The following is a 113,270-nucleotide window of genomic DNA, read 5'->3' as shown; positions in this document are numbered from 1 at the left end:
GCACCAGGCTCACCTGGCTGCTGATGATCCCGTGCGTGATCCGGGTGGTGGTGCAGCTCCCCGTCTACCTGATCGGCAGGGACGACGCGGTCGCCGAGCTGGGCATCCTCAAGATCGCGATGGGCTGGCCGCTCCAGGTCGCGGCGCTCGCCGCCATGGTGTGGCTCCTGGCCCGTGGCCGGACCCCGGTGCGGCCCGCGGCCTCCTGAGCGGCAGCCCCGCTCCGCCCTCCTCGGCCCCTCACGGACGCCCCCGACCGGTGATCGGGCTTCGGACCGGTGTACCGCTCCGAAGCCCTTCCGCTCAGCGCGGCGCGCGGTGCGGGGAGAGGAGTTCGGCCAGCTCCTCCTCGACCTCCTGGCTGGCCACGAACATCAGCTCGTCGCCGGCCTCCAGCGGGTCGTCGGCGGTGGGCACCAGCACCCGGCCCTCGCGCAGGATCGCGACCAGGGCGGTGTCGTTCGGCCACGGCACCGAGCCGGCACGGTGGCCGACGACCGGTGCGTCCTCGGGCAGGGTGAGCTCGACCAGGTTGGCCTGGCCCTGGCGGAAGGTCATCAGGCGCACCAGGTCGCCGACGCTGACCGCCTCCTCGACCAGCGCGCTCAGCAGGCGCGGGGTCGAGACGGCCACGTCGACGCCCCACGACTCGTTGAACAGCCACTCGTTCTTGGGGTGGTTGATCCTGGCGACCACGCGCGGCACGCCGTACTCCGTCTTGGCGAGCAGCGACACCACGAGGTTGACCTTGTCGTCACCGCTGGCCGCGACGACCACGTGGCAGTCGGCCAGGCCGGCCTCGTCCAGCGAGGAGATCTCGCAGGCGTCGGCGAGCAGCCACTCCGCCCGTGGCACGGTGTCGATCTTGATGGCCTTGGGGTCGATGTCGATGAGCAGGACCTCGTGGCCGTTCTCCAGGAGTTCGGCGGCGATCGACCGGCCGACCGCCCCCGCGCCGGCGATGGTGACGCGCATCAGTGCCCCTCCTCCGGCGCCGCGGACAGCACCTTGTTGATGCGGTCCATGTCCGCCTCGACCGCCATGACGTGCAGCACGTCCCCCTCCTGCACCACCGAGTCGTTCTTGGGCAGCAGGGTCTCGCCGATTCGGTTGATGAACGCCAGGCGGGTTCCAGCGGCCTCCTCCAGCCTCCGCACCGGGGCGCCGATCCAGCCGGGGTGGTAGGCCACCTCGATCAGCACCACGCGCCCGCTGGGGTCGCGCCAGAGCGGCTCGGCACCCTCGGGCAGGACGCGGCGCAGGATCTGGTCGGCGGTCCAGCGGACCGTGGCCACCGTGGGGATGCCCAGCCGCTGGTAGACCTCGGCGCGCCGGGAGTCGTAGATCCTGGCCACGACGTTGTCCACGCCGAACGTCTCGCGGGCGACCCTGGCGGAGATGATGTTCGAGTTGTCGCCACTGCTCACCGCCACGTAGGCGCCCGCGGCCTCGATGCCGGCCTCTTCCAGAACGTCCCGGTCGAAGCCGATCCCGGTGACCCTGCGACCCCGGAACCCGGCCCGCAGGCGGCGAAACGCCTGCGGGTCACGGTCGATGATCGCGACCGAGTGGCCGCTGTCCTCAAGAATGTGCGCCAGAGTCGAACCCACCCGGCCACACCCCATGATCACGATATGCATACTCCCCCGCCGGTTGCTGTGAGGCGGATCTTGTTCCCGATGTATTCAGCCAGTATGGCGCCCCCGGGAGTGCCGTGTGAGTGCAGCCGGGTAATAGCGACTAGCATCAGCAGACGTGTCGAAGGTGACGGACCTTGTCAAACGCCTTTTCATCGGGCGTGCGCTACGCAGCACACAGTTACACGAGCAGCTGCTCCCCAAGCGCATCGCACTACCTGTTTTCGCGAGTGACGCGCTCTCCTCGGTGGCCTATGCCCCGCAGGAGATCCTCGTCATCCTCTCGCTGGCCGGAGTCTCCTTCTACCATTTCAGTCCCTGGGTCGCCGTCGCCGTCGTGGTGGTGATGCTCACCGTCGTCGCCTCGTACCGGCAGAACGTGCACGCCTACCCCAGCGGGGGCGGCGACTACGAGGTCGCCACGGTCAACCTCGGTCCGAACGCCGGTCTGACCGTCGCCAGCGCCCTGATGGTCGACTACGTGCTGACCGTCGCGGTGTCGGTCGCCAACGGCGTCGACTACGTGGGTGCCACCATCCCCTACGTCGCCGAGCACAAGCCGCTGGTCGCGATCGTCATCGTCACCGTGCTGACACTGGTGAACCTGCGCGGCATCCGGGAGTCCGGCGCGGCCTTCGCCATCCCCACCTACGCCTTCATGTTCGCCGTCCTCGGCCTGATCATGTGGGGAGGCTTCCGGCTGCTCGTCCTCGGCGACGAACTGCGCGCGCCCACCGCCGGGTACGAGATCGTCGCCGAGCAGTCCAACCTGACCTCCTTCGCGGCGGCCTTCCTGATCCTGCGCGCGTTCTCCTCCGGCTGCGCCGCGCTCACCGGTGTCGAGGCGATCAGTAACGGCGTGCCCGCCTTCCGCAAGCCCAAGAGCAAGAACGCCGCGAACACGCTGCTGATGATGGGCCTGGTCTCGGTGACGATGTTCGTCGGCATCATCTCCCTCGGCCTGGCCTCGGGGGTCAAGGTCGCCGACCCGGCCGTCGCCTTCCGGGACGTGCTCATCGACGGGCGGCCCGCCGGGCCCGGCTACTACCAGCAGCCGATCATCTCCCAGGTCGCCGACGCGGTCTTCGGAAACGGCTCGCTGCCCTTCTTCGTCATCTCGGCCGTCACCGCGCTGATCCTGTTCCTCGCCGCCAACACCGCCTTCAACGGCTTTCCCGTGCTCGGTTCGATCCTGGCCCAGGACCGCTACCTGCCCCGCCAGCTGCACACCCGGGGCGACCGGCTCGCCTTCTCCAACGGCATCGTGATCCTCGCCGCCGGGGCCTGCCTGCTGTTGTGGGGCTTCGAGGCCGATGTCAGCCGCCTGCTCAACCTCTACATCCTGGGCGTCTTCGTGTCGTTCACGCTGAGCCAGATCGGCATGGTCCGGCACTGGAGCCGGCATCTGAGAACCGAGACCGACCCGAAGGTCCGCCACCAGATGTACCGCTCGCGGACCATCAACTTCTTCGGTGGCGTCATGACCGGCCTGGTCCTGCTGGTCGTGCTGTTCACCAAGTTCACTCACGGGGCGTGGATCGTCTGTGTGGCCATGCCGGTGCTGTTCCTGATGATGAAGGGCATCCACCGCCACTACGAGAACGTGTCCCGCGAGCTCGCCGCCGACGACTCGGTGGTGGACGGGTCGATATTGCCCGCGCGCAACCACGCCATCGTCCTGGTCTCCAAGATCCACAAGCCGACCCTGCGTGCTCTCGCCTACGCCCGTGCCACCCGCCCCTCCAAGCTTGAGGCGATCACCGTGGGCGTGGAGGGCACGGAGGCCAGAGAGCTGCAGGAGGAGTGGGAGCGACGCGGCATCCCGGTGCCGCTGAAGACGCTCGACTCGCCCTACCGCGAGATCACCCGGCCGATCCTGGAGTACGTCAGGTCGCTGCGCCGCCGCTCTCCCCGCGACGTGGTGAGCGTCTACATCCCCGAGTACGTCGTCGGCCACTGGTGGGAGCACCTCCTGCACAACCAGAGCGCGCTGCGCCTGAAGACCCGCCTGCTGTTCCAGCCCGGTGTGATGGTCATCAGCGTGCCCTGGCAACTGCACTCCTCCGACCGGCTCAAGGGCCGCCCCGAGCCCCTCGCTCCGGGGGCCTCCCGCCGCCCGCGACAGGAGGCGGCCCGGGACGAGGACCTCAAGGCATAACCTTGCACATGCGCTCCTGACCGCAAGGAGGCTCGACCGACGACGAATTCTCTGGGGGCAACGGCCATGGCGATCGAACTGACGGTGGGACCGGTTGCGCACGGTGGCTGGTGTGTCGCGCGCCATGACGGCCGGGTCGTCTTCGTGCGGCACGCGCTGCCCGGCGAGCGCGTCATGGCTGAGATCACCGAGGAGACCTCCCGGTTCCTGCGGGCCGACGCCGTCGAGATCCTGGAGTCCTCCGCCGACCGGGTGAGTCCGCCGTGCCCGTTCGCGGGTCCCGGCCGCTGCGGTGGCTGCGACTGGCAGCACGCCTCCCTCGACGCCCAGCGCCGCCTGAAGGCCGACGTGGTGGCCGAGCAGCTCAAGCGTCTGGGTGGAATCGACTGGAAGGGCGTCGTCGAGGAGATGCCAGGCGCCCCCGACGGTCTCGGCTGGCGTACCCGCGTCCAGTTCGCCGTCGACCGCGAGGGCGGGCTGGGCCTGCGCCGCCACCGCTCCCACGACATCGAGCCGGTGGACGCCTGCCTGATCGCCCACCCCGAGGTCGAGAACGTCGGCGCCGAGGTGATGAACTGGCGCAACGCCTCCTCGGTCGAGGTCATCGCCTCCTCCACCGGTGACCAGGCGGTCGTGATCGCTCCCAAGCCCCGGCGCACGGTGGCCGTACCCGATCTCGACGCGAGCGTGGCCGTCTTCGTCGACGAGGGCAAGGGCCGCAGCCGGGTCGTCCGCGGCCGCAACCATCTCGTCGAGCGCGTCGGCGAGCGTGACTTCCAGGTCACCGGCAGTGGTTTCTGGCAGGTCCATCCCGGCGCCGCCGCCACCCTGCTCGACGCGGTCCTGAAGTTCGCCGCACCGCGGCCGGGCGAGTGGGCCCTCGACCTCTACTGCGGCGTCGGCCTGTTCGCCGCCGGACTCGCCGAGGCGGTCGGCCCCGAGGGGGCCGTGTTCGGTGTCGAGTCCGAGTCCGTCGCCGTCCGTGACGCGGAGCGTAACCTCCGTGACCTCCCCCAGGCGCGCTTCGCCAGGGGACGGGTGGAGAACGCCCTCGACCGCTTCGGCATCGAGCGCGCGGACCTGGTCGTCGTCGACCCGCCCCGAGCGGGTCTGGGCCGCGACGTCGTCGACCGGGTGACCACTCTTGAGGCCACTCGGATCGTGTACGTCTCCTGCGATCCGGCCACCCTGGCCCGCGACCTCGCCTGGTTCGCCGAGAGCGGCTACCGCCTCGCCGACCTGCGCGCCTTCGACGCCTTCCCGATGACCCACCACGTGGAGTGCGTGGCGCTGCTGGTCAAAGGGGAGATCTAGGCTCTGACCTGTTGTTGTGCAACACGTCATGTTCCAGCGTGAGTAAGCGTTTTCCAAGATCTTTGCGTATGAGATGCGCACGATCTTGAACTGCGGAGCCCTCGCCGTACGTGGACAAGACGGCCGACCGATGCATACCGAGGGGTAGGCCGATTTAGGATCTTGACGCCGGTCGCGTTGGGGAGTCGCCCTCGCCGTGCGACCGGTCGGAGGCCCCCGCTTCTCGGAGCGGGGGCCTCTCGCTATTCCAGCCGGATCTCTGCCGCGTCCCCAGGAAGCACCTCAACGCCTCCGTCGACCCGCTCGGCCACCAGGACCCACACACCCGCACCGAGGCCCAGCTCCGCCCTCTCGGCGTCCGTAGGGAGCCGCGTGATAATGCGCATGTCCGGATCTGGAGCGATCACGGTGACCTCTGGCGCCCGAACGTAGGTTCCGCGGCCGGGAACCGTGCGCACCAGACCGAGCGAGGTGAGGTGGCTGATCGCTTTTCGCGCCGTGTCGCGGGCCACTCCGAAGCGCTGCTGCAGGTGAATCTCAGAGGGCAGGGGGCGGCGCGGCCGGAACTGGCCGGTCTGGATATCGCGCCGGACGGCATCAGCGACCTGGCGGTACACGGGCGTCTCGGCATGTCCATGGCTCGCCCTTGGGCCGGGTCCAACGTGTCGGGCCGCGGCGATGAGGTGCTCAAGCTGGAACCGCCAGGCTCCGGACTGACGACCGTCCAGGCACGCCATTCGGGGAGCTGGAACTTCATCGTCGACTCCTATGCCGAGAACGGCACCGAGGGGCTCGTCAACGAGATCGGGAGCTGGAAGGAAGAGAGGTTCTTCTTCCTGACGGCACGATGCTGTTGACGGTCCAGGCCGACGGCATGTGGAACTTCGTCCGATCCTGACCCCACCTCCGACAGGTGAGAGCCCCGGCGCCGAAGAGCGGCGGGGCTTCCGTGTTCCCAGGGGAGGGGCTGCGGTCAGCGTACGGCGACGCATGCATCGCAGGTAGCGATTCGATCACATGCCGCGGGCAGTGACTCGCAAGAGGGTTCCAAGTCGTCTCGACTATCACTGGTGACTGATCACCTGAGCCGAGAAGAACCTCGGCCGGGAAGCACAGGAAAGAGGAGAGACGATGCGCAGGATCGTCCGTGGAGCGCTGCTGGCCACCGCGCTCGTGCTGGGACTGCCCGCCGCGGCGAGCGCGACGGCCCAGGGCGACTTCTATCTGGGGACGGTCAGATCTGGCTCCGGGCATTCCGGGTACGCCAAGGCGCAGCTGTGGGTCACCGGCTTCAACCAGAGCCACTTCACCGCGTACGGCAGGATCTACGACCGAGACCGCCACTCCGGTCACTGCGCCTGGGTCCGCGCCAGGTTCCACTACCAGAAGGGCGGGCCATCCTGGTCGCCGGTGCGCTGGTCCTGCGCCTCCTCCGGTTACAAGGGCTACCTTTTCGAGACCAAGGGCCAGGTCAAGAGGATCGACCTCAAGGTCTGTGTCTACCAACCGAAGCGGAACGTGCTCTCGCACTGCCGGGTCGAGACCATTAGGGACGAGGACCTCGCGAACTGAGGTGCTCCAGAACTGGGCGAAGGAGCAGGAAGCGAAGATCGCCCAAGGCCACAAGATCAACCCTCGTGCCGGGCGGATCACAGTGGGGAGTGGTACGACACCTGGTGGGCGGCCCGCGTCGCGGTCGGACAGTGTTCGTGACACACCCGGCAGGCGAGGCGTCTGTGGGCAAGCCGCGGCGTCGCGGGTTCAGCGACACCCTGGGGCGTTGCGGTCCACATCGCAGATATCCCAGGGGGGCGGCCCCTCGGGGTATCCCCTGCCGCCGCCTGTCCCGCCACCATCGGGGCTCCCGCCACCGGGGGTGTCGGCGGCTGCGGTGCACCGCCACCGCCGCCGGTCTGCTCCTCGCACGTAAAGAGGTCGCAGTTCGGCGGCATGGCCATGGCGGGACCGGCGCTGATCAGGATCGCGGCGCCAATCGAGAAGAACACGGCCATGACCATTACGGCCTTGCGTTTCTTGTTCCTACAGTCATCTCCTTGCGTGGTAGGCCACACGAAAGGATCTTCGGCTGCTCTTGGAAGTCGGTTGCGAATCAATGAGAGCCGCTGCCGTCTGACTGGACAGGATGCCGGTCCGTTATGGAGGGCAACCGGTGTGACCTGCGATATGTCCGATACGCACAGTGGCTCCTGAGATTCGGCCCCGCGAGGATGAGGCCGGCCGGTCACACCCGACCGAGAGGAAACCGATGACGTTTTACGAAGGCCGGCACGACCAGTACGAACGTATGTTCCGCAGCCGCCGCGAGCTCTCCTCGGCCACGGGCCCCAGTTCCATGAGGTCGAAGGCGGCCTCGACATCCTGTTCCACTTCTTTCGGGACGCCTATCACCTCAAGGACTGGGTGAAGAACGACCCTGCTCTTGGATTCTCCGACGTCGCCAAAAGGGCACTGGAGGTCCATGCCAGGAACACAAGCGCGTTGGCTCTCTGTACGGACCTCTGCGACGGCGTCGAACACCTGACCTTGAGATCGCCAAGACGACTCGTTTCACCAATCAGAGCGCCAACGTCATGATCGGCGTTGGCACAGCGCACCAGTGGTACATCACCTCGGGCGGTCAGAAGTACGACGCCGTCGACCGGACCGGCGAGGTCATCGCCGAGTGGGGAGCCTGGCTCAAGGCTGAAGGTCATCTGTAGCGGCTTTCGAACGCATGAAGCGTCCCGCCTGGCCCGGAGAGGCGCACCCGGGTGCCGCACCTTTTGGCGGGGCTGAAAGGCATTGCGGAAAAAAGTCCAACTGAGCATGCTCGCTACCAAGCACGGACACGGAGGAGGACATGTGCGTGCACGTCTCATGATCCTGGATGTGATCATCTTGGGGTCGACGGTTGGGTGGGCCGGCATCGCGCCTGCCCGGGCCGGCTCAACGTGATCATCAGCCCGGCTGAGGACCCATGAAAGAGCGCCCCGGCTGCCCTCCGCGAGGAGGACGAGCGGGGCGCTCACGCGTTCAGGCCAGGCGAAATAGCCTCGACAAACGCACCATCCGACCGAAATATGGAGAACCGGTATCTCCTCAAGCCCGGTAGCCGGTGCTCATCTGAAGGTGTTCTCCTTCCCGGATGTGAGGGGTCACCCACAATGAAGATCCGCCGATTACATTCCGCTGTACTCGCCGTGGCGCTGGGCGCCGGTGTCCTGGCCAGTGCCGCACCCGCCTTCGCCGCCACCCAGACCGGCGAGGCCGTGGCCGCCGTGGGCTGGCCGACACGGGACTGGTACCTGCAGGGTCCCTACCAGACCCTGGCCGCCTGCGACCTCGCCTACGAGGACGCTGCTCAGAACGGTCAGTACACCGGGCTCGTCTCCTGCCACTGGTTCCGCGGGGGTGGCCCCTATCCGGCGGGCTTCTACTACGAGGTGTACATCGCCTGAGCTTCAACAGGTGTGATGGGCGAACCCCAGCCACCAGTGTGGCAGGGCACGCCGCGTACTCAGGCCTTGGCGCGCAGCCACGCCGTGTGCCGGTTCAACGTCTCCAGGGCGACGCAGGCATGCTTCTCATACCGCTGCCAACCGCTGCCATTGCCCCGGTACGACCTGGCGTTGATCACTATGTGAGATCGCTTGGCCATTCGGGTACGCAGGCTCCGCACGGTACGGCGCCGGTCCTCAGGGAGTGAGGAACGGGGAACCGCCGCGCGTGCCGCCTTCCGCGGACGCGGCGCGCATGATCGTTCCCGCCGCTCCGCCGGCGACCAGGCCGGAGACCACACCCGTGATCACACCCGAGCCCGTGCCCACGAGCACGCCGACCAGTACGCCCACGGCCAGGCGCGCGATCACAGCCGCGACCGCGTGCACGGTCGCGCTCACCGGCTACGCCCCGTCCGCGAGGCCGAGGTGTTCCTCCAGTCGGTCGAGCCTGCGCAGGACGGGACGGAGCTCCTCGCGTACGGCCGCAGACAGTGCGCTCGCCGCGTCGGCGGGCTGGGCCGGGGCGACGGAGGTGGCCTGGGTCTGCGCGCGCAGATGGACATAACCGGCGAGGGCCGCCGAGACCGCGCGGCGGGTCAGCCGGTGTTCGGCGCCCAGTTCCCGCAGGACATGCCCGGCCACTCCCTCCGGTTCGGCGATCAGCCCGAGAAGCAGGTGTTCGCAGCCGATGTAGTTGTGACCGAGTGAGGTGGCCTCGGTGACGGTCATCTCCAGGGCCGCCGCCGCGGGCGCTCCGAAGGTGAGTTCGGCATCGCCGCCGGCCGCGGCCGGGGCATCGAGGCTCGGCCGGTCCAGCCGGCGCCGCACCTCTTCGGGGTCGATCTCCAGGGCGCCCAGGACCTGGAGCGCTAGGTTGCTCCCCTCGGCGAGCATGCCGCCCAGCAGATGCTCGGTGCCGACCTCGACCGCTCCCAGGGCCCGAGCCTGCTCCACCGACAGCTTGATCACGGACCTGGCCCGCGGGGTGAAGTGAGGGAAGCGCGCCGCGAGGTCGTCGAGGTCGGGGGCACTGAGCGCCGTCTCACGGATGGAGGTGACCCGCCGTACGGCCTGCTCCAGTGCCCGCTGGCACACGGCGGAGACCGGCACGCCGGCTTTCTTGACCGCCTCGGCCAGTTCGTCCGGCAGATAGACGTTGATCTTCGGCATCACATCTCCCCTTGGGGGTTACATAAGGATTATACCCCATAGATAACCCCAGAGGGGAGTGATTGTCTAGCGTGCCGCGCCGGTGAGGAACCGGGTGATTCCGGGGGCGAGGGCCGCGCCCCTGGTGGAGAGCCATGCCAGGTTGTTGCGGTTGGTGAAGGCGGCGAGTCTGCGGGCGTCGAGCCGGGTGAGATCGCCGGACCTGGCCAGCACGGGTGTCAGGGCGATCCGGTTCCAGGCGGCGCTCTCCCCCAGGGAGCGGGCTATCTGCGGGTGTGCGGCGCGGACGGCGGAGGCGATCGGGTGCAGGCGGCCTCCGGAACCGGGGGAGGTGCCAACAGGGGCGAGCAGGTTGACGGTGGCGATCTCGACGCCTTCCGCCCGGGTGACCCGGAGCAACTCCTGGTCGCCGAGGGCCAGGCCGGTTCCGGTGACCGGGAGGGTGAAGCTGACCGTGAGGGGGCGGCCCTCGCGGGCGGCCTGCCGCTGCAGGGTCGCGATCGCCCTGGCGCGCCGCCGTACGGCGGCGTCACCGGCCGGGGCGTGGACCTCGAAGTCGATGTACCTGGCGTCGAAGGCACCGATCGCCCGGCGGTAGGCGGCGGTGAGCCGGCCGAGGTCCGCGCAGGCGGTGGCGAGTTCGCGTCCGGCGGGTCCACCGAAGGCGAGGCCCGCGTCCCCGCCGGCGGCGCGCAGGGGGCCGAGCCGGTTGGCGACCGGATTGCGTCTCCGCCCCTGGAGCCCGCCCCACCTGGGGACGCAGTCGCCGCGCCCGGCGGTGAGGTGGCCGAGCGTGAACCAGCGCACACGGCTCTTCCTGATCGCCCTGGAGAGGTTGAAGCGCGGGTCGTGGACCGCGTCCACGAACGCCACGAAGCCCGACGGGCGGACGACGGCCGGTGTGGGCACCTGCTCGGACGCAGGCCGGGAGGCGGTCCCCGAGGGCGGCGCGCCCGCCACGGCACGCCTGCCGGCGGCGGCCCACTCGCCCTGCGCCCTGGGGGGCAGCAGCCAGATCGCGCCACCGGTTCCCGCGGCGAGCGCGATGGAGGCGAGCACCACGAGGGGCCGGGGCGGGGTGCCGGGTTCGCGGGTCCGGCGAGTGTCGGTACGGTCGGTCGCCACGGGCATGTGATCCCCCTTCCTCAACGACAGGGGTGATCACTTTTAGTGTCGGATCGACTACCCGTTGCGTCGAAGGGCAGAACGTTAGCAAGCGTTCCGGCCGCGGCGTGGGCTTTCTGCGGATGCCGTCCGGAGTGCCCGGATAATGGTCGTCATGAAGTTGAGGATCTTCACAGAACCGCAGCAGGGTGCCACCTACGACGAGCTGCTGATGGTCGCGCTGGCCGCGGAGCGGCTGGGGTTCGACGCCTTCTTCCGCTCCGACCACTACATGCGGATCGGGGCGGGCGACCCCGGCGTCGGCTCCACCGATGCCTGGACGACCCTGGCGGGCCTGGCCAGGGACACCTCCACGATTCGCCTGGGCACCCTGGTCACCCCGGCCACCTTCCGGCTGCCGGGACCGCTGGCGATCAGCGTGGCCCAGGTCGACCAGATGAGCGGTGGCCGGGTCGAGCTGGGCCTGGGCACCGGCTGGTTCGACGCCGAGCATGTCGCGTACGGCATCCCGTTCCCACCGGTCGGCGAGCGGTTCGGTCGCTTCGAGGAGCAGCTGGAGATCCTGATCGGACTCTGGACCACACCGGCGGGCGAGACGTTCTCCTTTGAAGGCGCCCACTACCGGTTGGCGGACTCGCCTGCGTTGCCCAAGCCCGCGCAGAGTCCCAGACCGCCGATCATCATCGGCGGCGTCGGCGCCAAACGCACCCCGCGCCTGGTCGCCAGGTTCGCCGACGAGTACAACGTGCCGTTTCGTACCCTGGACGACACCGCGAAGGCCTTTGACCGGGTCGGCAGGGCCTGTGAGGCGGAGGGCAGGGAGCGGGTCGTGCTCTCGGTCGCGCAGACCGTCTGTGTCGGCTCCGGCGACGCGGAGATCGCGCGGCGGGCCGGGGTCATCGAGCAGGACCTCGGTGTACTGCGCGCGACGGGTCTGGTGGGTACCCCCGCCGAGGTGACCGAGAAGATCGGCCGTTTCGCCGAACTGGGCGTCGAGCGGATCTACCTGCAGGTGCTCGACCTGGCCGACCTCGACCACCTGAACCTCATCGCCGAGGAGGTCCTGCCTCACATGTAGGCCGGGCGCCGCGCCCCGAGGAGGGGCGCCGGCGCGCCGCGAGTGCCCCGTGCGAGCGCGAGACGGTTCTCGCCGCTCCGGCACGTGTGATTTTTTGACAAAGCCGGATGAAGAAGGAGGGCATTCTCCGGGTCGCGGCGACCGGTGTCTCCGTCCCGATCCCTAGGCTTCGAAGACCTGGCGGCCGGGCACCGTGGGACGCCGTGCTGCCCGGTTGGGTGAAGGGACCCTCATGACCGGCACCATCCCCTCGGGGGGCTCCGGTGAGAACATCGGGCACGTTGTCTTCGTCGCGGCGGCGGCGGCGGTGGGCGGTTTCCTCTTCGGGTACGACAGCGCCGTCATCAACGGGGCCGTGACCGGAATCCGGCGGTACTTCGAGGTCGGCCCGGTCCAGATCGGTCTCGTCGTGGCGGTCGCGCTGCTGGGTTCGGCGGTGGGGGCGTGGATCGCCGGAGGGCTGGCCGACCGCTGGGGGCGGACCAGGACGATGCAGGTGGCCGCGAGCCTGTTCGCGATAAGTTCCGTCGGCCAGGCCCTGCCGCTGGCGATCTGGGACCTGGGCTTCTGGCGGGTGCTCGCCGGAGTCGGCATCGGCATGGCCTCGGTGACCGGCCCCGCCTACATCGCGGAGGTCGCGCCGCCCGCCTACCGGGGGCGCCTGGGCTCCTTCCAGCAGCTCGCCATCGTGCTGGGCATCGCCGTCTCCCAGCTGGTCAACTACGTGATCGCGGAACGGGCCGGGGGCAATGTCAACAACAGGCTGCTCGGGTTGGAGGCATGGCAGTGGATGCTCGGCGCCTGTGTGCTCCCCGCCCTGCTCTACCTGCTCTTCGCGACGATCATTCCCGAGTCGCCGCGCTTCCTCATCGCGGTCGGAAAGTTGGCCGCGGCGCGTGAGGTGCTCGCGGAGGTCGAGGGCGAGGAGGGCGACCTGGACACCCGGATCGCGGAGATCGAAGTCCTGCTGCGCGGCGAGCGCCGGCCCCGCCTGCGCGACCTGCGTGGTCCCCGGCTCGGGCTGCTGCCGATCGTCTGGATCGGCGTCCTGCTCTCCGTCTTCCAGCAGTTCGTCGGTATCAACGTCATCTTCTACTACTCGGCGTCGCTGTGGCAGTCGGTCGGCATCAACCAGAGCGACTCGCTGCTGATCAGCTTCTCCACCTCGATCATCAACATCGTCGGCACGTTCATCGCCATCGCGCTGGTCGACAGGATCGGCCGCAGGCCGCTGTTGCTGATCGGCTCGGCGGGCATGGCGGTGGCGCTCGCGACCGCCGCGTGGGCGTTCGCCGCGGGATTCCGGAGCGGTGGCGCCGTCAGGCTGCCCGCGGCGCAGGGCGCGATCGCGCTGGTCGCCGCGAACGTCTTCGTGCTGTTCTACGCGCTGTCGTGGGGTGTGGTGGTCTGGGTGCTGCTGGGGGAGATCTTTCCCAATCGGATCAGGGCGGTCGCGCTCTCGGTGGCCGCCGCCGCCCAGTGGGTGGCCAACTGGCTGATCACCGTCTCGTTCCCCGCGCTGTCCGCGTGGAACCTGTCGGGGGCCTACATGGGCTACGCCTGCTTCGCCGCGCTCTCCTTCGTCTTCGTGCTGTTCAAGGTGAGGGAGAGCAAGGGGCGCAGGCTTGAGGAGATGGGATAGGTCCGCCCCGTGCCGCCCTGAGAGGGTGGGCGACACGGTGGCTTCGGAATCCTCCGCATCCTCCGCCCGGCGAAGTGATTTAGCCTAGCGCTTGCTCAAGTCGCCTGGTGCGTGCACGCTGGTGGCGGGAGGGGTGGACATGCCACAGGTGACGAGCAGTACGGTGATCAACGCATCGGCCGACGACGTGTGGGCGTTGATCAGGGACTTCGAGCACATGGACGGCTGGTTCGACGGGATGCCCCCAGCCGTCATCGAGGACGGCCGGGCCTCCACCGAGGTGGGCTGCGTCCGGCGGATCGAGGTCGACGGCCAGGTCATGGTCCGTGAGCGGCTCGTCGCCCTGGACGATGCCGCGCGCAGGCAGGTCTACGCCATCCTGGAGTCCATCTTCGGCCTGAAGGGCTACATCGGGACGATCACCGTGACGCCCGTCACCGACGGGGGCGGGGCCTTCGTCGAGTGGACGGGCGTCTTCGAGGCGGATGCGGCCGAGGCGGAGGCGAGCATCGCGATGCTCCGTGACTCCGTCTACCTGCCCGGCCTACAGGGGCTCAGAAAGCGCCTGGAGGGCTGAACCGGCGGGCCCGTGCCCGGGAGTGCCACCGCCTGTGGCGGAGCAGGCCCAGCACGGCCACCGCCAGCCAGGCGAGGAGGAGGAACTTCAGCACCCCGACCCCGGCCATCGCCACTCCCGCCACCAGCAGCAGGATCACCGCGGGAGCGAGCGGAGGCCCGCCCCGGTGTCCCGCGCGGTGGTGACTCCAGGCCGCGCGGTGACGGAATCGGGGGCCGGCCCGGAACCCGGGATGATGGACGCCCCAGGCGTGCGCGTGCCACCCGCGACCCCCCGGGCTACCGGTGTCCTCGAACCCCTCCGGCCCGGGGTCGCGCGGACCGGGCAGGCCGGGCAGGTCCGCGCACACCACGGCGAGGTCTCCGCCCGTCCGAGCGGACAGGGTCAGCTCGAGGCGCTCGTCGAGTTCCTCGCGGGTCAGGCGGCCCTTGGCGTAGTGCTCACGCAGGGCCTCCGTCGTCACGTCACGTTCGGCGTCTCCGATGCGGAGGTCGTCTCGGGGCGTCATCGTCGGGTCACTCCTCGCCGGTGTCGCCGTCGGCCAGGATCTGGTAGAGCTTGCGGCGCGTCTCGGCCAGCGTCTGCTTCGCCTGCTGGATCTGCGACTCGCTGCCGGTCTGCAGGATCTGGAGTAGGGCGAACCCCGACTGGCGGGCCGTGTCCATCAGCTCCCAGGTGCTGTCATCGATGTCGGGTGTCATCTCCTCCCATGGCGCGCGCACCTCCTCGGAGTGCTCGGCCACGTAGGCGCGGCCGGCCTCGGTGAGGCCGAAGGTCTTGCGTCCCTCGTTCTCCTCGGCCAGGACCAGGCCCTCATCGGTGAGCTGCTGCAACGCCGGGTAGACCGCTCCCGGGCTGGGCTTCCAGCCACCCTCGCTGCGCCGCTCGATCTCCTGGATGATCTGGTAGCCGTTCCGTGGGGACTCGGTGAGCAGGGCGAGGATCGCCGCGCGGACGTCGCCGCGCTTGGCCTTGCGCCCGCGTCCGAACGGCGGCCCCCCGCCGAATGGGCCTCTGCCCCCCCGGCCACCTCGGCCGCCCCTGCCGAAGTCCCAGGGGAACCCGCCGCCGGGGAAGGGGCCGCGGTGCCCGCGGTGCCGGTGCTCGTGCGGTCCGCCCTCGTGGTGCTGGTGCGGCCCGTGCTCCGGCCCGCCCTCGTGCCATCCGGCGGCCAGCCGCCGCCGCACCTCTCTGGCCGCGCGCTTCATCTCGCGCCTGACCTCCTGGGAGCCGAAGCCGGCCCAGGGGCCACTCGCCGCGTTCGCTGCTGTCATGTCGTACCTCCATGTCGCGATCGTCTTTTGATCGCTCTCGATGCTTCAAAGATATATCGAGAACGTTCTGATGGCAATCCTTGTCATGAAATATGCTTCTTCTCTGGGGGAGGGCCCGCAGTCACCACGCGAGTGCTCAGCGTGTAAGTGAGGCAGATCACGTAATTCTTGCCGGATTCTGGAACAAGTACTGAGACCTGCACGTTACAAAGGACGTAGACGGGATTCGTTCCGCGCCGGAAGGGCTGGGGGGTGCTTTCGGCGCGGAACGGTCCCGTCTGTCGTTTCCGCAGGCCATCGCCTGCTCATCGATCTTTCCCCGCCCGCCGCCGGCCTCCCGTGGAGGCGATCCGGAGAGTGCTCGGCGAAGACTCCGGGGTAAGGCCGCAGGGGTGAAGGCGATCTTCCCGGGTGAGTGCTCCGGCAGGGCCGTCCCGGGCACCGATCGACGGTTCCATCCGTTCCTCATTCGTAGGAAGATGCCGATGGCAGGCACTTCTCGTGAAGGGACGGGGAGATCGAAGCGGACGAGCGTCGCCCTCGAGTGATCCTGGAAGCGGGTGGAAACGACCGGTGCTCACGCGCCGGGATCGTCTCGCCCGCGCGACACGCCGATCGTGCAAAATGGCACGGTCCTCCACCTGGAGGGGTCTTTGCCGTACAGTCTCCCGGCGTGATCTTGATGGTGGTGTCTGAGCGATGATGGGGCATACGCACGCGCTGACGGGCGCGATCGCCTGGCTGGGGGTGGCGCCCGGACTGGCCGCGCTGCCCCTGCTGACCGAGACGTCGAGGTTCATGGAGACCGGCGTCATGGTCAACGCGCTCAACCCGGCCGAGTTCGTCGCCGGGGCCATCATCTGCGCCGGTGCCGCGATGCTGCCCGACCTCGACCACCCGAGCGCGACGATCGCGCAGACGTTCGGGCCGGTCACCTGGGGCCTGAGCAAGGCGGTGTCATGGCTCGCCGGCGGACACCGCAACGCCACCCACTCGCTCGTGTTCGCGGCCGCCATGGGCTTCGGCGCGCACTATCTGGCCGGTGCCTATCCGATCGGCCGCGACATTCTGGTGGCCCTGCTCATCGGCCTGGCGCTGCGAGCGATCGGGATCGGCATCCCGGGCAAGAAGTTCGCCTCGGCGATGCTCAACATCGGCATGACGGCCGGCTTGTTCGTGGTGTTTCGCAGCGACGGTGTGGGCTACGCCTGGCTGGGACTGGCGGTCGCGATCGGATGCCTGACCCACGTCGTGGGTGACTGCTGCACCGAGAAGGGCTGTCCCGTGCTCTGGCCGATGCGGCAGAAATGGCTGCTGCCGTGGAAGATCGGCATCAAGACGGGCCGCGCTTTCGAGCAGAAGTTTCTCGCCCCGGTACTTTCCGTCGTCGTTCTCGGACTGCTGTACCTCCGCCTCGTCCCGCAGTGATCATACTGGGGGGTAATTTGATGTCGAGATACCCGGAGGGATATCTTGATGTCGAGACATCCGTTGCGGTCCACGGGCGGCTCAGAGGTTAGGTGTACCTAACAGTCCGGGGTGCTCCGGCGGTGCGGCAGGATTCAATCGCGCCTATGTGCCGGCGCGACAGACATCAGGGTGATGAGGGAGGCGAACCGTGTCCTCGAACAGCTTCGGCAGCCGTGACACGCTCCGCGTCGGTGACGCGGGATATGAGATCTACCGGCTGGACGCCGTGGAGGGATCGGGGCGTCTCCCGTACAGCCTGAAGATCCTTCTTGAGAACCTGCTCCGCACGGAGGACGGCGCGAACATCACCGCCGACCACATCCGCGCGGTCGGCCAGTGGGACCCGTCCGCCGCGCCGAACGTGGAGATCCAGTTCACGCCGGCTCGCGTGATCATGCAGGACTTCACCGGCGTCCCGTGCGTCGTCGACCTGGCGACCATGCGGGAGGCCGTCCGCGACCTCGGCGGCGACCCCGCCAGGATCAACCCGCTCGCCCCGGCCGAGATGGTCATCGACCACTCGGTCATCGTCGACTTCTTCGGCGGGCCCGAATCCTTCCGGCGCAACGTCGAGCGGGAGTACGAGCGCAACCGCGAGCGCTACCAGTTCCTGCGCTGGGGACAGACCGCCTTCGACGAGTTCAAGGTCGTCCCGCCGGGCACCGGCATCGTGCACCAGGTCAACATCGAGCACCTGGCCCGCGTGGTGATGGTCCGCGACGGCAGGGCGTACCCCGACACCTGCGTCGGCACCGACTCCCACACCACGATGGAGAACGGCATCGGCGTCCTGGGCTGGGGCGTCGGCGGCATCGAGGCCGAGGCCGCGATGCTCGGTCAGCCGATCTCGATGCTGATCCCGCGGGTGGTCGGTTTCAAGCTGACCGGCAAGCTCCCGGCCGGTGCCACCGCCACCGACCTGGTGCTCACGATCACCGAGATGCTCCGCAAGCACGGCGTCGTCGGAAAGTTCGTGGAGTTCTACGGCGAGGGCGTCTCCAGTGTGCCGCTGGCCAACCGGGCCACGATCGGCAACATGAGCCCCGAGTTCGGCTCGACCTGCGCGATCTTCCCGATCGACGGCCAGACGATCGACTACCTCACGCTGACCGGCCGCCCCGCCGAGCAGGTCGCCCTGGTCGAGGCCTACGCCAAGGCCCAGGGGCTGTGGCTCGACCCGGGGGCCGAGGAACCGGTCTTCTCCGAGTACATCGAGCTGGACCTGGCCACGGTCGTCCCGTCGATCGCGGGCCCCAAGCGTCCCCAGGACCGCATCGCGCTGTCTGACGCCAAGAGCGCCTGGCGCGCGTCCGTCAAGGACTACGTGTCGAGCATCCAGGGGCCGCTCGACGAGGCGTCCGACGAGTCGTTCCCCGCCTCGGACTCCCTGGCGATCTCCCACGACGGCAACGGTGACAAGCCGCACGCCGCCGGTCACAACGGCAAGCGCCCGCACAAGGTCGTGCCGGTCACCCTGGCGGACGGCACCTCCTTCGAGATCGACCACGGCGTGGTGACCATCGCCGCGATCACCAGCTGCACCAACACCTCCAACCCGTACGTCATGATGGGCGCCGCGCTGCTCGCCAGGAACGCGGTCGAGAAGGGCCTGACCCGCAAGCCGTGGGTCAAGACCTCCCTGGCCCCCGGCTCGCAGGTCGTCACCGGCTACTTCGAGCGCTCGGGCCTGCAGCCCTACCTCGACAAGATCGGCTTCAACCTGGTCGGCTACGGCTGCACCACCTGTATCGGCAACTCGGGCCCGTTGCAGGAGGAGATCTCCGCCGCCATTCAGGAGAACGACCTCGCGGTCACCGCGGTGCTGTCCGGCAACCGTAACTTCGAGGGCCGGATCAACCCCGACGTCAAGATGAACTACCTGGCCTCGCCGCCGCTGGTGGTCGCCTACGCCCTCGCGGGCACCATGGACATCGACCTGAACACCGAGCCGCTGGGCACCGGCTCGGACGGGGAGCCGGTCTTCCTCGCCGACGTCTGGCCGGCGCCGGAGGAGATCGCGGCGGTCGTCGCCTCCTCGATCGACCAGGAGATGTTCCTGCACGACTACGCCGACGTGTTCAAGGGCGACGAGACCTGGCGCTCGCTGCCGATCCCGACCGGTAACACCTTCGAGTGGGACCCGGACTCGACCTACGTCCGTAAGGCCCCCTACTTCGAGGGCATGCCGCCCGAGCCGGAGCCGGTGACCGACATCTCCGGGGCCAGGGTGCTCGCGAAGCTGGGCGACTCGGTCACCACCGACCACATCTCCCCGGCGGGCGCGATCAAGGTCGGCACCCCCGCGGCCGACTACCTCAAGGAGCACGGTGTCGCGGTCAAGGACTTCAACTCCTACGGCTCGCGCCGGGGCAACCACGAGGTCATGATCCGTGGCACCTTCGCCAACATCCGGCTGAAGAACCTGCTGCTCGACGGGGTGGAGGGCGGTTACACCCGCGACTTCACCGTCCCGGGCGGGCCGCAGGCCTTCATCTACGACGCCTCCGCGAACTACCAGGCCGCGGGCATCCCGCTCGTCGTCCTGGCCGGCAAGGAGTACGGCTCGGGTTCCTCGCGTGACTGGGCGGCCAAGGGCACCGCGCTGCTCGGCGTCCGCGTCGTCATCGCCGAGTCCTACGAGCGCATCCACCGTTCCAACCTGATCGGCATGGGCGTGCTGCCGCTGCAGTTCCCCGAGGGGGAGACCGCGCGGTCGCTGGGCCTGACCGGTGAGGAGACCTTCGAGGTCGTCGGCGTCGAGGCCCTCAACGGGGGCGGCATCCCGCGGACCGTGACGGTCAGGGCCGACGACAAGGAATTCCAGGCCGTCGTACGCATCGACACTCCCGGAGAGGCCGACTACTACCGGCACGGGGGCATCATGCAGTACGTCCTGCGCTCCCTGCTCGCCAAGAGCTGAGCAGGAGGGGCGGGGCCGCACGCAGGCTCCGCTCACATCGGGGGACACCCCAGACAGGAACCGCCCGGCGGGACATCATCCCGCCGGGCGGTTTTTTCGTTCTCCCGGTCTCCGCCCGGAAGCGGCAGGTGGGGCCGGGCCCCGGCACGCGCGGCCATCGCCACCGCGATCGAGATAAGCATCGTGCGCAGCACGGGCGTGTAGCGGGCGTGTGGGCTGGTCAGCCCGGCCACTTGCTCGGCAAACGTCACCGCCTCACACACGGTGTTCACGCACTTGAAGCGGCGCACCGTCACCGCCAGCACCGTCTTCATCCCGCCGATCGCGGCGTCTGCCAGACGACGGATGTATCGGCCATGCACCCGGCCCGAAGCTCCACCGCAACGCGGGCACATCCCTTCGGCGCCGCGGACACGGGCATGCAGCGTGATCGTGCCCGCCGCCCGCTCCATGACCTCCACCACGATCCCCGCCAAATGCGGGAGCAGGCCCTCAACAGATCCCTGAATGCACCCCGAATATGATCAACTACCAGTTGCTTCCGTCACAAGATCAGCGACAGAGCCCGTTTAGCCGTACCTGCTTCTGCGCTCCGGCCTGTACGCCGACACCGGAATCAGTTCCGAGTCTCACAGCCCTGTACCGCCGCCGCGGTCTTGAACATCGCCTGGAAGATCATCGAGGAGTCGACCTCGGACGATCTCCGGCAGACCTGGGCTCCCTTGCTCACCCAAGCCGGCCGAACCAACAGGCGAGCCATGAACGCGATCCCCGGCGACCTCGGACGATCAAGTGCCCTTGCGGCTGTTATGCGTGAACCGTGAGGTGTTCTCCGCCGTAGGCCACGGCGCAACCCGGCTCCAGTTTGGTGACAACAACCGTGGTCAGGTGACATCTCGCTTGGCGAGTCACAGCCGGGCCGGGCCGCGGGGGTTAATGACGCGTTTCTGGATTGTTACCGGCCACAACAAACTTTACCCACGGAAGGTCTGGCGCTCCTGGCCGGTGGCGGAATACGTTGCCGCAAACAACATTCAACGGAACGGCGAGCCGAGATCCGGTAGAGCCGTACCCGCGAATTCGGCATGCCGCACCTCCGTCCTACCCCCCACTTTCGAAGAAAGGACCCGTGCACCATGCGCAAGGGGATCCTCAGCCTTACCGCCGCCGCCGCGGCGATGACCCTTGGCCTCGCCGCTTGCGGGAGCGAAGATGCCGACACCAGCGCGTCGAGCGGCGCCTCCCCCGCGGAGAGTTCGGCTGCCGTGGCGGGCAAGGTCGGCGTCATCCTCCCCGACAGCAAGTCCTCCGCCCGCTGGGAGACCGCGGACCGCAAGTACCTGGAAGAGGCGTTCAAGGCCGCGGGCGTCGCCTACGACATCCAGAACGCCCAGGGTGACAAGACCCAGTTCCAGACCATCGCCGACCAGATGATCACCAACGGCGCCACGGTTCTGATGATCGTCAACCTTGACAGCGGCACCGGCAAGGCCGTGCTCGACAAGGCCAAGGCGCAGGGCGTGGCCACCATCGACTACGACCGCCTCACTCTCAACGGCGGCGCGTCCTACTACGTCAGCTTCGACAACACCAAGGTCGGCACCCTGCAGGGCGAGGGCCTGGTGAAGTGTTTGACCGACAAGAAGGCCGACAAGCCGATCATCGCCGAGCTCAACGGCTCGCCGACCGACAACAACGCCACGCTGTTCAAGAACGGCTATGACGGCGTGCTCAAGGCCAAGTACGACTCGGGGGACTACGTCAAGGGTCCCGACCAGTCGGTTCCCGACTGGGACAACGCCCAGGCGGGCACGATCTTCGAGCAGATGCTCACCGAGCAGCCGAAGATCGCCGGTGTCCTGGCCGCCAACGACGGTCTCGGCAACGCGGCCATCTCGGTCCTGAAGAAGAACAGCCTGAACGGCAAGGTCCCGGTCACCGGTCAGGACGCCACGGTGCAGGGCCTGCAGAACATTCTCGCCGGTGACCAGTGCATGACGGTCTACAAGGCGATCAAGAAGGAGGCCGACGCGGCGTCCGCGCTGGCCATCGGCCTGGCCAAGGGTGAGAAGCCCGCGGCGACCGGTACGGTCAAGGACACCGAGAGCGGCGCCGACGTGCCCGCCGTTCTCCTCGACCCGCAGCCGATCTTCTTCGACAGCGTCAAGGACGTCGTCGCCGACGGCTTCGTGACCAAGGACGAGCTGTGCACCGGCGAGTTCGCCGACAAGTGCACCGAGGCCGGAATCCAGTAGGGCGTGCGGGGGACGGAGGGCCGCCCTGGCCGTCCGTCCCCCTGCGCTCCATCGCGGCGTATTCGCACTGTGACGCCGGAGGGACGCGGCAGGTGAGTCGTCCATTCCGGCCACGGGGCAGGACACCGCCCGCAGGCGCCCGAGCCGCGCGAGCTTCGCCGCGCGAAATGAACACAGGGAGCACAACCCCATGACCCCCGCACTGGAACTCCGCGGGATCGACAAGAGCTTCGGTCCCGTACAGGTCCTGCACGACGTCGCCTTCTCCGCCTATGCCGGAGAGGTGACCGCGCTGGTCGGCGACAACGGCGCAGGCAAGTCCACACTCGTCAAGTGCGTCGGCGGCATCCACCCGATCGACTCCGGCGAGTACTTCTTCGACGGCAGGCCTGTCCGGATCGGCAGCCCGCGCGACGCGGCCGAGCTGGGCATCGAGATCGTCTACCAGGACCTCGCGCTCTGCGACAACCTCGACATCGTCCAGAACATGTTCCTGGGCCGTGAGCACCGGCGCGGCATCGTCCTCGACGAGGACACGATGGAGGCGATGGCCGCCAAGACCCTGGAGAGCCTGTCGGTCAGGACCGTCAAGTCCATCCGCCAGCTCGTCGCCAGTCTCTCCGGTGGCCAGCGCCAGACGGTGGCCATCGCCAAGGCCGTGCTGTGGAACAGCAAGGTGGTCATCCTCGACGAGCCGACCGCGGCGCTCGGCGTCGCCCAGACCGCGCAGGTGCTCGAACTGGTCCGGCGTCTGGCCGACCAGGGCCTGGCCGTCGTGCTGATCTCGCACAACATGAACGACGTGTTCGCCGTGTCGGACCGGATCGCCACCCTCTACCTGGGCCGGATGGCGGCCCAGGTCAAGACCTCGGACGTGACCCACGCGCAGGTCGTCGAACTGATCACCTCCGGCCGCAGCGGGGACCTCGGCCTCACCAACGGAGCCACCGTATGACCGCCACGATTTCCCCGAAGCGCGTATCCGAGGCCCCCTCGATCAGGAGCAACGTTCGCGGCTACGCCGAGCGGGTACGCGGCGGCGACATGGGCGCGCTGCCGGCGGTGTTCGGCCTCGTGGTGCTCTGTACGATCTTCGCCATCCTCCGGCCGTCCTTCCTGACCGCTGGAAACTTCGCCAACCTATTCACTCAGGGCGCCGCGGTCACGGTGATCGCCATGGGCCTGGTCTTCGTGCTGCTCCTCGGCGAGATCGACCTGTCGGCGGGCTTCGCCAGCGGCGTCTGCGCCGCGGTGCTCGCGATCCTGCTCAGCAGCCAGGGACTGCCCTGGTATGTGGCGGTGGGCGCGGCCATCCTCACCGGCGTGGTGATCGGCACCGGGATCGGCTCCATCGTCGCGAAACTCGGCATCCCATCGTTCGTGGTGACGCTCGCCGCATTCCTGGCCTTCCAGGGGCTCGTACTGCTGCTGGTCAAGGGCGGCACCATCATCGCCATCCGGGACGAGACCATCCTGGCGATCGCCAACAAGAACCTCCCGCCCGCGCTGGGCTGGATCCTGCTGGCCGTGGGGGTCGCCGGATACGCCGGCCTCCAGCTGCTGCGCGCCCGCAAGCGCGCCGCCCGGGAGCTGACCGCCGATCCGGTCTCGCTGATCGCGGTCCGGGTGGGCGCCCTCGCGCTGCTCGGCGGGCTCGCCGTCTACTTCCTCAACATCGAGCGGAGCCGTAACGCGGCGGTCGTCTCGCTGGCGGGCGTGCCGCTCGTGGTGCCCATCATCGTGGTGCTGCTGCTGGTCCTGACGTTCGTGCTGCGCCGCACGGCGTACGGACGTCACCTGTACGCGGTCGGCGGCAACGTCGAGGCCGCACGCCGGGCGGGCATCAACGTCGACCGGATGAAGATCAGCGCTTTCGTGATCTGTTCCTCCATGGCCGCGATCGGCGGCGTCATCGCCGCCTCCAGGGCCAGTTCCGTCGACCCCAACACCGGCGGCAGCAACGTGCTGCTGTACGCGGTCGGCGCCGCGGTCATCGGCGGCACCAGCCTGTTCGGCGGCAAGGGCCGGGTGCTCGACGCCATTCTCGGTGGTGCGGTGGTCGCGGTCATCGAGAACGGCATGGGCCTGATGGGCTACAGCTCCGGCGTCAAGTTCATCGTCACCGGATCGGTCCTGCTGCTGGCCGCCGTGGTGGACGCGCTCTCCCGCAAGCGGGCGGCCGCCACTGGTCTAAGGTGATCAGCGACTCCGATCCACCGAAGGAATCCCTCGTCATGCGGGCAGGCCCCTCCCAAGAGGAGATCAGGCGCCATAACCTTGGCGCCCTGCTCCGCCACGTCCATCTGAGCGGCCCCACCTCGCGGGCGGAGCTCACCAACCGGATGGGCCTCAACCGCAGCACCATCATGGCCCTCACCGCCGACCTGACCGCCGCGGGCCTGGTCAGGGAGGAACTTCCCAGGGAGACCGGCCGGGCCGGGCGCCCCTCCCTGGTGGTCCGTCCCGAGTCGGCGCGGGTCTACGTGTTCGCCTTCGACGTGGGCGTCGACCGGATGGTCGCCGCCCGCGTCGGCCTGGGTGGCACGATCCTCGACCGCCGCGAGACGGTACGGAGGCGTGGGGTCTTCTCCCTGGAGGAGATCGTCGGCCCGCTCGCCGCCTTCGCCCGGCAGATGCACCGCAGGACCCGGCCCGACACGGTGTGCGTCGGGGTGGCGGCGGCCTTCGCCGGCGGCGTGGGCCGCGATGACGGGGGCATCAGGTTCGGGCCCAACATGGCGACCCTGGAGGACGTGCCGTTCGCCGAGGAGATGACCCGCCGGCTGGCCTTCGGCCTGCCGGTCACGGTCGGCAACGACGCCAACCTCGCTGCCCTCGCCGAGCAGACCCGGGGCGTCGGCGTCGGCTGCCGGGATCTCGTCTACCTCCACGGCGATGTCGGCATCGGCGGTGGCGTGATCGCCAACGGCCAGCTGCTCGGCGGCCACCTGGGCTTCGGCGGCGAGGTCGGACACATGATCGTCAACCCCGACAAGGGTCGCCTCTGCGGGTGCGGCTCGCTCGGCTGCCTGGAGGCGGAGGTCGGCGAGCGCGCCCTTCTTGAGGCCGCGGGTCGCTTCGGCCCCCAGGTCGGCAGGGACGCGGTCCGCGCCGTGGTCGACGCCGCCGACCGGGGCGACGTCGTCGCGCAGGCCGCGCTGAGCCGCGTCGGTGACTGGCTCGGCCTGGGCGTCGCCAACCTCGTCAACATCTTCAATCCCGAGATGGTGGTGTTCGGGGGCATGCTCAGGGAGATCTACCTCGGCTCCGCCGCCCAGGTCCGCAGCCGTCTCGCCCTCGACGCCCTGCCTCCGTCCCGCGAGCACCTGCGCCTGCGTACCTCGGCCCTCGGCGATGACGCCACCCTGGTCGGCGCCGCCGAACTGGCCTTCTCCCAGGTCCTCGCCGATCCCCTGGAAGTCCTCACCCGAGCCGGCTCCTGACCGCTTCCCGGCCGGTCCGGGCCGGGTTTCGACACGATCGTCTGTGCGCGTGCCGAGAGGTTCTTGTGAATCCCCTGTTCGGCGGTCTCACGTGCCCGAAGGCGAGATGGGGAGACGACGGCAACGCGCCGGGCCCGTGAGATGTCGCCCTGTCGGCACCCGGGGCCGCGGGTGCCGACAGCGTCACGGGTGTTACCTGACGAGACCGGCGACCAGGTGGCGCAGCTCGATGTGGCCCGCCTTGAGTTCGGCGACGTCACCCTCGACACGCTTCATTGAGAGCTCCAGGTTGCCGACGGAGCGCTTGACCACGGAGATCTCCTCGCGGAGCTCGGCGTGACCGGTTCGCAGCTCGGCGCGGAGCTCGTCCTGTCCGATTCGGAGTTTGTCCAGCTCCGTGCGGAAGCCGTCCATGTCCGTGCGGAGGCCGTCCATGTCCGTGCGGAGGCCGTCCATGTCCGTGCGGAAGCCGTCCATGTCCGTGCGGAGGCCGTCCATGTCCGAGCGGAGCCCGGTCATTTCCGTCCGGAGCTCCGTCGTCACCGTTCGCAGGTCGTTCAGAACCTCGAAGATTCCTGCGTTGATCACCTTGCTCTCCTCGTTCTGCAGGCGGAGCTTGGCGACGTCGGTCTCCAGGACGCGCATGCGGATATCTGTTGTGTCCAATTCGTCTTCCTCCTTGCCGTCGTACCAGCGGGGGGACCGGACCTGCTTCCGTGGTGTGGAGGGCGCCCACGGGGAGGTGTTCAGGCGGCGTCGCCAGATTACTCAATGTCACGAGTGCGTCGCCACTCGTGGTCGCATTTCGAGGGAAGGGCGCTCGCGCCGGGCAGGGATGAGGTCCGCACTCGGTGGGGGACGGCACGCGACGGACGGAAAAGAACGACCACCCGCCGCGCGCCCGTGGGACGGCGGCGGGTGGTCGGCGGGGAGGGGGTAGGTCAGGAGACCTTGGACCTGGGGGCGGAGAAGGTGTTGCAGGCGCCGGGGTTCTCCTGGCGGAAGCCTCGGGTCAGCCAGTAGGCGATGTTGGCGGCCTTCCCGTGGCTGGCCGTGCTGTAGGCGGCGTTCATGACGTACCTGAAGTCCGATTCGCGGCGGCCGAGGGAGCGCCAGACGCTGCCGATGAAGACTCCGCTCAGGCACTCGGCCTGGAGTTCGACCTTGCGGAGCTCGGCCAGGCCCTCCTTGTCGCTCTTGTACTTTCGGAAGAACACGGTGGGCAGGATCCCGGAGAGCTGCTGGACGTGGTGACCGTACTCGTGGGCCAGCGTCTGGAACAGGAACAGTTCGGTCGCCTCGGAGAGGATGCCCTTACTCAGGTAGAAGGTGATCTTCTTGTTCTTGGAGCAGTAGAGCGCCTGGGCACCGTCGGGGAACTTGCCACAGCCGGTCGGGACGCCGATGCGCGGGGTGACCACGAACCTGGGCTTGGAGAAGGGGAGTCTCGCCTTGGAGAACTGGTACTCCCAGCTGCTGTTGAGGCAGTCGAGGATGAAGTCGAGATAGACCTCCGCCGTTTCGAGGTCGTCGTTGTAGACCGGCTGTTCCTGGCAGGTCTCCTCGTCGAGCTTGCCCGACTTGTAGATCGGGTTGGCGACGAGGGCGGTCTTGCCCTTGGGTACCGGCCTGACCTGCTCGGCGGGGACCGCACTCGCCGTACCGGCGAACAGCAGGCTCGCCAGAACGCCGGAGAGCAGTGTGATAAGGGGGGTACGCATGATCCTGAACCTTATGGGAGGCAAAACACCGGGTAAAGCTGTTATGCGGTCACACTCTGGGAGAGCGGTCGTGTGCGGCGGGCCCGAGTGAGTTTTGTACCGGTTCCGTGTGGGACCGGCAGGCTGTCAGGCGACCCGGCCCGTGGCGGCGACCCAGGTGTTGCAGCCGGAGGGGGAGCCGGAGTCGAAGCCGCGCTCCATCCAGTAGGCCTGGCTGCGGCCCTTGCCGTGGTCGTTCTTGGGCCAGTTCTTGTGACCGTTGGCGTTGACCCAGCCGACCATCGCCTCCCACTGCGCCTGCTCGACCGGCAGGTCGCCGGCGATCTGGCGCAGGAAGACGGAGGCCAGGCAGTCGGCCTGCAGTTCGAGGCGGCGGGAGTAGGAGAGCTTGGTGACCGCCTTCGCGTACCAGACGCTCCTGGCGTAGTAGTCCATGATGCCCGCGAGGTGCTGCACGTGGTGCGCGTACTCGTGGGCTATGAACTGGGCGTGGTTGGCCGCGTAGGGGTTCCGCAGGACCTGGCGGGTGATCCCTATGTAGATGGTCTTGTTGGTCGAGCAGTACAACCCGCCCGCGCTGCTGGGCCACCGGCCGCAGGGCGTGGTCACCTTGGAGGTGGAGAAGCGCAGTTTGGGCCTGGAGAAGGGCAGTCCCGCCTTGGAGAACTGGGCCTCCCACGAACGGTTCAGGCAGCGGGTGACCCGAGTCATGAAGGTCCGGTAGGAGGCCGCGCTCCCCGCGCGGATCGTCCCGGCCGAACATCGGGTGACCGGCATCGAGCCGGTGCGGTAGAGGCGGCTCGATGTCGCGGCGGTGCGGCCCTGCGGCGCGGCCCGCTCCTTGACGGCCGAGCCCCTGGCAGGAGCCTTGCCGGAGCCCTTGCCGAGGTCCGGGGTGGAGGTGAGGGCGAGGGAGGGGACGGGCGCGGGGGTGGCCGCCGGAAGGATCGCCGAGGTGACGTGGGGGACGGCGATGACGATTCCCGCGGCCAGTGCCGCGAATACCAGGAAGGTCACGATCAGTGACAGTTGTCGCCTGGAGGGGAGGGGGTTCATGGTGAGGGAAAGGCTAGGGCAAGTGTGTATAAACCGCGCAGTTTTTTCACCCTGGAGGGCAGCGCCTGCCATCCGAACTAGACTCGTCGTGACGGTGACTGGACAGAGGGGATGATTCCGTGAGCGAGCGGACCGGGCAGCCTGGAAGTCTTCTGGAGTCGGTCAAGGGGCCAGGGGACCTCAAGCTGCTGGCGGCGGACGAGCTGCCACTGCTCGCAGGCGAGATCAGAGACCTTCTGATCGCCTCCACGGCCCGCAGCGGTGGTCACCTCGGCCCCAACCTGGGCGTCGTCGAGCTGACGATCGCGATGCACCGGGTCTTCGACTCGCCACGTGACCGGATCCTGTGGGACACCGGTCACCAGGCCTATGTCCACAAGATGCTCACCGGCAGGGCCGGGCAGTTCGACACGCTCCGCCAGGAGGGCGGCCTGTCGGGCTACCCCAGCCAGGCCGAGTCCGAGCACGACGTCATCGAGAACTCCCACGCCTCGACCGCGCTGTCGTACGCCGACGGTCTGGCCAAGGCGTACCGGCTGCGGGGCGAGGAGGGGCGCACGGTCGTCGCGGTGATCGGAGACGGGGCGCTCACCGGCGGCATGGCCTGGGAGGCGCTCAACAACATCGCGGCGCGCAAGGACCTGCCGCTGATCATCGTGGTCAACGACAACGGCCGCTCCTACTCACCGACCATCGGCGGGCTCGCCTCCCACCTGGCCTCGCTGCGTACCACCCAGCGCTACGAGGACATGCTCGACTTCGTCAAGGACAGCCTGAACAGGGTCCCGGTGGTCGGCGCCCCCGTCTACGACGCCCTGCACGGCGTCAAGAAGGGCCTCAAGGACGTCCTGGCCCCCCAGGTCATGTTCGAGGACCTCGGCCTGAAGTACATCGGGCTGGTCGACGGTCACGACGAGCAGGCGGTGGAGTCCGCGCTGCGCAGGGCCAGGGACTTCCGCCGCCCGGTCATCGTGCACGTGCTCACCAAGAAGGGCTTCGGCTACTCCCCGGCGGAGAACCACGACGAGGACTGCTTCCACTCGCCGGGCGTCTTCGACCCGCTGACCGGAGAGGAGAAGCCGAAGCCGCACGGCTGGACCAACGTCTTCGGCCAGGAGATGGTGCGCCTGGGCGCCGAGCGTCAGGACATCGTGGCGATCACCGCCGCGATGCTCGGCCCGACCGGCCTGATCCCGTTCTCCGAGGCCTATCCCGACCGCCTCTACGATGTCGGCATCGCCGAGCAGCACGCCCTGACCAGCGCCGCGGGCCTGGCGCTCGGCGGCCTGCACCCGGTGGTGGCCGTCTACGCGACCTTCCTGAACCGGGCCTTCGACCAGCTCCTGATGGACGTCGCCCTGCACCGCCTCCCCGTCACGGTCGTACTCGACCGGGCGGGCGTCACCGGCGACGACGGCGCCAGCCACAACGGCATGTGGGACCTGTCGATCCTGCAGGTCGTCCCCGGTCTGTCGATCGCGGTTCCCCGCGACGAGCCCCGGCTGCGCGAGCTGCTGGCCGAGGCCGTGAAGGTCGACGACGGCCCGACGGTGCTGCGCTACCCCAAGGGCCCGGTGGCCGTCGAGATCGAGGCGGTCGGCCGCCTCGGCGAGATGGACGTGCTGCGCGGGGGCGACGCCGACGTGCTGTTCGTCTCCGTGGGGCCGATGGCCGAGCTGTGCCTGGAGGCCGCCGACCTGCTCGACGCCCAGGGGATCTCCGCCACGGTGGTCGACCCGCGCTGGGTCAAGCCGCTGGACGAGGTCCTGGTGGCGGCCGCCCGCGACCACAAGCTGATCGTGGTCGTCGAGGACAGCAGCAGGGTGGGCGGTGTGGGTGACGCGGTCGCCCGCCTGCTGCGCGACGCCGACGTCGACGTCCCGGTCCGCACCTACGGCATCCCGCGGCGCTTCCTCGACCATGCCAAGCGTGCGAAGATCCTCAGCGAGATCGGCCTGACCTCGCAGGACATCGCCCGGCAGGTCACCGAGGCGATCGCGAAGCGCTCTCCGGCCCTGGAGAACGAGCCGGCCGGCTGACTACCTCCCTTTCCAAACATCCTCGGCTCCGCCGTTCAGGCGGTGATCCGCTGGGCATGACCTGATGCGTCGGCAGGGGTGACCACCGGCGCATCAGGAGGGGTCGTGGGTGTTCTTCGCGTCAAGTCGGTGGAGCAGTCGATCTCGGACAGCGAGGCACCGGAACACCGGTTGCGCAAGGAGCTCAGCGCGCTGGACCTCACGGTCTTCGGTATCGGCGTCATCGTGGGCACCGGCATCTTCGTGCTCACCGGCCGGGTCGCCAGGGAGACGGCCGGGCCCGCGGTGGCGCTCTCCTTCGTGGCCGCCGGGATCGTCTGCGCACTGGCCGCGCTCTGCTATGCCGAGTTCGCCTCCACGGTCCCGGTGGCCGGGTCCGCCTACACCTTTGCCTTCGCCACCCTGGGCGAGCTGCCCGCCTGGATCATCGGCTGGGACCTGACGCTGGAGATGATGCTCGGCGCCGCGGTCGTCGCGGTCGGCTGGTCGGGGTACCTGACCTCACTGCTGGCGTCCCTGGGGGTCCCGCTGCCCGGCGTGGTCGCGGGAGAGGGGGCGGTGTTCAACCTGCCCGCCGCGCTGGTCGTGCTGCTGCTCACCGGGGTCCTGGTCCTCGGGATCAAACTGTCGTCCCGGTTCAACCTGATCATCGTCACGATCAAGCTCGCGGTGATCCTGCTGGTCGTGGTGGCGGGGCTGTTCTTCGTCAGGGGCGCCAACTACTCACCGTTCATCCCGCCGTCCAAGGCGACCCCCGCGGTGGAGGGACTGGCCGCGCCGCTGATCCAGGTACTGTTCGGGATCACCCCGGTCGCGTACGGGGTGCTGGGCATCTTCAGCGCCGCGGCGATCGTGTTCTTCGCCTACATCGGCTTCGACGTGGTGGCCACCGCCGCCGAGGAGACCCGCGACCCGCAGCGGGATCTGCCCATCGGCATTCTGACCTCACTCGGTGTCTGCACCGTGCTCTACGTCGCGGTCTCGCTGGTCGTGGTCGGCATGCAGCCCTACCATCAGCTCAGCGAGGCGGCGCCGCTGGCCGACGCGTTCAAGGCCGTCGGCCAGACCTGGGCCGCGTCGCTGATCAGCGTCGGCGCGCTGGTCGGCCTGACGGCCGTCGTGATGATCCTCATGCTGGGCATGTCACGGGTGATGTTCGCCATGTGCCGCGACGAACTGCTGCCAGGCGGGCTGGCCAAGGTCCATTCGAAGTACCGCACGCCGTACGTCATCACCATCATCATGGGTGTCGTCGTCGCGGCCCTGGCCGGGCTGGTGCCGCTGTCCACGATCGCCGAACTGGTCAACATCGGCACGCTCTTCGCGTTCGCGGTGGTCTCGATCGCGGTGGTCATCCTCCGCCGCACCCGTCCCGACCTGCCCCGCTCCTTCCGCACCCCGCTGGTGCCGCTGGTGCCCGTCCTGTCGGTGCTCGCCTGCCTCTACCTGATGCTCAACCTGCCGGTGGAGACCTGGATCAGGTTCGGGGCGTGGATGCTGCTCGGACTCCTGATCTACGCCGGCTACGGCTACCGGCACAGCAGGCTGTCGGAGCGGCGGCGGACAGCGACACGGTAACGCGGTCCCCCGTCCCGCGACGACCGCGAGACAGGGGAGCCACACCGAAAAAGGGGGGCGTCAGGCGGGCACCGAGGCCACGCCCGGCGGCAGGAAGCGCACCTCGGAGATCCCCTCGCGGTCGAGGTAGGGGGTGACGCCGCCCAGGTGGAACGGCCACCCCGCACCGAGGATCATGCACAGGTCGATGTCCTGGGGAGCGGAGACCACACCCTCGTCGAGCATGAGACGGATCTCCTCGGCCAGGGCCCGCAGCGCCCGCAGCCGGACCTGTTCGGCAGTGGACGGTGAGGTGCCCCCGGCGAAGAGGGCCACCGCCTCGGGGTCCAGGGAGAAGTCCGGCGCGTAGACACCCGGCTTGCCCGCCGCGACCAGCCGGGCGAGGTTCTCCGACACCCCGTAGCGGGACGGGAACGCCTCGTGCATCGTCTCGGCGACGTGCAGTGCCACGGCCGGGCCGACGAGCTGCAGCAGCGCGAACGGAGTCATCGGAAGGCCGAGCCCGTCCAGCGCGTGGTCGGCGAGCTCCAGCGGGGTGCCCTCGTCGACGGCACCGATGACCTCGCCCATGAAGCGGGTCAGCAGGCGGTTGACCACGAACGCGGGCGCGTCCTTGACCAGTACCGACGATTTCTTCAGCGACCGGCCGACGGCGAAGGCCGTGGCGAGCGTCGCGTCGTCCGTCCGTTCTCCTCGGACGATCTCCAGCAGGGGCATCACCGCGACCGGGTTGAAGAAGTGGAAGCCCACGACGCGCTCGGGGTGCCGGAGCCCCGAGGCCATCTCGGTCAGCGAGAGCGAGGAGGTGTTCGTGGCCAGCACGCACTCGGCGGAGACGACCGCCTCCACCTCGGCGAACACCTTCTGCTTGACCTTCATGTCCTCGAACACGGCCTCGATGACGAAGTCGGCGTCGGCGAACGCGTCCTTGGTCAGCGAGCCGGTCACCAGGGCCCTGAGCCGGTTGGCCTGGTCGCCTACGATGCGGCCCTTGGCGAGCAGCTTGTCGATCTCGGCGTGCACGTAGCCCACGCCCTTGTCCAGCCGGGCCTGGTCCAGGTCGGTCAGCACGACCGGGACCTCCAGGCGGCGGGCGAACAGCAGTGCCATCTGCGAGGCCATCAGACCCGCGCCGACGACGCCGACCTTGGTGACCTTACGGGCCAGGGCCGCCTCCGGGGCCCCGGCGGGCTTCTTGGCCCGGCGCTGCACCAGGTCGAAGGCGTACAGGCCGGCGCGGAGCTCGTCGCCCATGAGGAGGTCGGCCAGCGCCTGGTCTTCGGCGGCGAAGCCCTCGTCGCGGGTGGCGGTGCGGGCCAGTTCGAGGAGCTCCAGCGCCCGGTACGGGGCGGGGGAGGCACCGTGCAGCTTCATGTCGAGCAGGAAGCGGGCGTCGGAGACGGTCTTGGACCAGTCCTCGGCGGTGTGGTCGGCGCGGGAGACGGTGACGTCGCCGCGCAGTACCGCCGAGGCCCAGCGCAGCGACTCCTCAAGGAAGTCGGCGGGCTCGAACATCGCGTCGGCGACACCCAGGCGGAACGCCTCCCTGCCCTTGATCATGCGGTTCTGCGAGAGCGGGTTGTCGATGATGAGCTTGACGGCCGCGGCCGGCCCGATCAGGTGGGGCAGCAACTGGGTGCCGCCCCAGCCGGGGACCAGGCCGAGGAAGCACTCCGGCAGTGCCACGGCGGGTACCCCGGCGGAGATGGTCCGGTACGTGCAGTGCAGTGCGATCTCCAGACCGCCGCCCATGGCCGCGCCGTTGACGAACGCGAACGACGGCACGTCCAGCTCGCCGAGACGGCGGAACACCTCGTGACCCAGCCGGCCGATCTGTAGCGCCTGGTCCCGTTCCGAGACCAGTGCGGCGCCCTTGAGGTCGGCGCCGACGGCGAAGACGAACGGCTTGCCGACGACGCCCACGGCCGCCAGGTCGCCGCGCCCGGCGATCGCGTCGAGGGCCTCGCCCAGCGAGGCCAGCCCTCCGGGGCCGAACGTCGACGGCTTGGTGTGGTCGAAGCCGTTGTCCAGCGTGATCAGGGCCATGGTGCCCGCACCCTGGGGCAGCTCCACGTCGTGAACCGTCGCCCGGGTGACGATCTCGTCGGCGAAGAGTTCCTTGATGTCCGTCACTTGTTACCTTCCCAGCTGAGATTCTCCCAGATGACCGTTCCACCCATGCCCAGGCCGACGCACATCGTGGTCATGCCGTAGCGGACGTCGGGACGCTCACCGAACTCGCGGGCGAGCTGCGTCATCAGGCGCACCCCGGAGGAGGCCAGCGGGTGGCCGAAGGCGATGGCGCCGCCGTAGGGGTTCACCCGGGCGTCGTCGTCGGCGATGCCGAAGTGCTCGAGGAACGCCAGCACCTGCACGGCGAAGGCCTCGTTGATCTCGAACAGCCCCATGTCGGAGATGGAGAGCCCGGCCAGACGCAGTGCCCTTTCCGTGGAGGGGATCGGCCCGACCCCCATGACCTCCGGGTCCACGCCGGCGAAGGCATAGGAGACCAGGCGCATCTTCGGGGCGAGGCCGAGTTCCTCGGCGACGTCGGCGGCGGCCACGACACAGCCGGTGGCGCCGTCGTTGATACCGGAGGCGTTGCCCGCGGTGACCCGGCCGTGCGGGCGGAACGGGGTCTTCAGCGCGGCCAGACCCTCCAGCGTGGTGCCCGGTCGGGGAGCCTCGTCGGTGGTGGCCAGCCCCCAGCCCTTCTCGGCGGACCTGGTCGCCATCGGAACCAGGTCGGGCTGGATCCGGCCGTCGGCGTAGGCCTTGGCGACCTTCTCCTGGGAGGCGAGGGCGAAGGCGTCCGCGCGCTCCTTGGTGATGGAGGGGTAGCGGTCGTGCAGGTTCTCGGCGGTCATGCCCATGACGAGGGCGGAGCCGTCCACGAGCTGCTCGGCCAGGAATCGGGGGTTGGGATCGACGCCCTCGCCCATGGGGTGGCGGCCCATGTGCTCGACGCCGCCGGCGATGGCGACGTCATAGGCGCCGAAGGCGATGCCTCCGGCGACCGAGGTCACCGCGGTCATCGCGCCGGCGCACATGCGGTCGATCGAGTAGCCGGGCACGCTCTTGGGCAGCCCGGCCAGTATCGCGGCGGAGCGGCCGAGGGTCAGGCCCTGGTCGCCGATCTGCGTGGTGGCCGCGATGGCCACCTCGTCGACGCGCTCGGGAGGCAGATTCGGGTTACGCCGGATCAGCTCGCGGATGACGCGGATCACCAGGTCGTCGGCGCGTGTCTCGGCGTACAGGCCCTTGGGGCCCGACCTGCCGAAGGGGGTGCGCACACCGTCGACGAATACGACGTCACGAGACGAAGGCACGGGGTTCGCTCCTCGTTGCTGGATGGCTTCCCCCCTATGCTACTCATGGGTAACAACGTTTGGCGCGGCCGGTCCCGTGCGAGGTGGGTAAGTTGTTCCCCAAGGTGCGCGGTCCGGTGCGGCATGTCCCGGATGCGGGACGGCGACAACTCTGACAGACTTTGGAAAACGCTTTCCGGGAGGTTGTCGGTGGTCACGCTTGAGGATGTCGCCCGGCACGCGGGCGTCTCGCTCGCCACGGCGTCACGGGTGCTCAACGGCAGCACCAGACAGGTGGGCGCATCCCTGCGGGTCAAGGTGGAGCTGGCCGCAGCCCAGCTGGGATACCGCACCAACGTGGCCGCGCAGACCCTCGCCAGGGGGGCCAGCAACGTGGTCGGCCTGGTCGTTCACGATCTCACCGACCCCTACTTCGCCGCGATCGCCGACGGGGCCATGCGGGTCGCGGAGGAGCAGGGGCTGATGGTCATGATCGGCACCACGCACCGCGACCCCCAGCGGGAGATCGCCTATGTCTCGACGCTGAACGCGCAGCGGGTCCGCGCGGTGCTGCTGGTCGGCTCCCGGGTCGCCGACGAGCAGCTGACCCGGCAGCTCCGCGAGGAGCTCGACCGCTACCGGGAGACCGGCGGCCGGGTGGCCTGCGTGGGCCAGGACCTGCTCGGGGTCGACGCGGTGGTGCCGGACAACCGCCTGGGCGCCGCCGCGCTGGCCCGTGCCCTCGCCGGGCTGGGGCACCGGAGCTTCGCCGTCCTCGCCGGGCCCGAGCGGCTGATCGCCCCCATGGACCGGGTGGCCGGGTTCGCCGACGCGCTCGAAGAGCTCGGCCTGCCCGCGCCGCTTGTCCTGCACGGCTCCTTCGACAGGGAGGGCGGCTACGCGGCGGCCACCCAGGTGTCCGGGGTCACGTGTGTCTTCGCCGTCACCGACGTGATGGCGGTGGGCGCCCTGGCCGCCTTCAGGGACCGCGGCATCCGCGTCCCCGAGGACGTCTCGGTGGCGGGCTTCGACGACATCTCCACGCTGCGCGACCTGGTTCCCTCGCTGTCCACGGTGCGGCTGCCGCTCGCGGAGATGGGTGCCCGCGCGCTGGAGATGGCCCTCGCCCCGGACGAGGGGGCCAGGGCCCAGGTCGTGACCGGTGAGGTGATCCTCCGCGAGAGCACCCGCGCTCTGGGGTGAGGCCGCCTCGGCCGGCCCACCTCTGCCGCGACGTGACGGCGGCGGGCCCGGACCCCGAGGGGGGCCGGGCCCGCCGTGTCGTAGGGGGAGGTCGCAGGGGAGCCTGAGGGAGGACCGGGACAGGCGGTCAGCGGGCGCCGGAGATCGGTTTTCCCTGATCGTTGACCGGTGGGACGATGATCTGGCCGCGCAGCCAGCGGATCGTCCGGATGACTCCGTCTCCGTAGCCGGGGGAGTGCTGGCGGCCCCGGCCGAGCTGTCGGGACACGTCCTCGGCCGCGCTCTCCTCCATGCCGAGGTTGAGTCCGGTCGGTCCGTGGATGGGACGCGGCGTGTTACGGACCGGGGACTTCCTGCGGGTGCCGAGCACCCACTCGCACACGGCGATGGTCCCGGAGCACCATTCCTTCTCCCACTCGCCCGCCGCGTTCGGCCGGCCCGCATGGGCCAGTTCTGCGATCCGGCCGATCTCGGCCTCGGTGCGCAGGATCACGCCGCGGCCGCCGACCAGGTGTCCCCAACCTTCCGAGGAACGGCGGCCGGGGATCGGCAACCCGTCCTTGGCGCCAATCAGCCAGTTCAGGGTGCTGATGACCCCGTCGGCGGGGACCACCCGGCCCTCGCGCGGCACCCGCTCGGCGGCGTCGATCTCCGCGCGGGCCTCAGCGAGGGTGGGCGGGGATCCCGACGCCGGGCGGCCGCTGATCGGCGCCTGTTCACGCTTGCCCAGGGCCCAGAGGATCGCCTCTCCCTGGCCCGAAGGGGCCGAGTCGGGGTTGGCGGCCTCCCACTCCCTGATCGCTTCCAATACGGCAAGGACATGTTCCGGCGGCCGCTGTATGGCGGGGCTGGCTTCGCTTTCTGCGGTCGTCATACCCCTACCGTACGAGCAGCCGCCAGGTCACTTCACCGTGAAGCGGTAATCCGGGCCCGGTGATTGCGGTTTCCTCTGATTGGAACGCTCCTGTCGCCTCGGATTCCGCTCCGCGGGCCGGCGCGTTATTCTCCGATGAGCTCGGCGAACGAGGACCGCACCCTGGCCAGGATCTCGTCGGGGTCGGCGGCCCACACCTCGGCGTTGAAGATCTCCACCTCGATGTCCCCCGGGTAGCCCGCCGCGGCCACCGCCTCGGTCAGCGGTGTGAAGTCGATCACGCCTTCGCCCATCACTCCCCGGCCGAGCAGCACGTCGGCGGGGAGCGGAGACAGGAAGTCGCACACCTGGTAGCTCGCGATCCGCCCCGAGGCCCTGGCGATCTGCTCCAGGACGTTCGGATCCCACCACACGTGGAAGGTGTCGACGACGACCCCCACCTGCTCGGGAGGGTGCGACTCGGCCAGGTCGAGGGCCTGGCCCAGGGTGGACAGCACGGCCCGGTCGGCGCAGTACATCGGGTGCAGCGGTTCGAGGGCCAGTCTCACCCCGCGCTCGCCCGCGTACGGGGCCAGCACGGCCAGCGCCTCGGCGACCCGCTCCCGCGCGGCGGGCAGGTCGCGGGAGATCGCGCCCAGTGGCCGGCCGGGCACCACGCCCGGCAGGCCGCCGACCACCATGACCAGGCAGGCGGCGTCCAGTTCGGCGGCCTCGTCGATCGCCCTGCGGTTGTCGTCCAGGGCCTGCGGATCGCCGGAGGTGAGGAAGCCGCCCCGGCAGAGCGACGAGACCCGCAGCCCGGCGTCCGCGACGAGTTCGACGGTCTCCTTCAGGCCCTGTGCGGCTACGTCCTGACGCCACAGGCCGATGGCCTCGACACCGTGCCGCACGCACCCGTCGACGGCCTCGGCCACGGACCATCGCTTCGTGGTCCACTGGTTCAGCGAGAAACGGCTCTTCGCCCGTGCCCTCACAGTCCGTTCACCGCCAGCAGGGAGCGCATCCGGAAGACCGCCAGCTCGGGGTCGGCCAGCAGCCCGGCCCTGTCGGCCAGGCGGAACACCTCGGCCAGATGGGGCAGGGAACGGGCCGCCTGGGCGCCGTTGACCATGCTGAAGGCGTCCTGGTGGCCGTTGAGCCAGGCCAGGAAGACGATGCCCGTCTTGTAGTTGTACGTCGGGGCCTCGAAGATCTTTCGTGAGAGCGGGACCGTGGGGTCCATGATCTCGTCGTACCGTCCGAGGTCGCCCGCGTCGAGCGCCTGCAGGGCCGAGGCGGCGGCGGGGGCGATCGCGTCGAAGATGCCCAGCAGCGCGTGGCTGCCCGACCTGATCAGCGCGGGGTAGTTGAAGTCGTCGCCGGTGTAGAGCCTGACGCCTTCGGGCAGCGCCTCGCGCAGCCCGATCTCATGCTCGGCGTCCAGCAGCGAGACCTTGACCCCGTCCACCCTCGCCGCGTGGTCGTGGATCAGCGCCAGGAACGACGCGGTGGCCTCGGCCACGTCCCGCGAGCCCCAGTAGCCCGCCAGCAGCGGGTCGAACATCTCGCCCAGCCAGTGCAGGATCACCGGGCGATCGGTCTGGGAGAGCAACTCGCCGTAGACCCGGTGGTAGTCCTCCGGGCCCCGTGCGATCGAGGCCAGTTGCCGGCTCGCCATCACGACGACCCCGGCGCCCGCGTCCCGCACGGTCTCGATCTGTTCGGCGTAGGCCGCCACGACCTCCCGCAGGGTCCGGGCCTCCGGCGCCTGGTCGGTGCCCGCGCCACAGGCCACCAGCGCCGCCGGGTCGCCGAAGGCCTTCGCCTCGGTGGCGCTGCGCCGGATCAGCTCGCGGGTGGCCGCCCAGTCAAGGCCCATGTTGCGCTGCGCGGTGTCCATGGCGTCGGCGACCCGCAGCCCGTGGGACCACAGGTGGTGGCGGAAGCGCAGGGTGGCGTCCCAGTCGACGGCGGCCCGGGAGCCCGGGGTGTTGTCGCCGAGCGGGTCGGCGACCACGTGGGCGGCGGCGTAGACGGTGCGGTTCCGGGCGGGGCTCCTGGGCCTGACCCAGGTGACCGGCTCGCGCAGGACGTGCTCCCCGCCCGGGAGCGCGATCCTCATCACGGCTCCACCGGCAGGCGGCGGCCCTCCGCGGAGGAGCGCAGGCCCAGCTCGGCGATGCGGACACCGCGCGCGCCGGAGGCGAAGTCATAGGGGAACGGCGCGTCCTCGACCACGTGGCGGACGAACCGCTCCCACTGGACCTTGAACCCGTTGTCGAACTCCTCGTTGTCGGGCACCTCCTGCCAGCCGTCCCTGAAGCGGGCGCCCGCGGGCAGGTCGGGGTTCCAGACCGGCTTGGGAGTGGTGGCACGGTGCTGGACGCGGCAGTCGCGCAGGCCCGCGACGGCACTGCCGTGCGTGCCGTCCACCTGGAACTCCACCAGCTCGTCGCGGTTCACCCTGACGCTCCAGGAGGAGTTGATCTGCGCGATGACCCCGCCCTCCAGCTCGAACACCCCGTAGGCGGCGTCGTCGGCGGTGGCCCGGTAGGTCTCGCCCCGCTCGTCCACCCGTTCGGGGATGTGGGTGACGGCCTGGGCGTAGACCGAGGTGATCCGGCCGAACAGGTTCTCCAGCACATACGCCCAGTGCGGGAACATGTCGAGGACGATGCCGCCACCGTCCTCGACGCGGTAGTTCCACGACGGGCGCTGGGCGGCCTGCCAGTCGCCCTCGAACACCCAGTAGCCGAACTCGCCGCGGACCGAAAGGACGCGGCCGAAGAAGCCGCCGTCGATCAGGCGCCTGAGCTTGAGCAGGCCCGGCAGGAAGAGCTTGTCCTGCACGACGCCGTTCTTCACGCCCCTGGCGGTCGCGGCCTCGGCCAGCGCCAGCGCGTCCTGGGACGTCTCGGCCGTCGGCTTCTCCGCGTAGACGTGCTTGCCCGCCTCGATCGCCTTGAGCACGGACTTCACCCGGGCCTGGGTGACCTGAGAGTCGAAGTAGATCAGATTGCCGTCGTCGGCGAGGGCGGTGTCGAGGTCCGTGGTCCAGTCGGCGAGGCCGTGTTCCGCCGAGAGTCTCTGCAGCTTCTCGGCAGACCGGCCGACCAGGACCGGCCTGAGCAGGACCCGGCCGCCGTCCGACAGTGTCACACCGCCCTGCTCGTTGATCGCCAGGACCGATCGGACCAGGTGCTGGCGGTAGCCCATGCGACCGGTGACACCGTTCATCACGATGCCGATGCTTTGCGGGGACATCTTCCGACCTCCTATGGAAAGCGCTTTCCGTATCACGGTACGACAGTCGCCGTACCTGCTGCAAGCGCCAGTCGGGCGGCGAGGCGCGTGTCCGGGGAAGCCGGCGGCCAGGGTCCTGCCCCAAAAGGAAATTCACCGGTCACCGGAACTTCGCCGGGTGTTCGCATGGGAAGGCCGGGCGTCTAAATCACCATAATTCATGTCATCGCAGATCAAGTGCACCTGACCATGGATTGACGCAGTATCCGACCAAGCGCATCCTGACTCGTCGTCAAACCATGACATTTGCCTATTTGTCAGGACTTGAGACGTTCCCTCTGTCCTCCCCTCGCGGTGCCCAGACCCCCCGACTGGCCGAGGTGGAGCGACAGAAGGGGCCACTCGTGAAACGGGTCGTCACCGCGGCTTTCGCTGCCCTCACGGCAATTCTCGTCACCTTTTCCCTGACAGCCGGAACGGCTTCGGCGACCCCGCCGAACATCCCTTCGGCGGCCACCGCCACCAGCAGGCTCGCGACGCTCACCGTCGCCGCGGAAACCAACCAGTCCTCCTATGACCGGTCGTTGTTCAATCACTGGATAACGATCAGTGGTACCTGCAACACCCGGGAGACCGTGCTCAAGAGGGACGGCGTCGGAGTGGTCGTCAACTCCAGTTGCGCACCCACCTCCGGCAGTTGGTACTCCCCGTTCGACGGCGCGACCTGGACCGCGGCCGGCGACGTCGACATCGACCACATGGTGCCGCTCGCCGAGGCCTGGCGCTCCGGCGCCTACGCCTGGACCAGCGCGCAGCGGCAGTCCTACGCCAACGACCTCGGCGGGCCCGAGCTGTGGGCGGTGACCGACAACGTCAACCAGGCCAAGGGCGACCAGGACCCGTCGACGTGGCAGCCGCCGCTGAGCTCGTTCAGGTGCACCTACGCCAGGGCGTGGATCCAGGTGAAGTACTACTGGAAGCTGACGCTGCAGAGCTCGGAGAAGAGTGCCCTGCAGAGCATGCTCGCGACCTGCTGAGCGTTCCGTCTCCCTGTGCGGGACCTGTTCCCGCACAGGGACTGACGCCGTTCTAATGATCTACTTTGTAAAGGACATCGGCCGGTTCATCAGACCTGACCCTTGAGCTCCAGGCGGAGCAGAGCCTTGGCGATCGGATGGGCGGTCAGCCCGATCTGCCACTCGCGGGCGCCCAGCTCGCGCAGCCGGTCGGTGACGGTCCCGTCGTCGATGACGGCCGGCGGTTCCCAGGTCAGGCGGCGTACGGCGTCGGGCTGGATCAGGTTCTCCGCGGGCATGTGGTGCTCGTCGGCGAGCGCCGCGACCACGGTCCTGGCCGCGGCCAACCGCCGGGCGGCCACCGGATCGCGGTCCATCCATCGGTTGGCAGGTGGGGGCCCGTCGCCGGGGGTGCTTGGCTGCGGCAGCTCCGAGTCGGGCAGCGAGCGGGCGGTGCCGATCGCGGCCAGCCAGTCGCGCAGGTGCCGCCGGGCACTGCGGCCGGTGAAGGGAGGGATCTCGGTGAGCGCCTTGGTGGTGCGGGGCAGTTCCAGGGCGGCGGTGACGATCGCCGAGTCGGGCAGCACCCGGCCGGGGGCGACGTCGGACTCGCGGGCGAGCCCGTCGCGGAGCGTCCACAGTTCCCGTACCACCGCCAGACCGCGCAGCGAGCGGACCTTGTGGATTCCGGAGGTGCGCCGCCACGGGTCGGAGCGCGGGGCGGGCGCCTTGTGCGCGAGCACGGAGGCGAACTCCTCCTGCGCCCACGCCAGCTTGCCGCTGGACTTCAGCTCCTCGTGCAGGACGTCACGGAGCTCGATCAGGACCTCGACGTCGAGCGCGGCGTAGCGCAGCCAGTCCTCGGGGAGCGGGCGGGTCGACCAGTCGGCGGCCGAGTGCCCCTTCTCCAACCTGAAACCGAGGACGTTCTCCACCATCAGCCCGAGACCGACCCGCTCGTAGCCGAGCAGCCGGCCGGCCAGCTCGGTGTCGAACAGTTCTCGCGGGTGGAAGCCCACCTCCGCGAGACACGGCAGGTCCTGGGAGGCGGCGTGGAGCACCACCTCCGTGTCGGCCAGTGCCGCGTCGAGCTCGGACAGGTCGGGGCAGCGGATGGGGTCGATCAGGGCGCTGCCCGCGCCGACGCGGCGCAGCTGTACCAGGTAGGCGCGGCCGCTGTAGCGGTAGCCCGAGGCGCGTTCGGCGTCGACGGCGACGGGGCCGGTGCCCTCGGTGAAGGCGCGCACCATGCGCGCGAGGGCGGCGGAGTCCTCGATGACGGGTGGGATTCCCTCACGAGGCTCCAGCAGTGGAATTACGGTCGTCTCATCGGTCACGTTCTGAAGGGCTCCGGATCCTCGCGACGGCGCGACGGCAGCGCCGCCACGTCGGGTGGCAGGGGTGGTATGCCCGCGGCAAGGCACATCAGATCGCACCAGGCGGCGACATGGCCGGAGAGGTCTTCCTGCAGCGGTGACCAGGACGCACGCAGTTCCAGCTCGGTGGTCACCGGGTCTTCGGCCTTGTTGCCGAAGCCCTCGGAGACCGCTCTGGTGACGGTGCCTCCGGCGGCGGCGTAGCCGGCGCCGTGCGCGTCGAGTGACTCGGTGAGCCAGCTCCACGCGACGGGGCCGAGCAGCGGGTCTTCGGTGATCTCCGGCTCCATGTCGGCCCGCACGTAGGCGACGAGCCGGAACTGGCCGTCCCAGCCGCGCTGGCCGTCCGGGTCGAAGAGCACGATGAGGCGGCCGATCGCGAGCTCGTCGTCGTCGCGGTACACCGACGCGCCGATCGCGGCCGAGTAGGGGGCCAGACGCTGCGGCGCCGGAATGTCCTCCAGCTCGATCTCGGGTCTGACCTCCGCGGGGCGCATGCTCGCCACCGCGCGCCTGAAGGCGGCGGGAGCGGGCGGCGCGTCACCGACGGTCATATCGGAAGCGTAGGTCGAAACTGATCGCATGGGGACCACTGGGGTATGTGTAGGAGCCATTGGAACCGATCAAGACGCTGCCGGCGGCCTGTGGAGGGCGGGGGTGACCTCGCCGTGGGAGACTTCGGGGGGGAACGCGTGACCGCGTTCGGCGCCGGTCCGTTCCGGGCGTTCGGGCCGGCCATGATCGGCGGGGCGGGATTGTCGTTCGAGAACCCGCACGCGGGCGCAGGAGGCACGGTGCTCACCGCGACGTTCGGGTGAACTCCACATGGTGGACATCGCACGGGCCTTTCGTCGGGTCGTGGTCCGACGTTGGCACGTCGCGCCGACATTTCCGCGCAGCGTGCTCGGCGTGTCCCCAAAGTGGTGCAGGAATCGATGCCGCGCGGTGACTTGGCGAACATTTGGACCAGCCAGGGGCCGACCCAGGATCACCGATGGGAGGAACTGTACCCGGAAACATGATCGCTTCGTGCAGTGCGGCGCCGTCCGGCTGGCGTCAACATCGGATTTCAGTGGATGAAGCTCTCGAAACCGGTAAAACATTATCGTTGTCATCACTTGACGGTGCCAGGGTGGTGAGAGGTGCAATCTCATTGAATAACTGGTGATTTCGGGCTGATCTCGCCGGTCAGTGACCGTGGTGAACCGACCGGTCACCGGGCATGGCACCCTGGTGGGGTGACTTCCGAGCCCGCCGACTCCGCTTTCCTGCGCGCCTGCCGCCGCCGGCCCGTACCCCACACACCGGTGTGGTTCATGCGCCAGGCAGGTCGCTCGCTGCCCGAGTACCGGGCGCTCCGCGAGGGGGTGCCGATGCTCACGGCCTGCGCCACCCCCGACCTGGTCGTGGAGATCACGATGCAGCCGGTCCGCCGCTACGGCGTGGACGCGGCCATCCTCTTCAGTGACATCGTCGTCCCGCTCAAGGCGATCGGCGTCGACCTGGACATCAAGCCCGGTATCGGCCCGGTGGTGGCCGCGCCGATCAGGGATGCCAGGGCGGCCGAGGCGCTGCGCCCGATCGAGCCGGACGACGTCTCCTACATCACCGAGGCAGTCCAGGCGCTGACGAAGGAGCTGGGCGCGACCCCGCTCATCGGTTTCGCGGGAGCCCCCTTCACCCTGGCCTCCTACCTCATCGAGGGCGGCCCTTCCAAGAACCACGACCACACCAAGGCCATGATGTACGGCGAGCCGGGCCTCTGGCACGCCCTCATGGATCGGCTGACCGAGATCACCCTGGGGTTCCTGCGCGTGCAGCTCGCCGCGGGAGTCTCCGCCGTCCAGCTCTTCGACTCCTGGGTCGGCGCGGTGTCGCCCGACGACTACCGCGAGTTCGTCCTCCCCTACACCAGTCGGATCTTCGACGGCCTGGCCGGTATGGACGCGCCGCGTATCCACTTCGGCGTCGGCACCGGAGAGTTGCTCGGCCTGCTCGGTGAGGCGGGGGCCGACGTGGTGGGCGTCGACTGGCGGGTACCGCTCGACGAGGCCGCCCGGAGGGTCGGCCCGGGTAAGGCGCTGCAGGGCAATCTGGACCCGGCGATCCTGCTCGCCCCGTGGGAGGTCGTGGAGCGCCGCGCGGGCGACATTCTCACCCGCGCGGCCAAGGCCGAGGGACATGTGTTCAACCTGGGGCACGGCGTGCTGCCGGGCACCGACCCCGACCAGCTGGCCCGCCTCACCGACTTCGTCCACGAGGCCTCCGCCCGCTGACCGCCCCCGGCGCCGGTGCGCCGGCACCACTCGCCTGGGACTAGGGACGCCCGTGGGCTCCCTCGGGTTCGTCGTCTCCCCGCGGATCACTCGCGGGGAGAGGCTCCTCGTCGGGGTCGGGCTCCGGGTCCTCGGAGCCCGCGGCGAGCGGCCGCTCCCCATTCCGCCCGCGGCGGAGCAGGAAGGCGGTCAGCAGCCAGGCCGGGACGATCACGATCAGCCAGGGAAGCAGCACACCCAGGAGCGTCAGGCCGTGCTTGACGGCGACGACGAAAGCCTTCCAGCCCGTCCGCAGACCGCCGAGGAAGCCGGCGGGCTCGTCGTCCTCCTTCTTCTGCACCACGGCCGCCGGACCGACCAGGTTCAGCGTCAGCGTCGCCGCACTGGTCTGCGAGGCGAGGGTCTTCTGCCTGGCCTGCAGGGACTCCAGCTCGCTCTCGCGGTCGGAGACCTCACGCTCCACCTTGAGCACCTCACCGATGGTGTTGGCCCGCTTCAGCAGCGTGCGCAGGGAGTCGAGCGCGGCCTTGGCCGACTGCAGGCGGCTCTCCACGTCGGCCACCTGCTCGGTGACGTCCTCGGTGTTCTGCCGGAGCGACTCGCGGGTGCCCAGCTCCCTGCCCAGACGGTCGAGCGTGCCCGGATAGTTCCCCGGCGGGATCTTGAAGACCAGTGTCGCGGAGCCCTCGCCGTCGGAGCGGGCGTCGGAGTTCTCCATGGCCAGGTAGCCGCCCACGGCGGTGACGATCTGCCGGGCCCGGTCGGCCGCCGCGGTGACCTCCTTCGCCCTGACCGTCATCTCCGCCGTGTAGACGATCGCCCGGTCCTGCGGGACGATCTTCACCTGGCCGGTCTGCGGGGAGCCGCCCCCGGCCTTGCTCGCGTTCTCGGGAGCCGCCACGCGGGGCTGGCCGCCCACCTGCACGTCGACCGCGGGTGCCGCTCCCTCGTAGGACGTGGACTGGAGGGAACCCCCGCCGCAGGCGGACACCAACAGCGTCAGGCCCGTCAAGAGGACCGCCAGGCGCGGACCGTACCGGAATCTACTCATGAACCTCATGACGGCGGGTGCGGTGGCGGAGTTCGGTGCGGGGCAGTCACGATGGCGTCACGTTCTGCGCGCCGCCAGGTCACAGGGAGGACGGGGCGCAGAGGCGGGCGTCGGGACCGGGGGGGTTGACCGGTACGGTCAGGAGTCATGGAAGGCAACCGGAGACATGTGGTGGTCGTCGGCGGCGGGATCGCCGGACTGGCCGCCGCGTGGCATCTGCGTCAGGGCGGCGAGAACCTGCGGGTGACCGTCCTTGAAGGCGCCTCGCGGGTCGGGGGCAAGCTGCACGCCACCGAGGTGGCGGGCGTCGCGGTGGACGTGGGGGCCGAGGCGATGCTCGCCCGGCGGCCCGAGGGCAAGGAACTGGCCAGGATGGTCGGGCTGGGCGAGGAACTGCGGCTTCCCGGCACCACCCAGGCGGCCATCCTGACCCGGGGCGCGCTGCGGCCCATGCCCAAGGGACAGGTCATGGGCGTGCCGTCCGACCTCTCCGCGCTGGCGAGGTCGGGCATCCTTTCCCCCGGCGGGCTGGCCAGGGTGGCACTGGACCGGATCCTCCCGGCGACTCGGATCACCACCGACGTGTCGGTGGCGGCCTACATCCGGGCCAGGATGGGCAAAGAGGTGGTCGACCGGCTCATCGAGCCGCTGCTCGGCGGTGTCTACGCGGGCAGGACCGAGCGGCTCTCGCTGGACGCGACCATGCCGAGGGTCGCTATCGCGGCCAGGACCGAGCGGTCGCTGCTCGCCGCCGCAGGGGAGATCGCCGCGGACGCCCCGAAGGACGCGGGGCCGGTCTTCACCACCCTGAGCCGGGGGATGGGCAGCCTCCCCGAGGCCGTCGCCGCCGCCTCCGGGGCCGAGATCAGGACCGGCGTCATGGTCAGGGAGCTGCGGCGGACCGAGGGCGGCTGGAAGCTGGTGGCCGGACCCGCCAGGGAGCCGGAGACGATCGAGGCCGACGCGGTGATCGTCGCCGTTCCCGCCCCGGCGGCGAGCCGGCTGCTCGGGGAGGAGGTGCCCCAGGCCGCCGCGGAGCTGGCCAGGATCGAGTACGCCAGCATGGCCGTCGTCACCCTCGCCTACCCACGGGAGGCGTTTCCCCGGCCGCCGTCCGGCAGTGGCTACCTGGTTCCGGCCGTCGACGGGCGCCCGATCAAGGCCGCCACGTTCAGCTCGGTCAAGTGGCCGCACCTGGCGGAGACGGACCCCAACCTGATCCTGCTGCGCTGCTCGATCGGCAGGCTCGGCGAGGAGGCGGTGCTTCAGCGCGACGACGCGGAACTGGTCGCGCTGGCGATGGCCGAGATGGTCGAGGTCATGGGCGTACGTGGGCTGCCTCGCGACTCGCGGGTGACCCGCTGGGGCGGTGGCCTGCCACAGTACGAGGTGGGTCACCTCGACCGGGTGGCGCGCATCCGGGCGGCAGCCGCCGCCGCGCCGGGGCTGGCGCTGTGCGGTGCCGCCTACGACGGCCTCGGCATCCCCGCCTGCGTCTCCACGGCCCGCACCGCGGCAGCCCGGATTCTCGACCACCTGGACCCCACGGGAGAATGGCAGGACAGAACCGATTCGCTGACGAAGGGGTGAGGACTACGGACGGGAACCCGCGGCCCAAGGCACGAGACCTGAACCAGGTGATCCGCTACACGATGTGGTCGGTCTTCAAACTGAGCGAGCGCTGCCCGGGGCACCGTGAGGGCATGGCCGACGAGGTCGAGGAGCTCTTGGCCCAGATGGAGCGCAAGGACGTGGTCACCCGCGGCCTGTACGACGTGGCGGGCTTCCGCGCCGACGCCGACTTCATGTTCTGGTGGCATGCCCCGACCTCTGAGGACCTGCAGGAGACCTACTCCCGCTTCCGCCGTACCGGCCTGGGGCGGCTGTCCGAGCCGGTCTGGTCGGCCATGGCGCTGCACCGTCCGGCCGAGTTCAACAAGTCGCACATCCCGGCCTTCCTGGCCGAGGAGGAGCCCCGCGCGTACGTGAGCGTCTACCCGTTCGTGCGCTCCCTGGAGTGGTACCTGCTGGACGACGCGGACCGCCGCCGGATGCTCGCCGAGCACGGCAGGATGGCTCGCGACTACCCGGACGTGCGCGCCAACACGGTGGCCTGTTTCTCGCTGAACGACTACGAGTGGATGCTGGCGTTCGAGGCCGACGAACTGCACCGCATCGTCGACCTGATGCGCACTCTGCGCGGTGCGGAGGCGCGGCGGCACACCCGGGTGGAGATCCCCTTCTACACCGGTGTCCGCAAGCCGCCCAGCGAGCTGATCGCCGCACTGCCGTAGTCCCCGGGGCCCGTCGTCGCGGAGTCCGGCTTCCGGCGGCGGGACTCCTGTTCCGCGGGATGAGGGGTGTGGCTGCTGTGACGGCCCGCCGAAAATAATCCCGCGTAGGTCTCTTTGCCATCCCCTGCCTTTGTCATACTCGTGAGAAATCACCTGTCTATGTGAGGCCAAGGGTGAAAAGGGGTGAAGGTCTGGCACGGTCCAGGCGGCGTGCTCGGGGACGCCGGAGAAAGAAGTCTCGCTCACGGCTCCTTGAGATCTCTGTGGGCGCCGCCGCACTGGTGGTGGGGGCGTTCGCGGTGAGCGGGGTGTGGTCTTCCGGGGAGACGGCCCAGAGGGGCGAGGTGGCTCGGGTGCCGGTCTTCGGCGGCCCGCCCACCGTGGCGCCGCAGGGGGACCCCGTGGCGGGCGCGGTGGTGGCCGCCGAACTGGACGGAAAGGGCAAGGAGGACACGAAGTCCTCCAAGGTGGAGAAGAAGCGTCAGAGGGCCGGTGAGGCCAAGGCGTCGGGACCTTCCAAGCACACCGACAAGGAGGCGTTGGCCTACTTCGAGAGCCGCAAGGCGACCAAGCGGGTCAGGGATATCCGGATGGTCGGTGGCTATCTACGGATATATACGGACCTGCCGGAATCGGCGGACAACTCGAAGCAGGCGATCAAGCTGTGCGAGGCGGGCGTCGACTATCTCGTCGGAGAGCTCGGCATGCCCAGCCCCGTGGTCTTCGTCCAGGCCGAGTTCGGAGAGAACGGCAACCCGGTTCTGGCCAACGTCCTGGGCCCTGACGATCCCGACTGCCGCGTCACCTACCCCAAGCCGAGGCGGTAGTCCGCGCGGTGCTCGGGCCGGGTCACCCGGACCCTGGTCCTGCCGCAGATCGAACAGCGCTGGGTGATCACCCGGCCGATGGTCTCAACGATCTCCCACTTGTGGCGGAGATGCACGGGGGCTCCTTGGGCAGACACGCTACGGAGATACGTGAATACTTTGCGTGAGGTCGCTCTGCCCCTTCCTGCGCCTCACTAACCTCCGGAATGGACCGATGTGACTGTCCCCGCGCGTCGCGGACCGGCCGGATCGCGACGCGCGAGGCGTCGGCCTACTCGGTGGACTCCAGTCTCAGCGAGACGGAGTTGATGCAGTAGCGGTCGTCGGTGGGCGTGCCGTAGCCCTCGCCGTGGAACACGTGGCCGAGATGTGAGTCGCAGGTCGCGCACCGGACCTCGACGCGGACCATGCCCATCGAGCGGTCCTCGATCAGCGTCACCGCGTCGGACTTCGACGGCTCGTAGAAGCTCGGCCAGCCGCAGTGGCTGTCGAACTTGGTGTCGGACCGGAACAGCTCGGTGCCGCAGGCCCGGCAGCTGTAGACGCCCACGGTCTTGGTGTCGACGTACTCCCCGGTGAAGGGGCGCTCGGTCCCGGCCTGACGAAGCACACGGAACTCCTCGGGAGAGAGCTGGACGCGCCATTCGGCGTCGCTCTTTACCACCTTGTCCATCACATCAGCCTATGCGGTCGCTGTGGCGTGTGAAGGGGGGAGGCCCGGGTCGCCTCGTTCGGAAAAATCTTGATGGGTGAAGCATCCTTTGATGACCGTTTTGGCGTCTTTAAAAGTGTGGAGGGTGATTCACCTTCCCGTTGAGGGGTGAGATCACCTGCCCGGTCGCCCACGTTTCGCGGGCCGGCCGGAATGCCGCCGTCCGGGTGGCGCGCCAGCGCCTGGGCCCGGTGGGTATGAGGCAGGTGGTCATACGGTCCGCCCCGTCGAGTGCCCGGTCCCGCCGCCGTGGCGGCTCCGGGGCGGACCCGCCCTCCCGCCCGGCTTTTCGTGGGGTTTCCGCCAACCGGTGAGCCGTCGCTCGCGATCAGCCTCCGGCTCCTCCGGGACGGAGTCCTCTAACCGGCCGCGATGACGATCCGCCTTCCGTCGATCCCCGCCGCGGCCGGTCGGCCACCCGCGCCCGAACGGCGGCCCCGGGCTCAGGGGTCACGGGGAAGGCCCAACGCGCGCTCGGCGATGATGTTGAGCTGGACCTCCGTGGTGCCGCCACCGATGGTGAAGGCGCGAGTGGCGAGGATCATGCGGTTCCAGTACGGGGAGTCCGGCGCGATGGACCAGCAGAACTCCGACACCGCCTGGGAGTGGCGCATCCCCAGCAGCTTGCGGACGCTGGAGGCGGTGCCGGAGTCGCCCCCGGTCAGTTGGGAGAGCGTCACGCGCAGGCCCAGGGCGGAGATGGCCTGCCCCGACGCCCACCGGCGGCCCGCCTCCTCCAGGGCGGAGGGGCGGAGTGCTCCGGGGCCGCCCAGGGTGTCGATCAGGGCGACCATGTCGGTGTGCCCGGAGCCGGGCCCCCAGGAGTCACCCAGGGCGACGCGCTCGTGGGAAAGGGTGTCGCGGGCGACCCGCCAGCCCCCGTTGACCTGCCCGATGACCAGGTCGTCGGGGACGAAGACGTCGTCCAGGAAGACCTCGTTGAAGATCTCGTCGCCGTTGATCTCCTTCAGCGGGCGGACGGTGACGCCGGGGGAGGACATGTCGACGAGGAAGTAGGTGATGCCCTCGTGTTTGGGGGCGCCGGGGTCGGTTCTGGCCAGGCAGATCGCCCACTGCGCCCACTGCGCGAGGGAGGTCCAGATCTTCTGGCCGTTCAGCGACCAGCCGCCCTCCACCCGTACGGCCCTGGTGGACAGCGAGGCGAGGTCGGAGCCCGCGCCGGGTTCGCTGAAGAGCTGGCACCAGGTGATCTCGCGGGTGAACGTGCCAGGCAGGAAGCGTTCCTGCTGTTCAGGGGTGCCGTGGCGGACGATGGAGGGGACCGCCCAGGCGGCGATGCCGAGGTTGGGGCGTTTGACATCCCTGAACTCCTGGTGGATGACCACCTGCTCCAGCGGGGAGGCTCCGCGCCCCCACGGCCGAGGCCGGGACCGTGGGCAGGTGGGAACCCGGCGTGCAGTGCTCGCCGAGCGCCTCCAGGGCGACCGCCAGCTCCCGCAGGCCGCCGCCCTGCCCTCCGTACGCCTCGGGCAGATGAAGCCCGAGCAGGCCCTGCGCGGCCAGCGCGACGCGGAACGGCTCGTGGTCCATGCCGCGCGTCGCGATGTTCCGTCCGGCGAAGCCGTGGACGGAGGCCGCCAGCGCCCGGTGCTCCTCGGTGATCGCGATTCCCATGCCCAGACTCTAGAACCATATTCGGTTTCTGGTAAGGGGCGTGGTCCGTCCGTCAGATATGGATGATCGCGGCCTTCTCCCTGGTGTACTCCAGCACGGCGTCGTGCCCGTACCCGGAGTCCTTGACGCCGCCGAACGGCAGCCCCGGGGGCATCTGGCGGAAGGTGTTGACCCAGACGGTGCCGCTCTGCAGGTCGCGGACGAACCTGTGGGCGCGGCCGAGGTCGCGGGTCCACACGCCGGCGGCGAGCCCGTAGGGGGAGTCGTTGGAGATCGTCAGAGCCTCCTGTTCGGTGTCGAAGGGGATGGCCACGGCCACCGGACCGAAGATCTCTTCCTGGCAGACGCGCAGCGCGTTGTCGGAGGTGGTGAACAGGGTGGGGGCCACCCAGTAGCCGCCGGGCATGGACGGGACCACGTCGGCCCCCGTCTGGCCGCCGAACACCAGCTCGGCGCCCTCCTTCTCGGCGATCTCCAGATAGGAGGCGACCCGCTCGTACTGCCCGGCCGAGACGATCGGTCCCATCGTGGTGGCCATGTCGAGCGGGTCGCCCAGCCGGACGTGCGAGGCGATCGCGGTGATCCGCCCGATCATCTCGTCCCAGACCGGCCGGTGGATCAGGATGCGGGAGCCGGCCACGCAGACCTGTCCGGCGTTGCCGGTGTAGACCGAGTTGACGGTCACCCCCTGAGCGGCGGCGTCCAGGTCGGCGTCGGAGAACACGATGTTCGGTGACTTGCCGCCCAGCTCGAACGTCAGCGGCTTGAGGTGGTCGGCCGAGGCCCGGGTGATCGCCTGCCCGGTCTGGGTGGAGCCGGTGAGGCTGATCTTGTTGACCCCGCGGTGCCTGACCAGCGGGTCGCCGACGTCCTCGCCGAGGCCGCTGACGATGTTGAGCACGCCGGGCGGGAGCACCTCGGCCAGCAGCTCGCCGAGGCGCAGCACCGAGGCGCAGGCCTGCTCGGCGGGCTTGACGATCACGGTGTTCCCCGCGGCCAGCGCGTAGGCCGCCTTGGCGGAGAACGTCGAGATGGGGGAGTTCCACGGGATGACGCAGAGCGCCACCCCGTACGGCTCGCGACGGGTGAGGCCAAGGCTGTCCGGGCCGAGGATCACCGTCTCCCCCTTGACCGCGTCGAGCACCTGCCCGGCGGCGATCTGCCACAGGTGGGTCATGCCGGGCAGGTCCTTCTTCAGCGTGTCCCGCAGGATGCGTCCGTTGTCCCTGGTCTCGATCCTGGCCAGTTCCTCGGCGTGCCGGGCGAAGACCTCCGACACCCCGCGCAGGAAGTGCGCCCGGCCGAGTGCGGGCATGGCGGACCAGGAGGGGAAGGCCGCGCGCGCCGCCGCGACGGCGGCCTCCGCGTCGGCCCTGCCGCTCGCCGGGACACGGGCCCAGACCTCGCCGGTGGCGGGGTTGACGGAGTCCAGCGTGCGGCCGTCGGCCGCGGCCACCAGGCGGCCGCCGATCAGATTGCGGTACTCGTCCACTCGTCACTCCCGCGTCAGCCGTACCGGAAACTTGCCCAAGCGTACGCTTGCTTGACGCAGAAGTGGAAGCGGGCGGTCAGCTCTGGCGCCGCCGCGCGAGGGCGAACGACATGTTCACGCCGATGATGCCGACCCACACGAGCACCAGGATGAACGCGAGGATCGAGTCGCCCAGGCCGGAGAAGGCCAGCCCGATCGTCGCGGGTATCCCGGTCGTCAGGGAGACGATCGCCAGCGCCAGTCGCTGCCCGGCGTCCGCGGAGGGGCGGACCGCGGGACTCTCCTTGCGGGCGGCGAGCCGGTCGTCCACCCGCTTGTCGATCTCCCGGTCCATCTTCTCCAGGAAACCCTCGACGAGGGAGTCTTCGTATTCCGGTCCGAGGTCCCGGCGGGCCTCGAGTGAGGCGCGCAATTCGTCGCCGGAGGAGGATGATCGTTCCATGGTCGAGATATATCGTTTCTTTAGAGGTATGTCCACACGGATCATGGAACGCCGGGACCTCCGGCGCTAGAGGGTTCCGGCCCTCTCGTCCTGCCGGACATACCGTGTGAAGAGAAACCCCTCGTCCTCCAGCACGTGGGCCAGGCGCAGGCGGGTGAGCGAGGGAGGGCCGTCGAGGGCGCGGGCGGCGTCCCCGCCGATCAGCAGCGGGCTCACCGTGAGACAGAGCTCGTCGACCAGGTCCGCGGCGGCCAGCTGGGCGTTGGTCTTCGGGCCGCCCTCGCAGAGCACCCGGTTCAGGCCGCGCCCGCGGAGCGCCTCCACCGCCAGCACCGGATCCACCCGGTCGCCCCCGGCCACGATCACCTCGGCGCACCCGGCGGCCTTCTGGCGGCGCTCCTTGGGAGCGGCCTCGCAGGTGATGACGATGGTCCGGGCGTATGGCTCCGCCTCGGTGAACAGGGGGGCCGACAGGTCGAGGTCAAGCCCGCGAGTGATCACCGCCACCGGCGGGGCGGCCGGGCGGCCCTCGCGCAGCCCCTGCCACGACGGCCTGGGCCGCGCCGGGCCGTACCCCTCGGCCCGCACGGTCGCCGCGCCGGCCAGGACGACGTCGGCCAGCCCGCGCAGCGTCCAGAAGACCTGGCGGTCGCCCCTGCCGGACAGCCCGCCGGACAGTCCCTTCAGCCAGGTGCCGCCGTCGGCGCTGGCGACCATGTTGATCCGCAGGCAGGGGCCGGCCGGGTAGGCATAGGCGCGGACAAGGTCGACCTCGGCCGAGGTCTCGGGGTGAATGAGGCGCATTCTCCTACCTTCGCATGGAAACGACCTGTGAATTCTCCCGGAGCGGTCGATACTGGATCTGAGGGCTGGGGTGACTCAAGACGGCTCCCGGTACATGATTCGTTCCGGGAGACACGGGAGGGCTGTGTGGGGCTGGTCACGATCGTGACATGGTTGATCACCGCGATGGTCGGGATCTACCTGCTGTACCTGTGGCTCTCCGGGGGAGGGCTCCGCCAGCAGGCGACCAAGGTCACCCGCTTTCCCGCGCTGCTCATCTTCGCCCATCCGGCCCTGGCGGTCTCTGCCCTGGCCTGCTGGATCGTGTACGTACGCACTCTGGAGCCGGCCTTCGCCTGGCTGTCGTTCGGCGTCCTCGCCGTCTCCGCGCTGCTGGGCTTCACCATGTTCACCCGCTGGCTGGGCGGCGGACGCCACGCCCGCGGCGCCGAGCAGCGCTTCCCCATGGTCGCGGTCGTGCTGCACGGCGCGGCCGGTGTGGCGACGTTCGTGCTCGTCCTGCTCACCGCCGCGATCGCGTCAGGGGCCTGAAGGCCGCGAGAGGGCGGCCCTACGCCCGCTCGCAGTGCAGGATCTGCACCGAGCGGGCGGTCACCTCCACCACGCTCTCGGCCGGCCAGGACTCCTGCGGAGGCGAGAGGAACTCCGTCCCCTTGTCGGCGGTGTCCAGCACCCGCCGCCACCGCTTGCCGTACTTCGCCCCGGGGAGGGTGAAGATCATCTCCTCGTGGTGGGCGTTGATCAGGAGCAGGAACGAGTCGTCCGTGATCCGCTCGCCGCGGGTGCCCGGCTCGGTGATGGCGTCGCCGTTCAGGAAGACGGCCAGTGACTTGGCGTAGCCGGTGTGCCAGTCGCTCGCCGACATCTCCTCTCCCGCCGGGGTGAGCCAGACGATGTCGCGGGTGCCGTCGTCGGCCTTGTCGCCGTGGAAGAAGCGGCGCCGCTGGAACACGGGGTGCTCGCGCCGCAGCTTGGAGAGGCTCCTGACGAAGTCGAGGAGGTCCGCCTCCTCGGAGGCCAGTGACCAGTCGATCCAGGAGATCTCGTTGTCCTGGCAGTAGGCGTTGTTGTTGCCGCCCTGGGTCCGGCCGAACTCGTCACCGGCCAGCAGCATCGGCACGCCCTGGGAGATGAACAGGGTGACCAGGAAGTTGCGGCGCTGGCGCTTGCGCAGGCTCACGATCCCCGGGTCCTCCGCGGGGCCCTCGACCCCGCAGTTCCACGACCGGTTGTCGTCGGTGCCGTCGCGGTTGTTCTCCTTGTTGGCCTCGTTGTGCTTGCGGTCGTAGGAGACCAGGTCGGTCAGGGTGAACCCGTCGTGGCAGGTGACGAAGTTGATGGAGGCCACGGGGCGGCGCCCCGAGGTGGCGTAGAGGTCGGCGGAGCCGGTCAGCCGGGAGGCGAACTCGGGCAGCGCGGACCCGCTGCCGCGCCAGAAGTCGCGGACGCTGTCGCGGTACTTGCCGTTCCACTCCATCCAGAGCGGCGGGAAGTTGCCGACCTGGTAGCCGCCGGGCCCCACGTCCCACGGCTCGGCGATCAGTTTCACCTGGGAGATCACCGGGTCCTGCTGGATCAGGTCGAAGAAGGCGCTCAGCCGGTCGACGTCGTGCAGTTCGCGGGCGAGGGCGGAGGCCAGGTCGAACCTGAAGCCGTCCACGTGCATCTCCAGGACCCAGTAGCGCAGCGAGTCCATGATCAGCTGGAGGGCGTGCGGCGAGCGGACGTTGAGGGAGTTTCCGCAGCCGGTGTAGTCGAGGTAGTAGCGCCGGTCGCCGTCGTGCAGGCGGTAGTACGCCCTGTTGTCGATGCCACGGAAGCTCAGTGTGGGCCCCATGTGGTCACCTTCGGCGGTGTGGTTGTAGACCACGTCGAGGATGACCTCGATCCCCGCCTCGTGCAGTGCCCGTACCATCGCCTTGAACTCCTGCACCTGCTCGCCGCGCTGGCCCGAGGCGGAGTAGGCGGCGTGCGGGGCCAGGAAGGCGATCGTGTTGTAGCCCCAGTAGTTGGTCAGGCCCCTGGCGACCATCGCGTGCTCGGGCACGTACTGGTGCACCGGCATCAGCTCCACCGCGGTGACGCCCAGGCTCAGCAGGTGGTCGATGACCGCGGGGTGGCCCAGTCCCGCGTAGGTACCGCGCTTTTCGGCGGGCACCGCGGGGTGGCGCATGGTGAGCCCGCGGACATGCGCCTCGTAGATCACGGTCTGGTGGTACGGGGTCCGGGGCGGTCTGTCGTTTCCCCACTCGAAGAACGGGTTGACCACCACGTTCTTCGGCATGAAGGGGGCGGTGTCGGTGTCGTTGCGGCTGCCGGGATCGGTGAACCGGTAGGAGAAGAGCGCCTCGTTCCATTTCAGGTCGCCCTCGACGGCCTTGGCGTAGGGATCGAGGAGCAGCTTGGAGGGGTTGCACCGGTCCCCCTGAGAGGGGCTGTAGGGACCGTGGACGCGGTAGCCGTACCGCTGTCCCGGCATGATCCCCGGGAGGTAGCCGTGCCAGACGAACCCGTCGACCTCGGTCAGCTCGACGCGTTCCTCGTGCCCGTCATCTCCGAAAAGGCAGAGCTCGACTCGTTCGGCGGCTTCGGAGAACAGGGAGAAGTTGGCGCCCACACCATCCCAGGTGCCGCCAAGCGGATAGGACTCTCCTGGCCAGACTTCGCGCATGTGACCCTATTCTCCTCTGATGGGGCCCCCTTGTGCAGGGTGTTCTCGCCCTTGTCACCTTACGGTGGTGTTGAGGAGCTTTGTCCTAGTCTCTTGGTGCATCGTCCGTACGCGGTCCGTGGCCGTCTCGTGACCACGCGTGTCCTCTGGGACACGCGTGGTCACGCAGGCGCGGTGGTCACCCAGGCGGTGATCACCCGATGAGCGGGTCGACCGTGATCAGCCCGATCATGGCCGGCAGGCCGTGATCAGCTCAGCAGCTCGGCGTTGAGGCTGATCGTCGTGCCCGCGAGAGCCTTGCTCACCGGGCAGTTCGCCTTGGCGTTCTCGGCCGCCTCCTGGAACTGCTCGGCGGTCAGACCGTCGACCTGGGCGCGGACCGAGATGACGATCCCGGTGATGCCCTCACCCGGCTGGAAGGTCACGTCTGCCTTGGTCTCCACGGTCTGCGGCGGGGTGCCCGCCTTGGCCAGCCCGTTGGACAGGGCCATCGAGAAGCACGAGGAGTGAGCGGCCGCGATGAGCTCCTCCGGAGAGGTCTTGCCGTTTGCCTGCTCGGCGCGCGAGGGCCAGGACACGTCGAACGTGCCCACCCCGGAGGAGTCGAGGGAGACGTTGCCCGAGCCCTCCAGCAGCGAGCCCTTCCACTGGGTCGTCGCGGTACGTGTCGTCGCCATGGCGATCATCCTTTCGATCATGAAGAGTCAACCAGGACCGACCCTACTCGCCTGCCCGGAGCCGATGCCCGAACGGCCCCGCAACGCCCGCCGGGGGTCAGTAGGAGGCGCGCTCGACGAGGACGTCCAGATCCAGGCCGGGGGGGAGCGTGCCGAAGGCACGGCCCGCGTCGCCGGACAGCCGGGAGAGGCAGAAGGCGTCGGCGACGGCCGCCGGCGCCAGCCGCACGAGCAGTGACCCCTGCAGCACCAGGGCCATGTCCTCGGCGACGCGCCGGGCGCGGGCCTCGATGTCCGTCGTGTCGTCCAGCGACTTGCGCAGCCGGTCGACGGCGGCGTCCAGGTGGCGGTCGGCGCCGGAGGCGAGCGAGACCTCGGCGAAGAACGCCTCCTGGGCCTCGGGCTCGCGGCCCAGGGCACGCAGCACGTCCAGTGCCGCGACGTTCCCCGAGCCCTCCCAGATGCCGTTGAGCGGCGACTCGCGGAACAGGCGGGGCATCTGCGACTCCTCGACGTAGCCGTTGCCGCCCAGGCACTCCAGCGCCTCGGCCGCGTGCACCGGAGCGCGCTTACAGACCCAGTACTTGCTCACGGCCAGCGCGGTGCGGCGCAGCGCGGCCTCGGCCCGGTCCCCGGCGATGGCCCGGTCGGTGGCGCCGGCCAGCCGCGTCATCAGGACGGTCGCCGCCTCCGACTCCAGGGACAGGTCGGCCAGCACGTTGCGCATCAGCGGCTGGTCTGCGAGCTTCCTGCCGAACGCGGCGCGGTGCCTGGCGTGGTGGACCGCCTGCGTGACGCCGTACCGCATGCCGGCCGCGGAGCCGATCACGCAGTCCAGCCGGGTCATGTTGACCATCTCCAGGATGGTCCGCACGCCCCGGCCCTCCTCGCCCACCAGATGGGCCGTCGCGCCGTGGTACTCCACCTCGGCGCTGGCGTTGGACCGGTTGCCCAGCTTCTCCTTCAGCCGCATCAGCTGGACGGCGTTGCGGGTGCCGTCCGGCAGGATCCGGGGGAGCAGGAAGCACGACAGCCCGCCGGGGGCCTGGGCGAGAACCAGGAACACGTCGCACATCGGGGCGGAGTTGAACCACTTGTGCCCGGTCAGCAGGTAGCTTCCGTCGCTCAGCGGCTCGGCGCGGGTGGTGCCGGCCCGCACGTCCGAGCCGCCCTGCTTCTCGGTCATCGCCATCCCGGCGAGCACACCGCGCTTGCCCAGCGGCGGGCGCAGCCCGAAGTCGTAGCTCCGCGAGGCCAGCAGCGGCTCCCACTCGGCGGCGAGCACCGGGCTGTGGCGCAGCGCGGCGATCGACGCGTAGGTCATCGAGATCGGGCAGCCGTGCCCCGCCTCGACCTGGCTCCAGAGATAGAACTTGGCGGCGCGGGCCACGTGCGCGCCCGGCCTGGCGCTCGTCCACGGGGTGGCGTGCATGCCGCCCTCGACGGCGACGGTCATCAGCTCGTGCCAGGCGGGGTGGAACTCCACCTCGTCGATCCGCCGCCCGTACCTGTCATGGGTGCGCAGCACGGGCGGATGCTCGTTCGCCAGCCGTCCCCACTCCTGGGCCTGCTCGGAACCGGCGAGGAGGCCGAGCCTGCGCAGTTCCCCCGTGGCCCATCCCGCGCCCTCCCGGTCCACGCCGGCCATGAGGGCGGCGTCGGCGGACACATCGTGCCGGGTGAGCGGATCTGCCTGGTTGAAGACGTCATGGGTCACGTAGGGCCTCCGGTGAACTCATCCGGCCCGTCGCCGGCTCCTGTGCCTATCTCAACATCCCTCCGGCGGGTTGGCGCACTTAATTGTGGCGCTATGTCCGACTTTCGTGTGAAGTTGGAGGGGCGGCCTCCGGGAACGGCCTCCCGCCGTACGCGTCCTCCGCCCCGGCGCGAACCGGGCGGAGTCGCGCGTACGGCTCGCGGTTCAGAGGTTCTTGACCAGGTCGCGGACGTAGTCGTCGTCCTCGTCGCTCTCGGCGAGCACGCGGTCGGCGCCTCGCTGGGCACGGGCGTCCCCCCGGGTGGCCAGACCGCGGGTGGCTTCGGCGACAGTGTTCAGATCCTCGTCGTCGAGCCTGGCGGCGAGCGCGTCGCGGATCAGCTCATTGTCCTGCGCCAGACCCGCCAGGCCCATGGTCGCCCAGTCGCGTACCTCCGCGTCGGGGTCCTCGGTCATCGAGATGAGCAGCGCGAGCCCCTCGGCGTGGCCGGACGGCAGGACGGCGGCCAGCGCGGCGGGGTCGGCCTGGGTGCGGGTCCAGCCGTCGGAGGTGATGATCTCCAGCACCTCGGGTAGGGCGCGCGGGTCGGCGTGGTGACCGAGCGCGCCGAGCACCGAGCGCAGCACCCGCTCGTCGCCCTCGGTGGCCGCCATCCGCCGCAGGATCGGCAGCGCCTCCTCCAGGAAGGGCTTCTCGTCCTCGGTGAAGCCGAACTCGGCGAGCACGTCGACGGCGAACTCCCGCTTGCGCGGATCCTCAGCCGCGCACAGCCGCGCCACCGCGTCGAAGGTCTCGCCGTCGCCGCGCCGGCTCAGCGAGCTCGCCACGGTCCACCAGGTCTCGGCCTCCTCGTCGATGTCGCGGTAGGGCATCGCCCGCTCGACCATCTCGTCGAAGGGCAGTCGCTCGCCCGTCGCGTCCTCCAGCAGGGTCGCGACGGCCGCGTGCCCGCGCTGGCAGGTGAGCTCGGCCACCCGGGTCCCGTCCGGGCCTGCCGCCGCGACGGTCACCAGGTCGGTGCCGTCCGTGGCCCGGCTGCGGCCCACGACGAACTGCGAGCCCTCGGGGGCCTGCTCGGTGAGCTGCTCAAGGAGCGCGCTCTCCAGCTGGGTGCCGAGCCAGTCGTAGGCGATGGACAGCGGCGTGTCGCCGTCGCCGTCGGGCCGGTCGGCCTCGGCGCCGGCCTCCAGCAGCGCGCGCACGACGCCCAGGGCGCCGCGCCGGGTGGCCAGGGTGAGCGCGGTGTCGCCGCCCTCGTTGGCGTCCTCGGGGTCCGCCCCGGCCGCGAGCAGCGTACGGACGGCGTCGGCCCGCCCGTTGGCGGCGGCCCAGAGTACGGCGGTCCACCCGTCGGTCTCCCGCCCGGACACGTCGGCCCCGGCGGCCAGCAGTGCCTCCACGGTCTCGACGCGGTCCCAGGCCGAGGCGGCGCACAGGGGCAGCCCCGCGTCCTGTCCGCCGCTGATCCGGTTGGGGTCGGCTCCATGGGCCAGCAGTGCGCGCACGATGGCCACGCGCCCCGCGCTCGATGCCAGGTACAGGGCGGTGGGCTCTTCCGCGCCGTCGGGGTCGGCGCTCGTCCCGCTCTGCAGCAGCCGCTCGACCCGCTCGGCGTCGTTACCCGTCACCGCGTCCAGGAGTTCTCGGTACATGCCTAGGGATCCTATTGCCTGCCTCGGAGAGGAGGCCGTACACCGGCCGCGACGCCCGGCGCGATGCCCCGCGTCGCCGTATGGTGGACGCGGTGCCCGGTGCGGGAGCGTCGGCAGGTCTGGCTTCCTACCTTCTGGGGGATCCTCTATGCAGACAACTCGCGATATGTTGTGAGTCATGAATGATCCTGGGGAAATGCGGGTCTCGGACGCCGAGCGGGAGGCAGCCGTCGAATGGCTGCGGGTCGCCTCCGTCGAGGGACGGCTGACCCTCGGGGAGCTGACCGAGCGCACCGAGGCGGCCTACACCGCCCTCACCCAGGCCGAGCTGGCCGTGCTCACCGCGGACCTGCCAGGTGGCCACCCGGCGCCCGCCCTCGCCTACCCTCCGGCCGAGCGGGGCGGGGCGGCGCGACGCTGGTTCGTGGCGGTGATGGGCAGCTCCAAGCGGCGCGGCACCTGGCGGATCGACAAGCCGCTCGGCGCCGTCGCGGTGATGGGCGACGTCGTGCTGGACCTGCGCCAGGCCGAGGTCCGCACCGGAGTGGTCGACATCATGGCCACCGCGATCATGGGCGACGTGAAGATCATCGTCCCGGACGGCGTGGACGTCGAACTCGACGGCATCGCCATCATGGGGGACAAGAAGGTCCAGGTGATCGAGGCGCCGCCGGGCACGAACGTGCCGATCGTCCGGGTCAAGGCCTATGTCCTCATGGGGGACATCAAGGTGGTCGGAGACTCGCGGGCCAAGCCCCTCAAGAAGCAGTGGGCCGCCTGGCGGGAGCAGTGGGACCAGATGCGCGGCGAACTGCCCGCTAAGGCACACCCTCACCAGATCCACCCGCCCCCCCAGCCCTGGAGCTCAGCGCACCCTCCCCGGCCGCCCAGACCTCCCCGGCTGCCCGGCCACTGACGGCTCCCCCGCCCGCGGGGTCTCTCACCTGGCTCGCTAGGCGCCGCCCGGCGCGGTGCCACTCCCGGGCCGCGGCACGACCCAGCACACCTCGGGCCGCCTCCGTACCCGGGACCGCACCACTCCCCGGGCCACTCCGGCCCCTCTGAGCCTCTCCGCGCCGCGTGACCGCGCGCCTGGCCGCCTCTGTCCCTCCCCGTCCGGGATCCCTCCCCGCGCCCCCGGCGGGTGAGTCTCCGGACGCGTGCAACGTCTCGGGGTGCCCGGAGCGTAGTGCTCGGTGACATACACCGAGCAGGGAGGATCCCCCGATGCGAGACCGGGCCGACTTCGAGCGCTATGTGGAGCAGCGCTCGGCCCGCCTGCTGCGGACCGCCTACCTGCTGTGCCGCGACTGGGGCACGGCGGAGGACCTGCTGCAGACGGCCCTGGCCAAGGCGTGGCTCGCCTGGCGGAGAGTGGGCGACGATCCGGACCCCTACGTCTACCGCATCCTGTCCAACACCCATGCCAGCTGGTGGCGGCGCAGGTGGCGGGGGGAGGTGCCGAGCGCGGACCTCCCCGAGACACCGGACGAGGCCGCGGAGGACGCGGTGGCCGGCCGGGAGGCGGTCAGGCAGGTCCTGGCCGGGCTTCCCGGCAGGCAGCGGGCCGTGATCGTGCTGCGGTACTTCGCCGACCTGCCCGACCAGCAGATCGCCGAGATCCTCGGCTGCTCGGTGCCGACCGTGCGCAGCCAGGCCAGCCGGGCACTGCGCAAACTGCGGGTCGATCCCGCGACCGCCGCGATCACCACGGGGAGCTGAGATGACGATCACCGAATCCGAACTGCGCGAGATTCTGGCCGGGGACGGGGGCGGGGGCGAGGATCACCGCAAGGGCGTGGCCGTCGTCGACGTGCACCGGCGAGTCCGCGCGATCAGGCGCCGCCGCTGGGGCACGGCCGGCGCGGCCGCGGCCGCCCTCACCGTGGCGGTGGCGCTCAATGTCCTCCCCGGCGGCGACACCGCGAACGGCGCCGATGTCTGGACCGGCGTCATGGCCCGGCCGTCCGCCGTCCCGCCGACCGTGTCACAGCCGTTGGGAGAACCGTATCCCGTGCGTGAGGTCATGACCCGCAGCTTCGGGACCGGCGGAGCACGTGAGGAACTACGGCTCGGGTCCGGAAGCGGTTCGATGACGGTGACCGTCCACTGCTCCGGGCCGCTGCGGCGGGCGGTCGTCTGGATCGACGACGGCCCTCCCAGAAGGCAGCTCTGCGGAACCGGCCCCGACGGATTCCCATTAGCGATCTTCCAAGAGGACCGGAGCGCCACGACGATCAAGAAGCGGGAGAGTCCGGCGGCCGGTGGGCGGGTCGTGTCCGCGGCCGTACTGCCCGGCGAGATCGACAGCACGGGCAAGACGATGAACATGCTGCTCGAAGGGATGGACGAACACTTCGAGGGCTGGGAGGCACAGCTCGCCGAAGCGAAACCCTTCCCGCTGAAGTGGTCGGTCAGCGTACGGGAGGTGATCTTCCCCGTCTGCCGGGACAACGTGCGCCAGGTGGATCCGAGAACCGGGGAGATGGTCCTGCTGCGCTGCGAGGGCGAGGCCACCGCACCCCCGAATCCCTCGTGACCCGGCGGGATCAGGCGGTGGCGAGCACCCTTCGCCGGTGCGCGGCCCGGTCGTAGCGCTCCAGCAGCACCGCCGCGAGCTCCGGGGCGGCGCCCAGCACGTCGGCGACGACGTCGGCGCCCGCGGCCAGGGTCTCGCGGCGGATCTTGTCGGCGAAGTGGCCGGGGGCCAGCAGGTAGGGGGCGACGACGATCCTGGTGGCCCCGGAGCGCCGCAGGCGCAGCACCGCCTCCTGCGGGGTGGGACCGGCGGCCGAGGCGTAGGCGGCGCTCACCGACCGCCAGCCGCGCCGCGTCGCCCAGTCTCCGGCGATCCGGGCGACCGTCGCGTTGGCCCGCGGGTCGCTGGAGCCCGCCGAGACCAGCACCACGGCGGTGCCCGTCTCGCCGGGCTCCACCCCCGCCTCGGCCAGCCGCCGCTCCAGCGCGGTGACCAGCAGCGGGTGCGGGCCCAGGGTGGCGCCCGCGTGCACGCGCAGCAGGGGCCGGCGGGCCGTGGCCTCGGCCAGCGCGCCGGGGATGTCGACCCGGCTGTGGTAGGCCTCGGTGAGCAGCAGCGGCAGCACCACCGCCTCGGTCAGGCCCGACAGCGCCGCGGGGAGCGTCGGGGCGGCGTGGTCGAGGTAGGCGGTACGTACGAGGAGTTCCGGGCGCGCGTCCCGTACCAGGTCGAGCAGATCCTCCACGGTCGAGGCGGCGCGCGGGTCACGGGACCCGTGCGCCACCGCGATCAGCGGTGTCACGGAAGCGGCGCCGGGGGAGCGCCACGTCATACGTGCAGCCCGCACTCGGTCTTGCCCATGCCTGCCCAGCGACCGCTGCGCGGGTCCTCTCCCGGGGCGACCTGGCGGGTGCAGGGGGCGCAGCCGATCGAGGGGTAGTTGTCGTAGTGCAGCGGGTTGATCAGCACCCCGTTGTCGGCCATGTAGTTGTCGACGTCGTCCTGCGTCCAGCTGGCGATCGGGTTGATCTTGACCATCTGGCGCTTGGCGTCCCACTCCACGACCTTGACGCCGGCGCGGGTGACCGCCTCGTCGCGGCGGATGCCGGAGACCCAGGCGAGGTAGGGCTCCAGCGCGCGGTTGAGCGGCTCGACCTTGCGCAGGTAGCAGCAGAGGTCGGGGTTGCGGCCGAACAGGCGCGGGCCCAGGTCGCGCTCCTGCTCCGCGACGGTCCGGGACGGCTGCACGTTGATCACGTTCACGTCGTAGACCTGCTGGACCGCGTCCCGGGTGCCGATCGTCTCGGCGAAGTGGTAGCCGGTGTCGATGAACAGCACGTCCACGCCGGGCTTGACCCGGCTGACCAGGTCGATCAGCAGGGCGTCGGCCATGGAGGCGGTCAGGCAGAGCCGGTCGCCGAAGGTCGCCGCCGCCCAGCGGATGATCTCCAGGGCCGAGGCGTCCGCCAGGAAGCGGGAGGCCGACTCGACGATGTCCTGCAGCTCGAACGTACTCCGCTGCTGCCGTAACCCGATCTCGATGTCCACCAGTGTCATCGCCCGTTCACCCAATCCTCATTCGCCCCGCTGAGCGGTGCGCTCGTCGCGCCGGAACTCGCCGTCTGGACCGTGCGGCTCGCGAGGGCCGCGTCGGATTCGCCGCGCGTCACGAGCGCACCCCGATTCCGAGAAACTTCAACTTGAAGGCACGTACGCACGACCGGCAGTACCAGCCGCCGTCGCCCTCGTAGGGCTCCAGGTCCTCCTCGCCGCAGTACGGGCAGTGGAAGGGAACGGCTCGCTCGCTCATTTCAGGTCCGCGTCGTCGGCGCGCTGCACCCAGTCGGAGAAGGTCTCGTCGTCGTCCTTCTTCTGCTCCTCGAAGTTGCGCAGCACCCGCTCCACGTAGTCGGGAAGCTCCTCGGAGGTGGTCTTCAGGCCGCGGACCTTGCGGCCGAAGCCCGGGTTGACGCCCAGCGAGCCGCCCAGGTGCACCTGGAAGCCCTCGACCTGCTCGCCCTTGTCGTTGACGACGAGCTGGCCCTTCAGGCCGATGTCGGCGACCTGGATGCGCGCGCAGGAGTTGGGGCAGCCGTTGACGTTGATGGTCAGCGGGTTCTTGAAGTCGGGCAGCCGCTGCTCCAGCTCGTCGATCAGGTCGGCCGCGGTGGCCTTGGTCTCGACGATGGCCAGCTTGCAGAACTCGATCCCGGTGCACGCCATGGTCTGGCGGCGGAAGGTGGAGGGGTTGACCTGCAGGTCGCCGGCCTCCAGTTCGGCGACGAGGCTGTCGACCCGGTCGGGCGTTACGTCGAGGATGACCATCTTCTGCTCGACGGTGGTGTGCACCCGGTTGGAACCGTGCCGCTCGGCGATGTCGGCGATCAGGTGCAGCTTGTCACCGTCCAGGCGGCCGACCTTCGGCGCGAAACCGACGTAGAAGTTGCCGTCCTTCTGCGGGAAGACGCCCACGTGGTCCCTGCGGCCGCCGCGCGGCTGCTCGGGCGCGGGGCCGTCGGGCAGGGCGTGGCCGAGGTACTCCGTCTCCAGGATCTCCCTGAACTTCTCCGCACCCCAGTCGTTGATCAGGAACTTGATCCGGGCCCGGTGCCGCAGGCGGCGGTAGCCGTAGTCGCGGAAGATGCCGATCACGCCGCCGTAGGCGGGGGCGACCTGCTCGGGGGTGAGGAAGACCCCCAGTCGCTTGCCGAGCATCGGGTTGGTGGACAGGCCGCCGCCCACCCAGAGGTCGAAGCCCCGTTCGCCCTTGTCGTTCACGACGCCCACGAACGCCACATCGTTGATCTCGTGCACGGTGCAGTGCGCCGGGCACCCGCTCACCGCCGCCTTGAACTTGCGCGGCAGATTGGAGAAGGCGGGGTCGCCGATGTAGGTGTCGTAGATCTCCTGGATCTGCGCGGAGCCGTCGATGACCTCGTCGGTGTCGATCCCGGCCAGCGGGCAGCCCAGGATGACGCGCGGGGTGTCGCCACAGGCCTCCGTGGTGGACAGGCCCACCGACTCCAGGCGCTCCCAGATGTCGGGGACGGCCTCGATCTCGATCCAGTGGAGCTGGATGTTCTGCCGGTCGGTGACGTCGGCGGTGCCCCGGCCGTAGAGGTTGGAGATGTCGGCGATGACCCGCAACTGCGCCAGGTTGAGCCGGCCGCCGTCGATCCTGACCCGGAGCATGAAGTAGCGGTCGTCAAGCTCCTCCGGCTCCAGGATCGCGGTCTTGCCGCCGTCGATCCCGGGCTTGCGCTGGGTGTAGAGACCGAACCAGCGCATCCGGCCACGCAGGTCGGAGGGGTCGATGGAGTCGAAGCCCCGCTTGGAGTAGACGTCGATGATCCGTTGACGGACGTTGAGCCCGTCATCGTTCTTCTTGTTCTCCTCGTTCTTGTTCAACGGTTCGCGGTAACCGAGAGCCCACTGACCTTCGCCACGCGGGCGCTTGTGGTGTCGGTTGACCGGCCGGGCCGGGGTCGTCATGTGCGCGTCCTTTTTGAGGCTCGATGGGATGATTTCCGGACGCGCACGGGCGGCACCTCCCGCCTCGTCGTTGAGTGCGGGGGTGATTACTCAGAGGAGGACGCCTGTTACGCGGCCGAGCTGGGTGAAATCAGCAGAGGGCGACGGTTAACGGACGTCACAACAGATGGCACTGTGGACACGCAGGAGGTCGACGTGGCGTCGCACGACGAGCAACGGGTCCGCTGGCATGTCACCGACGATACCTTGGTGGCACCGGATGTCCAATGTTGGGTCCACAATCTGGACGCGAAGGTGGGATCCGGTCCTGGATCACCCTTGGCGCGGCCAGCTCGTCGCCGACTCCCTGGGCCTGTCGGCGGGCTTGTGCTGGCAGTCGCACCACGAGCCACCCCGGCACTTCTCGTGCCGCCGCGCCTTGCACTCCTGGCAGATCATGCTTCCATTCTGCGCTGTTCCTTCTAGAACATCGCTCGGTTACCCTGGCCTTGGTCGGAACAGGGAGGCGCCATGGGCCTGGTGGACGAACTGCTGGCGGATCTGCGCGCCGAGACGGCCGAACTCGACGCGGTGATCGGAAGGCTCGGCGCGCAGGAGTGGGAGCTGGCCACCCCGGCCGAGGGCTGGATGGTGCGCGACCAGATCAGCCATCTCGCCTGGTTCGACGACGCCGCCACCGTCTCCGCCACCGACCCCGACGGGTTCCGCGCCGCCCTGCCCGCCCTCCTGGCCCGTGGCGACTCCGCGGTGGACGAGCTCGCGGTCGCCTCGCGCAGCCTGGCCGTCGGCCAGATACACGACTGGTTCCGCGAGGCCAGGGCCCGCGGTCTGGAGGCCTTCGCCCGGCTGGACGCCGGTGCCAGGTTGCCCTGGTACGGGCCCGACATGTCGGTCGCCTCCTTCGTCACCGCACGCCTGATGGAGACCTGGGCTCACGGGCAGGACGTGGCGGACGCGCTCGGCGTCACGCGCGCGCCGACCGTCAGGCTCAGGCACGTGGCGACGCTCGGGGTACGTGCCATGTCGTACGGCTTCGCGGTGCGCGGTCTGAGGCCGCCGGCACAGCCGGTGCGGGTGGAGCTGACCATGCCCGACGGATCGCCGTGGGCGGCCGGGCCCCCGGGCGTCCCCGACCTGGTCCGCGGCACCATGCTCGACTTCTGCCTCCTGGTGGTTCAGCGCCGCCACCTCGCCGACACGTCCCTGCTGGTACGCGGCGAGACCGCGAGGGCCTGGACGGCGGTCGCACAGGCCTTCGCCGGCCCCCCGGGCAAGGGAAGAGCCCCCCTCGGTCAGGGGAAGATATAGGGATTTCTCAGGGCAGTATCGGATAGAAGTGAGACTGTTTCACCTGACATGCTCGTAAATATGCGGACTTTGTTGAACGTCATCTGGTTGGTCTTCGCGGGAATCTGGCTGGCGATCGGCTATGTCCTCGCGGGCATCGTCTGCTGTGTGCTGATCATCACGATCCCGTTCGGTATCGCGTCGTTCCGGATCGCCGCCTACGCGCTGTGGCCCTTCGGCCGGACCGTGGTGCGCGACCCCGAAGCGGGGGTGATGTCCACCATCGGCAATGTGATCTGGTTCGTCGTGGCTGGGATCTGGCTGGCGATCGGGCACCTGCTGACCTCGATCCCGCTCTTCCTGTCGATCATCGGAATCCCGCTGGGCCTCGCCAACCTCAAGCTGATTCCCGTCTCCCTGCTGCCGCTGGGCGCCCGTATCGTCGACAACGATGACGCCCAGGCGCCTTACCACAGGTAGACCGGGCAGGCGGGTGAGATTCGATCGTTGCCCGCCGAACTCGTGATCAAGCACGGCTAGGAATACCGTTGTGTGGCATGACGTCCACTGATGCCCCGGCCCAGCGCCCCGGGCCCAAGCGGCGCCCTTCGCGCGGGCCCGGGACATGGCTGCGCGCGGGCCTCGGGTGGATTCGCGGTACGGATCTCTGGACCCGGCTGCTGGCGGTGCTCGCCTGGATTCGTGGAACCGACCTGTGGGCGCTGGCCACAGCCACCACGAACGCGGGCGTCACCTACCGGGTCACCGGCCTGGCGGGGGAGGCGGCCTTCTTCGCGCTGCTGTCGCTGCCGCCGTTCATGCTCGGCCTGATCGGCGTGCTCGGCCAGCTGACCCGGGTGTTCGGCCCCGAGACCGTCAAGAACGTCAGCGACTGGATCGACCAGCAGGCCCACCTGCTCTTCACGGACAACGCCGTCGACACCGTCGTCACCCCGCTCATCGAGGACGTGCTGAAGCCCGAGAACCAGGTCTCGCTGATCTCCCTGGGCTTTCTGCTCGCGCTCTGGTCGGGCTCGCGGGCGCTGTTCGTCTACGTCGACCTGATCTCGGTCGCCTACGGCCTCGGCGAGGAGCGGGGCATCATCCGCACCCGCCTGATGTCCTTCGGGTTCTACCTCGCGGGCCTGCTGATCGGGCTGGTGGTGATGCCCGTGCTCGTTCTCGGACCCGTCGCGCTGCGCGGCGCCCTGCCGACCGACTACGCCCCGCTGGTCGACGTCCTCTACTGGCCGGTGGTCGTCATCGGCTCGGTGATCTTCCTTACCCTGCTCTACCACGTAAGTGTGCCCGTACGCACGCGCTGGTGGCGCGAACTGCCCGGAGCGGTGCTCGCGCTCGTCATCTGGATCGTCTGCGCCGCCGTGCTGCGCGCGGTGCTCGCCGCCTGGTTCTCCCCGGTCTCCATCTACGGCTCGCTCGCCGCGCCCATCGCCGTACTGCTCTGGCTCTACATCACCGCGCTGGCCGTGCTCATCGGGGCCACCCTCAACGCCGAGGTCGACCGGCTCTGGCCGGTCGACGGCGCAGGTCGCGCCAGCCGCATGGCTTAGTCCGCTATCGTCTATGCGGCGACTGGCGCATAGGGTGGGAAAGACCACCAGGGAGCTGAAGGGCGAGAAGGCCGAGCGCCTGGGTCTTCACGCGATGTCGACGATGACAGGGGAGTGAAGGCGCATGAGTGCTCTTTCCAGCGTGGATCCGCAGATCGCCGAGCTCATCAGGGCCGAGGAGCGGCGACAGGCCGACACCGTCAAACTGATCGCTTCGGAGAACTACGTCTCCAAGGCCGTCCTTGAGGCCACCGGCACCGTCCTCACCAACAAGTACTCCGAGGGCTATCCCGGCAAGCGCTACTACGAGGGTCAGCAGGTCATCGACCAGATCGAGACCATCGCCGTCGACAGGGCCAAGTCCCTGTTCGGGGTGAACCACGCCAACGTCCAGCCCTATTCGGGCTCGCCCGCCAACCTCGCGATCTACCTGGCCTTCCTGAAGCCGGGCGAGACCGTGATGGGCATGGGCCTGCCCTTCGGCGGCCACCTGACCCACGGCTGGTCGGTCTCGGCCACCGGCAAGTGGTTCAACCCGGTCCGCTACGGGGTTCGCAAGGACACCGGCCGCGTCGACATGGACGAGGTGCGCGAGATCGCCCTCCGTGAGCGACCCAAGGTGATCTTCTGTGGTGGTACCGCGATCCCGCGCACCATCGACTTCCCGGCCTTCGCCGAGATCGCCCGCGAGGTCGGGGCCGTGCTCGCCGCGGACATCGCGCACATCGCGGGCCTGGTGGCCGGCGGCGCCCACCCGTCCCCGGTCGGTTACGCGGACGTCATCTCCACCACCACCCACAAGACCCTGCGCGGGCCCAGGGGCGCCATGCTCATGGCCACCTCCGACGAGCACGCCACCGCCCTCAACAAGGCGGTCTTCCCCGGTCTGCAAGGTGGTCCGCACAACCACACCACCGCGGCCATCGCGGTGGCGCTGAAGGAAGCGGCGACCGACGACTTCAAGGACTACGCCCGCCAGGTCGTCCTGAACGCCAAGGCGCTGGCCGAGGAGCTCAGCGGCCGCGGCTTCGACCTGGTCTCCGGTGGTACCGACAACCACCTCATCCTGTTCGACCTGACCCCCAAGGGTATCGGCGGCAAGCCCGCCGCCCAGGCCCTGGACAAGGCGGGTCTGGAGACCAACTACAACACCGTGCCGTTCGACACGCGCAAGCCGTTCGACCCGTCGGGCATCCGCATCGGCACCGCGGGCGTGACCAGCCGTGGCATGGGCGTCGCCGAGATGCGGCAGATCGGCGCCTGGATCGACCAGGTCGTCACCGCCCTGGCCAAGGACGAGGACGAGGCCAAGCACGTCATCACCCGAGTCCACGGCGAGGTCAGGGAGCTCACCTCCCACTTCCCGGCACCCGGCCTGTGACCGAGCCCTCGCCGGCGGCGCGCCGGGCACGCTCGGGACGATGCCGGCGGGGCTGAACAGATCTTCAAGGGCCGGATCCGTCAGGGCCCCGGGACACCATGTGTCCCGGGGCCCTGACGCGTTCTCCGGGCCACGGCCAAAATGGGTTTGCGCCGGGCGGGAGGGGCTGCGCTATGGTTCTCCGGAAGACGTCGTCCGAGAGACGGGCGGCCGTGAGCCACGAGGAGGTGGAGATCATGCGGGTTGTTCTGATGATCATGCCATCCATCAACCTCCGGGTGCCCGCCTAGCCGATTCGCGACGGGGCACCCGACCTTCCAAAAGGGTGTACCCACGTTGTCTTCGTCAATCGTCTCTTCATCGGCCGCTCTCATCGCGCTCGGCTGGAACGACTTCTTCGCCGCCGAACTCCCCACCGGTCTGACTCCCGCCCGGGTGTCCCGCGTCGATCGCGGTGCCGCCGAGGTGCTGTCCGCCTCCGGCCATCTCCGGGCCGACTACGGTGCCCGGGTGCGGCGCGAAGCCGCCGCCGATCCCGTGGCACTGCCCTGCGTCGGTGACTGGGTCGGGCTCCGCCGGCTGGCCGAGGGCCGCTTCGAGCTGGAGGCGCTCCTGCCCAGGCGCACCGCGTTCGTGCGCGGCGGTGTCGGCAGGGTCTCCAGGAGCGGGCTCTCAGGTGACTCCCAGGGGCAGGTGCTCGCCGCCAACGTCGATGTCGTCTTCGTCGCCGAACCCGCGCTGCATGCCACCGACACCGCGGATCTGGGCAGGATCGAGCGGCTGCTCGCGCTCGCCTGGGAGAGCGGTGGCCGTCCGGTGGTGCTCGTCACCAAGTCCGACCTGATCGGCGAGGGGCTCGACTTCCTGCTGAGAGAGGTGGCCGCGGCGGCACCGGGGGTGGACGTGCGCCCGGTCTGCTCGGTCACCGGGGAGGGGGTCGACATCGTCCGTGAATACCTTGAGGGCACGCGCACCGCGGTGGTGCTGGGGGCCTCCGGTGCGGGCAAGTCCACGCTCGTCAACGCCCTGGCCGGGGCGGACGTCATGGAGACCCAGCACGTCAGGGCCGGCGACGGCCGGGGGCGTCACACCACCGTGCACCGCGAGCTCATTCCGCTGGCGAAAGGCGGACTGATCATCGACACGCCGGGTATCCGCCGCATCGGCCTGTACGACATGGGCGAGGGCGTGGACATGGTCTTCTCCGACCTGGAGGAACTCGCCGGGCGCTGCAGGTTCGGCGACTGCGGCCACGACAGCGAGCCGGGCTGCGCGGTGCTCGCCGCGATCGAGGACGGCACGCTTCCCGAGCGGCGGCTGGAGAGCTGGAACAAGCTCCAGAGGGAGGCCGCCTGGATGGCCTCCAGAAGTGACGCGCGGCTCCGCAAGGAACTGCAGAACAAGTGGAAGATCATCCACAGGGAGATGCGGAAGCCGGGCCGCAACAGGCCGTGAAACACGGGAAATGCCCGCCGTGCGGTGGTCTGTGCTCCAGACGCCGCACGTGCGGGGCCCGACACGACAACGTGTGATCTCGCAAGGGGTGCGCGAGATCACACGTGAGGGGAAGCCGGGTGGAGGTACTGCTCAGGCGACGGCGCTGATGCCGGCGCTGGCGGCGCGGCGCATGCGACGGCGGCGCTCGGAGGCGCGCTCGTCCTCGTTCAGACCGCCCCAGGTGCCGTACTTCTCCGGACGGGACAGCGCGTAGTCCAGGCACTCGGCGCGAACAGGGCACTGGGCGCAGATCGCCTTGGCCTTACGTTCACGGATGTCACGCTCGGGCTGACGCTCACCGTCGGGACCGAAGAAGAGCACGAGGTCCTCGCCCCGGCACGCGGCGTCATCCTGCCATCCCCAGCTGGGCCGAGGCCGGGCGGTCTGCCGACGTACCTGAGACATGAGAAAACCACCTTATAGTTGAGAGGTATTTCTGGTTGATGCCGCATTTGGACGCTTGTGGCGTCCCTGGATCCAACGCCTGGATTGGCCGTGATGTTCCCTCAAGTCAGGTCAGCGCGGACGTGGCGTACAGCACAGGGGTCAGCCTGTCCAGCGCTACCAGCCGGTAGGTAGTGATCGTATCGGCGCAAGCCGTACCACATGGCGTTGTCAGCGTCATGGGTTCAACCACTACCCGAAAACGAGCGCCACTACCGCGCACAAATGCCTCGGTGATGGCGCCGTCCGACCTGGAGGATTCCACGGCCACTCCGCCAACCGAGAGTTCACCCGTATGAATGCGGATGAAATGCTCAGCGGCCTGCAGTGGCTCAGGGATGCCTGCGCGTCCCCGGAAACGGTCAAGAATGATCTCGCCGGACCGGTACGCGTCGGCTGCCGCGATCGCAGCAGCCTGAGACATGCTGCCGTAGTAAAGCCCGTGTGGCAAGCACACGAGGTTGGCGGCGTATCGATCGCCGCCAACATGTGATGTTTCCCATACTGTGTCCGGCAATGATTTTGCCAAGGACCGAGCTAGGGGTAGTCCAATGCGGGCGCAGCACGCGTTGCGCTTGGCATGCGTGCAGACCAGAAAAACCGGCTCACTCACAAGTATGCAGGACTCCGGGACCACTCCGGCCACCACGCTGTCAAGGTCAAGATCGTCCGGACCTGCGAAGATGCCTTCGGCGATCCACGGCTTGGCGGCGGTGGAGTCGGCGACCATGACGTGAATGCCGGTTTCCACGGGGTTTCTGCGACCCGGGCGGCGAATCAGCTGGGGCCGGATGCCGAGCCGCGAGGCCCGTTTGATAAGAGTGTGAACGCCCTCGGGAAGTTTGCAGTCCTCAAGGTGGGAGGCCCAGGGGCCGGAGTGCTCGATCAGCAACCAGAAGCGGGCTCCGACGGTCGCGCTGGCATGGACGGGCAGTTCGCCGGTATGGCAGCCCCGGGGGTGCTCGCATCCCCTGCCCGCCATGTCCGCCATGCTCGCGCCGCCGCTCGTGATCACACTCTCTCCTCGCTCCGAGTTAGGCAAGACTAACCTAACGGTCGGATCAGGAGGGCGCAGGGGGAAAAGGATCATAGGCGGGTAAAAGCGCGCCGGCGGTGTCGGCGGTGTCAGTGGGCCAGTGCCGCGCGCGCCAGCGGGAGGGCGGCCTCGCGATCGGAGGGGACGAGGCCGATCCTGGTCCGCCGGTCGAGAAGGTCGTCCACGTCCAGGGCCCCCTCGTGCCTCACCGCCCAGACGAGCTCGGCCCCCGTGACCCCGGTCGGGCCGGCCTCGGCCAGCCAGGGCTCGCGGGCCATCAGCGCCCGCACGGCGCCCGCCTCGCTCCCGTACCGCTCCGCGAGCCGGTCCGCCCCCTTGCCGCTGCCGTCCGGCCGGACGGCCCCGACGAGGGGCAGGTTCGCGGTGCGGCTCCGACCCGCCTTGAGCCCGCCGAGCGACACGGCCCGGTCGACCGCGTCCTCGGCCATCCGCCGGTACGTGGTCAGCTTGCCGCCCACCACCGTCACCATCCCGTCCGGCGTGGCCAGTAGCGCGTGCTTCCTGGACAGGTCGGCGGTGTGGCCGTCGGCGGCGAGCAACGGCCGCAGCCCCGCGTAGGTGCCCGCGACGTCCGCACGCCGTACCGGCTCCTCAAGCACGGAGTTCAGGACGGCGAGCAGGAAGGTCACGTCCTCCTCCGGTGCCTGCGGGACATCCGGGACGGGACCGTCCACCGGCTCGTCGGTGAGGCCGACGTAGATCCGTCCGTCGGACTGGGGGAGCACCAGTGCGAACCGGTTGCTCTCGCCGGGGATCGGGATGTGCAGCCCCGCGGCCAGACCCGGCAGCGTCTCGGGTCGCAGCACCAGATGGGTGCCGCGCGAGGGGCGCATCCGGATGTCCGGGTGGAGCCCGGCGGCCCAGACCCCGGTGGCGTTGACCACCGTTCTGGCCCGGATCGTGAAGGTGTCCCCGCCGAGCTCGTCACGGACCAGCGCGCCCTCGCCGGACACCTCCAGCGCCCGGCAGCGCGTCAGCACCCTCGCCCCCCAGCGGGCGGCGGTCCTGGCCACGGAGACCACCAGGCGGGCGTCGTCGGTCAGCCGCCCGTCCCACGACAGCAGGGCGCCGCGCAGCCCGCGCGAACCCAGCGGAGAGGCGAGGGCGAGCGCCTGCTCGGCGGAGACGCGAAAGGGGCCGGGAAGGAGGTGGCGGGGCGTGCGCGCCGCGATCCGCAGCCCCTCGCCGAGCCGGTACCCGGTCATCACCAGCGCCGCCTGGCGGCGGGAGACCGCGGGGACCAGCGGCAGCAGGTAGGGCTGCGCCCTGACCAGGTGCGGCGCGGTACGGCCGAGCAGGTGGCCACGTTCCACCGCGCTCTCGTACGCCACCCCGACCTGCCCCCTGGCCAGATAGCGGAGCCCGCCATGGATCATCTTGGAACTCCACCTGGAGGTACCGAACGCCAGGTCGTGGGCGTCGATCGCGGCCACGGAGAGACCTCGGGAGGCCGCGTCGAGCGCCGCCCCGGCACCGGTCGCGCCCAGCCCCACCACCAGCACGTCCACCACGAGGTCGCGGACCTCGGCGAGCTCGCGGGCGCGGCGGGCGGCGTTGAGAGAGGATTTCACCGTCTTAGGTACCTTTCCAGGAGCGTGGCGAGCTCGGTGTCCAGATCGTCCCTGGTGAGCGGGTTCAGCATGGTGGGGCCGGAGAGCAGGAACGACTGGGCCGTCAGCAGCACGCCCCTGGCCAGCTTCACCGTGTCACCGGGGCGCACGGTGCCGAGGCCCTGTCCTGTGATGATCGCCGACTCGACGAGGTCCAGCATGGCCTCATGGCTTGAGCCCCGGCGATCCAGCAGGTAGGGCAGGAGCAGCTCGGGGTCGACCTCGACGATCTTCCGCCAGAGCGGGTGGTCGCGCAGCGCCCGCACCACCGCCACCGCCGCGGTGACCGGGTCCTCGGTGGCGAACCGGCCGGCGACGCGCACCCACTCGCGGGTCATCAGGTCGGCGACGAGACTGCGCATGTCGGGCCAGTGACGGTAGATCGTCATGCGCGACACCCCGGCCCGGCGGGCCACGTCGGTGAGCGTGGCTCGCCGCACCCCCACCGCGAGGACCACATCGCGGGCGGCGTCGAGGATCTGGTCGCCGCTCTCCGCGGCCGCGTTGTGACGGATAGACGTCATGTGTCACAGTGTAGGGGTGGAAAAACCGACAAGTGCCGCGGAACCCATGCTCTGGTCCGGCTGGGGAGATCCCGCCAAGGCCGCCGACCTGCCGGAACCGATTCGCAAGCTGCTCCACGAGATGCTGGGTGTGCGTCCGCCGCGGGACAGGGCCGCCGACTTCGGCGAGGTGCGCCTGCCCGCCGTGGCCCTGTCCCCGCTGGTTCTCACCGAGTTGCGCGGTGTCGTCGGCGCGGACCACGTGCGCTTCGACGACGACGCCCGCATCCGGCACACCCGCGGCAAGTCCACCCCCGATCTGCTGCGCATGCGCGCTGGAGACGGCTCCGACGCGCCCGACGCCGTGGTGCTGCCCGGCTCCCACGATGAGGTGCTGGCGGTGCTGGCGACCTGTGCCGCGCACCGGGTCGCGGTGGTCCCGTTCGGCGGCGGCACCTCCGTGGTCGGCGGCCTGGTCGTGATCAGGCAGGGCTTCGCCGGCGTCGTCGCGCTGGATCTGGTCCGGCTGAACCGGCTGGTCGCCGTCGACCGCGAGTCGATGGTCGCCGAGATGGAACCGGGGCTGCGCGCCCCGCAGGCCGAGCAGCTTCTGGCTGGGCACGGGCTCACCCTAGGACACTTCCCGCAGTCGTTCGAGTACGCCACGCTGGGTGGTTTCGCCGCCGCCCGCTCCAGCGGTCAGGCCTCGGCCGGCTACGGCCGCTTCGACGACATGGTCGTCGGCATGACCGTGGCGACCCCGCGGGGCACCCTCGACCTGGGCCGGGCGCCCGCCTCGGCCGCCGGGCCCGACCTGCGCCAGGTGATCCTCGGGTCGGAGGGGGCCTTCGGCGTGATCACCTCCCTGAGACTCCGCGTCCGGCCGGCGCCCGCCGAGCGCGTCTACGAGGGATGGCGGTTCGAGTCGTTCGCGGCGGGCTCGGCCGCGCTGCGGCGCCTGGCCCAGGAGGGCGCCGTGCCCACGGTGCTGCGCCTGTCCGACGAGACCGAGACGATGATCGGGCTGGCCAGGCCGAGCGAGATCGGTGCCCTGTCCGCAGGCGCGGGCTGCCTGGCCATCGCCGGGTACGAGGGTTTTTCGGAGGTGCCCGGCCTGAGGGAACGGGTCGCCGCCGTGGCGTCCGGGCTCGGTGGCGTCTACCTCGGCCCCGGCCCCGGCGAGTCGTGGGCCCACGGCCGCTACTCCGCGCCCTACCTGCGCGACTCACTGCTCGCCGCGGGGGCGACCGTCGAGACGCTGGAGACCGCCGGATTCTGGTCCAACCTTCCTCGCCTGTACGAGGCCGTGCGGCTCTCGCTGCACGCCTCGCTCGGCTCACCGTTGGTGATGTGCCACATCTCCCACGTGTACGGCACCGGCGCCTCCCTCTACTTCACGGTCGTCACGGCGCAGGCCGACGACCCCGTCGGGCAGTGGGAGGCGGCCAAGCGGTCGGTCAACGAGGCGATCGTCACGGCCGGAGGCACCATCTCGCACCACCACGGCGTCGGCCGCGATCACCGGGAGGCCCACGCGGTCGAGGTCGGCGATCTGGGCGTGGAGATCCTGCGCGGGATCAAGGATCGGCTCGACCCCGAGGGCATCCTCAACCCGGGCGTCCTGATCGCTCCGGAGAAGCCCGTCTCCTGAGGCCCGTCCTTCGCGGCCCGCCTTTCCGGCGGGTCTCCCGGAGGTCGCCTTCCGCCTTCCGCCTTCTGGCGGAGGGCGGGAACGAGGTCAACCGGCGACCGTCAGCTTCTCCATGGCCTCGCGGAGCGGCCCGGGGATCCCGGCGGGCCGCCGGGTCTCCCGGTCGACGAACACGTGGACGAAGTGGCCCTCGGCCACGACCGTCTCGCCGTCCTCGCGGAACAGCCCGAGTTCGTAGCGGACGCTGGAACGGCCCAGGTGCCCGATCCGCAGCCCGACCCGGATGGGTTCGGGGAAGGAGACCGACGCCTTGTAGACGCAGTGCGACTCGACACACAGGCCGATGGCGTCGCCGCCGTGGATGTCCAGGCCCGCGCTCCTGACCAGCCAGGTGTTGATCACGGTGTCCATCATCGAGTAGTGGACGGCGTTGTTGACGTGGCCGTAGACGTCGTTGTCCTTCCACCTGGTCGGAACGGTCTCCCAGTAGGCGTACACGGTGGAACTATATTCCAGAGGTCGGCGTGGGATGATCCGCCCTCCTGGCGGGCTCCCCATGGAGTCCCGGCGCGTCCATGGCGGGTTCCGGCGGAAAGGGGCGAGCGGGAGGGGAGTATCGGCTCGCCGCTGGAGCCGGGAGCCGTGGGCCTGCTGGCCAGGGGGCCGGAACGCGGCCGGGCCATCCTCGTCCACTTCGACGATTTCCGGTTCAGCCGCTTCTGATGTGAATCGCCCCCTTTATTGCCGACGATCCGGGTGCGACTCTTTAAGATCATTGCCAAGATATGGTCATGGTCGATGTCGGACGGGCGGCGCAGCGCGGGCGTGAGGTCTCCTCCCGGGTGTCCAAGGAGGGTGCGGGCTGGTCCTGCACGCGCAGAGGGAGCTTCGAGGACCTGCTGCCCAGCGAGAAGCCCTTCTCCTGGCTCGACGTGCGTACGGTCTGGCGCTCCAGGAACGAGGTCCTCGCGGCCCTGTTCGGAGATCCGTCGGGGCAGGTACGGGCGCGCTGGGTGGCGTCCCAGCGGGCCCGGGGCGCCGACCCCTCCTTCCGTATCCCGATGGACGTCGGCCCCGAGTTCTCCTTCCTGGTCCTCGGTGACACCGGGGAGGGCGACTCCTCGCAGTACGCCGTGGTGCCGGGCATGCTCAGGATCGGCGCGGACACCGCCTTCGCGGTCGTCGCCAGTGACGTGATCTACCCCACAGGCTCGGGGAACGAGTACGAGGACAAGTTCTTCCGCCCCTACCAGGACTACCGGGCGCCGATCTACGCGATCCCCGGCAACCACGACTGGTACGACGGGCTCGGCGGCTTCATGCGCGTCTTCTGTGACGCCCCGTCGCTGGAGGCGGAGAACGAGGGGTTCAAGCTTTCGCCCTCCGGGCTGCGCGGCCTGCTCTGGCGCAGGCCCGAGAAGATCGACGAGGCCCGGCTGGCCAGGGCGCGCGAGCGGCGGCCAGGACCCGAGCAACAGGCCGTGCAGCCGGCCCCCTACTGGGTGATGGAGACCCCCGGGCTGCTCATCGTCGGTGTGGACACCGGGATACGCGGCGACATCGACGCCGAGCAGGCCGGCTGGCTGCGCGAGGTCTCCCTCGACCCCCGGCCCAAGGTGCTGATCACCGGAAAGCCCATCTACACCCGCAACGACTACAAACCGTCGAAGCTGGCCGGGGGCGGCACCATCGACGACATCGTCACCGCCCCCGCGCACAACTACGTCGCGGCGATAGGCGGCGACGTGCACAACTACCAGCGCTTCCCGATCAAGGTCGGGGAGCGGACCATCCAGTACATCGTGGCGGGCGGCTCGGGGGCCTTCATGCACGCCACCCACACCATCCCCAGGGTCACCGTCGGCGGCCTGCACGAGGACGACTACCGGTGCTACCCGCTCCGCGGTGACTCGTTGTCCTTCTACAGCAGGCTCTACAGCGACCGGCTGCGCATGCGGTGGCTCTACCTCACCCCGGACGAGAGCGCGACGCTGATGTCCCGGCAGATCGGCAACACCCCGGTACGGGACGTCCCGGCCGTGCCGATCACCCGGCGGATGAGATGGGTGGCCCGGATCCTCGGCGGCTGGCCGATGCCGTTCCGGCTTCCGGTGGGCAGGGTGTTCCACCGCTACCTGTCGGAGCTGTCGGACTGGGACACCCCGCCGTTCTTCAAGAGCTTCCTGCACGTCTCGGTGACGCCCGAGGCCCTACGGATCCGCTGCTTCGCCGCCACCGGCTGCCTGCCGCAGGAGATCGAGCCCCCGCTTGAGGACGAGATCGTCATACCGCTCCTCTGACCCGGCCGGAATGTCGTATCGGCGTGGCACTGTTGGCGTATGAACGTGTCAGTCGCGGCCGCCCCCGGCGGTGGGGGCGTGCTGCGTGTGGACGGCGAGTCCGCCGTGGCCGTCGCCGATCTGGTCTCGGCGGTCCGCGAGCTGGAGGCCCGGCGGCCACGCTGGGTCTGGGCCGACACGCGGGAGGTCTACCCCGCGTTGCTCGCCGCCGGCGTGCGGCTGGCACGCTGCCACGACCTGGCGCTGACCGAGAGCCTGCTCCTGGCCCACGAGGAGCGGTTCGGCGAGCCCCGCTCGGCCAGGGCCGCCCACGCCAGGCTGCACGGGCTCCCCGTGCCGGACGACCATCAGGGGCCCCAGGCGCGGCAGGCCACCCTTTTCGAGGAGGAGGCGCCGGTGCCCGACGCGGACCTGGTCGCCGAGGTCCACGCCGACCAGCTGCGCCGCGTCGAGGCCACCGCGGACCCGCGGCGGTTCCGGCTGCTGGTCGCCGCGGAGTCGGCCGGGGCGCTGATCGCCGCGGAGATGGCCGCCGAGGGCATGCCCTGGCGCGAGGACGTGCACGACGAGCTGCTGACGGACCTGCTCGGCCCGCGCCCGGTGCACGGCATGCGGCCCGCCAAGCTCCAGGCCCTGGCCGACCAGGTGGCGGCGGCCTTCGGCACCCCGTTCAACCCCGACTCCCCGCAGCAGATCGTCAGGGCGTTCAAGGCGGCGGGCGTGCCCGTCTCCTCTACCAGGGCCCACGACATCAGGCAGGTCGACCACCCCGGTGTCGCGCCCCTGCTCGCCTACAAGGAGATGGCCAGGTTCTACAGCTTCCACGGCTGGGCCTGGGCCGACCAGTGGGTCCGAGACCACCGCTTCCGGCCGGAGTACGTGGTGGGCGGCGTGGTGACGGGCCGTTGGGCGACCAACGGCGGGGGCGCCCTGCAGATCCACAAGCTGATGCGCAAGGTCATCGTGGCCGACGACGGCTGGACACTGGTCGTCGCCGACGCGGCCCAGCTGGAGCCGCGGGTGCTGGCCGCGATGGCCGGGGACGGCGGCCTGGCCAGGGCGGCCGGGCAGATCGACCTCTACCAGGCGCTGGCACAGGCGTTCGGCGGCGAGCGCGACAACGCCAAGATCGCCATGCTGTCGGCGATGTACGGGGGCACCAGCGGAGACGCGCCCAAGTTGCTGGCCGTGATGCGGCAGCGCTTTCCCCGCGCCCACCAGTTCGTGGAGGACGCCGCCCGCGCGGGAGAGGAGGGCAAGGTGGTCCGTTCCTGGCTGGGCCGCACCTCGCCGCCGCCCTCGGCCGGCTGGCGAAAGCTGGTCTCGGGGCCCGAGGGAGGCCGTGCGGCCCGCGACCGCGGCCGGTTCACCAGGAACTTCGTGGTCCAGGCGACCGCGGCCGAGTGGGCGCTCGCACTGATGGCGGTGCTGCGCGGTCTGCTGCCCGACCCGGCCAGGCTGGTGTTCTTCCAGCACGATGAGGTGATGGTGCACTGCCCGGCCGAGCAGGCCGACGAGGTCGTCGCGGCGGTCGGCAGGGCGGCGGAGGAGGCGAGCCGGCTGCTGTTCGGATCGACTCCCGTCCGTTTCCCGATGCAGGCGGTCCCGGTGCGGTGCTACGCCGACGCCAAGTGAGGTCCGCCCGGCGGGCATGCCGGTGGAAGAACGGCTCGGAACCCCTGCTCAGGGCCTGCTCAGGGCCAGCCAGGCACCGGTGATCGTCACCATGCCCCCGACGGCCGCGCCGAGCACGCCGTACGACAGGCTGCCGACGATCACCCCGGCGGCCACCGTGCCGGTCGCGCCGCAGAGGTTCGTCAGCAGGTCCGACAGGCCCTGTACGGGGGTGCGGTGTGCCAGCGGCACCGCCTCGCTGAGCATCGCCGAGCCGGCGATCAGCCCGCAGGACCAGCCGAGGCCGAGCAGGATCAGCCCGGCGGTGATCCGGGTGACGTCGTGCGTCCCGGCCCCGCCGGTGAGGACGGCGGAGACCAGCAGCAGGCCCATCCCCAGCACCAGCACCGGTGTCCGTCCGGCCCGGTCGGCCAGCCAGCCGACCACGGGGGACAGTACGTACATTCCAGCGATGTGCAGGCTGATCACGATGCCGATGACCGTGTACGTCGAGCCGCCGTGGTCGAGGTGGACCGGGGTCATCGACATGATCGACACCATGGCGGTGTGGCTGACCGCGATCGCGGCCAGCGCGCGCCTCGCCAGGGGGGTCGTACGCAGCACCCGCCAGGCGGCGCGGAACGTGCCTACGCCCTTTTCCGAGGCCGCGGCAAGGGGCGAGTGGGGAGTAGGGTCAGGGCCGTGCGGCGTCGTGCTCTGCCGTCCCGGGTCCGGCCGCTCCCCGGGGGCGGGTGACGCGGCCTCCGGGACCGCGCCGTCCAGGGCGGTGTCGTCCGGGAGCGGGGACGCGGAGCGGGCCAGAAGCAGGGGGTCCGGGCGCAGGGCGAGGGTGATGACGCCGAGGGTGATCGCGAAGCTCAGCAGGGCGAGGGCGAACGGGCCGCTGCCCGCCGCCAGGCCGAGCCCGGCACTGAACCGTTCGGCGGGCCCCGCCAGGTTCGGGCCGGTGACCGCCCCGATGGTGGTGGCCCACACCACCAGCGACAGGTGCCGGGCCGAGTGCCCCGGCGCCGACAGGTCGGTCGCGGCGTAGCGGGAGGCCAGGTTGCCCGCGCTGGCCGCGCCGAACAGCACCAGCCCGGCCAGCAGCAGCGGCCATGAACCCATGGCGACGGCGAGCAGCGAGACCAGGCAGCCGAGCAGGGCGCACCCGTAGGCCAGGGTGAGCCCGGCCCGCCGGCCACCCCGGTCGGACGATCTGGCGGTGGGCAGTGCCAGCAGCGCGGCGCCCAGCACCGTCGCGGTCCCGGCCAGCCCGCTGAGCGTGGTGGAGCCGGAGAGCTCCTTCACGGTCACCGAACTGAAGGTGAGTCCCACGGCGACGCCGATCCCGCCGCTGATCTGGGCGGTGGAAAGGACGGCGAGCGTCCGCCGCCGCACCGTGGCGATCCGCGCACCGTCGTCACTGCGGGCACCGGAGATGTCGGGGGGCGTGGTGTCGGCGGTCATGAGTGAAGTCTGTCATCACTCATGACCGGGCCGGGAAGCCGTCTCGCGGGCGGGCTCAGTCGGCGGAGGTGAAGGTGGCGAAGAAGGTGCCCAGGATCTCCGAGTTCTTCTCCCAGTCGAGATCCTGCACCCGGAAAGTGATCTGGTAGGCGGTCTGGCCGTTGACGGCGACGTAGCGCGTCAGCCCGTGCATCGGAACGCCGTTGGGCTGGACGTAGGTGTACTCCCAATCCGCGGCCTTCCAGGTGCGATAGTTCACCAACGTCACGCCTACCTCGGTGTATTCGTCCAGGCCCTTCTTGCTCGCCTTGCCGAGTGCCGTCACCGGGTCCTCGACCGGTACCTCGACGACGACGATGTTCTGCCCGCCGCCCTTGGGCCCGGAGAAGGTGACGGTTCCCTTGGAGTCGGCCTTCACGTTCCAGTCGCCGGGCACCGCGCCGGAGACCCCGGCGGCGCTCGCCAGCTTGAAGCCGTCGGGGATCTCCTCGTCGGTCCCGGAGGACCTCCCCGGGTCGGCGGGTGCGGATATCGCCGCCGAGGGGCCCGTGGAGTTCGCGGTGCCGGAGTCGTCGCCGGGCAGGAAGACGATGAGCCCGGCGACCACGATGGCCAGCACGCCGCCCCCGCCGAGCATCAGCAGACGGCTGTCGGGGCGGCTGCCGCGCGACCGGCCGCCCTCGCGCTCCGGGGCGCGGCGCGCGCCCGAGCGTGTCCCGGCCCTGCCGGGTGAGGTCAGGGCCCGGGAGCTCCGTACGGGGCCGGTGGGGGACTGCTCCTGCGGGGCCGGGGCGGGCCCCGGGGTTGGCCAGGGTGCGGCCCCGCTCCGCCCATCGCGTGGCGGGACGCCGGGGAGGTCGCCGGAGAAGCTGCTCAACGCGTCGAACGGGTTGCCGTCAGCTCCGGTCGCCGGGATGCGCAGCGCGTCGTACCCGCGCTGGTGCCCGCCGGTCTGCGGGGACCTGGGAGCCGAGGAGTGCCCAGGGAGGGAGAGCAGGTCCGCGCGGTGGCCTCCGCTCGGGCCGGCGAGTGCGTCGTAGGGGAGCGGGTGACCGCCCGAGGAGTCGGTGGCGGGGTCGTAGGGCACCCGGATCGGGCCGGAGGGCGTCTCGATGATCCGGGAGGGCATCGGCCCCGACGGCACGTCCAGCGGGGGCATCAGGTGCATCGGCATGGAGTCGCCGGGGACCGGCATCGACGAGGGCGACGGGCTGGGCGTGCGGTTCGGGGTGCTGGAGCCGTGGCTGCGCAGCACCCGGTCCAGTAGATCCGACACCTGGGCGGCGCTCATCCGGTCGGCGGGGTTCTTGCGGAGCAGGCCCTCGATGACGGTGATCAGGGCGCCGGCCCGCTGGGGGCGGTTGGGCTCCTGGGTGAGGATCGCGCCGAGCACGGCCACCGCGTCAGGACCCTCGTAGGGGGGCCGGCCCTCGACCGCCGCGTAGAGCGTGGCACCGAAGGACCACAGGTCGGAGGATTGAGTGACCTGCTGGCCCGACAGCCGCTCCGGCGGGATGTAGGCGGGGGAGCCCATCAGCAGGCCGGTCTGGGTGATCGTGACGTCGCCCTCTATCGCGGCGATGCCGAAGTCGGTGAGCACCACCCTGTCGGAGGTCAGCAGCACGTTGCCGGGTTTGACGTCGCGGTGCATGATTCCGGCGGCGTGGGCGTGGCGGAGCGCGTCGAGCACCCGGACGCCGATCTCGGCGGCCTGGACCACCGGCAGCGGTCCGCTCTGCCGTACGGCCTGCTCAAGCGACCAGGCGCGGACCAGTTCCATCACGATCCAGGGGCGGCCGTCCTCCTCGACGACATCATGGACCGTGACGATGCCGGGGTGGCTGAGCCGGGCCGCCGAGCGGGCCTCGCGGAGCATCCGCCGGTGCGCACCCTGCTTACCTGCGTGGTCGAGCCCGTAGGGGAGGATCAGCTCCTTGACCGCGACGTCCCGGTCGAGCAGGACGTCGTGGGCGTGCCACACCATGCCCATCCCGCCACGGCCCACCGGTGACACCAGGCGGTAGCGCCTGCCCACCAGCCTGCCCTGGCCCTCCGGTGTGGCTCCGGCGAAATCGCCACCCTCAGGCCCCTGGGGGTTTCTCCCGAGCAAGCGATCGGTCATCGTACCCCGTTCCCCACAACCAGCCCTTTTTGTTAAGGCTGGACACGATATCGGGATGTCATTCGGTAACGGAAGTTGGCACACGGAGAAAGCGCGTGACGGCATTTGTCAGTGATCGGTGTTCTTCGGATCACTGAACCGGTGTCCGCGCTCTGACGTCGCCGAATGCTACCGGCGAGCGGGTGAATTGTCAGCTTCGCCCGTTCCTAATAGCCGACGGATCACTAAACCGATCCGTTTCCATGATCGGCCGCCTCGGCCAGCGCGGTCAACGCCGTGGTGAAAGCCGAGGCTGGCGGGCTGACCAGACCCGCGCCGACCTGTCCGGTCCCCGCGACCCGGCCGGCGATACCGGTGTTCACGGTGGGCAGCAGGCCCGTCCTGGCGACCAGCGTGACATCGACGCCGACCGGCGTGCCCCGGAAGTCCAGCCCCGGGATCTGGTAGGCGGGATGCTCGGCCAGGGTGATCTCGTACATGGAGCGGGTGGCCGCCATCGCGTCCGAGACGTCGCCGCCGACGAACCGGACGATCGCCGGGGCCGCGGCCATCGCGAAGCCCCCCAGGCCGGCCGTCTCAGTGATCGTGGAGTCGCCGATGTCGGGATTGGCGTCGTCCGGACCGTACGCGCCGAGGTAGAGACCGTCCGGCACGCCCGCGGGGCCGGTGAACCAGCGGTCGCCCAGCCCGGAGACCTGGACCCCGAAGTCCGTGCCGTTGCGTGCCATCGCGACGACCATCGTGGAGCCGGGGATGTTCCTCGCGGCGTCCGCGCTGACCTTGCACGCGGCCATGCCCGCGTTGAGGAAGAAGTGGTCGTTGCCGTTGATGAAGCGGAGCACCTCGGCGGCGTGGCCGGGGGCGGCCTCCACCACCTCGGGAGCCAGTTCGCGGACCAGCAGCGAGGTGGCGGCGCGGTTGCGGTTGTGCAACTCGTCGCCCATCTGCAGGGACTGCGCGGTCAGCGCCCGCAGGTCCAGCGGACCGCTCCGCTCCAGGGTGGCCTGGAGCGCGGGGCCGAGCACCTCGGCCATCCAGCGCAGTCGCCTCAGCACCTCCGGGCCGTACGCGCCGTAGCGCAGCACCTTGCCCAGCCCTTCGTTGAGCGAGCAGTAGGCGGTACCGCCGTGTTCGGCGTCATGAACCTCGAACATCCACATCGACCGGGTGACCACGCCCGCCATCGGCCCGACGGTCCGGTGGTGGTGGCAGGAGTCCAGCCGTGCCTGCCCGCGGGCCAGCCGTTCCTCGGCGTCGGCGGCGTCGGTGGCCAGCCCCTCCAACAGCATCGCCCCGATGAGCGCGCCCCGCATCGGACCCGATGCCCGTTCCCACTCGATCGGCGGCCCCGCGTGCAGGAACGTGCCCCTCGGCAGGTCGAGCACCTCGTGCGCGGGCCGCACCCCGACGAGCTGCGGCCGGGCGGAGACCAGGCGGCCCACGGCCGTCTCGTTGGCGCGGCCCCTGCGCGGGTCGGCCAGCACCCGGGCCAGGTCGGCCTCGGTGCCGGGCATCGGCGGGCGCCAGTCCACCCGCGTCCGGGGGACGGCCTGGAGGTCCAGCGCCTCGCCGAGCACGTCGGCCCCCACCGTGATCACTTCCGGCTCGCCGGAAAGCATGGTCAGCGTCATGCGTCAACTCCTGAACGAAGAGCGGTGACGTCCGGAGGGAGGGAGGCCGATCCCCGGCGTCCGACGGCGGTCAACGAGCGATCCCGGCGACGACCTCGGCGGCGTGTCCCGCGGCTTGGGCGTTGGAGGTGAACACCGCGGCGCCCGCCGCGTTCAGGGCCTCGGCCTGCGCGTTCAGTCCCTGCGGGTCGCCCTCGGAGCCGACCAGCGCGACGACCACCGTGACACCTCGTGCGGCGGCCCCGGCGATCGCGGGCGCGAGCGTCGCGGCGGGATCGGGGTCGGCGCCGTGGCCGAGGACCACGTCGAGCAGGACGACCTCGCCCGGCGGCACCTCGGCCAGGGCCTCCAGGCGGAGCGTCGGGTCGATCATCGGGTGGGCCCGGCCGACCGTGTAGGCGTCGTCGCCGAAGTCGGTGAACTCCCCGCTCCCGGTGATCAGCCGCGCCTCCACGCAGAGCGTCCCACCCGAGTAGATGCCGCGCAGACCTCCCGCGTGCTCCCGCGCCGTGCCGGGGGCGGGCCAGGACGGCCAGGCGGGGACCGGGGCGCCGAGGGCGCGCAGGGCGGTCTCGGTCGCCACGGTCAGATCGTCCTGGCCAGGGCCGAGCAGGGCGGTCACGACCGGAGTGCCGAGCTTCGCGACGGTCTCGGCGACGGCCCGCGCGACCTCGGGTGCGGGAGGCTTGGAGATCAGGACGATCAGCTCGGTCGCGGGGTCGGCGTCGAGGGCCTCCAGGGCGCGCAGGGTGGACAGCCCGCCCACGTCCGCGGACAGGTCACGGCCGCCCACGCCCAGCACGTGGGAGACTCCCACTCCCGCGTGGTCCAGCAGACAGGCCACCTGCTGCGCACCGGTCCCCGAGGCGGCCACCAGGCCGACCGGGCCGGGCCGCAGGACGTTCGCGAATCCGAGACCGGCCCCGCCGATCACCGCGGTGCCACAGTCCGGACCCATGACCAGCACACCGAGTTCGGTGGCGCGTCGCTTGAGCAGTACCTCCTGCTCGACCGGCACGTTGTCACTGAAGATCATCACAGACAGGCCGGCCTCGACCGCGTCCAGTGCCTCGGCGAACGCGTACGGCCCGGGTACCGAGACCAGGGCCAGTGTGGCGGCGCGCTCGCGGGCCGCGGCACGGACCGTGTGCGGGGGGTGCTCGACGGCGGCGCCGCCGGCCGGCGTGGCGGAGAGTCCCGCCAGCAACCCGTCCAGTTCCGCGAGGGCGGCCTCCAGAGTGTCCGCCCCGCCGCCGCGCAGCGCGATCAGCAGGTCGGCGGGGCCGGCCTTGGGGAGGTCGAAACCCAGCTCGGCGGCGATCCCGAGGTTGAGTTCCGTGGCCATCGCCACCACCGCGACCTCCACACCGGGCAGCGCGGACGCCGTCCGGCTGACCCGCATCAGGCTCACGGAGTCGTGGTAGACCCCGGTGCGCACCCGGACCACATCAGTGCTCAATTGCCCCTGCCTTCCAGATCGATCACCGCCGCGAGCCCGATGCGCAGCCCCCACGCCAGGTCGGCCCCCGAGGTGTGGCCCAGCTGGAGCAGGCGGTGCAGCGCCGGCTCCAGGGACTGCCGCCCCGCCAGGCCCCGCAGCACGGCCAGGACCTCGCCGCTGGCCTCGCCCCTGGCGGCACAGTGCAACAGCGCCGCCGAGATGGGGGTGGTCCTGCCCCGTACGTCGAAGGTGACGGCGGCGGCCAGCCAGTCGGCCAGCCAGACGGCACGATCGGCCCCCGTCGCGCCGCCGAAGTGGCGCAGCGCGACCAGCAGTCCCGCGAGCACGTCGTCGCCGCTCGGGGTGAGCCCGGGGCCCAGACCGACCAGCTGCTCGGCGGCCACGACGCTTTTCAGCAGCGAGCCCTCGGCGCACCCCTGGGCCAGCAGGCCGGCGGCGCCGTTGCCCTCCAGCCCCGGCCGCCTCGAAGACCGCTCGCACAGTCCGGCCATCGCGGGCAGCGAGCGGACCAGCTCCGCCACCTTCACGATGCCGAGCGGCGGGGCCGGGTTCCACCAGCGGTGGGCCCGCAGGCTGAGCCGCCCGACGTCGATCGAGCCGTCACCGACGCACGCCTCGTCACCCACCGCGACCTGAGGCATCGGGTCGGTGACCACCATGGCGTTGGGCAGGCGAGTGGCCTGCCCGGTCACCACCGCGATGACCTGCGGTTCCAACTCGGTGCGTATCTCAAGGTAGACGCCGGCGGGGAAGGCCGCCAGCACCCGCGCCGGGCGGCGGGGCGCCTCCAGCACCCGGCGCAGGGTTGTGCTGGCCGCGCCGGTCCCATGTGTCCGCACGTGCACGCGCCGCGCTCTCGGGCGCGTTCCAACGCTCATGAGCGCTCCTCTGTAGCAGGCCCCGTGGGTGTGAAGGTGCTCTCTCCAGCGGTTCGCTCGCTCACGGACTCCCCCATCCATTGAGCCGTACGGTAGAACGGGCGTGGAGGCAGGCCGTACGGATAAAGGTGCCAACAGTCAGCCCAAAGGTTGGCTCTTCCTGACAGACGGGTCTATCGGTCACAATCGCCTCATGGAACCTCCCGTACGGCCGGCGAGCACCGGAACGATCATTCACGGAGTCGCCGTCGGAGAGGTCCTCGGCGTCTCGACGCTCGCGGGAGCCCGGCTGATCGCGGGAGAGCGGGGCCTGGACCGGGTGGTGCAGCGGCTCAACGTGATGGAGGTGCCCGACGTCCTGGCCTGGGTCAAGCCGCACGAGCTGCTGCTCACCACCGGCTACCCGCTGCGCAACACCCCCCAGTCGCTCGGCAGACTGGTGGCCGACCTCGACGAGCGCGGCCTGGCCGCGCTGGCCATCAAGCTCGGCCGCTACCTCGACGAGCTGCCGGAGGAGATGGTGGAGCAGGCCGACCGGCTGGGCTTCCCGCTGATTCAGCTTCCCGACGACGTCGGTTTCGACGACATCCTCAACCAGGTGCTGACCGACATCCTCAACCGTCAGGCCGTCGTGCTGGCCAGGGCGGAGGAGGCGCACCGGGCGCTGGTCCAGGTCGTGCTCGCCGGGGGCGGGCTGCGCGAGGTGACGGCCGAGGTGGCGGGGCTGCTCGACGTGGGCGTGGCGGTGCTGGACGGGACGGGCCACGTGCTGGCCTCGGCCGGGCCCGCCGAGCACGTGGCCGCGCTGCGCGGCGCCCCCGACTCCCGCCACACCTCGGTGCCGGTGGTGGCGGGTGGGCACCACCACGGCAGGATCGTCGCCTGCGGCCCCGTCGGCTCGATCGGTGACAGCGATGTCGGCATTCTGGAACGTGCCGCCACGGTCGCCGCGCTGGTGGTGACCCGGCAGGAGGCGGTCAACGCCGTCGAGAGCAAGTACCGCGCCGACTTCCTGCGCGACGTGCTCACCGGCAGAGCGGGAGGCTCCGAGCGGGTCTCCTCCCGGGCCAGGGCCTTCGGGTGGGACCTGCAGCGCCCGGTCACCGTGCTGGTGGCCGAGCTCGACCCGGAGGGCGACGAGCGCGCCGCCCAGGACCGGCTGGTCACCTGCTGGACCGGTGCGATGCGCCGCCACGACGCGCGCGGTGCGGTGGCGGGCTTCTCCCATGAGGTCGTCACCATCGTGGACGCGGCGGTCGACGCGGGTCGCCTGGCCAAGGACGCCGCCGCGGCCTTCGCCGAGTGCCTGCCCGCCACCTTCTCCACCGGTGCCAGCCGTATCGCCGTCGGTGCCGAGGCGCTACCCGAGGCGTACGGCCAGGCGCTGAAGGCCGCGCGGGTGGGCCGCCAGCTCCACGGCAACGGCGCGGTCGCGCACTTCGACCAGCTCGGCGTCTACCGGCTGCTCTCGCTGGTCAACGACACCGCCGAGCTGCACGCCTTCGTCCGTGAGACGCTCGGCTCGCTCGCCTCCGACGACGACGCCGAGAACGCCGACCTGCGCCGCACCCTGCAGGTGCTGCTGGAGACCAACCTCAACGTGGCCGAGACGGCACGCAGGCTGCACTTCCACTACAACACGCTCCGCTACCGGATCGGCAAGCTGGAGCGCATGCTGGGAGGTTTCACCGAGGACGCCCACCTGCGGCTGAACCTCACCCTGGCCCTGCACGTCCTGCGGATGAGGGGGATCTGAGACCGGTGCTCCGGGTCCTGGGGGCGCGCGGGACCTAAGCTGTTCGACGTGAACGAGACCTTCGAGCTGGAGACCGACTACATCCCGCTCTGTGACCTGCTCAAGTACTGCGGTGTCACCGAGACGGGCGGCCAGGCCAAGCACTTCATCGCCGACGGCAACGTGCTGGTGGACGGGGAGGTCGAGCTCCGCAAGACCTGCAAGATCCGCAACGGCCAGGTGGTGACCGGCGACGGCTTCGAGATCCGGGTGGTCGCCGCCGGAACCTGATCCCGACACCGGCCTAGCCCGGCTCCGCGACGCTCCGTCCGCCCGCGGCCGTTCTTACGGTCACGACGGACCGCCCGCGCGGCCGACTATGTCACATACCTATATCTTTCACCGTCCCCCGCGCCCTTCACCGGGCGTTCTCGCTGGTGGTGCGCGAGGCATTAACTGGTCGGCCGCTCAGATTTGGCAGATCATGACGATGTCCGCGCATGGGCTCGGTCCTAATGTGCCCGCAACGGTAGTAAGGGACTCGCCGGAGGGATGCCCGCGGGGTGGCCACCGACCGACGGCCCGGTGAAAGGTGGGGCTCGATGGTTTCAGGTTGGACGAAACACGGCGACGGCCGGACACTCGCCCCGGGAGAGGTGGTCAGACCCGACGAGCGGCTGTCCTGGCCGCGGATGGTCGGATTCGGGGCGCAGCACGTCGTCGCGATGTTCGGCGCCACGTTCGTCTTCCCCCTGGTGATGGGGCTCGACCCCAACGTCGCCATCATGTTCTCGGGTGTGGGAACGATCATGTTCCTGCTCATCGTGAAGGGGAAGGTACCCAGCTACCTCGGTACCAGCGCGTCGTTCGTCGGTGGCGTGATGACCATCCGGGGGCTCGTGGGCGGCGACACGCCCGCCGCCGACGCGATCGTCACCGGTGCCATCCTGGTCGCGGGACTGGTGCTCGCCCTCGTGGGCGTGGCCGTCCACTTCCTCGGCGTGCAGGTCATCAACCGGGTCTTCCCGCCGGTCATCACCGGCGCCGTGGTCATGCTGATCGGCTTCGGCCTGGCGTACGTCGTCGCCGACATCTACTGGCCACAGGACCAGTGGATGGCCCTGATCACGATGACCGTCACGTTCGTCCTCATCGTGCTCTTCAAGGGCTTCATCGGCAGGATCGCCATCCTGCTCGGTCTGATCATCGGCTTCGTCCTCTCCTGGGCGGCAGACAGGATCTTCGGCAACATCACCGTCTCCAATGCGGGCGCCGGCGCGATCGACACGCACCCGAGGGTGAGCTTTGACGCGGTGGCGGCGGCCGACTGGATCGGCCTGCCGAACATGCACTTCCCCGACTTCAAGTTCTCCGCCGTACTGCTGGTGCTGCCCGCCGTGATCGCGCTGGTCGCCGAGAACGTCGGCCACGTCAAGGCCGTCGGTGAGATGACCCAGACCGACGTCGACCCGTACATGGGCCGGGCGATCATCGCCGACGGCGCCGCCACGGTCGTGGCCAGCACCTTCGGCGGCTCCCCGACCACCACCTACGCCGAGAACATCGGCGTGATGGCCGCCACCCGCGTCTACTCGACGGCCGCCTACTACATCGCCGCCGTCATCGCGATCCTGTTCGGCCTCTGCCCGAAGTTCGGCGCGCTGGTCGCGGCCACGCCGGGCGGCGTGCTCGGCGGCATCACCGTCATCCTGTACGGCATGATCGGCCTGCTCGGCGCGAAGATCTGGATCGAGAACCGGGTCGACTTCGCCGACCCGGTCAACCTCGTCCCGATCGGGGCGGGAATCATCCTCGCCATCGGACCGGTCACGCATATGATCAGTTCGGAATTCAAGCTGGAGGGCATCGCCTTCGGCACCATCGTGGTGGTGGTGGGTTACCACCTGCTCCGGGCCATCTCCGGACGGGGCGGCGCCGGTCCGGCAGAGGTGTCCGAGCTGCGACGAGAGGCGACCGGGTGAAACCACCCCCCTTCGAATACCACGCCCCCCGCTCCCTCGGCGAGGCGCTCGACGCCCTCGCCGGGGCCGGCGAGCACGGCAAGGTGCTCGCCGGGGGGCAGAGCCTGATCCCGCTGCTGAACATGCGGCTGGTCGCCCCCGCGCACCTGGTCGACATCAACCGGCTGGCCGAACTGGCGGCCGTCGACGTCGAGCCGGGCGGCGTGCGGGTCGGCGCCCTGGCCAGGCACGCGGCGGTGGAACGCTCCGGAGAGGTCGCCGCGGCCCAGCCGCTGCTGCGCCAGGCGCTCCGGCTGGTGGCCCACCCGGTGATCCGCAACCGGGGCACCGTGGTCGGCAGCCTGGCCCACGCAGACCCCGCCGCCGAGCTGCCGGCCGTGCTCGCCCTGCTCAAGGGGTCGATACGGCTGGCCAGGCCGGGTGCCGTCAGGGACGTGGCCGCCGAGGACTTCTTCACCGGCCCCCTGGAGTCGGCGATGGATCCGGGAGAGCTGGCCGTCTCCGCGTTCTTCCCCGCCCCGCCGCCGCGTTCGGGCACCGCGTTCCGCGAGGTCGCCCGGCGGCACGGCGACTACGCCCTGGCCGGGATCGCGGCGCTGGTCGCGCTGGACGACGAGGAGAGGATCACCTCGGCCACGGTGGCCTGCGTGAGCCTCGGCCCCGTCCCGGTGCTCGTCGACGTCACCGAGGCCGTCGGCCACCGGCCGCCGGAGTCGGCGGACTGGGCCTCGGCGGCCCGCGCCGTACAGGACCGGATCGAGCCGGAGGCAGACATTCACGCGACCGCCGCCTACCGGCGGCACCTCGCCGGAGTCCTCACCGAGCAGGCACTCCGTGACGCCGCCAGGGAGGCCGTAGGTGCATGAGATCACGCTGACCGTCAACGGGGTGGTCAGGCAGGCCTCGGTCCCGGCGCGGCGGCTGCTGTCCGACTGCCTGCGGCACGACCTCGGCCTGACCGGTACGCATGTCGGATGTGAACACGGGGTCTGCGGATGCTGCACGGTGCTGCTGGACGGCGAGCCGGTCCGCTCCTGCCTGACGTTCGCGGTCACCGTGGACGGGCACGACGTCACCACGGTGGAGGGGCTCGCCGACCCCGACGGCACGCTCTCACCGGTGCAGCGGGCCTTCGCCGAGTGCCACGGCCTGCAGTGCGGCTTCTGCACGCCCGGCTTCCTGTGCACGGTGACCGCGCTGCTGCGGGACAACCCGGCGCCGAGCGACGAGGAGGTGCTGGAGGGCATCTCCGGCAACCTGTGCCGGTGCACGGGCTACCAGAACATCGTCAAGTCCGTGCACCGCGCGGCCGAGATCATGGCGGAGGAGCCTTGGGCGGGCGCGGCGGGGAGTCCCCGGGTGGTCCCGGAGGACCCTCGGGCGGGCGAGGCAGGAGACACGTCCCGGTGAGGCGATCATGACCACGAAACTGTTCGGCGAGCCGGTCCGGCGGCGCGAGGACCCCCGGCTGCTGACCGGGCGCGGCCTCTACCTCGACGACCTGGCGCCGGGGGCACTGCAGGCGGCGTTCGTCCGCTCCCCGCACGCCCACGCCCGGATCCGCGACATCGACGTCTCGGCCGCCATCGAGGTCGACGGGCTGGTGGCGATCTACACCTGGGAGGACCTGCCGGGCGCGCTCGCCGAGCCGCTGCCGCTACTCATCCCGCATCCGGCGCTGACCCACGGCCGCACCGCGTACCCGCTGGCCCGCGAGATCGTCAGGCACGTCGGCGAGCCCGTCGTGATGGTCGTCGCCCGAGACCGCTACCTCGCCGAGGACGCCTGCGCGCTCATCGAGGTCGACTACGAGATCCTCAAGCCGGTGGTCGGGGTGGAGGAGGCCGCGCAGTCCGCCCAGCTCGTGCACGCCGACGTGCCGGGCAACGTCGGCGCTCACCTGGTCCAGGAGGTGCCCTCGACCGCCGGGCTCGGCGCGCGCGAGGCCATCGACGCCGCGCCGCACACGCTGGCCTTCCGGCTCGACATCGAGCGCAGCGCGTCCATGCCGCTGGAGGGGCGCGGCGTGCACGCCCGCTGGGACGCCGACGACCGCTCGCTGCGCGTCCACTCCAGCACCCAGACCTCCACCAGCGTCCGGATGGCCATCGCGGCCAAGCTCGGCCTGCCGCTGCCGAAGGTCGAGGTGGTCGCCCCGGACGTGGGCGGCGGGTTCGGGGTGAAGATCGTGCACCCCTGGCCGGAGGAGATCCTGGTCCCGTGGGCGGCGATCACACTCGGCCGGGAGGTCAAGTGGACCGAGGACCGGCGCGAGCACTTCGTCTCCTCCGCGCACGAGCGCGCCCAGGTGCAGTCGGTCCGCGTCGGCTTCGACGACGAGGGCCGGATCCTGGGCCTGGACGTCGAGATCCTGCACGACCACGGCGCCTACACGCCGTACGGGATCATCGTGCCGATCATCACCTCCACCCAGCTCCTCGGCCCGTACAAGATCGGCGCCTACCGGGTCGAGTTCTCCTCGATCTACACCAACACCGTGCAGGTCACCCCGTACCGGGGGGCGGGCCGCCCGCAGGCGGTCTTCTGCATGGAGCGGACCATGGACCACATCGCCGAACACCTGGGGATCGACCGCACCGCGGTACGCGCGGCCAACTTCGTCCAGCCCGACGAGTTCCCCTACGACCAGGGCCTGATCTTCCAGGACGGCCGCCCGCTGATCTACGACAGCGGCGACTACCCGGAGTCGCTGCGGCTGCTCAAGGAGCTGATCGGCTGGGACGACTTCCCCGGGCTGAAGGCCCGCGCCGCCGCCGAGGGGCGCGCGATCGGGATCGGGATCGGCTGCTACGTCGAGGGCACCGGCGTCGGCCCGTACGAGGGCGGGCACGTCCAGATCACCTCCGACGGCCGGGTGCACGTCTCCACCGGGCTCACCTCCCAGGGCCAGGGGCACGAGACGGTGTTCGCCCAGATCGCCGCGGCCGAGCTGGGTGTGCCGCTGGAACGGGTCTCGGTGGTCACCGGGGACACCCGCAGGTTCGGCTACGCGGTCGGCACGTTCGCCTCGCGGGCCGCGGTGATGAGCGGCAACGCGATCGCCCTGGCCTGCCGGAAGGTCAAGGAGAAGGCGCTGCGGATCGCCGCCGAGGCGCTGGAGGCCGACCCCCGCGACCTGGAGATCGTCGACGGGGAGGTGCGGGTGGTCGGCGCCCCCGGCAGTGCGATCCCGCTGGCGACGGTGGCGGTGCTGTCCAACCCGCTGCGCTACGCCTTCGACGCCGAGGCGGCCAGGGCGACCCAGTTCGCGGGCGCCTCGTCCTTCGACCGGCCGCCGGTGGCCGAGGGGGAGGAGCCGGGTCTTGAGGGACGCGACTACTACTCGCCGATCCGCTCGACCTTCGCCTCCGGCATGCACGCGGCGATCGTGGAGACCGACCCGCTGACCGCGGAGATCCGTATCCTGCGCTATGCCGTGGTGCACGACTGCGGCAACCTGATCAACCCGATGATCGTCGAGGGGCAGATCCACGGCGGCGTCGCCCAGGGCGTCGGCGGTGCCCTGTACGAGAAGATGGTCTACGACGGCCACGGCCAGCTGCTGAACGCCTCGTTCATGGACTTCCTGATGCCGTACGCCACCGAGGTGCCCTTCGTCGAGACCGCGCACCTGCAGACCCCGTCACCACTCAATCCGCTGGGCATCAAGGGGGCGGGGGAGGCGGGGGTCATCCCGGTCTCGGCGGTGATCGCCTCGGCGATCGAGGACGCCGAGGGGATCCGGATCGACCGGATGCCCATCTCCCCGTCGGACCTGTTCGACCTGCGCCGCGCGGCTCCCGGGCGGTCCACAGCCGGAACCTGACCTTTCAGCCGCGGTCTTGGTCGCGCGTGCCTGGATCTCCGTATCCGAAGACCGTCGGTCAATGCTCGTGGACCAGGCAGGTGTCAAGCCGGAAGGGTTGGTCCTTGATCTGCCGGAGGATCGGCTTCCAGCCCTCCCACTCCGGGTTCGCATGACGGCCCAGTACGACGGCTGCGACCCTTTCCGCACCCGCCAGCTTCAGCGCGTACGACCCCGCCTGGATCCGGGATCCGGTGGTCCAGGTGTCGTCGAGCAGAAGTACCTGGGCGCCCCTGACCTCCCCGTCCGACACGCTGAACCGGTCCGCCCGGAACTCGCGGACGTCGGAGGGGATGTTCGGGTTGACGGAGAAATTCACCCAGGGCAGCCCGATCCGACTGCCGAGCAGCGTCCGTAGCGGATGCTCGCCCGACCGGCCTCTCGTGCTGGGTACGACCGCCACACGGCTCCAGCGGGTGATGTGGGCCGCCCGTGCCACGCAGCCGAGATGATCCTCGATGAAGAACAGCAGGAGGTTGAGCAGGTTGGTCTGGATCTCCGGTGACGGGATCGCCGCCTTGTAGGCGGCGAGACCATAGGCGTGCTGGGCCCGCTTGATCGCGTAGGAGATGGGAACCACGACGTCGGCGGCGCGGCACTGGGCGGCTCTCAGATGCTGGTCACAGGGGTAACAGCGGGTCCAGCCAGGGTTGGCGGGACCGCAGCAGACGTAACAGACCAGGGGCGTGGGCCTGAGTGGATTGCGTAGATAGTGGGCTTGCTGGGCGACACGTGCGCGTACGAGGTTCCAGGGGTCAACTGCTCCAGGCAAGGTGGTGGGCCTCCGGAAGCGATTCAGGGCCGGTGTGCAGATCCGAGATCAACTGCTCCACCACCGAGAGTAACTCTTCCAGGCCGGCGACCACATGGACGCCGGGTTTTTTCGCGTATTCCCGCGCCCAGTCGTGCTCCAGGAGTTGATCTGGCATTACCACGGGACGGCCGTGTTCCAATGCGAGCCGGGCCTGAATACGCGCACCGCTCTTCCACGGCGCTTCCACCACCACCGTGGCCGCCGCGTAACCGCTCATCACGGCGTTGCGCATCGGGAAGCTCTGTTTGCTCGGTGGCGCGTCAGGCCAGAACTGACTGATCACCGCGCCCTCACCGGCGATCCGCTCCTGCAGTGCGCGGTTCTCGCTCGGGTAGAACCGGTTGATCCCCGTCCCGATGACGGCCACCGTGCGCCCGTGCGCCTTGAGCGCGGCGGTGTGCGCGGCGGTGTCGATGCCTCTGGCCAGGCCGCTGACAACGGTCACGTCGTTCAGGGCCAGTTCGGTCGCGACCGCGGAGGCGATCCGCAGACCCTGCTCACTCGCCTGCCGGGTGCCGACCACGGCGATCGCCCGCCGGTCATGCGTCAGTGCCCCTCGGGAGAACAACAGCGGGGGCATCTGGTGGATGCTGCGGAGTTGACTCGGATAGCCGGGATCGAAGCAGGCGTGGACCCCGATGCCGGCCGCCTCCCACCCTCGCAGGGTCTCCGCCGCACCGGCGATGGCGGACACCACCGGATCCGTCTCGGGAAACAGCGTGTCCTGCAGCTTGAGCGCGGACTCCAGCACGGCCACCGCGCTGCCCGTTTCCAGCACCTCGATCGCGATATCCTGCCACCTGGCCCCGGGGCGCTGCAGCAACGCCACCAGAGCGGCACGTTCACACAGTTCCGGAACCATGCTCCCGATGCTATCGGTGCGCAGGGGCGCGGCCCCAGAGCCTCACCATTTCCATCATAAAAACAAGTGTTCGAACCTCTGGCGAGATCTTCGATCTTTGTGGGTTGACTCTCCCGTGCATCTCCAATCTCTGCCCCGGTCTGGCCGGGCCACCAGGATTGGGAGAACCTTCCGGAGAGGGGTCATTCACCGAGCGTGCATTTGGGGGTATCGAACTATTCTGTGTCGGGCTCAAGGGGGACACACGAGGACCTCGATTCCAGCCGCGTGACGTGGGCGCCGGCCACCGAGGTCAGAGCGTCAGCGTCAGTACCGCCCACGCCACGCCCGCTCCGGCCGCCGCACCCGCGATGGTCTGGGTGGGCGTGTGGTGGGATACCCGTACCCGGGCCCAGCCGATCACACCGACGAGAGCGGCACCCACCGCGAGCGTCGCCACGGCGGGCAGCACGTGCGCCAGCACGACCGTCGCCCCGGCGGCCACCCCCGTGTGAAAGGAGATCTTCCACCACATCGTGATCGAACCCATGACCAGCACCCAGCCGAGCATCACCGCCGCCGTCGCCGTCACGATGGCCGGCGCGTCCAGCAGGGCGAGCAGCACCAGGCCGACCGCCACCGCGATCAGACCGGCGAGCATCGGCCCGCTACGGGATTTCCGGTCGACCAGGTGCATCGAGTCCAGGCGCCCCCGCCGCACACCGACCGCGATCACCCCTACGGGCGCGCCGGCGCACAACGCCGCCGTGAGCAGACCCCACATCGCGCCTGTCCACCCGTGAGCGAGCAGACCGGTCACCGGCGGCAACGCGATCGCGACGTACTGGGGAGCGGCCACCTCCGTCACCACCCAGGCGAGGCCCCCACGCTCTCCCTCGCCCCTCAGGCCTTGTCCAGACGCTCCCACGTCGTTCACATGCTGATCAGCCATGCCGCTCCTCACCCTGTTGTCGCTGACCCGGCGGCGGTGTTCACATCGGCGGTGGCGTCCGCCGGTAACGCGGGTGAATTCTCGCACTCGATCGCCTATGTGCTGATCGACCTCTTCGAGAGGAGGAGCGCGCGGCCGTGGACCTGGCCATCAGGCAGATGGAGGCCTTTGCCGGGCGTCGTTGGTCAGGATGACGTGAAACCCATCGGCCTCGCAGATCTCCGCCGCTGGTCATCGGGATAGGCGATGGGTGGGCGGGCCTTCGTGGGGAGCGGCCTCGGAGGCCCTTGAGTCTGCGGGCTCGCGCAACTGCGTCCATCACGGTGGAGCGGGCCCTAGGCTCGCGCGGCTCCGAGAGCGGGAGCGTGGAAAGTGGGGCCCGTGTCCTTTGACACCGGGCCCCACTGATGATTGTTATGCGCGCTGAAGTTGGGGCGTGGTCGCCTCAGCCATGCCGGTGTTGACGAGGTGGAGGGAGAGCGTGGAGATCCAGGCCCAGCCGATCAGCGATGCGACGGCGAACAGCAGGCTCATCAGCCCGGGGTTGGTCTGTGGCAGGACGGCGTAGACGATCCCGCCGGCCACGCTGTAGATCGCCCACCCTTTCTGCTTGCCGGCGAGGAACCGGCGGGCGAACACCAGGCTCGCTGCCAGCAGGGCAAGACCGGCCACCATGGAGGCCACGTTGTGAAGCGCGCCGTGCCAGGAGATCACTCCGTCGGCTGACCCGGCGGGGTAGCCGCTCGCCGGGTCGGTGACGAAGATGCCCGCGAGGACCAGTGCACCGCCGAAGATCCCGATCAGTCGGGGGCCCCATTTCGCCCCGCGGCCCTGGCGCAGTGTCCGCCGCATCCCGATGGCCGCCGCGATGAACAGTGTGCCGGTGACGACGAAGTTGGCGATCTGCAGCCATCCGAGATCTCCGGTCGCCAACTGGCTGAGCATGTGCCGGGAGAGATCGAAGCCGTCTCGGGTGAACGCCTGGGCGAACGCCACCGTGAAGAACAGCGGGGTCGCGACCGCGCCGGCGGTCAGCAGTCGCCTCGTGGTCGTGGTGTCGGTCATCGAACCCGGTTCTGCTCGGCGTGGTAGCCGCCGCCGGGCCAGATCCAGTCCCCGGACAGGCTGTCGCCGTCGGGGCTGAACCGGGCGCGGTAGTAGGCGGGTGAGCCTTTCTCGCCGCTCCAGATGGTGAGCGTGTCGCCGTCGATCTCGTAGACGTAATCGAGGGTCTCGCCCTCGCTGCCGTAGAACCGGGCGATGATGTCCTCGCCTGGTTCCTCGGCGCCGAACGGCTTGTTCCGGCCGATGATCTCGATGCCGGTGATGTGCTGACCGGCCTGCCAGAGGTCGACCTCCTGCTTGAGGAAGTGACGGCCTGCCAGCCAGGAGTAGGTGACCTGGCCGGTGGCCTCGCCGCTCACCTTCCAGGTGCCGACGAGCCGGTCGAGCTCGGCCAGCGCGGTGTCCTGCTTGTTCGACATGAGAACCTCTCTCGTACGCTTCGATGCTGCTGGGTTTGGTTGTATGACGGCACGGCGCCCGGAAAGGAATCGGTGCCCGGCTCAGCCGTGCAGGAATTCCACGAGCGCGGGCGCGAGCTTCTTGGGGGCCATGGCCACGGCGCCGTGGTTGAGGCCGGGCAGAATGCGGTGTTCGGCGTCGGGCAGGACCTGGGCGAGCGCCCGTGCGGCGTTGTGGAATCCGGCCGGGCTCTTGCCGCCGGTCAGTACCAGGGTCGGCGCTGTCGCGGCCGACCATCGGCCGGCCTCCAGCGGCCTACCCTGCTGGGTGTCGCCCATCACCGCGGCGTCGTAGGGCAGCGTGTGCGCCAGTGCCCTGAGGCTCGACCACATACCCGGCATCAGCCGCATCATGGTCACCATGAACGCGGGCATGCCCTGCGCCTCGGTCATGAAGTACCTGACCGCGTCGCCGCGCCGGTCGGCGGCCAGTAGCGCGTCGAGATGCCGGGTGTAGTCCTTGGGCGGGCCGAAGCCGTCGTCGCCGATCACGAACGGCGGCTCGTAGAGCGCCAGCCTCTCGATGTCGAGCCCGGCCGCCGCGGCACGCAACGCCAGCACCGCCCCTGACGAACTCCCGAACAGCGACGCCGACCCCCCGGCATGGCCGATCAACGCCGCGATGTCCTCGACCTCGCGTTCGACCGCGTACCCGGGGGCGTCGCCGCTGGCGCCCCGGCCCCGCCGGTCGTAGTTGATCACGGTGAAGTGCCGGGCGAGCAGGCCGGCGAGCTTACCGGTGTCGGAGCGGTCGGCCAGCGCCGAGGACACCAGGATGACCGCGGGCCCGGCACCGAGCCGCTCGAACGCGATCTCGGTTCCGTCCCGGGAGATGACCGCCGTTTCGCTGGTGGTGCGCATGATTGTTGCCCCGTCTCAGGTGTCATGTGGTGTTAACAGCTGTATGACGGCGCCTGGGCGGAGAAGGAATCGGTCTGGTTTCGACGTATCGCGACCAGGGTGGCGGCCCCCGGTCCCGGGTTGCGCAGCACGCGCAGCGGCAGGCCGGCCAGACACAGCACCGCGCCGACGCCGAAGCGCTGCCCGGTGCCGTCGATCGTCTCGAGTTCGACCTCCCCGTCTCGCACCCAGACGATCGTGTCGTGCCAGGCGGCCGCGTCGTAGTCGCGGACCTCACCGCAGGCCAGGACCACCTCGCGCCGCTGGAATCCCATGGTCACGGCAGGACCAGGGGCAGGCCGAACGCGGCGAAGTGGTGTGGTGCGAACGACGTGATCTCGGTGATCCGGCCGCCGTCGATCCGCAGCACGTCCAGCACCTGGCCGCGGAACCGCCCGGTCAGGTCCCTGGTCTCGGGTGTGGTGGGGTATTCGACATAGTGTGCCACCGCGGGTTGGAGATTCGCGCCGGTGACCACGCTGTGCCAGCGCCCGTGGTACCACTCCGAGCCGGAGTCGAAGACCTGTCCGGTAAGGGTCAGCAGCGCATCCCGCCCGACCAGCCACGCCGGATGCGGCGGCATCGTCATCCGCACGTCCTCGGTGAGCAACCCGGTGAGCATGCCCAGGTCGGCTTGCTGATGCGCCTGGACGTAACGTCGCAACAGCGCGCGTTCGTCCGTGCTCGGCTCGGCCGAAGGCGCCCAGTCCTCGCGCCGCTGGGGCAGATGCTGTTTCAGTGTCGCCCGCGCTCGCTGCAACGCGCTCTTCACCGACGCCACGCTGGTGCCCAGCAGCGCGGCCGTCTCGGTGGCGGGCCAGCCCAGCACATCCCTGGTGATCAGTACGGCCCGCTGCCGGGCGGGGAGTCGCTGGATCGCCACCAGGAAGGCGAGCTCGATCGTCTCCCGCGCGACCGCCACCGCTTCCGGCCCTTCGGCCCCGTCGACGGCCGGCTCCAGCAGCCGATCCGGGACCGGCTGCAACCACGACACATCGGCAGGCGGCTGCACCGGCGTGCCCGACTCGACCAGCGGTGGAACCTGGTACGGCGCGACCCGCCGTTTGTTCCGGTCGATCAGGTCCAGGCACGCGTTCGTCGCGATCTTGTAGAGCCAGGCCCGGAACGTCGACCGCCCCTCATAGGTCTCCCGGCGGCGCCATGCCCGCAGGAAGGTCTCCTGGACGATGTCCTCCGCGTCGTCGTAGGAGCCCAGCATCCGGTAGCAGTGCACCCGCAACTCCCACCGCAAAGGCTCGACGAGCGCTCCGAACGCCCCCTCGTCACCGGCCGGCGCGGCGCCCACCACGGCCGTGTCCTCCGCCGGACCACCACCGCCTTGCTCCTCGACCATGTCTACCGTCTCCTACGCCAACACGTATTGATGACGATAGGACGGTCACCGCCACCGGAAGGAATCGGATCGCCTGCGCCCCTCGGAAGAGACCCTGGTGTTTGACGGTCTCCCCTTCACTACCTGTCACAGCTGACGAAACCCGTGAAGTGCGGAGCGGCGCCGTTCTACCGGACGGCTGGCGCCTGCCGATGCCGTCTCCACTCGGCCCAGGTGAGTTCATACTCGACTTCGCCGTGCTCGGAGCCCTCGATCGCCTCCGGCCAGTCCCCGGTGAAGCTTCGAACGAATGACAGGCCGACTTTTTCCATCACGCGGCGGGATCGCGTGTTGACGGCCATGGTGTTCGCGGTCACCCGCTCCACCCCGAGTTCCGTGAATCCCTTACGGATCAGGGCTCGCGATCCCTCCGTGGCATGGCCGACGCCCCAGGCGGCCTTGTTCAGCCGGTAGCCGAGTTCGACCACCGCGGGACTGTGGTCGGTCAGGGGCCGGAATTCCAACCAGCCCAGAAAGACCCCGGTGGCCTTCTCCTCCGCGGCCCAGTAGCCGCGGGTGCCGAAGCACGGGTGGTCATGGAGGAGCCGCGGCAGGGTCCGTGCCTGGATCACCTCGCGGCTCGTCGGCCGGCCACCGTTGATGAGGCGCATGACGTCGGGGTCATTGTCCAGTGCGAGCAGGTGGTCGGCGTCGGCCTCGGTGAACGCGCGGAGCACGAGCCGGTCGGTCTCCAGGAAGACATGCATGCGGTAATCCTCACCGCCGGCAACCGGGTCCGCCACCGGATATCGGGTCGGTGAGAGGGCAGCCCGTCCGAGGGTGGAGGAGGTGCCGGTTCCCGGCCGATGGCGAGGACAGGGAGACTGCGGGGCTGCCCCGCGCGTCGGTTTCCGTTCCATGAGATCGCCGCCCGAGCGGTGATGGTCGGCGCGCGTGGGTCAGGTCAGGAGCGCGCGGGTCTCGGCCAGCAGGTCGCACTGGTCGCGCCAGTCGCCGCCCGCGAAGCCCAGGACCACGTGCCGCGCCCCGGCGTCGCGGTAGGCGGCCAGTCGCTCGGCCACCTGCGCGGGCTTCCCGATGAGGGGTAGCCGCACTGCCTCCTCCATCGGGATGCCGTACCCGGTGATGCCCAAGGCGATGAACTCGCGGGTGGGCAGGCCGGGGCCCGGACCGAGGACGCCGGTGGCGCCGATGGCGACGACCGGCTCGGGACGCCCGTGGGCGGCGGCGAGCTCGGCCAGCTTGGCCCGGCCCGAGGCCACCTCCGACGGCGAGATCATCGAGGGGAACCAGCCGTCTCCATGGCGGGCCGCCCGCCGCACGGCCACCGCGGAGGCGTTGCCGACCCAGATCGGCGGTGGCGTCACGGCCGGTTGGAGCCGTACCTCGCCCGGCTCGTCCACCAGCGTGACGGTCTCCCCGGCCAGTAGCCGTGCCAGCAACTCCAGTGCGCTATCGGTCCGCCTGCCGCGCTCGCCGTACGGGACTCCGGCCGCCGCCCACTGCCCGGCTCCGCCGCCGGACCCGACGCCCAGCACCAGCCGGCCGCCCGAGACGTGCTGCAGGCTCGCGACCTGCTTGGCCGCCCAGGCCAGGGGCCGGATCGCCGGAATGAACACGCTCGTGCCGATCCGGATCCGGGTGGTCGTCGTCGCCGCGACGGCCAGTGCCACGGCGCAGTCCAGCGACGCCGCCCCGGTGGCGAGGTGGTCGCCGTGCCAGACGCCGTCGAGTCCGGCCTCCTCGGCATGGCGTGCGGCGGTGCCCAGGTCGAGCCGCTGCTCCCGCTGCACACCGACGCCGGGCAGAATCACTCCGATGTCCATGGACGCCATCCTTCAACCTCAAGTGACCTTGAGGTCAACTCCGCTCGGAAGGCGCTCCGTCTTTGTTCAGGCCGATTCGGTGAGGATTCCCGGGACCGCCGCTCAGTGGCGGGGGGAGCGGCGTGGCTTGACCGGGGCGGTGTCGGGGGCCAGTTCGGTGACGAGCCGGCAGGTGTCGTGCACCGGGTCCAGGGCGTTGGCATGGACGGCCAGTTTCCGTAGCAGCTCGCGGAAGACGGAGCGGTCCGCCGGGTCCAGGGGGGCCAGGACATGCTCCTCGGCGTGTTCGAGCCGGGTCTGGGTCTCGGCCCAGGTCGCCCTGCCCCGCTCGGTGGCGACGATGCGCTTGTTGCGCCGGTCGGCGGGGTCCGGCCGGCGCTCGACCAGGCCGGCCTGCTCCAGGTCGTCGAGCAGGTAGGTCATGACCGTCTTGTCGACGCCGAGGCGCTGCGCCAGCGCCCCCTGGCCACCAGGGAGCTCCTGGGCGGCCGCGGTGAGCACCTGGTAACCCCTGGGTCCGCCGGGCAGGTGGCTGACCAGCGCGTTCACCGTCCTGACGTAGGCGCGGAAGACCACCCCGAGGGTCCAGCCCAGGTCGCTGTCCAGGGCGTCCGAGGTCTCCATGCCGGGACGTTGGGTTGCGGACATGCCGCCAGATTATCAGTACTAAAGGTGAAAAAGACCTTCTGTTTGACAATCTATCTGTTTTAAATACGATCTGTCGTGCCACGGTGTCGCACATACGACATGACGTTCCAAGGAGAGACATGGCCGACTACGGGCACGAGCTGTTGTTCGGAACCTTCCTGACCCCGGTCGCCGAGCAGGCTCAGCGGGTCGTCGCGCTCGCCCAGCTCACCGAGCAGGCCGGCCTGGATCTGGTGACCGTGCAGGACCATCCGTACCAGGGGCGGTTCCTCGACACCTGGACGCTGCTGTCGGTCATCGCGGCGAGCACCTCGACGGTGCGGGTGTCGCCGAACGTGGCGAACCTGCCGCTGCGCCCGCCGGCGGTGCTGGCCCGCAGCGTCGCGACCCTGGACATCCTCAGCGGCGGCCGGGTCGAACTCGGGCTCGGGGCGGGCGCGTTCTGGGAGGCCATCGCCGCCGTCGGCGGCCCCCGGCTGAACGCGGCGCAGGGGGTCGACGCTCTGGCGGAGGGCATCGAGGTCATTCGGGCCGTCTGGGCGACCGGTGGCGGGTCGGTACGGGTCGACGGCAGGTATCACCGCGTCTGGGGAGCCCACCCCGGCCCGGCGCCCGCCCACGACGTCGGCATCTGGGTGGGGGCCTACAAGAGGCGGATGCTCGACCTGACCGGGCGGCTCGCGGACGGCTGGCTGCCCAGCAGCGCCTACGCCGCTCCGGACGCGCTCCCGGCGATGAACGCCGCCGTCGACGAGGCCGCGGCCGGCGCGGGACGCTCACCCGGTGACGTCCGGCGCCTGTACAACATCTCCGGCGCCTTCGCCGGCTCGGGGCGCGACTTCCTCCAGGGGCCGGCGCGCCTCTGGGCCGAGCAACTCGCCGAGCTCACCCTCACCCAGGGGATGAGCGCCTACATCCTGGCGAGCGACGACCCCGACGACATCCGGCGCTTCGCCGCCGAGGTCGTTCCCGGCGTCCGCGAACTCGTCGAGGCCGGGCGCGGCGGTTCGACGTCGTCCGCCGCCGACCGGTCGGGGGCCGCCGCCGAGGTACGCGGCACGTCGGCGGTCGTCGTCCCGTCCGCCCGGTTCAGGGGCACGGTCCCCGCTCTGGGAGTCACCCCCACCCCGGACGACGGCGTCCGGCTCGCCGACGTCCAGGTCTGGGACGAGAGCACCCGTCCGACCGGCCCGGACCCCGACCCGGGTCGCAGCTACACCTCTCGGCAGCGGGAGGCCGGACAGCACCTTGTCGACATCCACGACCACCTTCGCAAGGAGCTCACCGAGATTCGCGGGCTCGTCGACCAGGTCACCACCGGTGCCATGGATCCCGGCGCCGCGCGTTCGCACATCAACACGATGACGATGCGCCAGAACAACTGGACGGTCGGCACGTACTGCGAGTCCTACTGCCGCCTCGTCACGACCCATCACACCCTGGAGGACCAGAGTCTCTTTCCGCACCTGCGCCGTTCGGACCCCAGGCTCGCGCCCGTCGTCGACCGCCTCCAGCAGGAGCACCACGCCATCCACGAGGTCCTCGAAGGCGTCGACCGGGCGCTGGTCGCCTTCGTCGGCCGGCCGGACGGCCACAAGGAGCTGCGGGCGGCCATGGATCTGCTCACCGACACGCTCCTGTCCCACCTGTCGTACGAGGAGAGGGAACTGGTCGAGCCGCTCGCCAGGCTGGGCCTGCACTGAACGCCACGCGCGGGTCCGGGAAGGGGCTCTCGGAGGCGAGAGCCCGGCCCGCGAGTCTCAGGACACCTTGGCGACGGACACCTCGGCGACCAGGCGCTTGCGGAAGACCCAGTACGACCACGCCTGGTAGCCGAGTACGAACGGCAGTGCGATCAGGCCGATCCAGGTGAGCATGCCCAGCGTGTACGGGCCGGAGGCGGCCTCGGCGACGGTGAGGCCGGGGAGCGGGGCGGGCCACAGGGCGCCGAACAGGGCGGCGCCGCCCAGTGCGATGGACGAGGCGGTGGCGGCGAACGCCCAGCCGTCCCGGCCGCGCCAGGTCAGTGCGATCCCCGAGGCCAGAGCCGCCATCGAGGCGAGCGCGCCCGCCCAGAGCCACGGGGCCGCCGACCAGCCGGCGGCCACCGCGTCTGTGACGGGGATGTTCGGCAGTGCCACCACCGCGGCGGGCAGCGCCACCGCGGCGGCGATCACCGCGGCGCGCCGGGCACGGGAGCGCACCGGCCCCGAGGTCTTGAGCGCGACGAACACCGCCCCGTGCAGCACGCACAGCGAGAGCGAGAGCACCCCGCCGACCAGCGCGGCCAGCGCGCTGTTCCGCAGCAGGTCGGCGAAGACGGCGCCCCACAGGAACGCGGGGAGCGCGCTGCCGACCAGTACGCTCAGGTCGCACCAGGCGCGGTCGGAGGCGTGCTGGACCTTGCCGCGCCACTCCAGGCCGACGCCGCGCACGATCAGCCCGACGAGGATCAGCGTGATCGGCAGGTAGAACTCGCTGAGCAGCCCGGCGTACCAGGCGGGGAAGGCGGCGAACATGGCGCCGACCGCGGTGATCAGCCAGACCTCGTTGCCGTCCCAGACCGGGCCGATCGTGCCCAGGACCTGCTTGCGCTCGGCCTCGTTCCTGGCCAGTGCCGGTGCCAGCATGCCCACGCCGAAGTCGAAGCCCTCCAGCACGAAGTAGCCGATCCACAGGAACGCGATGAGTACGAACCAGAAGGTGGTGAGTTCCATGATGGTCGCCTTCAGTACATCAGGGTCGGCTGGAGCCGGACGTCCGCGGCCTGGTCGTCGCGCGAGGGCGGGATGAGGGGCGCGGCGGGAACAGCGGGTTCGGGGCCTGCCTTGACGTGGCGGATGATCAGTACGGCCTCGGCCACCGCGAACACGCCGTAGACCAGGGTGAAGACCGCAAGTGAGATGGCCACCTCGGTGAGGCTCACGCCGGGCGACACGCTCGCCGCGGTGAGTAGCTCACCCTGAACGGTCCACGGCTGGCGGCCGATCTCGGAGAGCAGCCAGCCCGAGATCATCGCGATGGTCGGCAGCGGCAGCGCCAGCAGGGCGGCCCTGGCGAACCAGGCCGGGATCTCCTGCTGCGGATGGTTGCCGCCGCGGCGCCTTCGGGTCAGCCAGAGGCCGAGAATCGACAGGCCCACCGTGGCCATCCCGAAGACGATCATTACGCGGAAGGACCAGAAGACCACCGGCAGGTTGGGCAGGTAGTCGGCCGGGCCGAACTGCTCGGTGAACCGGGTCTGTATGTCCGTCGTGCCCTGGACGACCGCGTTCGGGTCGTTGGTGGACAGGAAGCTGAGCAGTTTGGGGATCTCCACCCCCGGTACCGGGGAGAACGCCGCGCCGGCCGTGTCGTGGGTGAGCCCCTCGGCGGCGGCCAGCTTCATCGGCTGCTGCTCGTACAGCAGCTTGGCGGACATGTCCCCGCTGACCGCGACCACCGCGCCGGCGATCGCCGTCATGGCCAGCGCGGCCCGGATCGGGGTCCGCCAGATGCTCGGGGGGTTCCGCCGCGCCGTGGCGGTGCGCCGCTCCTTCAGGACCTGGTGGCCGCAGACCGCCAGCACGAAACCGCCCCCGACCACGAAGGCCGCCCCCACCACGTGGGGCACCTGCGCGAGGGCGGCGGAGTTGGTGAGCACCGCCCACAGGTCGGTCATCCGGGCCTTGCCGTCGATCACCTCGTAGCCGACAGGGTGCTTCATCCAGGCGTTGGCGGCGAGGATGAAGTAGGCGGACACGGTGGAGCCGATGACCGCGATCCAGATGGTGGCCAGGTGAACGCGTTTGGGCAGCTTGTCCCAGCCGAAGATCCACAGACCGATGAAGGTCGACTCCAGGAAGAACGCGAGCAGTGCCTCCAGCGCCAGCGGGGCGCCGAAGACGTCACCGACGAAGATCGAGTACTCGCTCCAGTTCATGCCGAACTGGAACTCCTGCACGATGCCGGTCACCACGCCCATCGCGAAGTTGATCAGGAAGATCTTCCCAAAGAACTTCGTCAGCCGCAGGTAGTGCTCCTTGCCCGTGCGGTGCCAGGCGGTCTGCAGGCCGGCCACGAAGACGCCGAGGCCGATGGTCAGGGGCACGAACAGAAAGTGGTACACGGTGGTCACCCCGAACTGCCACCGGGCCAGGTCTAGTGCGTCCATCGTCCCTTCACGTTCCCCTCGCGGGCCTGTTGCTCTACAACTCGTAGTTCTATCCCTAGTAGTACTACAAGCTGTAGAGTAAAAAGAGGGAGGGGCGTCGCGAGCTGGTGCGATCTTTGTCACATGGTCCGGTGCGAGACCGCACTTCTCAGCCGGACCGAGACCGTCCTTCGGCTCGCGACGCCAGCTCTCCTCAGGCCGTGGGGAATACCTCCACGCATGTCCCGTCACATGGGACGTATCCCCGCCGCCCGCCATCCCCCCGGAGGCGTGAGTCCATGGTGGGGCCGGCGGCGCCCCCGGGGCATCCACCTCCGGAGTGATTTCGAGGTACGTCGCACGGGCGACACCGCGAGCCTCGCGCACCGGATTCGCGGCCCTCGCCGCCGGGTGAAGCGGGCACGGATGCGCCTGCCTCCACCGAATCGGGACGCCGGCCGGCCGACGCTAGGGCCTGCCCGTGGGAAGGCGTAGGAAGATCGCCGCCAGGAGTGCTGTGACAATCGCGAGGGCGGCGTTGATGCCGATCGCGAACCGCAATCCGGGAAGAAGGGATGCGGCGACCTGGCTCATGGCGAGAGTGGACATGACCGGTGTGCCGAGGGTGATACCGACCTGCTGGCTCATGGTGACCAGTCCGGTCGCAAGTCCTTGCTGTTCACTCGGGACGCCGGCGGTGGCGATGACGGTGTAGCCGACGATCGCGACGAGGTTCGCGACCCCGCCGATGAAGGTGACGATGAGCAGTGCGATGAGCCATCCGCGGTCGTCTCCGACGAAGGCGAGCGGGATCGTCGCGGCTGCTTGAACGACGAAGCCGATGATGATCGCGACCTTCGCCCCGGTCCTGCCGATGACCTTTGGGGCGAGGAGTCCTCCAACAACGGTTCCTATGCCGAGGACGGCGAGGATGAGGCCTGCACCCACGGCGCTGTAGCCGAGGATCTTCTGGAGGTAGAGGGTCAGGAGGAACACGAGCGAGGTTTCGGTCGCGAAGGCGAGGAGTCCCGCGAGGTTGCCCCACGCGACGTTGCTGCGCCGCAGCAGCGCGGGGGCGACGAGCGGTTCGGGCACTCGGGATTCGATGGCCCAGAAGATCGCGAAGAACACGACGGCGGCGACGATCGGCCCCCATGAGGCGGGGCTGCGCCAGCCCGCCTCGCCGGCGGTGGCGATGCCGTAGACCAGGGCGACGAGACCGAACGTGACGGTGATCGCACCGGGGAGGTCGAGGCGGGGGCGCCTCTCGGCCGGCTTCTCGGCCAGGACGAACGGGGCGGTGAGAAGAACGGCGATGGCGACGACGACGTTGATGAAGAACGCCCACCGCCAGCTCACCACGCCGGTGAGGAGGCCGCCGAGCACCGCACCGGTGGTGAAACCGGCGGCCATGAGGGCGCCGTTGAGACCGAGGGCACGCGAGCGTGCCGGACCTTCGCCGAACATCGTGGTCAGTAGCGACAAGGCGGCGGGGGTGACCATCGCGGTGGCGATGCCCTGGCCGACGCGAGCGGTGAGCAGGAGGACGGGCTCTTGGGCCAGGCCGCCGGCAAGAGAGAAAACGCCGAGCAGGACGATGCCGAGGAGGAAGAGTCGGCTGCGTCCGAACAGGTCTGCGACGCGGCCGAGGAACAAGGTGAACCCGGCGGCGCAGAGCGCGAACGACGTGACGATCCATTGCAGGTCACCAGTGGCGAAACCGAGGTCGCGGCCGATGTGCGGCAGCGCGACGTTGAGGATGGAGAAGTCCACCGCGAGCGTGAAGTTCGCCGTGAGCAGCACTGCCAACACGACCCGCTTGCGCGCGGTCAGCTGTTCGGGGGCAGTGGACGATGGTGCAACAGATGTTTTGATGTCCGGCATGTGATCCAGGCTCGGCGGCCCTGCCGCGCGCAGCCAGAACCCCCGGTTGCCTAGCACTGAGAGGGACAGGCTCCGGCTGTCGCGGTCGGCGAGAATAGCGGCATGGCGGTACAGCTTGCGTACGAGGACCGACCGGTGACCGAGCTCGGAGAGTTTCTCCGCTCGCGCCGCGATCGGCTCACCCCCGAAGGCGCCGGCGTGCGCACCTACGGCCGCCGCCGAGTGCCCGGTCTACGGCGCGAGGAGCTCGCACAGCTTGCCGGGGTCTCGGTGACCTATCTGACCCGCCTGGAGCAGGGGCAATCGCAGAACGCCTCCGACGCGGTCGTCGATGCACTGGCCCGGGCCCTGCGGTTGGACGCGGATGAGCGGGCGCACCTGTTCGCGCTTGCCCGCCCGGCTCCGGCCAGACGCCGTCGCCCGCCGAAGCCGGAGAGCGCCAAGCCCGGCGCCGAGCAGTTACTGCACGCGATGGGTGATGTCCCCGCTGTGCTGCTGGGCCGGTTCAACGACGTCCTCGCCTGGAACCGTGCCGGGCACCGTCTGTTGGCCGGACACCTCGATTTCACCGCCCCCGTGAGGTCGACGGACCGGCCGAACCAGATCCGGATGCTGTTCCTTGATCCACACACCCGTGACCTCTACATCGATTGGAATGCCGAGGCGGCGCTCGCAGTGGCCTCACTGCGCTACGTCGCGGCTCAGTTCGCCGACGACCGGCGCCTGGCTGAACTTGTGGGAGAACTCAGCGTGAACAGCCCGGAGTTCGCCTCGTTGTGGGCCGGTCACGCCGTGAAGTTGTGCACCAGTGGTTCGAAACGGTTCCGCCATCCCGAGATCGGCGACCTTGAGCTTGACTACGAGGTGCTGCATCTGCCCGAAGCTAACGGTCAGCGCATCCTGACACACGCTGCCAAGCCCGGCAGTGCCTCGTTCGCGGCCCTGCGGTTGCTGACCTCTCTGTAACCGGCCGTCGGCGGCGAGCGATCTCACCGCGCTCGGGCACGGCACCGCTCCACCGGCGGACGGTACGAGGTGAACCTGCCGGCGGGATCGCCGAGCTAGTGCCGTGACCGCATAGGTTCACCGGGTTGAAGTCGAACTGGTCCTCGTCGCCCGTGTGCCCCTGGCAGGATCTTGCCCATGTTCGAAGAGAAG

The 113,270-nt window shown here is 70.0% G+C and carries 108 protein-coding genes and 1 riboswitch (1 of these 109 running past the window's edge); of the genes, 45 read left to right on the top strand and 63 right to left on the bottom strand.

Annotated features, from left to right (window positions below; genetic code table 11):
* On the top strand, positions 1-209 hold the end of the coding sequence (locus tag IG98_RS0121475; protein ID WP_030914807.1) for a DUF3159 domain-containing protein. It extends 454 nt beyond the left edge of the window; the window shows 209 of its 663 coding nt (coding positions 455-663); its start codon lies off the left edge, out of view; its stop codon occupies positions 207-209.
* A gap of 94 nt (positions 210-303) precedes the next feature.
* On the opposite strand, the gene IG98_RS0121470 is transcribed toward IG98_RS0121475, so the two are convergent.
* Both IG98_RS0121470 and IG98_RS0121465 read right to left on the bottom strand, forming a co-directional pair.
* Positions 304-975 (bottom strand): potassium channel family protein, encoded by a 672-nt coding sequence (locus tag IG98_RS0121470; RefSeq protein WP_030914802.1) that lies wholly within the window; start codon positions 973-975, stop codon positions 304-306.
* Complete coding sequence (locus IG98_RS0121465) at positions 975-1,640, bottom strand: potassium channel family protein (protein WP_030914799.1); 666 nt, start codon at positions 1,638-1,640, stop codon at positions 975-977. Before IG98_RS0121465 ends, IG98_RS0121470 begins: the two co-directional genes overlap by 1 nt.
* 115 nt (positions 1,641-1,755) lie before the next feature.
* Here IG98_RS0121465 and IG98_RS0121460 point away from each other — a divergent pair, with 115 nt between their 5' ends.
* Together IG98_RS0121460 and IG98_RS0121455 are read left to right on the top strand one after the other, a co-directional pair.
* Positions 1,756-3,795 (top strand): APC family permease, encoded by a 2,040-nt coding sequence (locus IG98_RS0121460; RefSeq protein WP_030914796.1) that lies wholly within the window; start codon positions 1,756-1,758, stop codon positions 3,793-3,795.
* 66 nt (positions 3,796-3,861) lie between these two features.
* Positions 3,862-5,109, top strand: coding sequence for a class I SAM-dependent RNA methyltransferase (locus tag IG98_RS0121455; RefSeq protein ID WP_030914793.1), 1,248 nt, complete (start codon positions 3,862-3,864; stop codon positions 5,107-5,109).
* A 242-nt stretch (positions 5,110-5,351) separates the two neighbouring features.
* Here IG98_RS0121455 and IG98_RS48095 read toward each other — a convergent pair whose 3' ends face one another.
* On the bottom strand, positions 5,352-5,690 hold the full coding sequence (locus IG98_RS48095; protein ID WP_245651656.1) for a GntR family transcriptional regulator: 339 nt from the start codon (positions 5,688-5,690) through the stop codon (positions 5,352-5,354).
* Between IG98_RS48095 and IG98_RS53445 the strand changes: the two genes are divergently transcribed.
* From IG98_RS53445 to IG98_RS0121420, 4 genes are all read left to right on the top strand, one after another.
* The gene (locus tag IG98_RS53445; RefSeq protein WP_245651658.1) at positions 5,586-5,966 is read left to right on the top strand and encodes a hypothetical protein; all 381 of its coding nucleotides are present in this window, start codon (positions 5,586-5,588) and stop codon (positions 5,964-5,966) included. The two genes, IG98_RS48095 and IG98_RS53445, sit on opposite strands and share 105 nt — an antisense overlap.
* Positions 5,967-6,240: 274 nt before the next feature.
* On the top strand, positions 6,241-6,681 hold the full coding sequence (locus IG98_RS0121440) for a hypothetical protein (RefSeq protein ID WP_030914783.1): 441 nt from the start codon (positions 6,241-6,243) through the stop codon (positions 6,679-6,681).
* Positions 6,682-7,700: 1,019 nt separating this feature from the next.
* Positions 7,701-7,829 carry a hypothetical protein gene (locus tag IG98_RS54325; RefSeq protein WP_281178502.1) on the top strand — a complete coding sequence of 43 codons (129 nt, stop codon included), beginning with the start codon at positions 7,701-7,703 and terminating at the stop codon, positions 7,827-7,829.
* Positions 7,830-8,309: 480 nt separating this feature from the next.
* Positions 8,310-8,567 carry a hypothetical protein gene (locus IG98_RS0121420; protein ID WP_030914775.1) on the top strand — a complete coding sequence of 86 codons (258 nt, stop codon included), beginning with the start codon at positions 8,310-8,312 and terminating at the stop codon, positions 8,565-8,567.
* Between the two features lie 59 nt (positions 8,568-8,626).
* On the opposite strand, the gene IG98_RS50690 is transcribed toward IG98_RS0121420, so the two are convergent.
* The 4 genes from IG98_RS50690 to IG98_RS47125 form a co-directional block, all read right to left on the bottom strand.
* Positions 8,627-8,767: a hypothetical protein gene (locus IG98_RS50690; protein ID WP_157594443.1), complete on the bottom strand. Its 141-nt coding sequence runs from the start codon at positions 8,765-8,767 to the stop codon at positions 8,627-8,629.
* A gap of 37 nt (positions 8,768-8,804) precedes the next feature.
* Positions 8,805-9,008 (bottom strand): hypothetical protein, encoded by a 204-nt coding sequence (locus tag IG98_RS0121415; RefSeq protein ID WP_030914766.1) that lies wholly within the window; start codon positions 9,006-9,008, stop codon positions 8,805-8,807.
* Between the two features lie 3 nt (positions 9,009-9,011).
* Positions 9,012-9,779: a Clp protease N-terminal domain-containing protein gene (locus IG98_RS0121410; protein WP_030914763.1), complete on the bottom strand. Its 768-nt coding sequence runs from the start codon at positions 9,777-9,779 to the stop codon at positions 9,012-9,014.
* 66 nt (positions 9,780-9,845) lie between these two features.
* Positions 9,846-10,910, bottom strand: a complete 1,065-nt coding sequence (locus tag IG98_RS47125) for a glycoside hydrolase family 18 protein (RefSeq protein WP_051752581.1) — start codon at positions 10,908-10,910, stop codon at positions 9,846-9,848.
* Between the two features lie 148 nt (positions 10,911-11,058).
* Here IG98_RS47125 and IG98_RS0121400 point away from each other — a divergent pair, with 148 nt between their 5' ends.
* The 3 genes from IG98_RS0121400 to IG98_RS0121390 all read left to right on the top strand — a co-directional run bounded on the left by IG98_RS0121400 (position 11,059) and on the right by IG98_RS0121390 (position 14,201).
* Positions 11,059-11,982, top strand: coding sequence for an LLM class F420-dependent oxidoreductase (locus tag IG98_RS0121400; RefSeq protein ID WP_030914759.1), 924 nt, complete (start codon positions 11,059-11,061; stop codon positions 11,980-11,982).
* A gap of 232 nt (positions 11,983-12,214) precedes the next feature.
* On the top strand, positions 12,215-13,624 hold the full coding sequence (locus IG98_RS0121395) for a sugar porter family MFS transporter (RefSeq protein ID WP_030914756.1): 1,410 nt from the start codon (positions 12,215-12,217) through the stop codon (positions 13,622-13,624).
* A 139-nt stretch (positions 13,625-13,763) separates the two neighbouring features.
* On the top strand, positions 13,764-14,201 hold the full coding sequence (locus tag IG98_RS0121390) for an SRPBCC family protein (RefSeq protein ID WP_030914751.1): 438 nt from the start codon (positions 13,764-13,766) through the stop codon (positions 14,199-14,201).
* Here IG98_RS0121390 and IG98_RS53440 read toward each other — a convergent pair.
* Together IG98_RS53440 and IG98_RS0121380 are read right to left on the bottom strand one after the other, a co-directional pair.
* Positions 14,179-14,709 carry a DUF1707 SHOCT-like domain-containing protein gene (locus tag IG98_RS53440; protein ID WP_051752577.1) on the bottom strand — a complete coding sequence of 177 codons (531 nt, stop codon included), beginning with the start codon at positions 14,707-14,709 and terminating at the stop codon, positions 14,179-14,181. The genes IG98_RS0121390 and IG98_RS53440 overlap by 23 nt on opposite strands.
* A gap of 7 nt (positions 14,710-14,716) precedes the next feature.
* Positions 14,717-15,475, bottom strand: a complete 759-nt coding sequence (locus IG98_RS0121380) for a PadR family transcriptional regulator (RefSeq protein WP_030914746.1) — start codon at positions 15,473-15,475, stop codon at positions 14,717-14,719.
* Between the two features lie 699 nt (positions 15,476-16,174).
* Here IG98_RS0121380 and IG98_RS0121375 point away from each other — a divergent pair.
* Both IG98_RS0121375 and acnA read left to right on the top strand, forming a co-directional pair.
* Positions 16,175-16,903: a metal-dependent hydrolase gene (locus IG98_RS0121375; RefSeq protein WP_030914743.1), complete on the top strand. Its 729-nt coding sequence runs from the start codon at positions 16,175-16,177 to the stop codon at positions 16,901-16,903.
* Between the two features lie 190 nt (positions 16,904-17,093).
* Positions 17,094-19,865, top strand: coding sequence for an aconitate hydratase AcnA (gene acnA / locus IG98_RS0121370; protein ID WP_030914740.1), 2,772 nt, complete (start codon positions 17,094-17,096; stop codon positions 19,863-19,865).
* A 32-nt stretch (positions 19,866-19,897) separates the two neighbouring features.
* Here acnA and IG98_RS50685 read toward each other — a convergent pair whose 3' ends face one another.
* Complete coding sequence (locus IG98_RS50685; protein WP_051752575.1) at positions 19,898-20,341, bottom strand: transposase family protein; 444 nt, start codon at positions 20,339-20,341, stop codon at positions 19,898-19,900.
* A 660-nt stretch (positions 20,342-21,001) separates the two neighbouring features.
* Between IG98_RS50685 and IG98_RS0121355 the strand changes: the two genes are divergently transcribed.
* From IG98_RS0121355 to IG98_RS0121340, 4 genes are all read left to right on the top strand, one after another.
* Entirely contained in the window at positions 21,002-22,120 is a 1,119-nt protein-coding gene (locus tag IG98_RS0121355; RefSeq protein WP_030914736.1) for a sugar ABC transporter substrate-binding protein, read from the top strand.
* A 190-nt stretch (positions 22,121-22,310) separates the two neighbouring features.
* Entirely contained in the window at positions 22,311-23,075 is a 765-nt protein-coding gene (locus IG98_RS0121350) for an ATP-binding cassette domain-containing protein (protein WP_030914731.1), read from the top strand.
* On the top strand, positions 23,072-24,319 hold the full coding sequence (locus IG98_RS0121345) for a sugar ABC transporter permease (RefSeq protein ID WP_030914728.1): 1,248 nt from the start codon (positions 23,072-23,074) through the stop codon (positions 24,317-24,319). Before IG98_RS0121350 ends, IG98_RS0121345 begins: the two co-directional genes overlap by 4 nt.
* Positions 24,320-24,354: 35 nt before the next feature.
* Positions 24,355-25,563 carry an ROK family transcriptional regulator gene (locus IG98_RS0121340; RefSeq protein ID WP_030914725.1) on the top strand — a complete coding sequence of 403 codons (1,209 nt, stop codon included), beginning with the start codon at positions 24,355-24,357 and terminating at the stop codon, positions 25,561-25,563.
* Between the two features lie 192 nt (positions 25,564-25,755).
* Here the strand turns inward: IG98_RS0121340 and IG98_RS0121335 are convergent, their stop codons facing one another.
* From IG98_RS0121335 to IG98_RS0121325, 3 genes are all read right to left on the bottom strand, one after another.
* The gene (locus IG98_RS0121335) at positions 25,756-26,229 is read right to left on the bottom strand and encodes a hypothetical protein (RefSeq protein ID WP_157594441.1); all 474 of its coding nucleotides are present in this window, start codon (positions 26,227-26,229) and stop codon (positions 25,756-25,758) included.
* Between the two features lie 275 nt (positions 26,230-26,504).
* Positions 26,505-27,284 carry a neutral zinc metallopeptidase gene (locus IG98_RS0121330; RefSeq protein ID WP_030914719.1) on the bottom strand — a complete coding sequence of 260 codons (780 nt, stop codon included), beginning with the start codon at positions 27,282-27,284 and terminating at the stop codon, positions 26,505-26,507.
* A 126-nt stretch (positions 27,285-27,410) separates the two neighbouring features.
* Positions 27,411-28,340 carry a neutral zinc metallopeptidase gene (locus tag IG98_RS0121325; protein ID WP_169750158.1) on the bottom strand — a complete coding sequence of 310 codons (930 nt, stop codon included), beginning with the start codon at positions 28,338-28,340 and terminating at the stop codon, positions 27,411-27,413.
* A gap of 119 nt (positions 28,341-28,459) precedes the next feature.
* On the opposite strand from IG98_RS0121325, the gene dxs reads away from it, so the two are divergent.
* Positions 28,460-30,379, top strand: a complete 1,920-nt coding sequence (gene dxs, locus IG98_RS0121320) for a 1-deoxy-D-xylulose-5-phosphate synthase (protein WP_030914713.1) — start codon at positions 28,460-28,462, stop codon at positions 30,377-30,379.
* Positions 30,380-30,484: 105 nt separating this feature from the next.
* Positions 30,485-31,957: an amino acid permease gene (locus tag IG98_RS0121315; RefSeq protein ID WP_030914710.1), complete on the top strand. Its 1,473-nt coding sequence runs from the start codon at positions 30,485-30,487 to the stop codon at positions 31,955-31,957.
* Between the two features lie 60 nt (positions 31,958-32,017).
* On the opposite strand, the gene IG98_RS0121305 is transcribed toward IG98_RS0121315, so the two are convergent.
* On the bottom strand, positions 32,018-34,090 hold the full coding sequence (locus IG98_RS0121305; RefSeq protein ID WP_030914708.1) for a 3-hydroxyacyl-CoA dehydrogenase NAD-binding domain-containing protein: 2,073 nt from the start codon (positions 34,088-34,090) through the stop codon (positions 32,018-32,020).
* Positions 34,087-35,286 carry a thiolase family protein gene (locus IG98_RS0121300; protein ID WP_030914706.1) on the bottom strand — a complete coding sequence of 400 codons (1,200 nt, stop codon included), beginning with the start codon at positions 35,284-35,286 and terminating at the stop codon, positions 34,087-34,089. The genes IG98_RS0121305 and IG98_RS0121300 overlap by 4 nt, the downstream gene beginning before the upstream one ends.
* A gap of 189 nt (positions 35,287-35,475) precedes the next feature.
* Between IG98_RS0121300 and IG98_RS0121295 the strand changes: the two genes are divergently transcribed.
* The gene (locus IG98_RS0121295) at positions 35,476-36,468 is read left to right on the top strand and encodes a LacI family DNA-binding transcriptional regulator (protein WP_030914703.1); all 993 of its coding nucleotides are present in this window, start codon (positions 35,476-35,478) and stop codon (positions 36,466-36,468) included.
* A 127-nt stretch (positions 36,469-36,595) separates the two neighbouring features.
* On the opposite strand, the gene IG98_RS0121290 is transcribed toward IG98_RS0121295, so the two are convergent.
* From IG98_RS0121290 to IG98_RS0121275, 4 genes are all read right to left on the bottom strand, one after another.
* Positions 36,596-37,342, bottom strand: a complete 747-nt coding sequence (locus IG98_RS0121290) for a hypothetical protein (protein WP_157594440.1) — start codon at positions 37,340-37,342, stop codon at positions 36,596-36,598.
* A gap of 125 nt (positions 37,343-37,467) precedes the next feature.
* A complete protein-coding gene (locus tag IG98_RS0121285) occupies positions 37,468-38,316 on the bottom strand; it encodes a sugar phosphate isomerase/epimerase family protein (RefSeq protein WP_030914696.1) in 849 nt (282 codons plus the stop codon).
* Positions 38,313-39,443: a dihydrodipicolinate synthase family protein gene (locus IG98_RS0121280; protein ID WP_030914693.1), complete on the bottom strand. Its 1,131-nt coding sequence runs from the start codon at positions 39,441-39,443 to the stop codon at positions 38,313-38,315. The genes IG98_RS0121285 and IG98_RS0121280 overlap by 4 nt, the downstream gene beginning before the upstream one ends.
* On the bottom strand, positions 39,443-40,585 hold the full coding sequence (locus tag IG98_RS0121275) for a Gfo/Idh/MocA family protein (RefSeq protein WP_030914689.1): 1,143 nt from the start codon (positions 40,583-40,585) through the stop codon (positions 39,443-39,445). Before IG98_RS0121275 ends, IG98_RS0121280 begins: the two co-directional genes overlap by 1 nt.
* Positions 40,586-40,968: 383 nt before the next feature.
* Between IG98_RS0121275 and IG98_RS0121270 the strand changes: the two genes are divergently transcribed.
* The gene (locus IG98_RS0121270; RefSeq protein WP_030914687.1) at positions 40,969-41,601 is read left to right on the top strand and encodes an HNH endonuclease family protein; all 633 of its coding nucleotides are present in this window, start codon (positions 40,969-40,971) and stop codon (positions 41,599-41,601) included.
* An 89-nt stretch (positions 41,602-41,690) separates the two neighbouring features.
* Here the strand turns inward: IG98_RS0121270 and IG98_RS0121265 are convergent, their stop codons facing one another.
* Positions 41,691-42,917 (bottom strand): ribonuclease D, encoded by a 1,227-nt coding sequence (locus tag IG98_RS0121265; protein WP_030914685.1) that lies wholly within the window; start codon positions 42,915-42,917, stop codon positions 41,691-41,693.
* Complete coding sequence (locus IG98_RS0121260) at positions 42,914-43,510, bottom strand: DUF3000 domain-containing protein (protein ID WP_030914682.1); 597 nt, start codon at positions 43,508-43,510, stop codon at positions 42,914-42,916. Before IG98_RS0121260 ends, IG98_RS0121265 begins: the two co-directional genes overlap by 4 nt.
* 114 nt (positions 43,511-43,624) lie before the next feature.
* Between IG98_RS0121260 and IG98_RS50680 the strand changes: the two genes are divergently transcribed.
* Positions 43,625-43,774, top strand: a complete 150-nt coding sequence (locus IG98_RS50680) for a hypothetical protein (RefSeq protein WP_157594439.1) — start codon at positions 43,625-43,627, stop codon at positions 43,772-43,774.
* A gap of 420 nt (positions 43,775-44,194) precedes the next feature.
* Positions 44,195-45,232: a uroporphyrinogen decarboxylase gene (gene hemE / locus IG98_RS0121250; protein ID WP_030914681.1), complete on the top strand. Its 1,038-nt coding sequence runs from the start codon at positions 44,195-44,197 to the stop codon at positions 45,230-45,232.
* A gap of 40 nt (positions 45,233-45,272) precedes the next feature.
* On the opposite strand, the gene IG98_RS0121245 is transcribed toward hemE, so the two are convergent.
* Positions 45,273-46,283 (bottom strand): DUF4349 domain-containing protein, encoded by a 1,011-nt coding sequence (locus tag IG98_RS0121245; RefSeq protein ID WP_169750157.1) that lies wholly within the window; start codon positions 46,281-46,283, stop codon positions 45,273-45,275.
* A 147-nt stretch (positions 46,284-46,430) separates the two neighbouring features.
* Between IG98_RS0121245 and hemG the strand changes: the two genes are divergently transcribed.
* The 3 genes from hemG to IG98_RS0121230 all read left to right on the top strand — a co-directional run bounded on the left by hemG (position 46,431) and on the right by IG98_RS0121230 (position 49,404).
* Positions 46,431-47,873, top strand: coding sequence for a protoporphyrinogen oxidase (hemG, locus tag IG98_RS0121240; protein WP_030914675.1), 1,443 nt, complete (start codon positions 46,431-46,433; stop codon positions 47,871-47,873).
* Positions 47,837-48,577 (top strand): hydrogen peroxide-dependent heme synthase, encoded by a 741-nt coding sequence (gene hemQ, locus IG98_RS0121235; protein WP_084195536.1) that lies wholly within the window; start codon positions 47,837-47,839, stop codon positions 48,575-48,577. The genes hemG and hemQ overlap by 37 nt, the downstream gene beginning before the upstream one ends.
* 263 nt (positions 48,578-48,840) lie before the next feature.
* A complete protein-coding gene (locus IG98_RS0121230; RefSeq protein WP_030914670.1) occupies positions 48,841-49,404 on the top strand; it encodes a hypothetical protein in 564 nt (187 codons plus the stop codon).
* Here the strand turns inward: IG98_RS0121230 and IG98_RS50675 are convergent.
* From IG98_RS50675 to IG98_RS0121200, 7 genes are all read right to left on the bottom strand, one after another.
* Entirely contained in the window at positions 49,383-49,520 is a 138-nt protein-coding gene (locus IG98_RS50675; protein WP_157594438.1) for a hypothetical protein, read from the bottom strand. The genes IG98_RS0121230 and IG98_RS50675 overlap by 22 nt on opposite strands.
* 155 nt (positions 49,521-49,675) lie before the next feature.
* The gene (gene msrB, locus IG98_RS0121220; protein ID WP_030914668.1) at positions 49,676-50,077 is read right to left on the bottom strand and encodes a peptide-methionine (R)-S-oxide reductase MsrB; all 402 of its coding nucleotides are present in this window, start codon (positions 50,075-50,077) and stop codon (positions 49,676-49,678) included.
* A 482-nt stretch (positions 50,078-50,559) separates the two neighbouring features.
* Positions 50,560-51,462, bottom strand: a complete 903-nt coding sequence (locus IG98_RS0121215; protein ID WP_245651652.1) for an acyl-CoA dehydrogenase family protein — start codon at positions 51,460-51,462, stop codon at positions 50,560-50,562.
* Positions 51,368-51,751 carry an acyl-CoA dehydrogenase family protein gene (locus tag IG98_RS53435; RefSeq protein WP_245651651.1) on the bottom strand — a complete coding sequence of 128 codons (384 nt, stop codon included), beginning with the start codon at positions 51,749-51,751 and terminating at the stop codon, positions 51,368-51,370. Before IG98_RS53435 ends, IG98_RS0121215 begins: the two co-directional genes overlap by 95 nt.
* Before the next feature lie 52 nt (positions 51,752-51,803).
* A complete protein-coding gene (locus IG98_RS0121210) occupies positions 51,804-53,243 on the bottom strand; it encodes an aldehyde dehydrogenase family protein (protein WP_030914660.1) in 1,440 nt (479 codons plus the stop codon).
* A gap of 76 nt (positions 53,244-53,319) precedes the next feature.
* The gene (locus IG98_RS0121205) at positions 53,320-53,685 is read right to left on the bottom strand and encodes a hypothetical protein (protein WP_037970917.1); all 366 of its coding nucleotides are present in this window, start codon (positions 53,683-53,685) and stop codon (positions 53,320-53,322) included.
* Positions 53,686-53,751: 66 nt separating this feature from the next.
* Positions 53,752-54,489 (bottom strand): pyrimidine reductase family protein, encoded by a 738-nt coding sequence (locus IG98_RS0121200; protein WP_030914655.1) that lies wholly within the window; start codon positions 54,487-54,489, stop codon positions 53,752-53,754.
* 126 nt (positions 54,490-54,615) lie between these two features.
* Here IG98_RS0121200 and IG98_RS0121195 point away from each other — a divergent pair, with 126 nt between their 5' ends.
* Entirely contained in the window at positions 54,616-55,020 is a 405-nt protein-coding gene (locus IG98_RS0121195; protein WP_030914652.1) for a hypothetical protein, read from the top strand.
* A gap of 19 nt (positions 55,021-55,039) precedes the next feature.
* Here the strand turns inward: IG98_RS0121195 and glgX are convergent, their stop codons facing one another.
* The 4 genes from glgX to IG98_RS0121175 all read right to left on the bottom strand — a co-directional run bounded on the left by glgX (position 55,040) and on the right by IG98_RS0121175 (position 61,207).
* Complete coding sequence (gene glgX / locus IG98_RS0121190) at positions 55,040-57,160, bottom strand: glycogen debranching protein GlgX (RefSeq protein WP_030914649.1); 2,121 nt, start codon at positions 57,158-57,160, stop codon at positions 55,040-55,042.
* 248 nt (positions 57,161-57,408) lie between these two features.
* Positions 57,409-57,837 carry an OsmC family protein gene (locus IG98_RS0121185; protein WP_030914646.1) on the bottom strand — a complete coding sequence of 143 codons (429 nt, stop codon included), beginning with the start codon at positions 57,835-57,837 and terminating at the stop codon, positions 57,409-57,411.
* Between the two features lie 97 nt (positions 57,838-57,934).
* Positions 57,935-59,554 (bottom strand): isovaleryl-CoA dehydrogenase, encoded by a 1,620-nt coding sequence (locus IG98_RS0121180; RefSeq protein WP_030914641.1) that lies wholly within the window; start codon positions 59,552-59,554, stop codon positions 57,935-57,937.
* A gap of 204 nt (positions 59,555-59,758) precedes the next feature.
* Entirely contained in the window at positions 59,759-61,207 is a 1,449-nt protein-coding gene (locus tag IG98_RS0121175; protein WP_037970914.1) for an ankyrin repeat domain-containing protein, read from the bottom strand.
* Between the two features lie 178 nt (positions 61,208-61,385).
* Between IG98_RS0121175 and IG98_RS0121170 the strand changes: the two genes are divergently transcribed.
* From IG98_RS0121170 to IG98_RS0121160, 3 genes are all read left to right on the top strand, one after another.
* Positions 61,386-62,123: a DUF1707 SHOCT-like domain-containing protein gene (locus IG98_RS0121170; protein WP_030914635.1), complete on the top strand. Its 738-nt coding sequence runs from the start codon at positions 61,386-61,388 to the stop codon at positions 62,121-62,123.
* Positions 62,124-62,434: 311 nt separating this feature from the next.
* Complete coding sequence (locus tag IG98_RS0121165) at positions 62,435-62,929, top strand: SigE family RNA polymerase sigma factor (protein ID WP_030914631.1); 495 nt, start codon at positions 62,435-62,437, stop codon at positions 62,927-62,929.
* 1 nt (position 62,930) lies between these two features.
* Positions 62,931-63,746, top strand: a complete 816-nt coding sequence (locus IG98_RS0121160; RefSeq protein ID WP_030914628.1) for a hypothetical protein — start codon at positions 62,931-62,933, stop codon at positions 63,744-63,746.
* A gap of 10 nt (positions 63,747-63,756) precedes the next feature.
* Here the strand turns inward: IG98_RS0121160 and IG98_RS0121155 are convergent, their stop codons facing one another.
* The 6 genes from IG98_RS0121155 to IG98_RS54320 all read right to left on the bottom strand — a co-directional run bounded on the left by IG98_RS0121155 (position 63,757) and on the right by IG98_RS54320 (position 67,616).
* A complete protein-coding gene (locus IG98_RS0121155; RefSeq protein WP_157594437.1) occupies positions 63,757-64,518 on the bottom strand; it encodes a sirohydrochlorin chelatase in 762 nt (253 codons plus the stop codon).
* Complete coding sequence (locus IG98_RS0121150) at positions 64,515-65,243, bottom strand: phosphoadenylyl-sulfate reductase (RefSeq protein ID WP_030914622.1); 729 nt, start codon at positions 65,241-65,243, stop codon at positions 64,515-64,517. The genes IG98_RS0121155 and IG98_RS0121150 overlap by 4 nt, the downstream gene beginning before the upstream one ends.
* Positions 65,244-65,352: 109 nt before the next feature.
* Entirely contained in the window at positions 65,353-65,496 is a 144-nt protein-coding gene (locus IG98_RS0121145) for a hypothetical protein (RefSeq protein WP_012893136.1), read from the bottom strand.
* Positions 65,493-67,178: a nitrite/sulfite reductase gene (locus IG98_RS0121140; RefSeq protein WP_030914616.1), complete on the bottom strand. Its 1,686-nt coding sequence runs from the start codon at positions 67,176-67,178 to the stop codon at positions 65,493-65,495. The genes IG98_RS0121145 and IG98_RS0121140 overlap by 4 nt, the downstream gene beginning before the upstream one ends.
* Before the next feature lie 147 nt (positions 67,179-67,325).
* Complete coding sequence (locus IG98_RS54880) at positions 67,326-67,409, bottom strand: putative leader peptide (protein ID WP_362835314.1); 84 nt, start codon at positions 67,407-67,409, stop codon at positions 67,326-67,328.
* Between the two features lie 81 nt (positions 67,410-67,490).
* Positions 67,491-67,616, bottom strand: coding sequence for a hypothetical protein (locus IG98_RS54320; RefSeq protein ID WP_281178501.1), 126 nt, complete (start codon positions 67,614-67,616; stop codon positions 67,491-67,493).
* Positions 67,617-67,688: 72 nt separating this feature from the next.
* Here IG98_RS54320 and IG98_RS0121135 point away from each other — a divergent pair, with 72 nt between their 5' ends.
* The 5 genes from IG98_RS0121135 to rsgA all read left to right on the top strand — a co-directional run bounded on the left by IG98_RS0121135 (position 67,689) and on the right by rsgA (position 72,872).
* Positions 67,689-68,486, top strand: coding sequence for a TIGR03084 family metal-binding protein (locus IG98_RS0121135; protein WP_030914613.1), 798 nt, complete (start codon positions 67,689-67,691; stop codon positions 68,484-68,486).
* A 60-nt stretch (positions 68,487-68,546) separates the two neighbouring features.
* Positions 68,547-68,945 carry a YccF domain-containing protein gene (locus IG98_RS0121130; protein ID WP_030914611.1) on the top strand — a complete coding sequence of 133 codons (399 nt, stop codon included), beginning with the start codon at positions 68,547-68,549 and terminating at the stop codon, positions 68,943-68,945.
* Positions 68,946-69,022: 77 nt separating this feature from the next.
* Positions 69,023-70,036: a YihY/virulence factor BrkB family protein gene (locus IG98_RS0121125; protein ID WP_245651650.1), complete on the top strand. Its 1,014-nt coding sequence runs from the start codon at positions 69,023-69,025 to the stop codon at positions 70,034-70,036.
* Between the two features lie 8 nt (positions 70,037-70,044).
* Positions 70,045-70,128: riboswitch (ZMP/ZTP riboswitch) on the top strand.
* A gap of 32 nt (positions 70,129-70,160) precedes the next feature.
* Complete coding sequence (gene glyA, locus IG98_RS0121120; protein WP_030914603.1) at positions 70,161-71,417, top strand: serine hydroxymethyltransferase; 1,257 nt, start codon at positions 70,161-70,163, stop codon at positions 71,415-71,417.
* A gap of 336 nt (positions 71,418-71,753) precedes the next feature.
* Entirely contained in the window at positions 71,754-72,872 is a 1,119-nt protein-coding gene (gene rsgA / locus IG98_RS0121110) for a ribosome small subunit-dependent GTPase A (RefSeq protein ID WP_030914600.1), read from the top strand.
* Positions 72,873-73,004: 132 nt separating this feature from the next.
* Here rsgA and IG98_RS0121105 read toward each other — a convergent pair whose 3' ends face one another.
* From IG98_RS0121105 to IG98_RS0121090, 4 genes are all read right to left on the bottom strand, one after another.
* On the bottom strand, positions 73,005-73,319 hold the full coding sequence (locus IG98_RS0121105; protein WP_012893126.1) for a WhiB family transcriptional regulator: 315 nt from the start codon (positions 73,317-73,319) through the stop codon (positions 73,005-73,007).
* Positions 73,320-73,425: 106 nt separating this feature from the next.
* A complete protein-coding gene (locus tag IG98_RS0121100) occupies positions 73,426-74,373 on the bottom strand; it encodes a ferredoxin family protein (protein WP_245651649.1) in 948 nt (315 codons plus the stop codon).
* A 110-nt stretch (positions 74,374-74,483) separates the two neighbouring features.
* Entirely contained in the window at positions 74,484-75,986 is a 1,503-nt protein-coding gene (locus IG98_RS0121095; RefSeq protein WP_030914595.1) for a glycerol-3-phosphate dehydrogenase/oxidase, read from the bottom strand.
* Positions 75,983-76,549: a TetR/AcrR family transcriptional regulator gene (locus IG98_RS0121090; protein ID WP_030914592.1), complete on the bottom strand. Its 567-nt coding sequence runs from the start codon at positions 76,547-76,549 to the stop codon at positions 75,983-75,985. The genes IG98_RS0121095 and IG98_RS0121090 overlap by 4 nt, the downstream gene beginning before the upstream one ends.
* A gap of 46 nt (positions 76,550-76,595) precedes the next feature.
* On the opposite strand from IG98_RS0121090, the gene IG98_RS0121085 reads away from it, so the two are divergent.
* Complete coding sequence (locus tag IG98_RS0121085) at positions 76,596-78,179, top strand: FAD-binding oxidoreductase (RefSeq protein WP_030914589.1); 1,584 nt, start codon at positions 76,596-76,598, stop codon at positions 78,177-78,179.
* A gap of 87 nt (positions 78,180-78,266) precedes the next feature.
* Here the strand turns inward: IG98_RS0121085 and IG98_RS0121080 are convergent, their stop codons facing one another.
* Positions 78,267-78,677, bottom strand: coding sequence for an acyl-CoA thioesterase (locus IG98_RS0121080; RefSeq protein ID WP_030914586.1), 411 nt, complete (start codon positions 78,675-78,677; stop codon positions 78,267-78,269).
* A 293-nt stretch (positions 78,678-78,970) separates the two neighbouring features.
* Between IG98_RS0121080 and IG98_RS0121070 the strand changes: the two genes are divergently transcribed.
* A complete protein-coding gene (locus tag IG98_RS0121070; RefSeq protein WP_051752593.1) occupies positions 78,971-80,479 on the top strand; it encodes a metallophosphoesterase family protein in 1,509 nt (502 codons plus the stop codon).
* A gap of 39 nt (positions 80,480-80,518) precedes the next feature.
* Positions 80,519-82,114 (top strand): bifunctional 3'-5' exonuclease/DNA polymerase, encoded by a 1,596-nt coding sequence (locus IG98_RS0121065; RefSeq protein WP_030914578.1) that lies wholly within the window; start codon positions 80,519-80,521, stop codon positions 82,112-82,114.
* A gap of 48 nt (positions 82,115-82,162) precedes the next feature.
* Here the strand turns inward: IG98_RS0121065 and IG98_RS0121060 are convergent, their stop codons facing one another.
* From IG98_RS0121060 to IG98_RS0121040, 5 genes are all read right to left on the bottom strand, one after another.
* Complete coding sequence (locus IG98_RS0121060; protein ID WP_030914574.1) at positions 82,163-83,563, bottom strand: MFS transporter; 1,401 nt, start codon at positions 83,561-83,563, stop codon at positions 82,163-82,165.
* Between the two features lie 55 nt (positions 83,564-83,618).
* Complete coding sequence (locus tag IG98_RS50670) at positions 83,619-85,685, bottom strand: serine/threonine-protein kinase (RefSeq protein WP_030914571.1); 2,067 nt, start codon at positions 85,683-85,685, stop codon at positions 83,619-83,621.
* Between the two features lie 224 nt (positions 85,686-85,909).
* Positions 85,910-87,316 (bottom strand): YlbE family protein, encoded by a 1,407-nt coding sequence (locus tag IG98_RS0121050; RefSeq protein ID WP_030914569.1) that lies wholly within the window; start codon positions 87,314-87,316, stop codon positions 85,910-85,912.
* 70 nt (positions 87,317-87,386) lie between these two features.
* Positions 87,387-88,775 (bottom strand): AllF/FdrA family protein, encoded by a 1,389-nt coding sequence (locus IG98_RS0121045; protein WP_030914565.1) that lies wholly within the window; start codon positions 88,773-88,775, stop codon positions 87,387-87,389.
* On the bottom strand, positions 88,772-89,656 hold the full coding sequence (locus IG98_RS0121040) for an oxamate carbamoyltransferase subunit AllH family protein (RefSeq protein ID WP_030914560.1): 885 nt from the start codon (positions 89,654-89,656) through the stop codon (positions 88,772-88,774). The genes IG98_RS0121045 and IG98_RS0121040 overlap by 4 nt, the downstream gene beginning before the upstream one ends.
* Before the next feature lie 193 nt (positions 89,657-89,849).
* Between IG98_RS0121040 and IG98_RS0121035 the strand changes: the two genes are divergently transcribed.
* From IG98_RS0121035 to cutA, 6 genes are all read left to right on the top strand, one after another.
* A complete protein-coding gene (locus IG98_RS0121035) occupies positions 89,850-91,412 on the top strand; it encodes a PucR family transcriptional regulator (RefSeq protein ID WP_030914559.1) in 1,563 nt (520 codons plus the stop codon).
* 48 nt (positions 91,413-91,460) lie between these two features.
* On the top strand, positions 91,461-91,682 hold the full coding sequence (locus IG98_RS0121030; RefSeq protein ID WP_030914556.1) for an RNA-binding S4 domain-containing protein: 222 nt from the start codon (positions 91,461-91,463) through the stop codon (positions 91,680-91,682).
* Between the two features lie 311 nt (positions 91,683-91,993).
* The gene (locus IG98_RS0121025) at positions 91,994-93,373 is read left to right on the top strand and encodes a uracil-xanthine permease family protein (protein WP_030914554.1); all 1,380 of its coding nucleotides are present in this window, start codon (positions 91,994-91,996) and stop codon (positions 93,371-93,373) included.
* Positions 93,370-94,239, top strand: a complete 870-nt coding sequence (locus tag IG98_RS0121020; protein WP_030914551.1) for an FAD binding domain-containing protein — start codon at positions 93,370-93,372, stop codon at positions 94,237-94,239. Before IG98_RS0121025 ends, IG98_RS0121020 begins: the two co-directional genes overlap by 4 nt.
* Positions 94,232-94,783, top strand: a complete 552-nt coding sequence (locus IG98_RS0121015; protein WP_051752567.1) for a (2Fe-2S)-binding protein — start codon at positions 94,232-94,234, stop codon at positions 94,781-94,783. The genes IG98_RS0121020 and IG98_RS0121015 overlap by 8 nt, the downstream gene beginning before the upstream one ends.
* A 7-nt stretch (positions 94,784-94,790) precedes the next feature.
* Entirely contained in the window at positions 94,791-97,199 is a 2,409-nt protein-coding gene (cutA, locus tag IG98_RS0121010; RefSeq protein ID WP_030914544.1) for an aerobic carbon-monoxide dehydrogenase large subunit, read from the top strand.
* Between the two features lie 58 nt (positions 97,200-97,257).
* Here the strand turns inward: cutA and IG98_RS48090 are convergent, their stop codons facing one another.
* From IG98_RS48090 to IG98_RS0120955, 11 genes are all read right to left on the bottom strand, one after another.
* Positions 97,258-98,010 (bottom strand): phosphoribosyltransferase, encoded by a 753-nt coding sequence (locus IG98_RS48090; protein WP_157594436.1) that lies wholly within the window; start codon positions 98,008-98,010, stop codon positions 97,258-97,260.
* A complete protein-coding gene (locus IG98_RS0121000) occupies positions 97,994-98,914 on the bottom strand; it encodes a DNA-processing protein DprA (RefSeq protein ID WP_030914538.1) in 921 nt (306 codons plus the stop codon). Before IG98_RS0121000 ends, IG98_RS48090 begins: the two co-directional genes overlap by 17 nt.
* A gap of 292 nt (positions 98,915-99,206) precedes the next feature.
* Positions 99,207-99,845, bottom strand: a complete 639-nt coding sequence (locus IG98_RS0120995) for a hypothetical protein (protein WP_063766252.1) — start codon at positions 99,843-99,845, stop codon at positions 99,207-99,209.
* A gap of 414 nt (positions 99,846-100,259) precedes the next feature.
* Positions 100,260-100,910 carry a DUF998 domain-containing protein gene (locus IG98_RS0120990; RefSeq protein ID WP_037970901.1) on the bottom strand — a complete coding sequence of 217 codons (651 nt, stop codon included), beginning with the start codon at positions 100,908-100,910 and terminating at the stop codon, positions 100,260-100,262.
* Positions 100,907-101,329 carry a hypothetical protein gene (locus IG98_RS0120985; protein WP_030914526.1) on the bottom strand — a complete coding sequence of 141 codons (423 nt, stop codon included), beginning with the start codon at positions 101,327-101,329 and terminating at the stop codon, positions 100,907-100,909. The genes IG98_RS0120990 and IG98_RS0120985 overlap by 4 nt, the downstream gene beginning before the upstream one ends.
* An 81-nt stretch (positions 101,330-101,410) precedes the next feature.
* Positions 101,411-102,229, bottom strand: a complete 819-nt coding sequence (locus IG98_RS0120980; RefSeq protein ID WP_030914524.1) for an alpha/beta fold hydrolase — start codon at positions 102,227-102,229, stop codon at positions 101,411-101,413.
* A gap of 32 nt (positions 102,230-102,261) precedes the next feature.
* Complete coding sequence (locus IG98_RS0120975; protein WP_211264047.1) at positions 102,262-102,549, bottom strand: cupin domain-containing protein; 288 nt, start codon at positions 102,547-102,549, stop codon at positions 102,262-102,264.
* Positions 102,546-103,622 carry a sigma-70 family RNA polymerase sigma factor gene (locus IG98_RS0120970; RefSeq protein ID WP_030914519.1) on the bottom strand — a complete coding sequence of 359 codons (1,077 nt, stop codon included), beginning with the start codon at positions 103,620-103,622 and terminating at the stop codon, positions 102,546-102,548. The genes IG98_RS0120975 and IG98_RS0120970 overlap by 4 nt, the downstream gene beginning before the upstream one ends.
* A 167-nt stretch (positions 103,623-103,789) precedes the next feature.
* Complete coding sequence (locus IG98_RS0120965; RefSeq protein WP_030914516.1) at positions 103,790-104,368, bottom strand: GNAT family N-acetyltransferase; 579 nt, start codon at positions 104,366-104,368, stop codon at positions 103,790-103,792.
* A gap of 192 nt (positions 104,369-104,560) precedes the next feature.
* Positions 104,561-105,448: an LLM class flavin-dependent oxidoreductase gene (locus IG98_RS0120960; protein WP_037970899.1), complete on the bottom strand. Its 888-nt coding sequence runs from the start codon at positions 105,446-105,448 to the stop codon at positions 104,561-104,563.
* A gap of 102 nt (positions 105,449-105,550) precedes the next feature.
* Positions 105,551-106,096: a MarR family winged helix-turn-helix transcriptional regulator gene (locus tag IG98_RS0120955; protein ID WP_051752562.1), complete on the bottom strand. Its 546-nt coding sequence runs from the start codon at positions 106,094-106,096 to the stop codon at positions 105,551-105,553.
* 119 nt (positions 106,097-106,215) lie between these two features.
* Between IG98_RS0120955 and IG98_RS0120950 the strand changes: the two genes are divergently transcribed.
* Entirely contained in the window at positions 106,216-107,799 is a 1,584-nt protein-coding gene (locus IG98_RS0120950) for an LLM class flavin-dependent oxidoreductase (protein WP_030914507.1), read from the top strand.
* 57 nt (positions 107,800-107,856) lie between these two features.
* On the opposite strand, the gene cydB is transcribed toward IG98_RS0120950, so the two are convergent.
* From cydB to IG98_RS0120935, 3 genes are all read right to left on the bottom strand, one after another.
* Complete coding sequence (gene cydB, locus IG98_RS0120945) at positions 107,857-108,813, bottom strand: cytochrome d ubiquinol oxidase subunit II (RefSeq protein WP_030914504.1); 957 nt, start codon at positions 108,811-108,813, stop codon at positions 107,857-107,859.
* An 11-nt stretch (positions 108,814-108,824) separates the two neighbouring features.
* A complete protein-coding gene (locus IG98_RS0120940) occupies positions 108,825-110,249 on the bottom strand; it encodes a cytochrome ubiquinol oxidase subunit I (protein WP_030914501.1) in 1,425 nt (474 codons plus the stop codon).
* A gap of 447 nt (positions 110,250-110,696) precedes the next feature.
* Entirely contained in the window at positions 110,697-112,112 is a 1,416-nt protein-coding gene (locus IG98_RS0120935) for an MFS transporter (RefSeq protein ID WP_030914498.1), read from the bottom strand.
* A 135-nt stretch (positions 112,113-112,247) separates the two neighbouring features.
* On the opposite strand from IG98_RS0120935, the gene IG98_RS0120930 reads away from it, so the two are divergent.
* Positions 112,248-113,078, top strand: a complete 831-nt coding sequence (locus IG98_RS0120930; protein ID WP_030914496.1) for a helix-turn-helix transcriptional regulator — start codon at positions 112,248-112,250, stop codon at positions 113,076-113,078.
* Positions 113,079-113,270: the final 192 nt, after the last annotated feature.

Origin of the sequence: Streptosporangium amethystogenes, assembly GCF_000721075.1 — a bacterium.
GTDB classification, from domain to species: domain Bacteria; phylum Actinomycetota; class Actinomycetes; order Streptosporangiales; family Streptosporangiaceae; genus Streptosporangium; species Streptosporangium amethystogenes.
This window is presented reverse-complemented; position numbering and strand designations above follow the sequence as displayed.

Coding starts and splice junctions, on each gene's coding strand:
- IG98_RS0121470 (WP_030914802.1), bottom strand. CDS start 975: ATGCGCGTCACCATCGCCGGCGCGGGGGCGGTCGGCCGGTCGATCGCC.
- IG98_RS0121465 (WP_030914799.1), bottom strand. CDS start 1,640: ATGCATATCGTGATCATGGGGTGTGGCCGGGTGGGTTCGACTCTGGCG.
- IG98_RS0121455 (WP_030914793.1), top strand. CDS start 3,862: ATGGCGATCGAACTGACGGTGGGACCGGTTGCGCACGGTGGCTGGTGT.
- IG98_RS0121440 (WP_030914783.1), top strand. CDS start 6,241: ATGCGCAGGATCGTCCGTGGAGCGCTGCTGGCCACCGCGCTCGTGCTG.
- IG98_RS54325 (WP_281178502.1), top strand. CDS start 7,701: ATGATCGGCGTTGGCACAGCGCACCAGTGGTACATCACCTCGGGCGGT.
- IG98_RS50690 (WP_157594443.1), bottom strand. CDS start 8,767: ATGGCCAAGCGATCTCACATAGTGATCAACGCCAGGTCGTACCGGGGC.
- IG98_RS0121410 (WP_030914763.1), bottom strand. CDS start 9,779: ATGCCGAAGATCAACGTCTATCTGCCGGACGAACTGGCCGAGGCGGTC.
- IG98_RS47125 (WP_051752581.1), bottom strand. CDS start 10,910: ATGCCCGTGGCGACCGACCGTACCGACACTCGCCGGACCCGCGAACCC.
- IG98_RS0121400 (WP_030914759.1), top strand. CDS start 11,059: ATGAAGTTGAGGATCTTCACAGAACCGCAGCAGGGTGCCACCTACGAC.
- IG98_RS0121395 (WP_030914756.1), top strand. CDS start 12,215: ATGACCGGCACCATCCCCTCGGGGGGCTCCGGTGAGAACATCGGGCAC.
- IG98_RS0121390 (WP_030914751.1), top strand. CDS start 13,764: ATGCCACAGGTGACGAGCAGTACGGTGATCAACGCATCGGCCGACGAC.
- IG98_RS53440 (WP_051752577.1), bottom strand. CDS start 14,709: ATGACGCCCCGAGACGACCTCCGCATCGGAGACGCCGAACGTGACGTG.
- IG98_RS0121380 (WP_030914746.1), bottom strand. CDS start 15,475: ATGACAGCAGCGAACGCGGCGAGTGGCCCCTGGGCCGGCTTCGGCTCC.
- IG98_RS0121375 (WP_030914743.1), top strand. CDS start 16,175: ATGATGGGGCATACGCACGCGCTGACGGGCGCGATCGCCTGGCTGGGG.
- IG98_RS0121355 (WP_030914736.1), top strand. CDS start 21,002: ATGCGCAAGGGGATCCTCAGCCTTACCGCCGCCGCCGCGGCGATGACC.
- IG98_RS0121350 (WP_030914731.1), top strand. CDS start 22,311: ATGACCCCCGCACTGGAACTCCGCGGGATCGACAAGAGCTTCGGTCCC.
- IG98_RS0121345 (WP_030914728.1), top strand. CDS start 23,072: ATGACCGCCACGATTTCCCCGAAGCGCGTATCCGAGGCCCCCTCGATC.
- IG98_RS0121340 (WP_030914725.1), top strand. CDS start 24,355: ATGCGGGCAGGCCCCTCCCAAGAGGAGATCAGGCGCCATAACCTTGGC.
- IG98_RS0121330 (WP_030914719.1), bottom strand. CDS start 27,284: ATGCGTACCCCCCTTATCACACTGCTCTCCGGCGTTCTGGCGAGCCTG.
- IG98_RS0121325 (WP_169750158.1), bottom strand. CDS start 28,340: ATGAACCCCCTCCCCTCCAGGCGACAACTGTCACTGATCGTGACCTTC.
- IG98_RS0121290 (WP_157594440.1), bottom strand. CDS start 37,342: ATGACGACCGCAGAAAGCGAAGCCAGCCCCGCCATACAGCGGCCGCCG.
- IG98_RS0121280 (WP_030914693.1), bottom strand. CDS start 39,443: ATGAGGATCGCGCTCCCGGGCGGGGAGCACGTCCTGCGCGAGCCGGTC.
- IG98_RS0121275 (WP_030914689.1), bottom strand. CDS start 40,585: ATGTCCCCGCAAAGCATCGGCATCGTGATGAACGGTGTCACCGGTCGC.
- IG98_RS0121260 (WP_030914682.1), bottom strand. CDS start 43,510: ATGACCGTCGGTGACGCGCCGCCCGCTCCCGCCGCCTTCAGGCGCGCG.
- IG98_RS0121245 (WP_169750157.1), bottom strand. CDS start 46,283: ATGAGTAGATTCCGGTACGGTCCGCGCCTGGCGGTCCTCTTGACGGGC.
- hemG (WP_030914675.1), top strand. CDS start 46,431: ATGGAAGGCAACCGGAGACATGTGGTGGTCGTCGGCGGCGGGATCGCC.
- hemQ (WP_084195536.1), top strand. CDS start 47,837: ATGGCAGGACAGAACCGATTCGCTGACGAAGGGGTGAGGACTACGGAC.
- msrB (WP_030914668.1), bottom strand. CDS start 50,077: ATGGACAAGGTGGTAAAGAGCGACGCCGAATGGCGCGTCCAGCTCTCT.
- IG98_RS53435 (WP_245651651.1), bottom strand. CDS start 51,751: ATGGGAATCGCGATCACCGAGGAGCACCGGGCGCTGGCGGCCTCCGTC.
- IG98_RS0121205 (WP_037970917.1), bottom strand. CDS start 53,685: ATGGAACGATCATCCTCCTCCGGCGACGAATTGCGCGCCTCACTCGAG.
- IG98_RS0121200 (WP_030914655.1), bottom strand. CDS start 54,489: ATGCGCCTCATTCACCCCGAGACCTCGGCCGAGGTCGACCTTGTCCGC.
- glgX (WP_030914649.1), bottom strand. CDS start 57,160: ATGCGCGAAGTCTGGCCAGGAGAGTCCTATCCGCTTGGCGGCACCTGG.
- IG98_RS0121185 (WP_030914646.1), bottom strand. CDS start 57,837: ATGGCGACGACACGTACCGCGACGACCCAGTGGAAGGGCTCGCTGCTG.
- IG98_RS0121175 (WP_037970914.1), bottom strand. CDS start 61,207: ATGTACCGAGAACTCCTGGACGCGGTGACGGGTAACGACGCCGAGCGG.
- IG98_RS0121170 (WP_030914635.1), top strand. CDS start 61,386: ATGAATGATCCTGGGGAAATGCGGGTCTCGGACGCCGAGCGGGAGGCA.
- IG98_RS0121165 (WP_030914631.1), top strand. CDS start 62,435: ATGCGAGACCGGGCCGACTTCGAGCGCTATGTGGAGCAGCGCTCGGCC.
- IG98_RS0121160 (WP_030914628.1), top strand. CDS start 62,931: ATGACGATCACCGAATCCGAACTGCGCGAGATTCTGGCCGGGGACGGG.
- IG98_RS0121155 (WP_157594437.1), bottom strand. CDS start 64,518: ATGACGTGGCGCTCCCCCGGCGCCGCTTCCGTGACACCGCTGATCGCG.
- IG98_RS0121150 (WP_030914622.1), bottom strand. CDS start 65,243: ATGACACTGGTGGACATCGAGATCGGGTTACGGCAGCAGCGGAGTACG.
- IG98_RS0121145 (WP_012893136.1), bottom strand. CDS start 65,496: ATGAGCGAGCGAGCCGTTCCCTTCCACTGCCCGTACTGCGGCGAGGAG.
- IG98_RS0121140 (WP_030914616.1), bottom strand. CDS start 67,178: ATGACGACCCCGGCCCGGCCGGTCAACCGACACCACAAGCGCCCGCGT.
- IG98_RS54880 (WP_362835314.1), bottom strand. CDS start 67,409: ATGCCAGCGGACCCGTTGCTCGTCGTGCGACGCCACGTCGACCTCCTG.
- IG98_RS54320 (WP_281178501.1), bottom strand. CDS start 67,616: ATGATCTGCCAGGAGTGCAAGGCGCGGCGGCACGAGAAGTGCCGGGGT.
- IG98_RS0121135 (WP_030914613.1), top strand. CDS start 67,689: ATGGGCCTGGTGGACGAACTGCTGGCGGATCTGCGCGCCGAGACGGCC.
- IG98_RS0121130 (WP_030914611.1), top strand. CDS start 68,547: ATGCGGACTTTGTTGAACGTCATCTGGTTGGTCTTCGCGGGAATCTGG.
- IG98_RS0121125 (WP_245651650.1), top strand. CDS start 69,023: ATGACGTCCACTGATGCCCCGGCCCAGCGCCCCGGGCCCAAGCGGCGC.
- glyA (WP_030914603.1), top strand. CDS start 70,161: ATGAGTGCTCTTTCCAGCGTGGATCCGCAGATCGCCGAGCTCATCAGG.
- IG98_RS0121105 (WP_012893126.1), bottom strand. CDS start 73,319: ATGTCTCAGGTACGTCGGCAGACCGCCCGGCCTCGGCCCAGCTGGGGA.
- IG98_RS0121090 (WP_030914592.1), bottom strand. CDS start 76,549: ATGACGTCTATCCGTCACAACGCGGCCGCGGAGAGCGGCGACCAGATC.
- IG98_RS0121085 (WP_030914589.1), top strand. CDS start 76,596: ATGCTCTGGTCCGGCTGGGGAGATCCCGCCAAGGCCGCCGACCTGCCG.
- IG98_RS0121070 (WP_051752593.1), top strand. CDS start 78,971: ATGGTCGATGTCGGACGGGCGGCGCAGCGCGGGCGTGAGGTCTCCTCC.
- IG98_RS0121065 (WP_030914578.1), top strand. CDS start 80,519: ATGAACGTGTCAGTCGCGGCCGCCCCCGGCGGTGGGGGCGTGCTGCGT.
- IG98_RS0121060 (WP_030914574.1), bottom strand. CDS start 83,563: ATGACCGCCGACACCACGCCCCCCGACATCTCCGGTGCCCGCAGTGAC.
- IG98_RS50670 (WP_030914571.1), bottom strand. CDS start 85,685: ATGACCGATCGCTTGCTCGGGAGAAACCCCCAGGGGCCTGAGGGTGGC.
- IG98_RS0121050 (WP_030914569.1), bottom strand. CDS start 87,316: ATGACGCTGACCATGCTTTCCGGCGAGCCGGAAGTGATCACGGTGGGG.
- IG98_RS0121040 (WP_030914560.1), bottom strand. CDS start 89,656: ATGAGCGTTGGAACGCGCCCGAGAGCGCGGCGCGTGCACGTGCGGACA.
- IG98_RS0121035 (WP_030914559.1), top strand. CDS start 89,850: ATGGAACCTCCCGTACGGCCGGCGAGCACCGGAACGATCATTCACGGA.
- IG98_RS0121025 (WP_030914554.1), top strand. CDS start 91,994: ATGGTTTCAGGTTGGACGAAACACGGCGACGGCCGGACACTCGCCCCG.
- cutA (WP_030914544.1), top strand. CDS start 94,791: ATGACCACGAAACTGTTCGGCGAGCCGGTCCGGCGGCGCGAGGACCCC.
- IG98_RS0121000 (WP_030914538.1), bottom strand. CDS start 98,914: ATGGTTCCGGAACTGTGTGAACGTGCCGCTCTGGTGGCGTTGCTGCAG.
- IG98_RS0120995 (WP_063766252.1), bottom strand. CDS start 99,845: ATGGCTGATCAGCATGTGAACGACGTGGGAGCGTCTGGACAAGGCCTG.
- IG98_RS0120990 (WP_037970901.1), bottom strand. CDS start 100,910: ATGACCGACACCACGACCACGAGGCGACTGCTGACCGCCGGCGCGGTC.
- IG98_RS0120985 (WP_030914526.1), bottom strand. CDS start 101,329: ATGTCGAACAAGCAGGACACCGCGCTGGCCGAGCTCGACCGGCTCGTC.
- IG98_RS0120980 (WP_030914524.1), bottom strand. CDS start 102,229: ATGCGCACCACCAGCGAAACGGCGGTCATCTCCCGGGACGGAACCGAG.
- IG98_RS0120970 (WP_030914519.1), bottom strand. CDS start 103,622: ATGGTCGAGGAGCAAGGCGGTGGTGGTCCGGCGGAGGACACGGCCGTG.
- IG98_RS0120965 (WP_030914516.1), bottom strand. CDS start 104,368: ATGCATGTCTTCCTGGAGACCGACCGGCTCGTGCTCCGCGCGTTCACC.
- IG98_RS0120960 (WP_037970899.1), bottom strand. CDS start 105,448: ATGGACATCGGAGTGATTCTGCCCGGCGTCGGTGTGCAGCGGGAGCAG.
- IG98_RS0120955 (WP_051752562.1), bottom strand. CDS start 106,096: ATGTCCGCAACCCAACGTCCCGGCATGGAGACCTCGGACGCCCTGGAC.
- IG98_RS0120950 (WP_030914507.1), top strand. CDS start 106,216: ATGGCCGACTACGGGCACGAGCTGTTGTTCGGAACCTTCCTGACCCCG.
- cydB (WP_030914504.1), bottom strand. CDS start 108,813: ATGGAACTCACCACCTTCTGGTTCGTACTCATCGCGTTCCTGTGGATC.
- IG98_RS0120940 (WP_030914501.1), bottom strand. CDS start 110,249: ATGGACGCACTAGACCTGGCCCGGTGGCAGTTCGGGGTGACCACCGTG.
- IG98_RS0120935 (WP_030914498.1), bottom strand. CDS start 112,112: ATGCCGGACATCAAAACATCTGTTGCACCATCGTCCACTGCCCCCGAA.